96 protein-coding genes and 2 pseudogenes (2 of these 98 running past the window's edge) are annotated in these 113,919 nt (G+C 70.5%); 55 read left to right on the forward strand and 43 right to left on the reverse strand.

Annotated features, from left to right (window positions below; genetic code table 11):
• Both ACFY10_RS40600 and ACFY10_RS40605 read left to right on the forward strand, forming a co-directional pair.
• Window positions 1-769, forward strand: the 3' portion of a protein-coding gene (locus ACFY10_RS40600; protein ID WP_390670327.1) for an erythromycin esterase family protein. Its footprint begins 437 nt before the window's first position; the window shows 769 of its 1,206 coding nt (coding positions 438-1,206); its start codon lies beyond the left edge, outside the window; it ends in the stop codon at window positions 767-769.
• Window positions 770-946: 177 nt separating this feature from the next.
• Entirely contained in the window at window positions 947-1,375 is a 429-nt protein-coding gene (locus tag ACFY10_RS40605; RefSeq protein WP_390670328.1) for a hypothetical protein, read from the forward strand.
• Window positions 1,376-1,523: 148 nt separating this feature from the next.
• On the opposite strand, the gene ACFY10_RS40610 is transcribed toward ACFY10_RS40605, so the two are convergent.
• Complete coding sequence (locus ACFY10_RS40610; RefSeq protein ID WP_390670329.1) at window positions 1,524-2,375, reverse strand: hypothetical protein; 852 nt, start codon at window positions 2,373-2,375, stop codon at window positions 1,524-1,526.
• Between the two features lie 130 nt (window positions 2,376-2,505).
• On the opposite strand from ACFY10_RS40610, the gene ACFY10_RS40615 reads away from it, so the two are divergent.
• The 3 genes from ACFY10_RS40615 (at window position 2,506) to ACFY10_RS40625 (ending at window position 6,074) form a co-directional block, all read left to right on the forward strand.
• The gene (locus ACFY10_RS40615) at window positions 2,506-3,150 is read left to right on the forward strand and encodes a TetR/AcrR family transcriptional regulator (RefSeq protein ID WP_390670330.1); all 645 of its coding nucleotides are present in this window, start codon (window positions 2,506-2,508) and stop codon (window positions 3,148-3,150) included.
• Window positions 3,151-3,278: 128 nt separating this feature from the next.
• Entirely contained in the window at window positions 3,279-4,511 is a 1,233-nt protein-coding gene (locus ACFY10_RS40620; RefSeq protein ID WP_390670331.1) for a PP2C family protein-serine/threonine phosphatase, read from the forward strand.
• A gap of 186 nt (window positions 4,512-4,697) precedes the next feature.
• The gene (locus tag ACFY10_RS40625; protein WP_390670332.1) at window positions 4,698-6,074 is read left to right on the forward strand and encodes a carbohydrate-binding protein; all 1,377 of its coding nucleotides are present in this window, start codon (window positions 4,698-4,700) and stop codon (window positions 6,072-6,074) included.
• A gap of 85 nt (window positions 6,075-6,159) precedes the next feature.
• Here the strand turns inward: ACFY10_RS40625 and ACFY10_RS40630 are convergent, their stop codons facing one another.
• The 10 genes from ACFY10_RS40630 to ACFY10_RS40675 form a co-directional block, all read right to left on the reverse strand.
• Window positions 6,160-6,762, reverse strand: a complete 603-nt coding sequence (locus tag ACFY10_RS40630; protein ID WP_390670333.1) for a sarcosine oxidase subunit gamma — start codon at window positions 6,760-6,762, stop codon at window positions 6,160-6,162.
• Window positions 6,755-9,970, reverse strand: coding sequence for a sarcosine oxidase subunit alpha family protein (locus ACFY10_RS40635; protein WP_390670334.1), 3,216 nt, complete (start codon window positions 9,968-9,970; stop codon window positions 6,755-6,757). The genes ACFY10_RS40630 and ACFY10_RS40635 overlap by 8 nt, the downstream gene beginning before the upstream one ends.
• A gap of 12 nt (window positions 9,971-9,982) precedes the next feature.
• Window positions 9,983-11,215 carry a sarcosine oxidase subunit beta family protein gene (locus ACFY10_RS40640; RefSeq protein ID WP_390670336.1) on the reverse strand — a complete coding sequence of 411 codons (1,233 nt, stop codon included), beginning with the start codon at window positions 11,213-11,215 and terminating at the stop codon, window positions 9,983-9,985.
• Complete coding sequence (gene glyA / locus ACFY10_RS40645) at window positions 11,212-12,507, reverse strand: serine hydroxymethyltransferase (RefSeq protein ID WP_390670337.1); 1,296 nt, start codon at window positions 12,505-12,507, stop codon at window positions 11,212-11,214. The genes ACFY10_RS40640 and glyA overlap by 4 nt, the downstream gene beginning before the upstream one ends.
• Complete coding sequence (locus tag ACFY10_RS40650) at window positions 12,504-13,364, reverse strand: bifunctional methylenetetrahydrofolate dehydrogenase/methenyltetrahydrofolate cyclohydrolase (RefSeq protein WP_390670338.1); 861 nt, start codon at window positions 13,362-13,364, stop codon at window positions 12,504-12,506. Before ACFY10_RS40650 ends, glyA begins: the two co-directional genes overlap by 4 nt.
• Window positions 13,365-13,484: 120 nt before the next feature.
• A complete protein-coding gene (locus ACFY10_RS40655; protein ID WP_390670339.1) occupies window positions 13,485-15,923 on the reverse strand; it encodes an FAD-dependent oxidoreductase in 2,439 nt (812 codons plus the stop codon).
• 219 nt (window positions 15,924-16,142) lie between these two features.
• The gene (locus ACFY10_RS40660; RefSeq protein ID WP_390670340.1) at window positions 16,143-17,105 is read right to left on the reverse strand and encodes an ABC transporter substrate-binding protein; all 963 of its coding nucleotides are present in this window, start codon (window positions 17,103-17,105) and stop codon (window positions 16,143-16,145) included.
• A 13-nt stretch (window positions 17,106-17,118) separates the two neighbouring features.
• The gene (locus ACFY10_RS40665) at window positions 17,119-19,119 is read right to left on the reverse strand and encodes an ABC transporter permease (RefSeq protein WP_390670341.1); all 2,001 of its coding nucleotides are present in this window, start codon (window positions 19,117-19,119) and stop codon (window positions 17,119-17,121) included.
• A complete protein-coding gene (locus tag ACFY10_RS40670) occupies window positions 19,119-20,207 on the reverse strand; it encodes a glycine betaine/L-proline ABC transporter ATP-binding protein (protein ID WP_390670342.1) in 1,089 nt (362 codons plus the stop codon). Before ACFY10_RS40670 ends, ACFY10_RS40665 begins: the two co-directional genes overlap by 1 nt.
• Window positions 20,208-20,227: 20 nt before the next feature.
• The gene (locus ACFY10_RS40675; protein WP_390670343.1) at window positions 20,228-21,697 is read right to left on the reverse strand and encodes an aldehyde dehydrogenase family protein; all 1,470 of its coding nucleotides are present in this window, start codon (window positions 21,695-21,697) and stop codon (window positions 20,228-20,230) included.
• Between the two features lie 220 nt (window positions 21,698-21,917).
• Between ACFY10_RS40675 and purU the strand changes: the two genes are divergently transcribed.
• The gene (purU, locus tag ACFY10_RS40680; RefSeq protein ID WP_390670344.1) at window positions 21,918-22,790 is read left to right on the forward strand and encodes a formyltetrahydrofolate deformylase; all 873 of its coding nucleotides are present in this window, start codon (window positions 21,918-21,920) and stop codon (window positions 22,788-22,790) included.
• 133 nt (window positions 22,791-22,923) lie between these two features.
• Here purU and ACFY10_RS40685 read toward each other — a convergent pair whose 3' ends face one another.
• Both ACFY10_RS40685 and betA read right to left on the reverse strand, forming a co-directional pair.
• A complete protein-coding gene (locus tag ACFY10_RS40685; protein ID WP_390670345.1) occupies window positions 22,924-23,760 on the reverse strand; it encodes a 5,10-methylenetetrahydrofolate reductase in 837 nt (278 codons plus the stop codon).
• Window positions 23,761-23,763: 3 nt separating this feature from the next.
• Window positions 23,764-25,431: a choline dehydrogenase gene (gene betA, locus ACFY10_RS40690; RefSeq protein ID WP_390670346.1), complete on the reverse strand. Its 1,668-nt coding sequence runs from the start codon at window positions 25,429-25,431 to the stop codon at window positions 23,764-23,766.
• A gap of 337 nt (window positions 25,432-25,768) precedes the next feature.
• Here betA and ACFY10_RS40695 point away from each other — a divergent pair, with 337 nt between their 5' ends.
• From ACFY10_RS40695 to ACFY10_RS40705, 3 genes are all read left to right on the forward strand, one after another.
• Window positions 25,769-26,431, forward strand: a complete 663-nt coding sequence (locus tag ACFY10_RS40695) for a transglycosylase SLT domain-containing protein (RefSeq protein WP_390670347.1) — start codon at window positions 25,769-25,771, stop codon at window positions 26,429-26,431.
• A gap of 164 nt (window positions 26,432-26,595) precedes the next feature.
• Entirely contained in the window at window positions 26,596-27,936 is a 1,341-nt protein-coding gene (locus tag ACFY10_RS40700; protein ID WP_390670348.1) for a jacalin-like lectin, read from the forward strand.
• Window positions 27,937-28,080: 144 nt separating this feature from the next.
• Window positions 28,081-28,878, forward strand: a complete 798-nt coding sequence (locus ACFY10_RS40705; protein WP_390670349.1) for an IclR family transcriptional regulator — start codon at window positions 28,081-28,083, stop codon at window positions 28,876-28,878.
• Window position 28,879: 1 nt separating this feature from the next.
• Here the strand turns inward: ACFY10_RS40705 and ACFY10_RS40710 are convergent, their stop codons facing one another.
• From ACFY10_RS40710 to ACFY10_RS40730, 5 genes are all read right to left on the reverse strand, one after another.
• The gene (locus ACFY10_RS40710) at window positions 28,880-30,010 is read right to left on the reverse strand and encodes an aromatic ring-hydroxylating dioxygenase subunit alpha (protein WP_390670350.1); all 1,131 of its coding nucleotides are present in this window, start codon (window positions 30,008-30,010) and stop codon (window positions 28,880-28,882) included.
• Window positions 30,011-30,140: 130 nt separating this feature from the next.
• Window positions 30,141-31,301 carry an NAD(P)/FAD-dependent oxidoreductase gene (locus tag ACFY10_RS40715; RefSeq protein WP_390670351.1) on the reverse strand — a complete coding sequence of 387 codons (1,161 nt, stop codon included), beginning with the start codon at window positions 31,299-31,301 and terminating at the stop codon, window positions 30,141-30,143.
• Window positions 31,298-31,660 carry a bifunctional 3-phenylpropionate/cinnamic acid dioxygenase ferredoxin subunit gene (locus ACFY10_RS40720; protein ID WP_030928447.1) on the reverse strand — a complete coding sequence of 121 codons (363 nt, stop codon included), beginning with the start codon at window positions 31,658-31,660 and terminating at the stop codon, window positions 31,298-31,300. Before ACFY10_RS40720 ends, ACFY10_RS40715 begins: the two co-directional genes overlap by 4 nt.
• A 199-nt stretch (window positions 31,661-31,859) precedes the next feature.
• A complete protein-coding gene (locus ACFY10_RS40725) occupies window positions 31,860-32,489 on the reverse strand; it encodes an MBL fold metallo-hydrolase (protein ID WP_390670352.1) in 630 nt (209 codons plus the stop codon).
• Entirely contained in the window at window positions 32,489-33,574 is a 1,086-nt protein-coding gene (locus ACFY10_RS40730) for an S-(hydroxymethyl)mycothiol dehydrogenase (protein ID WP_390670353.1), read from the reverse strand. Before ACFY10_RS40730 ends, ACFY10_RS40725 begins: the two co-directional genes overlap by 1 nt.
• A gap of 193 nt (window positions 33,575-33,767) precedes the next feature.
• Here ACFY10_RS40730 and ACFY10_RS40735 point away from each other — a divergent pair, with 193 nt between their 5' ends.
• The 4 genes from ACFY10_RS40735 (at window position 33,768) to ACFY10_RS40750 (ending at window position 39,152) form a co-directional block, all read left to right on the forward strand.
• Entirely contained in the window at window positions 33,768-34,670 is a 903-nt protein-coding gene (locus tag ACFY10_RS40735) for a LysR family transcriptional regulator (RefSeq protein WP_390670354.1), read from the forward strand.
• Window positions 34,671-34,867: 197 nt separating this feature from the next.
• Window positions 34,868-37,231 carry an arylsulfatase gene (locus ACFY10_RS40740; RefSeq protein WP_390670355.1) on the forward strand — a complete coding sequence of 788 codons (2,364 nt, stop codon included), beginning with the start codon at window positions 34,868-34,870 and terminating at the stop codon, window positions 37,229-37,231.
• Between the two features lie 83 nt (window positions 37,232-37,314).
• A complete protein-coding gene (locus tag ACFY10_RS40745; RefSeq protein WP_390670493.1) occupies window positions 37,315-38,118 on the forward strand; it encodes a formylglycine-generating enzyme family protein in 804 nt (267 codons plus the stop codon).
• A 62-nt stretch (window positions 38,119-38,180) separates the two neighbouring features.
• Complete coding sequence (locus ACFY10_RS40750; RefSeq protein ID WP_390670356.1) at window positions 38,181-39,152, forward strand: ABC transporter substrate-binding protein; 972 nt, start codon at window positions 38,181-38,183, stop codon at window positions 39,150-39,152.
• A 69-nt stretch (window positions 39,153-39,221) separates the two neighbouring features.
• Here the strand turns inward: ACFY10_RS40750 and ACFY10_RS40755 are convergent, their stop codons facing one another.
• Genes ACFY10_RS40755 through ACFY10_RS40765 form a run of 3 tightly spaced genes read right to left on the reverse strand, consistent with a single transcriptional unit; the run spans window position 39,222 to window position 42,714 of the window.
• Window positions 39,222-40,229 (reverse strand): VOC family protein, encoded by a 1,008-nt coding sequence (locus tag ACFY10_RS40755; RefSeq protein ID WP_390670357.1) that lies wholly within the window; start codon window positions 40,227-40,229, stop codon window positions 39,222-39,224.
• Window positions 40,226-41,098, reverse strand: coding sequence for an alpha/beta fold hydrolase (locus tag ACFY10_RS40760; RefSeq protein ID WP_390670358.1), 873 nt, complete (start codon window positions 41,096-41,098; stop codon window positions 40,226-40,228). The genes ACFY10_RS40755 and ACFY10_RS40760 overlap by 4 nt, the downstream gene beginning before the upstream one ends.
• 8 nt (window positions 41,099-41,106) lie before the next feature.
• The gene (locus ACFY10_RS40765; RefSeq protein WP_390670359.1) at window positions 41,107-42,714 is read right to left on the reverse strand and encodes a bifunctional 3-(3-hydroxy-phenyl)propionate/3-hydroxycinnamic acid hydroxylase; all 1,608 of its coding nucleotides are present in this window, start codon (window positions 42,712-42,714) and stop codon (window positions 41,107-41,109) included.
• Between the two features lie 139 nt (window positions 42,715-42,853).
• On the opposite strand from ACFY10_RS40765, the gene ACFY10_RS40770 reads away from it, so the two are divergent.
• Genes ACFY10_RS40770 through ACFY10_RS40780 form a run of 3 tightly spaced genes read left to right on the forward strand, consistent with a single transcriptional unit; the run spans window position 42,854 to window position 45,360 of the window.
• Window positions 42,854-43,486, forward strand: a complete 633-nt coding sequence (locus ACFY10_RS40770; RefSeq protein WP_390670360.1) for a TetR family transcriptional regulator — start codon at window positions 42,854-42,856, stop codon at window positions 43,484-43,486.
• Complete coding sequence (locus ACFY10_RS40775) at window positions 43,483-44,271, forward strand: 2-keto-4-pentenoate hydratase (protein WP_390670361.1); 789 nt, start codon at window positions 43,483-43,485, stop codon at window positions 44,269-44,271. The genes ACFY10_RS40770 and ACFY10_RS40775 overlap by 4 nt, the downstream gene beginning before the upstream one ends.
• A 42-nt stretch (window positions 44,272-44,313) precedes the next feature.
• Window positions 44,314-45,360 carry an amidohydrolase family protein gene (locus ACFY10_RS40780; RefSeq protein WP_390670362.1) on the forward strand — a complete coding sequence of 349 codons (1,047 nt, stop codon included), beginning with the start codon at window positions 44,314-44,316 and terminating at the stop codon, window positions 45,358-45,360.
• 364 nt (window positions 45,361-45,724) lie between these two features.
• On the opposite strand, the gene ACFY10_RS40785 is transcribed toward ACFY10_RS40780, so the two are convergent.
• Window positions 45,725-45,949, reverse strand: a complete 225-nt coding sequence (locus tag ACFY10_RS40785) for a dTMP kinase (protein ID WP_390670363.1) — start codon at window positions 45,947-45,949, stop codon at window positions 45,725-45,727.
• A gap of 180 nt (window positions 45,950-46,129) precedes the next feature.
• Here ACFY10_RS40785 and ACFY10_RS40790 point away from each other — a divergent pair, with 180 nt between their 5' ends.
• The gene (locus ACFY10_RS40790) at window positions 46,130-47,788 is read left to right on the forward strand and encodes a TerD family protein (protein ID WP_390670364.1); all 1,659 of its coding nucleotides are present in this window, start codon (window positions 46,130-46,132) and stop codon (window positions 47,786-47,788) included.
• A 186-nt stretch (window positions 47,789-47,974) separates the two neighbouring features.
• On the opposite strand, the gene ACFY10_RS40795 is transcribed toward ACFY10_RS40790, so the two are convergent.
• The 4 genes from ACFY10_RS40795 to ACFY10_RS40810 all read right to left on the reverse strand — a co-directional run bounded on the left by ACFY10_RS40795 (window position 47,975) and on the right by ACFY10_RS40810 (window position 54,419).
• Window positions 47,975-48,178: a hypothetical protein gene (locus ACFY10_RS40795; RefSeq protein ID WP_390670365.1), complete on the reverse strand. Its 204-nt coding sequence runs from the start codon at window positions 48,176-48,178 to the stop codon at window positions 47,975-47,977.
• A 168-nt stretch (window positions 48,179-48,346) separates the two neighbouring features.
• On the reverse strand, window positions 48,347-51,721 hold the full coding sequence (locus ACFY10_RS40800) for a pyruvate carboxylase (RefSeq protein WP_390670494.1): 3,375 nt from the start codon (window positions 51,719-51,721) through the stop codon (window positions 48,347-48,349).
• Between the two features lie 114 nt (window positions 51,722-51,835).
• Entirely contained in the window at window positions 51,836-52,297 is a 462-nt protein-coding gene (locus ACFY10_RS40805; RefSeq protein ID WP_390670366.1) for a (2Fe-2S)-binding protein, read from the reverse strand.
• 34 nt (window positions 52,298-52,331) lie between these two features.
• Window positions 52,332-54,419, reverse strand: a complete 2,088-nt coding sequence (locus ACFY10_RS40810) for a molybdopterin cofactor-binding domain-containing protein (RefSeq protein WP_390670495.1) — start codon at window positions 54,417-54,419, stop codon at window positions 52,332-52,334.
• Between the two features lie 295 nt (window positions 54,420-54,714).
• Here ACFY10_RS40810 and ACFY10_RS40815 point away from each other — a divergent pair, with 295 nt between their 5' ends.
• From ACFY10_RS40815 to ACFY10_RS40825, 3 genes are all read left to right on the forward strand, one after another.
• On the forward strand, window positions 54,715-55,986 hold the full coding sequence (locus ACFY10_RS40815; RefSeq protein WP_390670367.1) for a YhgE/Pip domain-containing protein: 1,272 nt from the start codon (window positions 54,715-54,717) through the stop codon (window positions 55,984-55,986).
• A 49-nt stretch (window positions 55,987-56,035) separates the two neighbouring features.
• Window positions 56,036-56,395 carry a DUF779 domain-containing protein gene (locus ACFY10_RS40820; RefSeq protein WP_390670368.1) on the forward strand — a complete coding sequence of 120 codons (360 nt, stop codon included), beginning with the start codon at window positions 56,036-56,038 and terminating at the stop codon, window positions 56,393-56,395.
• Window positions 56,396-56,587: 192 nt separating this feature from the next.
• Window positions 56,588-57,739 carry a phosphodiester glycosidase family protein gene (locus ACFY10_RS40825; protein ID WP_390670370.1) on the forward strand — a complete coding sequence of 384 codons (1,152 nt, stop codon included), beginning with the start codon at window positions 56,588-56,590 and terminating at the stop codon, window positions 57,737-57,739.
• 27 nt (window positions 57,740-57,766) lie between these two features.
• On the opposite strand, the gene ACFY10_RS40830 is transcribed toward ACFY10_RS40825, so the two are convergent.
• The 6 genes from ACFY10_RS40830 to ACFY10_RS40855 form a co-directional block, all read right to left on the reverse strand.
• Window positions 57,767-57,961: a hypothetical protein gene (locus ACFY10_RS40830; RefSeq protein WP_390670371.1), complete on the reverse strand. Its 195-nt coding sequence runs from the start codon at window positions 57,959-57,961 to the stop codon at window positions 57,767-57,769.
• 111 nt (window positions 57,962-58,072) lie between these two features.
• On the reverse strand, window positions 58,073-58,933 hold the full coding sequence (locus ACFY10_RS40835) for a phosphatidylinositol-specific phospholipase C/glycerophosphodiester phosphodiesterase family protein (RefSeq protein WP_390670372.1): 861 nt from the start codon (window positions 58,931-58,933) through the stop codon (window positions 58,073-58,075).
• A gap of 171 nt (window positions 58,934-59,104) precedes the next feature.
• A complete protein-coding gene (locus tag ACFY10_RS40840; protein ID WP_390670373.1) occupies window positions 59,105-60,187 on the reverse strand; it encodes an acyl-CoA dehydrogenase family protein in 1,083 nt (360 codons plus the stop codon).
• Window positions 60,184-61,365, reverse strand: a complete 1,182-nt coding sequence (locus ACFY10_RS40845; protein WP_390670374.1) for an acyl-CoA dehydrogenase family protein — start codon at window positions 61,363-61,365, stop codon at window positions 60,184-60,186. The genes ACFY10_RS40840 and ACFY10_RS40845 overlap by 4 nt, the downstream gene beginning before the upstream one ends.
• Window positions 61,362-62,339 (reverse strand): NADPH:quinone oxidoreductase family protein, encoded by a 978-nt coding sequence (locus ACFY10_RS40850; protein WP_390670375.1) that lies wholly within the window; start codon window positions 62,337-62,339, stop codon window positions 61,362-61,364. Before ACFY10_RS40850 ends, ACFY10_RS40845 begins: the two co-directional genes overlap by 4 nt.
• A 126-nt stretch (window positions 62,340-62,465) precedes the next feature.
• Window positions 62,466-62,963, reverse strand: a complete 498-nt coding sequence (locus ACFY10_RS40855; protein WP_390670376.1) for an Lrp/AsnC family transcriptional regulator — start codon at window positions 62,961-62,963, stop codon at window positions 62,466-62,468.
• A gap of 99 nt (window positions 62,964-63,062) precedes the next feature.
• Between ACFY10_RS40855 and ACFY10_RS40860 the strand changes: the two genes are divergently transcribed.
• A complete protein-coding gene (locus ACFY10_RS40860; RefSeq protein WP_390670377.1) occupies window positions 63,063-64,274 on the forward strand; it encodes a trans-sulfuration enzyme family protein in 1,212 nt (403 codons plus the stop codon).
• Window positions 64,275-64,302: 28 nt separating this feature from the next.
• Here ACFY10_RS40860 and ACFY10_RS40865 read toward each other — a convergent pair whose 3' ends face one another.
• Window positions 64,303-66,018, reverse strand: a complete 1,716-nt coding sequence (locus tag ACFY10_RS40865; protein ID WP_390670378.1) for an IlvD/Edd family dehydratase — start codon at window positions 66,016-66,018, stop codon at window positions 64,303-64,305.
• A 47-nt stretch (window positions 66,019-66,065) separates the two neighbouring features.
• On the opposite strand from ACFY10_RS40865, the gene ACFY10_RS40870 reads away from it, so the two are divergent.
• The 12 genes and pseudogenes from ACFY10_RS40870 (at window position 66,066) to ACFY10_RS40925 (ending at window position 80,341) form a co-directional block, all read left to right on the forward strand.
• Window positions 66,066-66,890 carry an IclR family transcriptional regulator gene (locus ACFY10_RS40870; RefSeq protein WP_390670379.1) on the forward strand — a complete coding sequence of 275 codons (825 nt, stop codon included), beginning with the start codon at window positions 66,066-66,068 and terminating at the stop codon, window positions 66,888-66,890.
• A gap of 53 nt (window positions 66,891-66,943) precedes the next feature.
• Window positions 66,944-67,162 (forward strand): annotated as a pseudogene (locus ACFY10_RS40875) (fumarylacetoacetate hydrolase family protein); the annotation flags it as partial.
• Window positions 67,163-67,284: 122 nt separating this feature from the next.
• Entirely contained in the window at window positions 67,285-68,301 is a 1,017-nt protein-coding gene (locus ACFY10_RS40880) for a zinc-binding dehydrogenase (protein ID WP_390670380.1), read from the forward strand.
• A gap of 131 nt (window positions 68,302-68,432) precedes the next feature.
• Window positions 68,433-70,061, forward strand: coding sequence for a protein kinase (locus ACFY10_RS40885; protein ID WP_390670381.1), 1,629 nt, complete (start codon window positions 68,433-68,435; stop codon window positions 70,059-70,061).
• Between the two features lie 136 nt (window positions 70,062-70,197).
• The gene (locus ACFY10_RS40890; RefSeq protein WP_390670382.1) at window positions 70,198-70,341 is read left to right on the forward strand and encodes a hypothetical protein; all 144 of its coding nucleotides are present in this window, start codon (window positions 70,198-70,200) and stop codon (window positions 70,339-70,341) included.
• Window positions 70,342-70,513: 172 nt separating this feature from the next.
• Window positions 70,514-71,656 (forward strand): LacI family DNA-binding transcriptional regulator, encoded by a 1,143-nt coding sequence (locus ACFY10_RS40895; protein ID WP_390670383.1) that lies wholly within the window; start codon window positions 70,514-70,516, stop codon window positions 71,654-71,656.
• A gap of 366 nt (window positions 71,657-72,022) precedes the next feature.
• Entirely contained in the window at window positions 72,023-73,414 is a 1,392-nt protein-coding gene (locus ACFY10_RS40900) for an ABC transporter substrate-binding protein (RefSeq protein WP_390670384.1), read from the forward strand.
• A gap of 91 nt (window positions 73,415-73,505) precedes the next feature.
• Window positions 73,506-74,330, forward strand: coding sequence for a carbohydrate ABC transporter permease (locus ACFY10_RS40905; protein WP_390670496.1), 825 nt, complete (start codon window positions 73,506-73,508; stop codon window positions 74,328-74,330).
• Window positions 74,327-75,259, forward strand: a complete 933-nt coding sequence (locus ACFY10_RS40910) for a carbohydrate ABC transporter permease (RefSeq protein ID WP_390670385.1) — start codon at window positions 74,327-74,329, stop codon at window positions 75,257-75,259. Before ACFY10_RS40905 ends, ACFY10_RS40910 begins: the two co-directional genes overlap by 4 nt.
• Window positions 75,260-75,301: 42 nt before the next feature.
• Window positions 75,302-77,461 carry a beta-galactosidase gene (locus tag ACFY10_RS40915; protein WP_390670386.1) on the forward strand — a complete coding sequence of 720 codons (2,160 nt, stop codon included), beginning with the start codon at window positions 75,302-75,304 and terminating at the stop codon, window positions 77,459-77,461.
• Window positions 77,462-77,481: 20 nt separating this feature from the next.
• Window positions 77,482-79,287 carry an RICIN domain-containing protein gene (locus ACFY10_RS40920; protein WP_390670387.1) on the forward strand — a complete coding sequence of 602 codons (1,806 nt, stop codon included), beginning with the start codon at window positions 77,482-77,484 and terminating at the stop codon, window positions 79,285-79,287.
• Between the two features lie 64 nt (window positions 79,288-79,351).
• The gene (locus tag ACFY10_RS40925; RefSeq protein WP_390670388.1) at window positions 79,352-80,341 is read left to right on the forward strand and encodes a hypothetical protein; all 990 of its coding nucleotides are present in this window, start codon (window positions 79,352-79,354) and stop codon (window positions 80,339-80,341) included.
• A 47-nt stretch (window positions 80,342-80,388) separates the two neighbouring features.
• Here the strand turns inward: ACFY10_RS40925 and ACFY10_RS40930 are convergent, their stop codons facing one another.
• Together ACFY10_RS40930 and ACFY10_RS40935 are read right to left on the reverse strand one after the other, a co-directional pair.
• Window positions 80,389-81,168 (reverse strand): hypothetical protein, encoded by a 780-nt coding sequence (locus ACFY10_RS40930; protein ID WP_390670389.1) that lies wholly within the window; start codon window positions 81,166-81,168, stop codon window positions 80,389-80,391.
• A gap of 52 nt (window positions 81,169-81,220) precedes the next feature.
• Entirely contained in the window at window positions 81,221-81,811 is a 591-nt protein-coding gene (locus ACFY10_RS40935) for a helix-turn-helix domain-containing protein (protein ID WP_390670391.1), read from the reverse strand.
• A gap of 71 nt (window positions 81,812-81,882) precedes the next feature.
• Here ACFY10_RS40935 and ACFY10_RS40940 point away from each other — a divergent pair, with 71 nt between their 5' ends.
• From ACFY10_RS40940 to ACFY10_RS40960, 5 genes are all read left to right on the forward strand, one after another.
• Window positions 81,883-82,824, forward strand: a complete 942-nt coding sequence (locus tag ACFY10_RS40940; protein ID WP_390670392.1) for an NAD(P)/FAD-dependent oxidoreductase — start codon at window positions 81,883-81,885, stop codon at window positions 82,822-82,824.
• A 51-nt stretch (window positions 82,825-82,875) separates the two neighbouring features.
• Window positions 82,876-84,414 carry an ATP-dependent DNA ligase gene (locus ACFY10_RS40945; protein ID WP_390670393.1) on the forward strand — a complete coding sequence of 513 codons (1,539 nt, stop codon included), beginning with the start codon at window positions 82,876-82,878 and terminating at the stop codon, window positions 84,412-84,414.
• On the forward strand, window positions 84,411-84,887 hold the full coding sequence (locus tag ACFY10_RS40950; RefSeq protein WP_390670394.1) for an NUDIX domain-containing protein: 477 nt from the start codon (window positions 84,411-84,413) through the stop codon (window positions 84,885-84,887). The genes ACFY10_RS40945 and ACFY10_RS40950 overlap by 4 nt, the downstream gene beginning before the upstream one ends.
• A gap of 78 nt (window positions 84,888-84,965) precedes the next feature.
• Window positions 84,966-86,360 (forward strand): NADP-dependent succinic semialdehyde dehydrogenase, encoded by a 1,395-nt coding sequence (locus ACFY10_RS40955; RefSeq protein WP_390670395.1) that lies wholly within the window; start codon window positions 84,966-84,968, stop codon window positions 86,358-86,360.
• Window positions 86,361-86,385: 25 nt separating this feature from the next.
• Window positions 86,386-86,622 (forward strand): DUF6213 family protein, encoded by a 237-nt coding sequence (locus ACFY10_RS40960; protein ID WP_390670396.1) that lies wholly within the window; start codon window positions 86,386-86,388, stop codon window positions 86,620-86,622.
• Window positions 86,623-86,710: 88 nt separating this feature from the next.
• Here the strand turns inward: ACFY10_RS40960 and ACFY10_RS40965 are convergent, their stop codons facing one another.
• Entirely contained in the window at window positions 86,711-87,373 is a 663-nt protein-coding gene (locus ACFY10_RS40965; protein ID WP_390670397.1) for a transcriptional regulator, read from the reverse strand.
• A 172-nt stretch (window positions 87,374-87,545) separates the two neighbouring features.
• Between ACFY10_RS40965 and ACFY10_RS40970 the strand changes: the two are divergent.
• The 3 genes and pseudogenes from ACFY10_RS40970 to ACFY10_RS40980 form a co-directional block, all read left to right on the forward strand.
• A pseudogene (locus tag ACFY10_RS40970) lies at window positions 87,546-88,622 on the forward strand (type III polyketide synthase); the annotation flags it as partial.
• A 7-nt stretch (window positions 88,623-88,629) separates the two neighbouring features.
• A complete protein-coding gene (locus tag ACFY10_RS40975; protein ID WP_390670398.1) occupies window positions 88,630-89,844 on the forward strand; it encodes a cytochrome P450 in 1,215 nt (404 codons plus the stop codon).
• A gap of 7 nt (window positions 89,845-89,851) precedes the next feature.
• Window positions 89,852-90,373, forward strand: coding sequence for a cupin domain-containing protein (locus ACFY10_RS40980; RefSeq protein WP_390670399.1), 522 nt, complete (start codon window positions 89,852-89,854; stop codon window positions 90,371-90,373).
• Window positions 90,374-90,463: 90 nt separating this feature from the next.
• Here the strand turns inward: ACFY10_RS40980 and ACFY10_RS40985 are convergent, their stop codons facing one another.
• A complete protein-coding gene (locus tag ACFY10_RS40985) occupies window positions 90,464-91,693 on the reverse strand; it encodes an acyl-CoA dehydrogenase family protein (RefSeq protein WP_390670401.1) in 1,230 nt (409 codons plus the stop codon).
• A gap of 172 nt (window positions 91,694-91,865) precedes the next feature.
• Between ACFY10_RS40985 and ACFY10_RS40990 the strand changes: the two genes are divergently transcribed.
• Window positions 91,866-92,510, forward strand: a complete 645-nt coding sequence (locus tag ACFY10_RS40990) for a TetR family transcriptional regulator (RefSeq protein ID WP_266952368.1) — start codon at window positions 91,866-91,868, stop codon at window positions 92,508-92,510.
• A 55-nt stretch (window positions 92,511-92,565) separates the two neighbouring features.
• On the opposite strand, the gene def is transcribed toward ACFY10_RS40990, so the two are convergent.
• Window positions 92,566-93,120 carry a peptide deformylase gene (gene def, locus ACFY10_RS40995; protein ID WP_390670402.1) on the reverse strand — a complete coding sequence of 185 codons (555 nt, stop codon included), beginning with the start codon at window positions 93,118-93,120 and terminating at the stop codon, window positions 92,566-92,568.
• A 113-nt stretch (window positions 93,121-93,233) separates the two neighbouring features.
• Between def and ACFY10_RS41000 the strand changes: the two genes are divergently transcribed.
• The 7 genes from ACFY10_RS41000 (at window position 93,234) to ACFY10_RS41030 (ending at window position 101,021) form a co-directional block, all read left to right on the forward strand.
• Window positions 93,234-94,472, forward strand: a complete 1,239-nt coding sequence (locus tag ACFY10_RS41000) for a MurT ligase domain-containing protein (protein ID WP_232652949.1) — start codon at window positions 93,234-93,236, stop codon at window positions 94,470-94,472.
• A 16-nt stretch (window positions 94,473-94,488) separates the two neighbouring features.
• Window positions 94,489-95,217, forward strand: a complete 729-nt coding sequence (locus ACFY10_RS41005) for a type 1 glutamine amidotransferase (RefSeq protein ID WP_390670403.1) — start codon at window positions 94,489-94,491, stop codon at window positions 95,215-95,217.
• A 180-nt stretch (window positions 95,218-95,397) separates the two neighbouring features.
• Complete coding sequence (locus tag ACFY10_RS41010; protein ID WP_390670404.1) at window positions 95,398-96,423, forward strand: 6-phosphofructokinase; 1,026 nt, start codon at window positions 95,398-95,400, stop codon at window positions 96,421-96,423.
• 176 nt (window positions 96,424-96,599) lie between these two features.
• Window positions 96,600-97,550 (forward strand): cytochrome c oxidase assembly protein, encoded by a 951-nt coding sequence (locus ACFY10_RS41015; protein ID WP_390670405.1) that lies wholly within the window; start codon window positions 96,600-96,602, stop codon window positions 97,548-97,550.
• 85 nt (window positions 97,551-97,635) lie between these two features.
• Window positions 97,636-98,964 carry a DUF6777 domain-containing protein gene (locus ACFY10_RS41020; protein WP_390670497.1) on the forward strand — a complete coding sequence of 443 codons (1,329 nt, stop codon included), beginning with the start codon at window positions 97,636-97,638 and terminating at the stop codon, window positions 98,962-98,964.
• A gap of 28 nt (window positions 98,965-98,992) precedes the next feature.
• On the forward strand, window positions 98,993-100,837 hold the full coding sequence (locus tag ACFY10_RS41025; RefSeq protein WP_390670406.1) for a septum formation family protein: 1,845 nt from the start codon (window positions 98,993-98,995) through the stop codon (window positions 100,835-100,837).
• Between the two features lie 13 nt (window positions 100,838-100,850).
• Window positions 100,851-101,021, forward strand: coding sequence for a hypothetical protein (locus ACFY10_RS41030; protein ID WP_030928253.1), 171 nt, complete (start codon window positions 100,851-100,853; stop codon window positions 101,019-101,021).
• A gap of 21 nt (window positions 101,022-101,042) precedes the next feature.
• Here the strand turns inward: ACFY10_RS41030 and ACFY10_RS41035 are convergent, their stop codons facing one another.
• Genes ACFY10_RS41035 through ACFY10_RS41050 form a run of 4 tightly spaced genes read right to left on the reverse strand, consistent with a single transcriptional unit; the run spans window position 101,043 to window position 105,118 of the window.
• The gene (locus ACFY10_RS41035; RefSeq protein WP_390670407.1) at window positions 101,043-102,257 is read right to left on the reverse strand and encodes a sensor histidine kinase; all 1,215 of its coding nucleotides are present in this window, start codon (window positions 102,255-102,257) and stop codon (window positions 101,043-101,045) included.
• A gap of 34 nt (window positions 102,258-102,291) precedes the next feature.
• Window positions 102,292-104,007, reverse strand: a complete 1,716-nt coding sequence (locus ACFY10_RS41040; RefSeq protein WP_390670408.1) for a cation acetate symporter — start codon at window positions 104,005-104,007, stop codon at window positions 102,292-102,294.
• Complete coding sequence (locus ACFY10_RS41045; RefSeq protein WP_390670409.1) at window positions 104,004-104,366, reverse strand: hypothetical protein; 363 nt, start codon at window positions 104,364-104,366, stop codon at window positions 104,004-104,006. The genes ACFY10_RS41040 and ACFY10_RS41045 overlap by 4 nt, the downstream gene beginning before the upstream one ends.
• 2 nt (window positions 104,367-104,368) lie before the next feature.
• Complete coding sequence (locus tag ACFY10_RS41050) at window positions 104,369-105,118, reverse strand: LytR/AlgR family response regulator transcription factor (protein ID WP_390670410.1); 750 nt, start codon at window positions 105,116-105,118, stop codon at window positions 104,369-104,371.
• Between the two features lie 78 nt (window positions 105,119-105,196).
• Here ACFY10_RS41050 and ACFY10_RS41055 point away from each other — a divergent pair, with 78 nt between their 5' ends.
• The 6 genes from ACFY10_RS41055 to ACFY10_RS41080 all read left to right on the forward strand — a co-directional run bounded on the left by ACFY10_RS41055 (window position 105,197) and on the right by ACFY10_RS41080 (window position 112,744).
• Window positions 105,197-105,682 (forward strand): Lrp/AsnC family transcriptional regulator, encoded by a 486-nt coding sequence (locus ACFY10_RS41055; RefSeq protein ID WP_351479364.1) that lies wholly within the window; start codon window positions 105,197-105,199, stop codon window positions 105,680-105,682.
• Window positions 105,683-105,836: 154 nt separating this feature from the next.
• Window positions 105,837-106,649, forward strand: coding sequence for a dimethylargininase (gene ddaH / locus ACFY10_RS41060; protein WP_390670411.1), 813 nt, complete (start codon window positions 105,837-105,839; stop codon window positions 106,647-106,649).
• Complete coding sequence (gene rocD / locus ACFY10_RS41065) at window positions 106,646-107,866, forward strand: ornithine--oxo-acid transaminase (RefSeq protein WP_390670412.1); 1,221 nt, start codon at window positions 106,646-106,648, stop codon at window positions 107,864-107,866. The genes ddaH and rocD overlap by 4 nt, the downstream gene beginning before the upstream one ends.
• Window positions 107,867-107,987: 121 nt before the next feature.
• Window positions 107,988-110,453, forward strand: a complete 2,466-nt coding sequence (locus ACFY10_RS41070; RefSeq protein WP_390670414.1) for a SpoIIE family protein phosphatase — start codon at window positions 107,988-107,990, stop codon at window positions 110,451-110,453.
• Between the two features lie 69 nt (window positions 110,454-110,522).
• Window positions 110,523-111,752 carry a SpoIIE family protein phosphatase gene (locus ACFY10_RS41075; protein ID WP_390670415.1) on the forward strand — a complete coding sequence of 410 codons (1,230 nt, stop codon included), beginning with the start codon at window positions 110,523-110,525 and terminating at the stop codon, window positions 111,750-111,752.
• Window positions 111,753-112,012: 260 nt separating this feature from the next.
• The gene (locus ACFY10_RS41080) at window positions 112,013-112,744 is read left to right on the forward strand and encodes a lysophospholipid acyltransferase family protein (protein WP_390670416.1); all 732 of its coding nucleotides are present in this window, start codon (window positions 112,013-112,015) and stop codon (window positions 112,742-112,744) included.
• A 78-nt stretch (window positions 112,745-112,822) separates the two neighbouring features.
• Here ACFY10_RS41080 and ACFY10_RS41085 read toward each other — a convergent pair whose 3' ends face one another.
• Window positions 112,823-113,919: the 3' portion of an alpha/beta hydrolase gene (locus ACFY10_RS41085; protein WP_390670417.1), read on the reverse strand. 499 nt of this gene lie beyond the right edge of the window; the window shows 1,097 of its 1,596 coding nt (coding positions 500-1,596); the start codon falls outside the window, past its right edge — the gene reads right to left on this strand; its stop codon occupies window positions 112,823-112,825.

A 113,919-nucleotide genomic window follows, 5' to 3' on the forward strand; every position in this document is an offset into this window, starting at 1 on the left:
CGGCTGCCTCGCGGCCCGGGTGGACGCTGACCTGCTCCCCTGCACCGCGGAAACACTCGACCGCCTGCTCGGCACCGACGACCGGTGGACCAACCCAGCCGCGATGATGGACCCGGCCCAGTCCGTGGGACAGTCGTCCGAGGCCAGGGAGCTGAGGCTGCTCGCCGACGATCTGGCGGCCCTGCTCGACGCGCAGACGCCGTACCTGATCACGGTGACCCCGCAGGACGACTGGGACCGGGCGCGCCTGTACGCGCGGACCGCAACCGGCCTGCTGCGCTACCACTACTGGATGGCCGACACCTCGCCGAGCCGCATGACACGGCTGGTGGCCCTGCGGGACCAGATGATGGCCGACAACCTCCTCGCCGTCGCCGAACGGGGCCCTGCGCTCGTCCACGCCCACAACGGCCATCTCCAGCGGGAGAAGAGCTCGATGCGCATGGGCGGGATGCCGCTGCAGTGGTGGAGCGCCGGCGCGCTCGTGAGCACCCGTCTGGGCGAGGAGTACGCCTTCCTGGCCACGGCCCTCGGCACGATCCGGCACCAGGGAGTGGACACCCCGCCGCCGGACACCGTCGAAGGACTCCTGTACGCGCTCCCGGAGGACCGCTGCGTCGTCGACACCTCCCGGCTGACCACCGCCCTCGGCGACACCCGGCCCGCGCCCCGTGTGTCCCCGTGGTTCGGCTACGCCCCGTTCGACCCGGCCCACCTGGCCGGAAGCGACGGGCTCGTGTTCGTCAAGGACGTCGTCCCGCAGAGCTAGGGGGTACATCCCCTCGCCCGAGGCCGGCGGCGGGCTGCTGATCGCAGCAGTTGTCGCGTACGGCATCTACGATGTGCCGACGGCGCCGAGGTCGGCTCCTTCGGCGGGCCGGTCGGGACCGTGGTCGGCGGCGGGATCGGCGAGGGCATGAGGGACGGGATCGGGGATCTGTTTCAGATGAGGAACTGGGCGGCGAGGCTGCTCGGGAAGGAGCAGCCCCGCAGTGCGGATGAGGACTCGTCGGCGATCCCGTCGCCGGGCCCGGTGTGGATCGATCCGGAGATCCCGGACGAGGAGCGCGCAGTTGCGCTGGTGCGCCTCCTCGAAGACCCCACGGCGCGCGAGGACGAGCAGGACGACGCGGCATCGGATCTGGAGTACCTCTCCGGTCCGTTTGTCGAGGCGGCCCTGATCCGCGCCATCCGGGCGGGGGACTTCCACAGCGACCTGGCCCAGCGCTGCGCCGAGTCCCTCGCCGGAATCTGGGCCAGGGAGGGCCACGTGGACCCCGCCTTCCTGGCGGAACTGCGCAGCCTGGCGAAGGCGGAGGTCTTCGGCATCCTCGGGGCGCGGGCGCCGCATCTACTTCCCCCTGGCGCCCACTAGAGAATCGCTTCCAAGGGGCCGGCGATCGTAGGCGATCAGTGCGCAGTGGATCGGTTGCCGGTGCGTTGCATGTGTCCGACTCGGTCGTCACAACCCGATGTCGCACACCCTCCCTGCGTCCGTGAACCCCGCAATCGGATCCATTCGTCTAGGGGCCGGTTGCCATGCTTCGTGGTGATGCCGGGCACTCGCCCAGGTCAGTCCACCCGTCCTTCTGCTCGGCGAATTCCTGTCCCCATCGGGGCAACGGCTCATCGGGCACCACCAGATCATGACCGAGTTTCTGTCCCTGGTATGTCTCGAATGCGCCGTCGCCGGTCGTCTGGTGAATCAGCAGTCTTGCGGCGGGCGGGTTGGCGTTGGCGCCGGCGCTGTGCTGGTTGCCCGCCACCGCACGCAAACCGTCGATGTAGTAACCATGGCTCATCCGGATCGAACCCCGGCTCCTGCCCTTGAGGTCACGGCCCAGCGGCCCCCAGCGCACTTCGTGCATGCTCGCCGAGTCGACTGGATCGTCGCTCTTGTCGAGTGCGGTATACGTGACGGCCATGTCCACGCGGCCGTCGTTGTCGAAATCTCCGAACGCCGCCCGGAATCCCTCCTCGGGCGACGCATGAGCCTTCTGGCGCCCTTTCGCCGTGGTGACGATCGACCACACCGGGTGCCGGACCTGCTTGCCGCCAGGTCCCTCGAACGTGACGCCCGTGCGCCCGTCACGGTCCTTGGTGTCGTGCACCTCGTCCACCACGCCGTCGCCGTCCACGTCTGCATACAGCGTCCGCCCGTCCGACGAGGCGCAGATCGGCTGTTCCCTGCCCGGGTTGCGCACGTGGGGATCCGTGCTCGCTTCCTGGCTCGTCGGCCACGCGTACCAGCCCACCCCCACCGCCACGATCACGAGGACTGAACAGCCCACCAGCCATCTGCGCCGCCGCGCCGCCCCGGCGCCGGGCGCATCCACGAAGGCGTTCTTGCGCTCGGATACGTCGTCACCACGCATTTGAGAACCCTAGATGAACGTGCACGGGATCCGTGCTGCTGTAGCACCTGCTCCAATTAGAGTGGGCTGGTCGGAAAGAGGCCGCCGTTCAACGACGGCACAGACCCTTGCACGGACCGGAGAGGCGCACATGACCAGGGGGACCACCGAGCGGAAGCAGCGCGCCAACGGTGTGGAGTCCCGCCGCCGCATTCTCGACGCCACCGTGGAGATCGCGGGCGAGCGCGGCTACGAGGGCACGTCCATCGCCGCGGTCAGCGCCAAGTGCGGGCTGCCCGCCAGCTCGATCTACTGGCACTTCAAGGACAAGGACGACCTGATCGCCGCGGTCATCGAGCGCAGCTTCGAGAGCTGGCTCGCGGCCGTTGCGCTGCCGGGCGAAGAGGCCGGTACGCCGCTGGAGCGGGTCACGGCGATGGCGGCGAACGTCGCGAAGGCCCTTGTCGACGTCCCCGACTTCCTGCGTCTGGGCCTGATGCTCGCCCTGGAGCGCCGCCCCACGGAGCCCCGGGGCCGGACGGTGTTCCTCCAGGTCCGCGACATCGCCCACCAGAGAACGGCCGATGTGGTCAGGGACCTGTTCCCGGACCTGGCCGAGGACGACGTACAGACCCTGACCGCCTACGCCGTCGCCGGCGCCGACGGCCTCTTCGTGCACCGGGAGATCAACGGCGATGCCGTCGACCTGGTGGCGATGTTCGAACTCCACGCACGGCTGGTCCACGACGCGGCGACCCGAATGTCGGCGAGGACAGGGACACGGCCCCGCGGCTGACCGCCGCCCGCCGGGGCCCGGAAGAGCGCAAGCCCAGGCCACCTGCCGTATTCGCTTCTATCGTGGGAACACGTCGTGGGGACACGTCGTCGGAACACACTGATGGTTGGCGCCAAGGCAGGCAGCACATGAGGAAACCGCAACCGATCGACTACTCGGCGGTCTTCCAGGCCCTGCCCGGCATGGTGGCCCTGCTCACCCCCGAGCTGGTCTACGTCGACGTCAACGACGACTTCGCACAACTGGCCGGGCGCTCACGTGAGCAGCTGCTGGGCCGCTACATCTTCGATGTCTTTCCCGAGAACCCGAACGATCCGGCCGCGGCCGGTATGCGGGAGACCCGGGAGTCGATGCTGCGCGTGGTGGCCACCGGCGAGCGGGACACCATGGCGGTGCTGCGCTACGACATCGAGGACGCCCAGCGGCCCGGCCACTGGCAGGAGCACTTCTGGAGCCCGGTCAACGCCCCCGTCCTCGGCCCGGACGGGAAGGTGACACTGGTCGTGCACCGCGTGGAGGAGGTCACCGAGCTCCTGCGCGCCCGCGGCAGCCGCACCGGCGGCGACCGGGCACGCGTGCTGGAGGCCGAGCTCTACACCCGCGCCCGGGAACTGCAGGAAGTCAACGAGCGGCTGCGCAAGGCCCACGCCCACGAGCGCGAGGTCGCCCTGGCCCTGCAGACGGCGATGATGCCCACCCCAAGGCATCTCGGACAGCATCAGGCAGCCGTGCGCTACCAGCCCGCCATCGGTGACCTGAACGTGTGCGGCGACTGGTACGACCTGGTGGACCTGCCCGGCGACCGTATGGCCGTCGCGGTCGGCGATGTCGTCGGCCATGGTCTGGCCGCCGCCTGCGCCATGGGACAGCTGCACAGCGCCCTGAGCGCGGCCACCCGTGTCGCCGACGGCCCGGCGCAGGCCCTGGAGGCCCTGGACATGTACGCCGGCTGCGTCGACGGGGCCGAGTCCGCCACGGTGGCGACGACCTTCGTCGACTGGGGCGGGCGCAGCATCACCTACAGCTGCGCGGGCCATCCGCCGCCCGCCGTGCTGCACTCCGACGGCACCGTGTCCTTCCTGGACCAGGCCACCGACCCGCCGATCGACGCACGCCCCGACCACGTCGCCCGCCCCCAGGCCCGTGTCCCCTTCACCGAGGGCGACACGCTGGTGCTGTACACGGACGGTCTGATCGAGCGCCGTACCGAAGACGTCGACACCAGCCTGGGCCGCCTCGCCGACTGCCTGGCCCGCCACCGGCAGACCGCTCCCGAAGCCCTGGCCGACGCCCTCCTGGCCGACCTTCTGCCGTCCACGGGCAACACCGACGACACCGCCCTCGTCGTCGTCAGCCTGTAGCCGACCGGCCCGGCCTCCACGAAGCGTTCCTGCGGCGGTCACGCATGCCGTCGTACTGCACATGGCACCCCAGGCGTCCCCCAAAGCGCGAAAGACCTCCGCCTTTGACATCGTTCCGGGCCTTTGCGGCAAGGCCGCCTACGGATTCGCCTCAGTCTCCCCCGTACTCAGCAGGAGGTACACCGCATGGTCGGCAGACATGCAGCGGGCAGGCGCCGCGCCGCCCTGGCCACACTCGGCACCCTCGTTCTCACCGGGATCCCCGCGGCCGCGGCGGCCGCCCCGCCGCCCGCGCCGGGGCCACTGCCCTCCGCGGCCCGGACCCTCGGCGCCGACAGACCGTCGCCGCAGGTGCTGCGCGCGATGGAGCGCGACCTGCGGCTGACGCGGGCGCAGGCGGCCGCCCGGCTGGTCAACGAGGAGGAGGCGGGCACCCGTGCGGGCCGTCTGCACAACGCCCTGGGCGGGCACTTCGCCGGAGCGTGGGTGAGCGGGAAGACCTCCGCCGAGCTCACCGTCGCGACCACCCATGCCGAGGACGTGCCCGCCATCAAGGCGCAGGGCGCCAAGGCCGCGGTCGTCAAGACGCCGCTCAGCGCCCTGGAGGCCCTCAAGGCGAAGATGGACGCGGCCGCCGTCCGCGTGAAGACGCACGACACACCGGTCTGGTACGTCGACGTGCCGGCGAACCGGGTCGTCGTCGAGGCGACGAGGCAGTCGGCTGCCACCGCCTTCATCAAGGCCGCGGGGGCGGCGGACCGGGGTGTGGCCGTCCGGGTGTCCGCCGACCGGCCGCGGCTGATGGAGAACCTCGTCGGCGGTGAGGCCTATTACATCAACAACGCCGCCCGCTGCTCCATCGGCTTCTCCATCACCAAGAGCCAGCAGCAGGGCTTCGTCAGCGCGGGCCACTGCGGCAAGGCCGGTGCCAGGACCACGGGCTACAACAAGGCCGACCAGGGCACGTTCCAGGGCTCCACCTTCCCCGGCAAGGACATGTCCTGGGTCGCCGTCAACAGCGGCTGGACCGCCACGGCCGACGTCAAGGGGGAGGGCGGCAGGAACACGGAGGTCGCCGGCTCGGTCCAGGCGCTCGTCGGGGCGTCGGTCTGCCGCTCCGGCTCCACCAGCGGATGGCACTGCGGCACCATCCAGCAGCACAACACGTCGGTCGACTACGCCGAGGGCACCGTGGGCGGCCTGACCCGGACCACGGTGTGCAGCGAACCGGGCGACTCCGGCGGCCCGTTCATCTCCGGCGGCCAGGCGCAGGGCGTCACCTCCGGCGGCTCGGGCGACTGCACGTCCGGCGGAACCACCTTCTACCAGCCGGTCAACCCGATCCTGAGCACCTTCGGCCTCACCCTGAAGACCGCGACCGTTCAGACCGGCCCGCCCGCGCCGCAGGGCACCGGCACGGCGAACGCATGGTCCTCCGGCCGCGTCTACGAGGTCGGCACCATCGTGACCCACGCGGGCGTGCGCTACCAGTGCCTGCAGACCCACCAGGCGCAGGGAGCCTGGTCGCCGGAGGGCACACCAGCCCTGTGGCAGCGGATGTAACGGCCGTACGGGCTTGTGGTGCGGGGGCGGTGCCCCCGCACCGTCCGCTCTCGTATCGGCGCACGCATGCTGCTCGCGGATGTCCTCAGATGTATTCGGTCGCCGCGTCCAACAGCCAGTCCGTCAGGTAGCCGGCGAAGGACGAACGGACCAGTACCCAGAATCCGGCCCCGGGTTCGTCCCGGGCGACCAGTACGACCTGTGTGCGGCCCAGCGTCGTCTGGGCGCAGCGTCCGGCGCCGAAGGCGCGCGGGTGCAGGTCCAGCGGGCAGCCGTGGGCCAGCAGGTCGCGGGCGCGGGGGCCGGAGACCAGGAGGGTGGTGCGCTGGGCGGAGACGTCGGTGACGGAGACGGGCTCCTCTCCGACGGCCGCCCGGATCCGGGTCTCCAAGTCCCGCTCGCTGCCCGGCGGGCCCACCACCAGCCATTCGTCCGGGCCGAGCCACAGCGCGGTCAACTCCCCCGCGCGGATGGCCGTGTTGGGTTCGAGCGGCAGCTGCAGGCCCAGGGCGAGCCCGACCGCGTCCGCCGCCCCTCCCTTGGCGTCGAGGCGGACGTTCACCTGAGTCAGGAAGGGGAGCTCGGCCAGCCGGACGGCGCCCTGGGAGGTGCGCGTCGCGGTGGCCAGGCGGTCGGCGTACCGCGACAGGGGGCTGCGGGGCGGGGCGGTGAGTGCGGTGTCAGCCATCGCGGCGGGCTCCCTCGGGGTCGTAGAGGACGGGGCTTGCGACGGTCACCGGGACCAGGCGGTCGCCGACGGGGGCGTACAGCCGCTCGCCGATGCGCTCCCGGCCGCCCTTGATCAGGGCCAGTGCGAAGGTCCGGCCGAGGGCGGCGCTGCGGTAGCTGGAGGTGACGTGGCCGAGCATCGGGACAGGTGGCGCGGGCAGTTCGCTGTCGGCGACCAGGTGGGTGCCCTCGGGGAGGAAAGTGCCGGGATCATCCGGGAGCAGGCCGACCAGGTGCTTGCGGTCGGGGCGGACGGCGTCGGCACGGGCGTAGGAGCGCTTGCCGATGAAGTCGGGCTTCTTCTTGGACACCGCCCAGCTCATACCGAGGTCGTGCGGGGTGATCGTGCCGTCCGTGTCCTGGCCGATGATGGGGTAGCCCTTCTCGGCGCGCAGGACGTGCATGGTCTCGGTGCCGTACGGGGTGATGGCGTACGGGGCGCCGGCCTCGTACAGCGCCTCCCACAGGGCGAGGGCCTCCCAGGGTGACACGTTGATCTCGTAGGCGAGTTCGCCGGAGAAGCTGATCCGGCAGACGCGCGCCTCGATGCCCGCGACGGTCGTCTCGCGCCAGGCCATGAACGGGAAGTCGTCGTTGGACACCGCGAGTTGGGGCGCGAGCGAGCCGAGGACCGTGCGGGACTTCGGGCCGACCAGGGCGACGGTGGCCCACTGCTCGGTGACCGAGGTGCAGTGGACCTTCAGCTCCGGCCACTCGGTCTGCAGCCACTCCTCCATCCAGTCCAGTACGGCGGCCGCGTTGCCCGTGGTGGTGGTGACCAGGAAGCGGTCCTGGGCGAGGCGGATGACGGTGCCGTCGTCGAAGACCATGCCGTCCAGGCGGCACATCACGCCGTAGCGGATCATGCCGACCTTCAGGGTGCTCATCATGTTGGTGTAGAGCAGGTCGAGGAAGACGGCCGCGTCCGGGCCCTGCACGTCGATCTTGCCGAGGGTGGAGGCGTCCATGAACGCGACGCTGTCGCGGGCGGCTGCGCATTCGCGCAGTACGGCCGCTTCCATGTCCTCGCCGTCCTGGGGGTAGTACCAGGGGCGCTTCCACTGGCCGACGTTCTCGAAGAGCGCGCCGTGGTCGACGTGCCACTCGTGCAGGGCGGTTGTGCGGACCGGGTCGCTGAGCGCGCCGCGGTCGCGGCCCGCGAGGGCGGCGAAGGAGACCGGTGTGTACGGCGGGCGGAACGTGGTCGTGCCGAGCGTGGAGATGTCCACGCCGAGGAGTTCCGCCACGACGCCGCTGGCCAGGACGCCGGACGTCTTGCCCTGGTCGTTGGCGGTGCCGGCGGTGGTGTAGCGCTTGGTGTGCTCGACCGAGCGCATGCCGGCGCCGGTCGCGCGGGTCAGGTCGTCGATGGTGACGTCGCGTTGGAGGTCGACGAAGCGGAGGGCGCCTTCGCGGCCGGGCACGGCGAACACCTGCATGGGCGGCGTCGGCCGGGGTTGGGCAGGTGCCTGCGGGAGGCGGGGTGCCTCGGGGGTGTAGCCCTCGGCCTCGATCGCACGGGCGCCGGCGGCCGCGCCCTGTGCGAGGACGCCTGCCAGGTCGAACACGCCGCTCGCGCTGCCCGCGACCTCGACGGCCTGCCGGCCGGCCTCGGGCAGGAAGGTGCCGAGCGTCTCGTCGTAGCGGAGCTTGCCGCCCGACTGGCTGAACAGGTGCGCGACGGGGTTCCAGCCGCCGGAGACCAGAAGCAGGTCGGCGCTGAACTCCCGCTGTCCTTCGGTCTGTCCGTACGGGGCGACGGTCACGGTGGTGAGACGTGCGTCGCCGTCCGTGCCCGTGACGGCGTGGCCGGGCAGTACCTCGATGCCGGCCGCGCGGGCACGGTCCGCCCAGGCGCCCGGTTCGGGGCGGGTGTCGACGACGGCCGCGATGTCCACGCCGGCCCCGGCGAGGTCCAGCGCGGCGGCGTAGGCGCTGTCGTTGGTGGTGAACACGACGGCGCGGTGGCCGGGCAGGACTCCGTGGCGGTTGGCGTAGGTGCGGGCCGAGGCGGCCAGCATCACGCCGGGGCGGTCGTTGTCCGCGAAGGCGAGCGAGCGCTCGTGGGCGCCGGTGGCGAGGACGACTCGGCGGGCGCGGATGCGGTGGACGCGCTCGCGGGAGACGTTCTGCGGGGCCTGGGCGCCGAGGTGGTTGGTACGGCGCTCGACGGCGAGCAGGTGGTTGTCGTCGTAGTAGCCGAAAACGGTGGTGCGGCGCAGGACGCGGACGTCGGGGGCGGCGTCGAGTCGGGTGTTCAACTCGTCCACCCAGTCGAGGAGTTCGGCCGTGCCGAGGAGGCTGCCGCCGAGGGCGGGCTGGTCGTCGGCGAGGATCACTCGGGCGCCGCTGCTCGCTGCGGCGGCTGCGGCTGCGAGGCCGGCCGGGCCGGCGCCGACGATCAGCAGGTCGCAGTGGTCGTGTACGGCGTCGTAGCGGGCCGGGTCGGGGGTGGTGGCGAGGCGGCCCTGGCCGGGGAGGCTGGTGGCGACCAGGCCGTCGTAGAGCTCGACCGCTGTCGCGGGGAGCATTGGCTCGGGGAAGGGTTCCTCGATCTGGATGACGGCGTTGGGTTCTTCGACGCCGGCCGAGAAGATGCCGCGGGGGCGGCCCAGCTTGATGCTGGTCGCTGCCTGGATGACGCCGTTTGCCAGGAGGGCCGAGGCGAGGGTGTCGCCGCGGAAGCCCTGGTATTCGGTGCCGTCGAAGGTGAACGTCAGCTGGGCGTTGCGGTCGACTCGGCCACCCGTGGCCAGGCGGTTCGGTTGGCTGCCGAGCCGTGCTGGGGGCTCTGCCCCCAGACCCCCGATCGGCCCTGAAGGGGCCTCGTCCTCAAACGCCGGACGGGCTGGTTGTGCCGGACCCGGCTGAGAAATCACCGCGCGGGGCTCAAAGGTCGCCGGACGCTCCTCCCCCGCCCGGTACACCGCCAATACCTCGTTCGTCGACGTGTCCCGTACAGCGTTGAACCAGCGGCGGCAGCCCGCGGAATGGCTCCACCTCTCGGCGAAGGGGCCCTTGGGATTGTCGCGGAAGAACAGGTACTGGGCCCACTCCTCGTCGGTCAGATCCGCGGAGTTCTCCGGGTAGGGGACGTGGGCCTGGCCGCCGTAGTGGAACTCGGCCTCGTCGCGGGGCCCGCACCACGGGCAGGGGATGAGCAGCATGGGTTCGGCTCCCTAGTGGGCCACCGCGGCCGCGCCGTGCTCGTCGACGAGCGCGCCGGTGGTGAAACGGTCGAGCGAGAAGGGGGCGTTGAGCGGGTGGGGGGTGTCGTTGGCGATGGTGTGGGCGTAGACCCAGCCGACGCCGGGGGTGGCCTTGAAACCGCCCGTGCCCCAGCCGCAGTTGAGGTACAGGTTGTCGACGGGGCTGAGGCCGACGATCGGCGAGGCGTCGGGGCTGACGTCGACGATGCCGCCCCAGGTGCGCAGGACGTGGGCGCGGGCGAAGACCGGGAAGAGTTCCAGGGCCGCCGCCATCTGGTCCTCGATGATGTGGAACGCGCCGCGCTGGGTGTAGGAGTTGTACGCGTCGATGCCCGCGCCCATCACCAACTCGCCCTTGTGCGCCTGGCTGACGTACACGTGGACCGCGTTGGACATGACCACCGTGGGGTGGACCGGCTCCAGCAGCTCCGACACCAGCGCCTGCAACGGGTGGCTCTGGACCGGGAGTTCGATGCCTGCCATGGCGGCCAGGACCGAGGTGTGGCCGGCCGAGCAGAGGGCCACCTTGCCCGCCGCGATCGGGCCCAGGTTGGTCTGGACTCCGACCACCCGTCCGCCGACCACGTCCAGGCCGGTGACCTCGCAGTTCTGGATGATGTCGATCCCGGCGGCGTCGGCCGAGCGTGCCAGGCCCCACGCCACGTGGTCGTGCTTGGCGATGCCGGCACGCGGCTGGTAGGTGGCGCCGAGGACGGGGTAGCGCACGTCCTGGCTGATGTTGACGATCGGGCAGACTTCCTTGACGCCGTCCGCGTCGAGCCATTCCGCGTCCACGCCGTTGAGGCGGTTGGCCTCCACGCGGCGCACGCTGTCGCGGACGTCCTGGAGGCTGTGCGCCAGGTTCAGCACGCCGCGCTGGGAGAAGAGGATCGGGTAGTCGAGCTCGTCCGCCAGCCCCTCCCAGAGCTTGAGGGCGTGCTCGTAGATGCCGGCGCTCTCGTCCCACAGGTAGTTGGAGCGGATGATCGTCGTGTTGCGGGCCATGTTGCCGCCCGCGAGCCAGCCCTTCTCCAGTACGGCCACGTTGGTGATGCCGTGGTTCTTCGCCAGGTAGTGGGCGGTGGCCAGGCCGTGTCCGCCGCCGCCGACGATGACGACGTCGTACGACCGCTTCGGGTCGGGTGTGCGCCACAGCCAGTCGGGGTGTTCGGGGAGCTCGGCGCCGGGGGTGCGGGGGCTCATCGGGTGTCTCCGGCTTCTGTTGCTGCCTGTGACAGGTGCGGGTAGAGCGGGTGCTTCGCGGCCAGTGCCTCGGTGCGGGCGCGCAGGGCCGCGGTGTCGGGCTCGGGCTGGAGCGCCAGCGCGATCACGTCGGCGACCTCCGTGAAGTCCTCCTCGGTGAAACCACGGGTGGCCAGCGCCGGGGTGCCGATGCGCAGGCCGGACGTCACCATGGGCGGGCGCGGGTCGAAGGGGACCGCGTTGCGGTTGACCGTGATGCCGATCTCGTGGAGCAGGTCCTCAGCCTGACGGCCGTCGAGCGGGGAGTTGCGCAGGTCGACGAGGACCAGGTGGACGTCCGTGCCGCCGGTCAGCACCTTCACCCCGGCCGCGGCCGCATCGGGCCGCGTCAGGCGCTCGGCCAGGATGCGGGAGCCGGCCAGGGTGCGGGCCTGGCGTTCGGCGAACTCCGGGGACGCGGCGACCTTGAAGGACACCGCCTTCGCGGCGATCACGTGCTCCAGCGGGCCGCCCTGCATGCCGGGGAACACCGCCGAGTTGATCTTCTTGGCGAGGTCGGCCTCGTTGGTGAGGATGACTCCGCCGCGCGGGCCGCCGAGCGTCTTGTGCGTGGTCGTGGTGGTGACGTGGGCGTGCGGGACGGGGTTGGGGTGCAGCCCGGCCGCGACCAGGCCCGCGAAGTGCGCCATGTCGACCATCAGCAAGGCACCCACCTCGTCGGCGATCCGGCGGAAGGCCGCGAAGTCCAGCTGCCTCGGGTACGCCGACCAGCCCGCGATGATCATCTTGGGGCGGTGTTCCTTGGCGAGCTGCTCCACCTCGTCCATGTCGACGAGGTTGTCCGCCTCGGACACGTGGTACGGCACGACGTTGAGCATCTTGCCGCTGTAGTTGATGCGCATGCCGTGGGTGAGGTGACCGCCGTGCGCGAGGTCCAGGCCGAGGATCGTGTCTCCCGGCTGCAGCAGGGCGAAGAAGACAGCCGTGTTGGCCTGGGCGCCCGAGTGCGGCTGGACGTTGGCGTAACCGGCCCCGAAGAGGGACTTGATCCGCTCGATCGCCAACCGCTCGGTGACGTCGACGTGTTCGCAGCCGCCGTAGTAGCGGCGGCCGGGGTAGCCCTCGGCGTACTTGTTGGTCGCGACCGAGCCCTGCGCCTCCATCACGGCGGTGGGGGCGAAGTTCTCGGAGGCGATCATTTCGAGCGTGGACTGCTGGCGGTGCAGTTCGGCGGCGAGGGCGGCGTGGACCTCGGGGTCCAGCTCCGCCAGCGGGGTGTTCAGCGCGTTCATACGGCGTTCGCGTTCCTCTCGGCGGCCTCGACGACGTTGGCGAGCAACATCGCCCGGGTCATGGGGCCCACGCCCCCGGGCATCGGCGCGAGCCATCCGGCGACCTCGGCGGCCTCCGGGTGGATGTCGCCGATCAGCCCGTTCTCGGTACGGGTGATACCGACGTCCAGGACGGCCGCGCCGGGGCGCAGCATGTCCTTGGTGATCAGTCCGGGCGAGCCGGCCGCGGCGATGACGATGTCCGCCTCGCGCACGTGCCAGGGCAGGCCCTTGGTGCCGGTGTGGCAGAGGGTGACGGTGGCGTTCTCGGAGCGGCGGGTGAGGAGGAGGCCGATGGGCCGTCCGACCGTGATCCCGCGTCCGACGACGCACACCCGGGCGCCCGCGAGGGGCACCTCGTAGCGGCGGAGCAGTTCGACGATGCCGCGCGGAGTGCAGGGCAGTGGCGCCTCGGTGCCCAGGACGAGCCGGCCCAGGTTGACGGGGTGCAGTCCGTCGGCGTCCTTGGCCGGGTCCATGCGGGCCAGTACGGCGTTGGCGTCCAGGTGCTTCGGGAGCGGGAGCTGCACGATGTAGCCGGTGCAGGCCGGGTCGGCGTTGAGTTCGTCGATCACGTCCTCGACCTGCTGCTGTGTCGCTTCGGCGGGCAGATCACGCCGGATGGAGGCGATACCGACCTGCGCACAGTCTCGGTGCTTGCCGCCGACGTAGGCATGGCTGCCGGGGTCGTCGCCGACGAGGACGGTGCCGAGGCCGGGAGGACGGCCACCGGTAGCCGTCAACTTGGCCACGCGCTCGGCGAGTTCACGACGGATGTCGGCGGCGGTCGCCTTCCCGTCAAGCAGCTGTGCGGTCACCGACGGCACTCCTTCCCAGAGGGCAACTGCGGTTCTTCCAGGGGCGCGGGGCTGTATCGATATGCGGCTCCGCCGCGGGGCGCGACCAGCCACGACGCACCCGCAGCCGTTCGACTGCGCTCAGCCACGGAGACGGGACATCGTCGGGTCGAACAGCGGCTCCTCGGCGACGACCGCTTCGATGCGCTGGTCGAAGTAGCCGATGTGCAGCGTGGTGCCGGGCACGGCAACCTCTGCGGGCAGCCACGCATAGGCGATGCCCTTGCCGATCGTGTAGCCGTACGCCGCGCTGGTGACGTACCCGACCGCGCGGTCACCGTCGAACACCGGCTCCTTGCCCAGGACGACCGACTGCGGGTCATCGATGGTGAGGCAAGTCAACCTGCGCCGCACGTTCTCCTTTCGGCGCTCCAACGCCTCCTTGCCGACGAAGTCGCTCTTGTCGAGCTTGACGGCGAAGCCGACGCCGGCCTCGTAGGGGTCGTGCTCATAGGTCATGTCGGTGCCGAAGGAGCGGTAGCCCTTCTCGAGGCGGAGGCTGTTGAAGGCGCCGCGGCCGGCGATGATGCCGCCCAGCGGCTTGGCCGCCTGCCACAGGGTGTCCCACAGCTTCAGGCCCTGGTCGGCGGTGGTGTACAGCTCCCAGCCGAGTTCGCCGACGTACGACAGGCGCATGGCGGTGACGGGCACCGAGCCGATGTAGGCGCGCTTGGCACGGAAGTACTTCAGGCCGTCGTTGGAGAAGTCCTCGTCCGTCAGCGGCTGGAGGACCTTGCGGGCCAGCGGGCCCCACAGGCCGATGCAGCAGGTGCCGGGGGTGATGTCGCGGACCTGGACGGTGCCGTCGGCGGGGAGGTGGCGGGTGAACCAGTCCAGGTCCAGGTTGCCGTTGGCGCCGACCTGGAAGAGGTCGCGGGCCAGACGGGCGACGGTGACGTCGCTGCGGATGCCGCCGTCGTGGTCGAGGAGGAGCGTGTACGTGACCGAGCCGACCGACTTGGCGACCTTGCTGGAGGTCAGGCGCTCCAGGAAGTCGGCGGCGCCGGGGCCGGTCACCTCCAGGCGCTTGAGGGCCGTCATGTCGTACATCGCGACGGTCTCGCGGGTGGCCTGAGCCTCCGCGCCGACGATGGGCGACCAGTACTGCGCGGCCCAGTCGTTCGGGGTGGGGATGGAGCGGCCCTCGACGAGGGAGGCGTTGGCCTCGTACCACTGCGGGCGCTCCCAGCCGTTCGCCTCCAGGAAGAAGGCGCCATGCTCCTGCTGGCGGGCGTGGAAGGGGCTGGTTCGGATCGGGCGCGGCTTCCCGGACGGCTGGAGGGGGTGGAGGATGTCGTAGACCTCGACGAAGTTCTGGCAGTCGCGGGCCAGGACGTACTCCGGGGAGAGCTGGTGCGGCTCGAAGCGGTTGACGTCGCACTCGTGCAGGTCGAAGGAGGAGCAGTGGCCGTCGACCAGCCATTCGGCGACGGCCCGGCCGACGCCCGCGGAGTGGGTGACCCACACGGCCTCGGCGACCCAGAAGCCCTTGACGTCCGGGGACTCGCCGAGCAGCGGGAAGTTGTCGGTGGTGAAGGAGAACAGGCCGTTGATGCCCTCCTCGACCTTCGCCTCCTGCGTGGCGGGGAGGAGGGACTGGGTTTCCGTCCAGGCGGGCTCGAAGTCCTCCTCCGTGAACTTCAGGACCGAGGGCATGGTCTCGGCCTCGTCGAAGGAGAGGATCTCGTCGGCGGTGATGGGCATCGGGCGGTGGCCGTAGTAGCCGATGCCGATGCCGTCGAAGCGGTCGCGGTAGTAGAGGTCGGCGTCCTGGTGGCGCAGGATCGGGCGGACCGCCTCCTCGGTCTGGCCCGCGAGCGCCGGGACGGGGCCGGTCCAGGCGAGCTGGTGGGCGAGCGGGGTGAGCGGGAGGTTCATGCCGACCATGCGGGCGATCTTCGGGCCCCAGATGCCGGCGCAGCACACGACGATGTCGGCGGGGATCTCGCCCTGGTCGGTGAGGACGCCGGTGACGCGGCCGTCGGCCTGCAGTACGTCCAGGACCTCGTGGCGGGCGCGGAACGTCACACCTCGCTCGGTGGCCCGGCGGATCTGCGCCTCGACGGCGAGGACGGCCTTGGCAAGGCCGTCGGTGGGGACGAGGAGGCCGCCGAGGACCCGGTCGCGGTTGACCAGCGGGTGCTGCTCGACGCACTCGTCGGCGCTCAGCAGGCGGGCCTCGATGCCCCAGGCGGTGATCCAGCCGTGGCGGCGGTGCAGTTCCTCGAGGCGCTCGGGGGTGGTCGCCACTTCGAGGCCGCCGACCTGCAGGAAGCAGGGCTTGCCGTCGACGTCGAGGGAGCAGAACTTCTCGACTGTGTAGCGGGCCAGCTCGGTCATGGTCTTGGAGGAGTTGGTCTGGAAGACCAGGCCCGGCGCGTGTGAGGTGGAGCCTCCCGTGGCGGGCAGCGGGCCCTGGTCGACCACGGTCACTTCGGTCCAGCCTCGCGCGGAGATCTCGTCCGCGAGGGCCGCTCCCACGACGCCCGCTCCGATGATCACCACTCGGGGTCCCGCCATCGCCGCACCTCCGGAAATCAAAACCGTCCAGTTGCTTTCTGCGCAACGTGATTCAGGTTGCGCAACTCAATGTGCCTGTCGCGGGGAGGGGGTGTCAAGGGGTCCGTGACGTCCGAAAACAGGCCGGAACACCCGCCCTGAACATGGCAATGCCCGGCGGGCGGCGCGCATCTGCACGCACCGCCCGCCGGGCATGTTCAACCGGCTCGTGGCCTCGGCTCACTTGATCCAGGCGTCGACCTTGTCCTTGTTCGCCTCGACCCACTTCTTGGCCGCCGCATCGTCGGACAGCTTGTCCTGAGCGATGTACTTGGCGACCTCGTTCTGGTCGTCGTTCGTCCAGTTGAAGTTCTTCACCAGGTTGTAGGCGGGGCTGCCCGACTTGGCGAACTTCGCGCTGACGATCTTGTTGAGGTTGTAGACGGGGTAGTCGCAGGCGACCTTCGCCGCGTCGGTGTCACAGCCCGTCTTGTACGCGGGCAGGGAGACCTTCTTCAGCGGGACCTCGGACAGGAACCACTGCGGCTCGTAGAAGTAGCCGATCACCCACTTCTTGTTCTTCTCGGCGTCGCGGAAGGCCGTGATGAGGGCCGCCTCACTGCCCGCGTACACCACCTTGAAGTTCAGCTTCAGGTTCTTCACCAGCGCCGCGTCGTTGGTGACGTAAGACGGGTCGCCGTCCAGGAGCTGGCCCTTGCCGCCCGACTCCGAGGTCTTGAACTGCGACGCGTACTTGTTGAGGTTCTTCCACTGGAGGATGTCGGGGTGCGCCTTGGCCAGCCACGGCGGCACGTACCAGCCGATGATGCCCTTGTTGCCGGTCTGGCCGGCGTCGACGGCGGTCTTCTGGCCGCCGATGTACTTCTTCACCAGGTCGGCGTGGCCCCAGTTCTCCAGGACCGCGTCGACCTCGCCGGTGCCGAAGCCCTGCCAGGCGATCTGTTCCTTCAGGTTCTTCTTGGTGACCGTACAGCCGAGGTTGTGCTGCGCGACGTATGCGACGACCGCCGCGTCGGCCTCGTAGCCCACCCACGGGTTGACGGCCAGGTTGAAGGTGCCGCACTTGCCCGAGCTGCCCGAGCCCGCGGAGGAGCTGTCGCCGACCTTCGCCCCGCCGCAGGCAGTGAGGGTGAGGCCGAGGACGGCCAGGCCGGCCGCGCCGGCTTGCCAGTGTCTTGCCATGGTGTCCTGCTCCTTATGCGCTCGCGCGTCGCGCCGCTGCCTGAGTGATCCGGTCGAACATGACTCCGAGCAGTACGATGGCGAGTCCCGCCGCCAGCCCCTTGCCGTACAGCTCGTTCTGGGAGAATCCGGCCACGACGTCGTAGCCGAGGGCGCCCGCTCCTACCAGGCCGCCCACCACAACCATCGACAGCACGTAGATCAGGCCCTGGTTGGTCGCGAGCGTCAGGGCACTGCGTGACATCGGCAGTTGGACCTTGGTGATGATCTGCCAGGTGTTGCACCCGGCGGAGGTGGCCGCTTCCACGGTGGTCTCGGGCACCGCCCGGATCCCGTCCGCGATGATCTTCATGGCGACCGGCGCTCCGTAGACGATCGCCGCGACGATGGCCGTGAAGCGGGTGGCGCCGAACAGCGCGAGGAACGGCACGAGATAGACGAACGGCGGCATGACCTGGGCCGCGTCCAGGGTGGGCCGGATCATCCGGTCAGCCATCATGCTGCGGCCCATCCACACCCCGAAGACGATGCCGAGGATCATCACGAGCACCGTCGCGACGAGCGTCGAGGCCATCGTCGTCATGGCGTCCGACCACACACCGGTGGCGACCAGCAGGCCCACGCACACGGCCGTGGTGATCCCGGCCTTCCAGCCGCCGAGCACCACTGCCAGTGCGACCAGCACCGCGCCGACGAGCCACCACGGGGAGTCGGTGAGCAGCGTCTGGAACGGGTTGAGCAGGCCGTTGGTGATGGTGTCGCGGAAGGCGTTGGTCAGACCCGACAGGTTGTCCTGCACCCAGGTGGCCGCGGTGTCCGTCGCGCTCGCGATGTGGGTTCCGACGGTGCCGTCACCGGGGAAGTCTGCGGCCCACAGGTAGGTGTGCGAGAGGTAGATCAGGACCACCGTGACCACGGCGCCGGCGCCGAGCAGAGGCCTGCGCCACTTCTCGAAGCGGTTCTTGGAGTTGCGTGCGTGCTCCTCGCGTGCGCTGGCCGCGGTCGTGACCCGGTCCAGCACGATCGCCATGATCACGATGGCGAGGCCCGCGTTGAAGGCCGTGCCGACGTCGAGCGACTGCAGTGCCTGCAGGACGTTCACCCCGAGGCCCGGTGCGTTGATCAGGGCCGCGATGGTCACCATGGCCAGGGCGGCCATGATGGTCTGGTTCACACCCATCACCACGGTCCGCTTGGACATCGGCAACAGGACCTTCAGCAGCGACTGCCGCCGCGTGGCGCCGAGGGAGTCGGCGGCCTCGACCGTCGTCTTCGACACGTTGCGGATGGCGTGCGCCGTGATGCGGATCGTCGGCGGGGCCGCGTAGATCACGGTGGCGATCGTCGCGGACGCGCCGCCGATGAGGAAGAACAGGGTCAGCGGCGCCAGGTAGACGAAGGTCGGCATCGTCTGCATGAAGTCCAGGAAGGGCGTGACGATCCGGTTGAACCGGTCCGAGAGACCTGCCCACACCCCGAGCGGGATCGCGAACAGCAGGGCCACGAACACCGCGCACAGGATGAGCGCCAGGGTGTCCATGCTCTCCTGCCACAGCCCCTGCAGCCCGAAGAAGGTGAAGCCGGCCACGGCCAGCAGGGCGACCTTCCAGTTGCCCACGGCCCAGGAGACGAACCCGGCGAGGCCGACGACGCCGAGCCAGCCGATCTCGGGGACCGGGCGGGCCCCGGACGGCTGGGAGATCAGGTGCTGGACGAAGGTCACCAGGTTGTCGATGACCAGCCGGATCTCGTTGAAGAAGTACAGGAAGAGCGGGTTGGAGTTGCGGTTGGCGCCGATGGAGTCGTTGAAGTCGTTGATCCACCGGTGCAGATCGGTCAGATCGGCCACCGCCAGGGACAGGGTCTGCTTGCCGCGCAGGACGGCGAACAGCACCAGCCAGACGACGAGGATCGCGCCGATCACCATGGGCCGGCTGACCTTGCGCGCGCCCTTGGCTGGCGCGACCTCTGCTACGGCGTCTGTTTTCTCGGGTTTCTCTATGGCGACGGTCATCACGCGTCGCCTTCCTGCCCGGCGACCACCGCGAGGATCTCCTCGTCACCGACGATGCCGAGCAGCTTGCCGTTCTCGACGACCTTGACCGGCTTGTCGGCGGCCAGGACGACCCGGGTGGCCTCCTTCACCACGACGTCCGGGCCCAGTTCGGGGCCGTCGAGGTCATCGCCGTCCTCCGGGGCCCGCATGATCCACTTCAGGGTGAGCACGTCACCGCGGGGCACGTCCTTGACGAACTCGCGGACGTAGTCGTCGGCCGGGGCGCCCACGAGCTCGTCGCCGGTGCCGCACTGGACCATCTTGCCGTCGCGCATGATGAGGATGCGGTCGCCCAGCTTGAGGGCCTCGGAGAGGTCGTGGGTGATGAACACCATGGTCTTGCCGACCTCGTGGTGGAGGCGGATGACCTCGTTCTGCATGTCGCGGCGGATCAGCGGGTCGAGCGCGGAGAACGGCTCGTCGAAGAAGAGGACGTCCGGGTCTCCGGCCAACGCCCTTGCCAGGCCCACGCGTTGCTGCATACCGCCGGAGAGCTGGTCGGGGTAGGAGTTCTCGTAGCCGGCGAGGCCGACCAGCTCGACGACCTCCATGGCCCGCTTGGTGCGCTCGGCCCTGCTCATGCCGCGGATCTCCAGGCCGAAGGCCACGTTGTCCACCACCCTGCGGTGGGGCAGCAGCCCGAAGTGCTGGAAGACCATGGAGAACTTGCGGCGGCGCAGGTCACGCAGCCGCTTGTCGTCGGCTTGGCGGATGTCCTGGCCCTCGAAGACGACCTCACCGGAGGTGGGTTCGATCAGCCGGGTCAGACATCGCACCAGGGTGGACTTGCCGGAGCCGGACAGGCCCATGACGACGAAGACCTCACCGGGCGCGACCTCGAAGTTGACGTCGCGCACGGCGGCGGTACATCCGGTGCGGTCCATGAGCTCGCGGCGGCTGAGCCCGCACAGCTCCTCCGATTCCGGCACCCGGTCGGCCTTCGGCCCGAACACCTTCCACAGATTGCGCACAGATATGACGGGCGTGCCGTCCGAGTCCTGAGGGGTGCCGCGCCGCTGCGCCACCTCGGTCTGTGTGGGGGTCACGATCGACCTCTTTTCGGCGTTCAGCCGCGGAACCAGAGCTGCGGCCGGGGTTGGATGTTCTGCCAGATGTGCTTGGGCTCTCGGTACTCGTCCAGGCCGGTCGGTCCCAGCTCCCGTCCCACGCCCGAGTGCCCGAAGCCACCCCATTCCGCTTGCGGCACATAGGGGTGGTAGTCGTTGATCCACACCGTGCCGTGGCGCAGCCGCCGGGCGACCCGCTGGGCCTTCCCGGCGTCCTGCGTCCAGACGGCCCCGGCGAGTCCGTACTCGGTGTCGTTGGCGATGCGTACGGCATCGTCCTCATCGGTGAAGCGCTCGATCGTGAGCACGGGCCCGAAGGACTCCTCGTGCACCACGTTCATGTCCTGCCGGCACTCGTCGAGGACGGTCGGCGGGTAGTAGAAGCCGTTCGCGAGGGCCGGGTCGTCCGGCCGCTCGCCGCCGCAGCGCAGTACGGCGCCCTCGGCGATGCCGGCGGCGACGTACGCCTCGACCTTCGCGAGGTGCTGGGCGGAGATCAGCGCGCCGGTCTCGGCATCGGCGTCGAAGGGCCCGCCCAGCCGGATCTGCCGTGCACGCCTGACCACCTCGTCGACGAAGCGGTCGTGCAGCGAGTCCTCGACGATCAGCCGGGCACCGGCCGAGCAGACCTGCCCCGAGTGCAGGAAGACGGCCGTGAGAGCGAAGTCCACGGCCGTCTCGAAGTCGGCGTCGGCGAAGACGACATTGGGGTTCTTGCCGCCGAGCTCCAGCGCCACCTTCTTCACGGTGGCGGCGGCGGTGGCCATGATCCGCTTGCCGGTCTCCAGGCCGCCGGTGAAGGAGACCATGTCGACGGCCGGGTCCTCGGAGAGCGGTGCGCCCACCTCCGGACCGGTGCCCAGGACGAGGTTGGCGGCGCCGGCCGGGAGCCCGGCCTCCTCCAGCGCCTTCATCAGCAGGATGGAGGTGGAGGGGGTGAGCTCGCTGGGCTTCAGGACGATCGTGTTGCCCGCGAGCAGCGCCGGGGCGACCTTCCAACTGGCCTGCAGCAGCGGGTAGTTCCAGGGAGTGATCAGCCCGCAGACACCGACCGGCTCATAGACGACGCGGCTGACGGCGTCGTCCCGCCCGGTGTCGATCACACGACCCGCATCGGTGCCGCCGATCCCGCCGTAGTAGCGGAAGCAGGAGACGACGTCGGCGATGTCGTACTCGCTCTCCACCAGCCGCTTGCCGGTGTCCAGCGACTCGGCGCGGGCGAATTCCTTGGCGTCGCGCTCGAGGATGTCTGCGGTGCGCAGCAGCAGTGCGCCGCGCTCGCGCTCGGGGGTGCGGGGCCAGGGCCCCTCGTCGAAGGCTCGGCGGGCCGCGGCGATCGCCGCCTCCGTGTCCGGACGCGTCCCTTCCGCTACGGTCGCTGCGAGCGTGCCGTCAGCGGGGCAGCGGATCTCGCGGCGCCCGCCGGCCACCGGCTCCCGCCACTCTCCGTCCACATACAGATCTGCCACGCGCCAAGCCTTTCAACCGAAATTCGTTGCGCATCGTGCATTCAATTGCTTGTGGTGGAACACCCTGGCGAATGTCCACACATACGTCAAGTAGTTGGCGGATGACGATTTCGCCATGCCGTCACTTGCCCGGCCACCCCTTGACCGCAGGCGGGCACCGAGCCGACCATGTTGCGTATCGCTCACCTTGTTGTGCAATACGCACCGATGGAGGCCGCATATGTCCCCTCGCCCGCAACCTGGCCGTGAGTACGTCCTCACCCTCTCGTGTCCCGACAGCGCGGGACTGGTCCACGCCGTGAGCGGCTTCCTCGTCAGGAACTCCGGCAACATCCTGGAGAGCCAGCAGTTCGATGATCGACTCCAGGGCCGTTTCTTCATGAGGGTCCACTTCGACGTTTCCGATCCAAACGCGGATCTGGAAACTCTGCGTTACCGGTTCGGTCCCGTCGCCGAGGCCTACCGCATCTCCTGGAAGCTGTGGGACGCCTCGACCCCGACCCGGACGCTGATCATGGTGTCCAAGTTCGGCCACTGCCTGAACGACCTGCTCTTCCGCCGCCGCACAGGCGCCCTCAACATCGAGATCCCCGCGATCGTCTCCAACCACCGGGACTTCGAGAGCCTTGCGGACACCTACGGCATCCCCTTCCACCACGTCCCGGTGACCAAGGAGACCAAGCCGGAGGCGGAGGCGCGGCTGCTGGAGCTGGTGCGCGAGCTGGACGTCGACCTCGTGGTACTCGCCCGCTACATGCAGGTCCTCTCCGACGACCTGTGCAAGCAGCTGGAGGGCCGCGCGATCAACATCCACCACTCTTTCCTCCCCAGCTTCAAGGGCGCACGCCCATACGTCCAGGCCTACGACCGCGGGGTCAAGCTCGTCGGCGCGACGGCGCACTATGTGACCTCGGACCTGGACGAGGGCCAGATCATCGAGCAGGACGTGGTCCGCGTCGACCACTCGCTCGACCCCGGGGAGCTGGTCACGGTCGGCCGCGACGTCGAGGCACAGGTACTGGCCCACGCGGTGAAGTGGCACAGCGAGAGCCGCGTCATGGTGGACGGCAACCGCACGGTGGTCTTCCGCTGAGCGGTACGGCACGGCGCCCTCTGTATACGGATGCATGCGGGCGCCGGCCGGCAATTCCAGCCCGTCCGGCGTTTGAGGACGAGGCCCCTCAAGGGCCGAAAGCGGGGGTCTGGGGGCGGCAGCCCCCAGCAGCTCAGCCCCCGAGCCGCTCCAGCAGCGCCCGGCGCCACACTTCGGTCTCGGCGATCTGGTTGAAAGTGAACACGTGCAGGCCCGCCACCCCCGCCGAAGGCGCCGTGAGCGCCTCCTCACTGCGGGTCAGCAGCCTCTCCGGTGAATAGCCCCCCGGGGCTGCAAACCGCAGGAACCACGACGCATGCTTCGTCAGGAACCGCGTCGACTCCCCCACCCCGATCTTCGTCGCCATCGCCAGCAGCTTCGTCCGCTGCACGGGCCCGGCAACGCCCACGTACAAGGGCAGGGCGACGTCCCGCCGCCGTATCCGGGCGATCCACTCCCCCAGCACGCGCGGATCGAAGCAGAGGTTGCTGACGATGTACGTGGCGTGCGCGCGCTTGTCCCACATCGCCTGGATGGTGATGTCGTCGTGGATCAGCGGATGGCTCTCGGGATAGCCGGTGATACCCACGCGGGCGAAGGGGTCGCCCAGCTCGCCCAGCCTGCGCAGCACCGGCAGCGCGCCGTCGTAGGCCCCGGCCGGCGGGTCCGCGTCGCCCGCCGGGACGAAGACGTCGTCCACGCCCGCCTCGCGCAGCCGCTCGACGACCTCCTTCAGATGCACCTCGTCCCGCAGCAGCCGCGCGGGCATGTGCGGCACGACGCGATAGCCGTGCGCAGCGAGCCGGCCCGTCAGATCGAGAGTCGGTTCCAGGCCCTTGACCGGCGACGCCGTGACCGTGACCACGACGTCGCGCGGGACATGGGCGAGGACCTTGTCCTCGGTCGCCTTCGCGGGCAGCACCTCGTAGCGGACGCTGTCCAGCAGCGCCCGGAGTCCTGCGGCGTCCAAGGTCTACCCGGCCTGCTTCTCGGCGTCGCGGAGGCGGTAGTACGCGGCTTTCGACGGGGCGAGGGGCTCCTTGCCGAGGATCAGGTCGGCGGCCTTCTCGGCGACCATCATCACCGGGGCGTAGATGTTGCCGTTGGTGACGTACGGCATCACCGACGCGTCGACGACCCGCAGGCCCTCCACGCCGTGCACCCGCATGCTGGTGGGGTCGACGACGGACATCTCGTCGGTGCCCATCTTGCAGGTGCAGGACGGGTGCAGGGCCGTCTCGCCGTCCTTGGCGACCCAGTCGAGGATCTCCTCGTCGGTCTCGACGGACGGGCCGGGCGAGACCTCCCCGTTGTTGTAGGGGGCGAGCGCGGGCTGGTTGAGGAGCTTGCGGGCCACCCGGATCGCCTCGACCCACTCGCGGCGGTCCTGCTCGGTGGAGAGGTAGTTGAAGCGCAGGGCCGGGTGCTCGCGCGGGTCCTTGCTCTTGATCTTCACGGAGCCGATGGCGTCGGAGTACATGGGGCCCACGTGGACCTGGTAGCCGTGTCCGCCCGCGGGCACGGAGCCGTCGTAGCGGACCGCGATCGGCAGGAAGTGGAACATCAGGTTGGGGTAGTCCACGTCCTCGTTGCTGCGGGCGAAGCCGCCGGCCTCGAAGTGGTTGGTCGCGGCCGGGCCCTTGCGGAACAGCCACTGCAGGCCGATGAAGGGGGCCCGCCACTTCGCCAGGTACGGCTGCATGGAGACGGGCTGCTTGCAGGCGTACTGGATGTAGACCTCGAGGTGGTCCTGCATGTTCTCGCCGACGCCCGGCAGGTCGTGCACGACGTCGATGCCGAGGGCGCGCAGCTCCTCCGCGTTGCCGACGCCGGACAGCTGCAGCAGCTGCGGGGAGTTGATCGCGCCGCCGCAGAGGATGACCTCCTTGGCGCGCACCTGCTGCAGGGCGCCCTTGCCGCGCTGGTACTCGACGCCGACGGCCTTCTTGCCCTCGAAGAGGACGCGGGTGACCAGGGCGCGGGTCTTGATGGTCAGGTTGGGCCGCTTCCTGACGGGCTTGATGTATGCCTTCGAGGCCGACAGCCGGCGTCCGCGGTGGACGTTGCGGTCGAACTTGGCGAAGCCCTCCTGCCGGTAGCCGTTGACGTCGTCGGTGGGCGCGTAGCCCGCCTCCTCGGTGGCCTTGAGGAAGGCGCCGAAGAGCGGGTTGGTGGCCGGGCCGCGCTCCAGGACGAGGGGGCCGTCGTGGCCGCGGAACTCGTCGTCCGGGTCGGCGGCCAGACAGTTCTCCATGCGCCGGAAGTAGGGCAGACAGTGCGCGTAGTCCCAGGTCTCCATGCCGGGGTCGGCCGCCCAGCGCTCGTAGTCCATGGGGTTGCCGCGCTGGAAGATCATGCCGTTGATGCTGCTGGAGCCGCCGAGCACCTTGCCGCGCGCATGGTAGATGCGCCGGCCTCCCATGTGGGGCTCGGGCTCGGACTCGTACTTCCAGTCGTAGAAGCGGCTGCCGATGGGGTACGTCAGTGCCGCGGGCATGTGGATGAAGACGTCCCACGGATAGTCGGACCGGCCGGCCTCCAGGACCAGGACCTTGTTGTCCGGGTCGGCGGAGAGTCTGTTCGCCAGTGCACTGCCGGCCGAACCGCCGCCGACGATGACGAAGTCGTATTGGGGAGCCATGGTGCCTCGTCTCGCTCGCGCCGTAGATACGCGACGCATGCTAATACCAGTATCGCTATACGCACTAGGTTGCGAGCCACGCAACTTACAAGGGCATGATTTCGGTGTCGTTACTTGCAAGGGTGTCATTCACCGCGCAGGTGGCAGCGATGCGCGGGCACAGCAACCTCGGCGACCTCACCGTGCACGGGCAGCTACAGGTGTGAGCATCCACACCTCCTTCACCATTGCGCCGTTCCGCCCCGGCGCGACAGAGTGTTCCAACTGCCTGACGCGCCCCGCGAGTTGCCCGCAGCCGTCACGGCAGGGCGGCACGGACGAACCGGAGGGAAGACGAGTGAACCCGATCACGGTGCGAGGGTTCGCGGTGGCCTCGGCCACTGCGGTCACCGCAGTCGGAAGCGTCGTCGGCGTCGCCTCGGGCACCACCGCACAGCCGAACGACGCCGAGGCCACGACGGCCGACTCGACGCTCCTCACGGACATACCCGCGGGGCAGCAGGCCCGGGTACAGACCGCTTCCCTGACGCAGCAGGCCGACGTCCAGGCCGTCCAGGCGGACGCGAGCGCCAGGAAGGACGCCGAGGAGGCCGCCCGCAAGGCCGCCGCCAGGACCGCGGTCGCCAAGCAGGAGGCCGCGAAGAAGGCCAAGGAGGCGAAAGAGGCCGCCTCCCGGCACACCGCCGACGCGCCCGTGCTGACCACCTACACCACCGCCCAGATCAAGGCGCTGGCGGCACAGATAGTGCCAAGCGGCCAGTTCCAGTGCTTCAGCAACATCGTCACCCGCGAGTCCGGCTGGGACATGCACGCCATGAACCCCTCCTCCGGCGCCTACGGCCTCGTCCAGGCCCTTCCCGCCTCCAAGTACTCGACCGTCGGCTCCGACTGGCAGACGAACCCGGCCACCCAGATCAAGTGGGGCCTCAACTACATGAACAGCGCCTACGGCAGCCCCTGCGAGGCCTGGGCCTTCTGGCAGACCCACCACGCGTACTGAGGCCGTCGTACGCGACTCGTCCGTGCGCACGGGGCGTTCCCCCGTTCGCGGCCTGCTGCACATCACAATGTTCGGTCGAGTACACGACAAGCATGGGTAACCAGCGGTAACTTCAGTCGCGGTCCTTACCGCAACCGCTTTCCCTCCTCAGGAGGCCTTCCCCCATGCGCAGACTCCTCGCCTGCCTGGCCGCGGCAACCGCCGCCCTCGGCGGGCTCACCGCGGCAGCCCCCTCCGCGGCGGCCGCCGACCCGGGCACCTTCAGCGTCCTCAGCTACAACGTCGCGGGCCTGCCCGCGGCCGTCAACAGCGCGCCGACGCCCCGCGAGTCCAGCACCACCGCGATCGGCCAGCGGATCGCGTCGTACGACATCGTCCATGTCGAGGAGGACTTCAACTACCACTCCTACCTCTACGCCGCCGACACCGCGCACGCCTACCGCACCCCCACCAGCGGCGGCGCCGGCATCGGCAGCGGGCTCAACACCCTGTCGAAGATCCCCTACGACGAGGACGACTTCGAGCGGGTGCACTGGAACTCCTGCCAGGTCGACTCCGGCGACTGCCTGACCCCCAAGGGCTTCACCTTCATGCGCGAGCGCCTCGCCGAGGGCGTCTACGTCGACTTCTACAACCTGCACACCAACGCCGGCACCAACGACGGCGACGAGGCCTCACGCGCCGACAACCTGAGCCAGCTCACCGACTTCATCAAGACCCACTCCGCCGGAAACGCCGTCGTGGTCATGGGTGACACCAACACCCGCTACACCCGCACCGCCGACACCATCGCCGAGTTCGGCGCGGCCAACGGCCTCACCGACGCCTGGGTGCAGCTGATCCGCGGCGGCACCCCGCCGGCCAAGGGCAGCGACGCGCTGGTCTGCGACCAGACCGGGGCGACCGTGCCCAACACCTGCGAGGTCGTCGACAAGGTCCTGTATCGGAGCAGCAAGCTGGTCTCGCTCAACGCGACGTCCTACAACAACGAGCACGCCAAGTTCCTCACCGACGACGGGAAGATGCTCTCCGACCACGACCCGATCACGGTCGGCTTCTCCTGGTCGCGCAACGCCGCGTATCAGTTCAGCGACCAGTTCGGCGGACCGCACGGCGACTACTACAACGACATCGACAGCGTCCCGGCCGGCGCCCGCGCCACCACCGTCGCCCTGCGCTCCGGCTCCCGCGTCGACCAGATGGGCCTCACCCTGGCGAACGGCACCACCCTCGCCCACGGCGGAACGGGCGGCACCGCGTCCTCCCTGACCCTGGGCAGCGGCGAGTACGTAACGACTGCTCAGCTCTGCCAGGGCACGTACAACGACCACACGCGGATCTTCTACGCCAAGTTCACGACGAACCTCGGCCGCACCCTGGCAGGCGGCACCACGACCTCCGACTGCGTCACCCGCACCGCGCCCTCCGGCCGGCAGATCGCCGGCTTCCACGGACGCAGCGGCGACGAGGTCGACAAGATCGGCTTCATCTACACCCAGCGCTGACCGGTTCGGCGTCCGGGGCGGCGCGGGATCAGCCTGCCCCGGATACCGAGCGTCATCACATGAATCGGCCGTTACCAGGAGAAAAGACCTGGTCAGAGTCGCGGCCGTAAACAGCTTGTACCGTACTACGCGTATAGTTTCGCTGTGAGCAACCACAGCCGAGACACCGAAACGTCAAATTCGCAGGCCGGCGGAGTCCAGTCGGTCGACCGAGCCATCAGCGTCCTCGAGATCCTGGCCCAGCGCGGCGAGGCCGGAGTCAGCGAGGTGGCCGCCGAGATCGATGTTCACAAGTCCACCGCCTTCCGCCTGCTCGGCGCCCTGGAGGCGCGCGGTCTGGTGGAGCAGGCGGGCGAGCGCGGCAAGTACCGGCTCGGCTTCGGCATCGTACGCCTGGCCGGCGCGGTCACGGGACGCATCGACATCACTCAGCAGGGCCGCCCGGTCTGCGAGCGGCTCGCCGAGGAGATCGGCGAGACCGTCAACATCGCGGTGCTGCAGGAGCACTACGCGATCAACCTCTACCAGGTGCGCGGCCCGGGAGCGGTCACCGCGCACAACTGGGTCGGCCAGCTGACGCCGCTGCACGCGACGTCCAGCGGCAAGGTCCTGCTGGCGTACCTGCCCGCCACGGAGCGCGCCGCGCTGCTGGCCGAGGCAGGCCTGAAGAAGGTCACGCCGCACACCATCACCTCGAAGGCGAAGCTCGAGAAGAACCTCGCCGAGGTGCGCGAGGCCGGCTACGCCTGGACCAAGGAGGAGCTGGAGATCGGTCTGCACGCCATGGCCGCGCCGGTCCTCGACCGGGACGGCGAGGTCATCGCGGCGGTCACGGCCTCCGGCCCCTCCTACCGGTTCACGGAGGAGCGGATGCGCGAGCTCGCCCCGGTCCTGATCAAGGGAGCCGAGGAGATCAGCCACCGGATGGGCTACCTGGGCTGAGTCAGCCCTGGGGGGTGCCCAGGCGCTCGTTCACCCAGTCGTGGAACGCACCGATGTGGTGCTCGCTGGGAACCAGCACGCCGCCCTTGGCGTACATCCGGCTGCTCATTCCGGGCTGTGTGCGCTCGCACGCGTCGAAGTCCTGGCGGTTGACCCGGTCGAAGAGTTCCACGGACCGGCTGACGTCCTTGCCGCTCTCGACGACGTGCGGGAGGTAGAGCCAGTCGCACTCGACGATCGTGCGGTCGACGGCCACCGGGTACATCCGGTGGAAGATCACGTGGTCGGGGACGAGGTTGATGAAGACCTGCGGCCGGACGGTGATCGCGTAGTAGCGGCGGTCCTGGTCCTCCGCCACGCCCGGGATGCGGTCCAGGCCCTCGGAGCCGTCGACGGTGAAGCCCTGCACCTCCTCACCGAACTCGGCACCGTGCCCGACGTAGTACTGGGCGGCGTAGCCGTCGGCGAACTCGGGGAGCACCTCGGTGAGTTCGGGGTGGATCGTGGCGCAGTGGTAGCACTCCATGAAGTTCTCGATGATGAGCTTCCAGTTCGCCTTCACGTCGTAGACGATCCGCTTGCCGACGGAGAGGTTGTCGATGTCGTAGTGCTCGATCGACTCGACGTCGCCGAGGCGGGCGACGACCTCGCCGATGACGTCCTCCTCGAAGGAGGGCGGGTTCTCCGCCAGGCACACCCAGACGTAGCCGAGCCATTCGCGGACGGCCACGCTCGCCAGGCCGTACTCGGTGCGGCCGACGTCGGGCATCTTGGTGAGGTTGGGTGCAGCGACCAGCTTGCCGTTCAGGTCGTACGTCCAGGCGTGGTACGGGCACTGGAAGGCCCTCTTGACCTCGCCGGACTCCTCGGTGCAGAGCTTGGCGCCGCGGTGCCGGCACACGTTGAAGTAGGCCCGGATGCTGTTGTCCCTTGCGCGGGTGACGAGGATGCTCTCGCGGCCCACGTCGACCGTGCGGAAGGCGCCGGGCTTGGCCAGCTCGGAGGAGCGTGCGACGCAGAACCACATGGTCTCGAATATGCGCTCCTGCTCCTGGGCGAAGACCGCCGGATCCGTGTAGGAGGAGCCGGGAAGGGTGGCGATCAGGCTGTCCGGCAGGCTGGTCGAGGTCACGGTGCACTCCTCGGGAACGTCGTGGTAGGAGCGCCCCACAGGGGCGCGGGACGGTGCTTGTGTGCGGCTCCGCCGAGGGGCGCGACCAGCCACAATGGCGCCGCAGAAGAAAAACGACACATCACGGCACTCACAGCGAAGCGCTCAGCTGCTTGCGCCAGCGGGTGAACAGCCGCGGCTGGTTCATCCCGAGCACGGCGACCGGCGCGCCGGCCCGCCGGTAGACGGCCAGGACGTTGCGGTCGTCCGCGGCGCCCTCCTCGACCGTCACACTGTCGGCACCGGCCGCATGACCGGCGAACTGGATCTTCACGCCGTACTGGTCCGACCAGAAGTACGGCGGCCGGGGCACCCCCGGCTCCACCGCGCCGCCCGCCAGCAGCGTGGCGATGGCGGCGTCGGGCCGCTCCCGTGCGCCGGTCCAGTGCTCGACGCGGCGGTGCGCGCCCGCCCGGGGGTCGTACCAGTTGGCGCAGTCGCCGACCGCGACCACGCCGGCCAGGCTGGTTCGGCCGTCGGCACCGCACTTGACGCCGTTGTCGAGGGTGACGCCGGAGCCTTCGAGCCACTCGACGCACGGGCGTGCACCCACACCGACGACGACGATGTCGGCGGGGATGCTGCGGCCGTCCTCCATCAGTACGGCGTCCACCTGCCGCTCGCCGCTGAGCCCCTTGACGCCCACGCCGCACAGCAGCCGTACGCCGTGGTCCGTGTGGAGCGCGGAGACGACGGCGCCCATGGTCTCGCCGATCGGTCCGGCGAGCGGCGTCGGGGCGGCCTCGATGACCGTCACGTCGAGCCCGAGGGCGTACGCGGTGGAGGCGACCTCGGCGCCGATGAAGCCGCCGCCGATCACCACCAGCCGCCCGCCGCGGGCCAGTTCGTCCCGCAGGGCGCGGGCGTCGTCCAGGGTGCGCAGGGTGTGCACCCCGGCCAGGCCCTCGGCGCCCGGCAGGCTGCGCGCGGCGGCGCCGGTCGCGATGACGATGCCGTCGGCGCGGACCTCCCGGCCGTCGGCGAGCCGGACGACGCGCTCAGTCCGGTCGAGTCCGGCGGCGCGGGCGCCGAGCAGCCACTCGGCCCCCAGGTCCTCGTCGTCCGTCTCCAGCACGAGATCGGCTTCGCCGATCGTGCCGGCCAGGAACTCCTTGGACAACGGGGGCCTGTCGTACGGGCGGTGGATCTCGTCGCCGATGACGACGAGCCGCCCGTCGTAGCCCTGCTTGCGCAGTGAGCGCGCCGCCGACAGACCGGCCAGTGAGGCGCCGACCACGGCGACCGTCCTCACGCGGGACCCCCGGCGAGGCGGGAGGCGATGCAGGGCGGCAGGTTGGGGGCGTCGGTCGACACCTGGACGTAGATCATGCCGTCCTCGACGACGACCTCGTGCGTACGCACCGGCAGCTTGGCCGGCGGGGCGTCGACGGCGCCGGTACGCAGGTCGAACTTCGAAGCGTGCAGCGGGCATTCCACCTCGCAGCCCTCCAGCCAGCCGTCGGCGAGCGAGGCGTCCTGGTGGGTGCATGTGTCGTCGATGGCGAAGACCTCGCCGTCGTCGGTATGGAACACCGAGACCGGCGGATCGATGTCGAGCCGGAAGGCCTCACCTCGCGGGAGATCCGCGAGACGGCACACGGGAATCATCATGACACCTCGGTGCGTATAACGAAACGGATTGCGGTAAGCGCAACATCAGTCTGAGGTCGCCCAGAACCCTTGTCAAGGAGTTCCGGGGCCCCTTTGACCCCTGCCGAATGTTGCCTTTCACGCAACCAGGCGCACGATAAGCAACATCTTCAGGGCAGGGGTCGGCACCGGAATCAGTGCCTTCGAGCAGGTCAGCGCGTCAGTGACCGCGCGCGATCCAGTCCTGCAGGTGCGGGGCCTCCGCGCCGACGGTGGTCGTGTCCCCGTGGCCGGTGTGCACGACGGTCCCGCCCGGCAGGGTCAACAGCCGTTCCCGGATGGACTCGATGATGGTCGGGAAGTGGCTGTACGACCTTCCCGTGGCCCCCGGTCCGCCCGCGAAGAGCGTGTCGCCGCTGAAGAGTGCGGTGAGCGCCGGCGCGTACAGACAGACCGCTCCGGGGGCATGGCCGGGGGTGTGCAGCACGGTCAGTTCGACCCCCGCCACCGTCAGGACCTGGCCGTCGGCCAGTTCGGCGTCGGGCGCCCGGTCCGGGTGGGTCTGCTTCCACAGCGGCAGGTCGTCGGGATGGAGGAGGACCGGGCCGCCGGTGCGCGCCGCGAGTTCGGGCGCCGCGTCGATGTGGTCGTTGTGGGCGTGGGTGCACACGATGGCCGTGAGGCGACGGTCACCGACGGCCTCGGCGATGGCGTCGGCGTCATGGGCCGCGTCGATCACGATCACCTCGTGGTCGTCGCCGATGATCCACACGTTGTTGTCGACGTCCCAGGTGCCGCCGTCCAGCGAGAACGTGCCCGAGGTGACGAGGTGTTCGATGCGCGCGGCCATCACAGCACCACCACCGAGCGCAGCACGTCGCCGCCGTGCATCCGCTCGAAGGCCTTCTCGACCTCGTCCAGGGCGATGGTCTCGGTGACGAAGGCGTCCAGGTTCAGGCGGCCCTGCAGATAGAGGTCGATCAGCATCGGGAAGTCGCGGGAGGGCAGGCAGTCGCCGTACCAGGACGACTTCAGCGATCCACCGCGGCCGAACACGTCGAGCAGCGGCAGTTCGAGCTTCATCTCCGGGGTGGGCACGCCGACGAGGACGACCGTGCCGGCGAGGTCGCGGGCGTAGAAGGCCTGCTTGTACGTCTCCGGGCGGCCGACCGCCTCGATGACGACGTCGGCGCCGTTGCCTCCGGTCAGCTCGCGGATCGCCTCGACGGGGTCGGTCTCCTTGGAGTTGACGGTGTGGGTCGCGCCCAGCTTGCGGGCGGTCTCCAGCTTCCGGTCGTCCAGGTCCACCGCGATGATCTTCGCGGCGCCGGCCAGGTTCGACCCGACGATCGCGGCGTCGCCGACGCCACCGCAGCCGATGACCGCCACGCTGTCGCCGCGGCCGACGTTGCCGGTGTTGATCGCGGCGCCGATGCCCGCCATCACGCCGCAGCCCAGCAGGCCGGCGGCGGCCGCCGACGCGGACCGGTCGACCTTGGTGCACTGCCCCGCCGCGACCAGCGTCTTCTCCGCGAACGCGCCGATGCCCAGGGCCGGGGACAGCTCGGTGCCGTCCTCCAGGGTCATCTTCTGCTTGGCGTTGTGGGTGTTGAAGCAGTACCAGGGCCGTCCGCGCAGACAGGCCCGGCACTGCCCGCACACGGCACGCCAGTTGAGGATGACGAAGTCACCGGGGGCGACATCGGTGACGCCCTCCCCCACCGACTCCACCACGCCGGCCGCCTCGTGGCCGAGCAGGAAGGGGAAGTCGTCGTTGATGCCGCCCTCGCGGTAGTGCAGATCGGTGTGACAGACCCCGCAGGCCTCGATCTTCACCAGCGCCTCGCCCGGGCCGGGGTCGGGCACGATGATCGTCTCCAGGCTGACGGGGGCGCCCTTGCCCCGCGCGACGACTCCACGGACCTGGTGCGTCATGGCCACTCCTCGGCTGGTACGGGATCTGCGTACGAGATCTGAGTCAGAAGTTGCTCAATACGGCACACATCTCGTGTGCCGCAACACAGCATCGTGGAGCGCCGACCGGGGGTCAAGGTCCCGGATGCACTGTTCGGCCGGTGCCGGCGCCGTCCGGCCGGTGATAGCGTTGCCCGGAATTTACGGAGAGCCGATGGAACGACGCCAGCTGGAATACTTCATCGCCGTGGTCGAGCACGGCGGATTCACAGCCGCGGCCATTGCACTCCATGTCGCACAACCCTCCCTGTCGCATGCGATCCGGGCGCTGGAGCGCGAATTCGGCGGCAGCCTGTTTCACCGGCTGCCGCACGGCGTCGTACTCACCGCGGCGGGCGAGGCGCTGGTCCAGCCGGCGCAGCAGGTTCTACGGGACCTGTCCACGGCCGGCGCCCTGGTCCGCGAGGTCCTCGGACTCAGCGGCGGCCGGCTCGACATCGTCTCGCAGACGACCCTGTCGGTCGATCCGCTCGCCGGCATGCTGGGGCGCTTTCACCGCGCACATCCCAAGGTCTCCGTGCGCGTGGTCGATCCGGAGCGAGGAGCCGCCGTGGCGCACATGGTCGCGGCCGGCCAGTGCGAGCTCGGTCTGGTGGACGCCTCGGTGCCCACAGCGGACCTGAGCAGCATCGACCTGCCGGCGCAGGAGATGCATGTCGTCCTGCCCCCGGACCACCCGCATCCGGCCGGCGCCACCATCACCTCGCGTGAACTCGCCGCGCTGGAGCTGATCGTGACCCCGCCGGGCACCGAAACCCGCGCGGCGCTGGACGACGTGTGCACCGCGCTGGGCGTCGCGCCGCGGATCGTGGTGGAGACCGCGCACCGCGCGATGATCGTGCCGCTGGTCCTCTCCGGCGTCGGAGCATCCCTGCTCCCCACCTCCATGGCCCAGGACGCGGCCCTCCGCGGAGCCCGGATGCTCTCCAACCGTCCGCGGCTGCTGCGCCACGGCCGGCTGGTCTGGCGCCCGGGCCCGCTGTCGCCCGCGGCCCAGGCGTTCGTGGACCTGGCATCCTCGCCCGCCCCGCCGCCCCCGCACGCAGAGAAGCTTTAGGTATAGAAGCTTTCTACCGCCTTCATTCAAAACCGGTTCAGGCGGATTCACGCTCTGTTGTTGACCGGCTTCAACGGCGAATGCCATTTTTGCTTCACCGCTGGCAGACCGGCCGGAAGTCCAGCCGCACCACGCCGACAATTCGGCGAGGAAAAAAGCATGTGACATTTCCGCGGCGTACCCCAACGGAGAAATACATGACCGAGTTCGACGCCGGACGGCACATACTCCCCCGGCCGGACGCCCGCCGGCCCCTGACGACCGCAATGGACGTCCACGACCAGCAGACCGCCTTCACTCCCATCGGTCCGATCCCTCCGCCGCAGGGCGCACCGAACGTGGTGATCGTGCTCGTGGACGACCTCGGCTTCGGCACCTCCAGCGCATTCGGCGGACCGTGCGAGATGCCGGCCGCCGAACGACTCGCCGGGGGCGGGCTGCGCTACACCCGCTTCCATGTCACGGCCCTGTGCTCACCGACCCGGCAGGCCCTGCTGACCGGGCGCAACCATCACTCGGTCGGCATGGGCGGCACCACCGAGATGACCACCGCGGCCCCCGGATACAACGGCTTCAGGCCGCGCAGCGCGGCGACCATGGCCCAGATCCTGCAGGGCAACGGCTACAGCACGGCCGCGTTCGGCAAGTGGCACCAGACCCCGCCACGGGAGATCAGCGCGGTCGGCCCGTTCGACCGCTGGCCCACCGGCGAAGGGTTCGACACCTTCTACGGCTTCATGGGTGCCGAGATGAACCACTGGTACCCGCTGCTGTACCAGGGCACCACGCCGGTCGAGCCGGACCGTCGCCCCGAGGACGGCTACCACCTGTCCGAGGACCTCGTCGACCACGCCATCGACTGGGTCCGCACCCAGCGCACTCTCACTCCGGACCGGCCGTTCTTCACCTACCTCGCGCTCGGCGCCGCACACGCTCCGTTGCACGTCGGCCGGGAATGGCAGGAGAAATACCGCGGACGCTTCGACCACGGCTGGGACCACCAGCGCGAGGTGACCCTGCGGCGGCAGAAGGAACTCGGCGTCGTACCCGAGGACGCGGAGCTCGCCCCCTGGGCCGAGGGCGTTCCCCACTGGGACGAACTCACCGACAACCAGCGCCGGTTGGCGGCCAGGTTCATGGAGACGTTCGCCGCCTTCACCGAACACGCCGACGTACAGGTCGGCAGGTTCGTCGACGCGCTGGAGGAACTCGGCGAGCTGGACAACACCCTTGTCCTCTACATCCTCGGCGACAACGGCGCTTCGGGCGAAGGCGGCATCGAGGGAACCATCGTCGAGCACCGGCTCGGGCACGGCGTGGTGGACGACCCGGACGAGATGATCCAACACCTCGACGAGATCGGCGGCCCGCACAGCTACCCGATCGCCCCGGCGGGCTGGGCCCTGGCCCTCAACACCCCCTACCAGTGGACCAAGCAGGTCGCCTCGCACTTCGGCGGCACACGCGACGGCATGATCCTGCACTGGCCCGGCGGGGTCCCCGACCGCGGCGGACTGCGCCACCAGTTCTCCCACGTGATCGATGTCCTGCCGACGATCCTGGACTGTGCGGGGATTCCGGCGCCGTTCAGCGTCGACGGCGTCACCCAGCAGCCCATGGAGGGCACCAGCATGTGGCGGACGCTCGCCGATCCCCGGGCACCGGAGCACCGCCGTACGCAGTACTTCGAGATGTGCGGCAACCGGGGCATCTACCACGAGGGCTGGATGGCGGTGACCCGGCACGGCATCCCGTGGGAGATGGTGCCGGACGGGGGCAAGAGGTTCACGGACGACGTCTGGGAGCTCTACGACCTCGATCACGACTGGAGCCAGGCACACGACCTCGCCGCCGAACACCCCGACAGGCTGCGCCGACTCCAGGACCTGTTCCTGATCGAAGCGGCCAAGTACCAGGTCTTTCCTCTGGACGACCGGGTCACCGAGCGGGAGAACCCCGCCGTGGCCGGCCGCATCGATCTGCTCGGCCACCGGACGTCCGTCACCTACCGCGGCGGGATGCGCCGGTTCACCGAGGAGACCACCCCCAACATCAAGAACCGCTCGCACAGCATCACCGCGGACGTCGACGTGCCGGACGACGCGGCGGCCGAGGGCGTGCTCATCGCGCAGGGCGGCCGGTTCGGCGGCTGGACCCTGTATGTCACGGGCGGAAAGCCGGCGTACGCCTACAACTACTTCGGGATGAGCCTGTACACCGTGCGCGCCGCCGAGCCCCTGACGCCGGGACGGCACGAGGTCCGGCTCGAGTTCGGCTACGACGGCGGAGGACTCGGCAAGGGCGGAACCGCCGTCCTCATGGTCGACGGCGCGAAGCAGGCGACCGGACGGGTCGAGCGCACCATCCCGTACTACTTCTCCTTCGACGAGACGCTCGATGTCGGAGTGGACCTCAGCACACCCGTGACCGACGACTACCCCGCCCTGGACAACGAGTTCACGGGGACCATCCACACGGTCCGCATCGACCTGGACGGCCATACCGCTGAATCGTCCGAGTACGACGGTGGCCTGCACCGTCGGGTCATGGGGGCGCAGTGAGCTGCTGTGCGCCGTCCGGCGGCCGCGCGGCGGACCGGCCCTCGCCCCGGCCGACCGCCCTGCACCGGGCGAGCACCGAGGGCATGGTGGCCGTTCCCCGCGGCGAGTTCCTGATGGGCAGCGAGGACGCGCTCGCCTACCGCGCCGACGGCGAAGGCCCGGTACGGACGGTGTCCGTCGATGCCTTCTGGATGGATGCCTGCACGGTGTCGAACGCGCAGTTCGCGCGCTTCGCCGCCGAGACGGGGTACCGCTCCGGTGCCGAGCGGGCGGGCTGGTCGTTCGTCTTCGCGGGGCTGCTGCCCGACGACTTCCCGCCGACCCGGGCAGTGGTGGGGGCGCCCTGGTGGCGGCAGGTCGAGGGGGCCGACTGGCGCCATCCCGACGGACCGCAGTCCACCTGGGAGCACCGGGCGGATCATCCGGTCGTGCACGTCGACTGGGACGACGCCCGCGCCTACTGCGCCTGGGCCGGCAAGCGCCTGCCCACCGAGGCGGAGTGGGAGCGCGCCGCCCGGGGAGGCCTGCACGGCAGGGTGTTCCCGTGGGGCGACGAGCTCGAACCGGGCGGTCGCCCCCGGATGAACGTCTGGCACGGCGACTTCCCGAGCCGCCACCCGACAGCCGACGGTTGGTACGGCACCTGCCCGGTCGACGCCTTCGAACCCAACGGCTTCGGCCTGTACAACGCCACGGGCAACGTATGGGAGTGGTGCGAGGACCCGTTCTCCCCCGCACACGACGGGCAGCGGCGGGTCACCAGGGGCGGCTCCTATCTGTGCCACGCGTCCTACTGCCGCCGCTACCGGGTCGCCGCCAGACAGGGGCTGCCCCCGGACTCGGCAACCGGCAACGTGGGCTTCCGGTGCGCTGTGGACATGGCCTGATCACTCATCGACTTCATCCCTCGGACAACGGCGCGACGCATCGCCGTACAAGGAGCAGGACCATGGCAAGGAGAGCAGGACACCGGCGCGCCGGCTCGGCGGTCACAGCGGTACTCGGTCTCACGCTGACCGCCTGCGGCGGCGCGAAGGTCGGTGACAGCGCGGCCGGCGCGGGCAGCAGCTCGGGCAAGTGCGGCACCTTCAACCTCGCGGTCAACCCCTGGGTGGGCTACGAGGCCGACGCGGCGGTCGTCGGCTATGTGGCGGAGCACAGTCTCGGCTGCAAGGTCGAGAAGAAGGACCTCAAGGCGGAGATCGGCTGGCAGGGGTTCGAGACGGGTGAGGTCGACGCCATCCTGGAGAACTGGGGCCACGAGGACCTGCAGAAGAAGTACATCACCCAGCAGAAGACCGCGGTCGACCTCGGTCCGACCGGCAACAAGGGCATCATCGGCTGGTACATCCCACCGTGGCTGGCCAAGGCGCACCCGGACATCACCGACTGGAAGAACCTCAACAAGTACGCGGCCCACTTCAAGACGTCCGAATCGGACGGCAACGGCCAGCTGCTGGACGGCGACGCGTCGTACCAGACCAATGACGCGGCGCTGGTGAAGAACCTGAAGCTGAACTTCAAGGTGGTGTACGCGGGCAGCGAGACCGCACTCATCACGGCCTTCCGCGACGCCGAGAAGAACAAGAAATGGGTGATCGGCTACTTCTACGAACCGCAGTGGTTCTTCTCCGAGGTGCCCTTGGTCCACATCAAGCTGCCCAAGCACACGGCGGGCTGCGACGCCGACGCGGCGAAGGTCGCCTGCGACTACCCCGTGTTCGACCTCGACAAGATCGTCAGCACCAGGTTCGCCAAGTCCGGCAGCCCGGCCTACGACCTGGTGAAGAACTTCAAGTGGACCAACGCCGACCAGAACGCCGTGGCCAAGAACATCGCCGTGGACAAGATGACACCGGAGGCGGCGGCGAAGAAATGGGTCGAGGCGAACCCCGACAAGGTCAAGGCCTGGCTCGGGTAGTCCGGGTCGGCTGCGCGGGCTTCTCCGCTCCCGCTGCCCGGGTCGTCGCCCGGGCAGCGGGAGCGCCGGTCAGGCGTCGGGGATGCCGGCGCCGCTGAGGGCCGGGACCGTGGCTTCGGGGCGGGTGAGGGAGCGGGCGCCGAGGCGGAACTGGTCCAGTTTGTCGACGATGGTCTGGCCGAGAGGGGTGTGGCCCCAGATGCTGATGCCCTGGTGGGTGGTGGGCTGCCAGGTGGTCTCGTCGATGACGACGGGGTTCCAGCCGACCTCCCACTCGAAGCCCGAGGGGGTGCGGGCGTAGTAGGAGAGCTCCTTGTCGTTGGTGTGCCGGCCCACGGACAGGGCCATGTCGAAGCCGAGTTCGTGCACCCGCTGGTAGCTCTGGGCGACGTCGTCGAGGGTGGCCGTCTGGATGTTGAGGTGCTGGACGCGGGTGCGGACCGGGTCGATCGGCAGGCCGCGGACGGAGGCGATCGCGATGGAGTGGTGGCGTTCGTTGACGCGCAGGAAGCGGATCTTGAGCCTGACGCCGCTGATGGTCTCGTCGATGTAGTCGGTGAGGCGGGCGTCGAAGACGGTGTTGAAGTAGCCGCGCAGCTGGGCCGGTTTGGTGGACGTGATCGCGACATGGCCCATGCCGGAGTCACCGGTGACGAAGCCCGAGGCGAGCATGCGCAGGGGTTCGGCCGACTGCACCGGGGTGGTGTAGATCTCCTGGGTGATGCCCTTGGGGCCGGGGAAGCGCAGGAGGCGTTCGACGCCGCGCAGGGCCGCTTCCTCGGCGCTGCCTTCTACGCAGGGGACGCCGTGGGCCCGTATCCGGGCCTCGATCTGTTCGAAGCTGGGGTGGTCGTCGATGTGCCAGCCGGTGGCCACGACGTCCTCGGCCGGACCGCGTTGGATCAGGAACCGGCACTCCTGCTCGTCGAGGCGAAAGCGCATCAGGTCACGGGAGAGCGTGTCGTGGTGCATGCCGATGGCGTCGGTGCCGAAGCGGCGCCAGTCGGTGAAGTGGTTGGTCTCGATGACGATGTAGCCGAGGTGGACGGCTCCGAAGACCGATGAGGTGGTGGTCATCGCCGGCCTGCCAGGAAGTCGGCGCACAGCCGGTTGAACAGCTCGGCGCGCTCCCACTGCACCCAGTGGCCGGTGTTCGCTACCAGGTACAGGTCGCAGTTGGGCATGCGTTCGGCCAGCATGCGTCCGCCCTCCGGGCGGTTGACCTTGTCCGCCGCGCCCCACAGCACCAGGGTCGGCACGGGCAGCCGGGTCAGGCGCTTGTCGCGGGTGAAGTCCATCTTCCACAGGGTGCGCAGTGCGTTCGGGCCGGACGGGCGGCGCAGCGGCGGCGCGGCGACGACCTCGGGGTCGATGCTGGCCCGGTAGCGCTCGTCGATGACGGAGTCGGGTACTTCTGCGGCGTTGAAGACGAGGTGGTTGCGGATGAACTTCTCCAGCTTGAGCCGCGAAGGGCCGTCTCCGGAGTAGTAGTTGAGCAGGCTGGTCAGGCCGGGTGTGGGCAGGGCGCGGGTGGTGCCGATGCCGCCGGGGCCCATCAGGACCATGCGGTCGACGCGGTCGGGGGTGTCCAGGGCGAGCCGCAGGGCGCAGGCGCCGCCGTAGGAGTTGCCGACCAAGTGGGCCTTGTCCAGCCCGAGTTGGTCCATCAGCCCGCGGATGCCTTCGGCAAGGTGTCCGAACGGGTCGGCGCCGTCGACGCCCTTGGTGGAGCGCCCGTAGCCGGGCAGGTCGGGCACGATGACGCGGTACTCCTTGGCCAGCTCGGCGATGTTGCGGCCGTAGTTGGAGACGCCGGAGGCGCCGGGGCCGCCGCCGTGCAGCAACAGGACGGGCGGGCCGTCGCCGGTCTCCGCGACGAAGATCTTCCTGCCGGCCACGTCGAGCAGGGACTCCTGCATGGCCGGGAGTGCGGTCTGGGTGGTCATGGTGGTCCTCACGGGGTGATGGCGGCGATCGTGCGCGGTACGGGGGCGAATCCGGCCGGGGGCGGCGGGAGTTGGGCACCTGCAGGCGCGGCGGCGTAGACGTAGGCGTCGGGGCGCAGGGCGAGAGTGGCCGCGCGGTGCTCGGTCATCCAGGGCAGCAGTACGCCGTCGCTGTCGACGACGGTGCCCGCCGCGGGGCGGGATCCGGCGGGGGTGACGGTGAGCGCGGGGAGTGCCAGGCGGTCCCAGGCGGGCTGGGGTGCCGACGACTCGGTGCGCAGGAGCAGCCAGCGGCTTTCGAGTACGTCGTCCAGGCGCGCCCGTACGCCGTCGGGTCCCGTCACCCAGGGCTGGGGGATCTGGTGCCCGGCGGCCTTGGTGCGCGGGTGGGCCTGCAGGCCCTCGGCATAGCGGGCGACGGGGATCCAGTTCGAGTCCTGCAGCCAGTTGCCGCAGCCCGGCACGCGGTTCAGGGCGCGCAGGGCGACGTTGCGGACCCGGGTGACCGCCGGCCGTCGTTCGGTGATGATCCGGCCGACGAACACGGCCCGCCTGGTGACCTCCTTGACGTGCGGCTTGCGCTCGGCCTCGTAGCTGTCGAGCACCGACTCGGGCAGCTCGCCGCGCAGCACGCCGTCGAGCTTCCAGCACAGGTTGGCCGCGTCCCGCACGCCGGCGGCCATGCCCTGGCCGATCCACGGCGGCATGGCGTGCGCGGCGTCGCCGGCCAGGAAGACCCTGCCCACCCGGAAGCGGGCGGCGAAGCGGACGTGGTGGCTGTAGACGGTGGCACGGAGGATCTCGATCTGGTCCCGGCCGATCCCGTACCGGGCCACCATCGAGTGGATCGCCTCGTGGGTGGTCAGGTACTTCTCGTCGTCGCCCGGCAGGATCGGGAACTCCCAGCGGTGATGGCCCAGCGGGGTCGGGCAGTCCACGGCCGGGCGGGCCGGGTCGCAGCGGAAGCGCAGCCGGTCGTGGTCCGGCCACGGCTTGAGCATCCTGGTGTCGATGACCACCCAGCGGTCCTCGTACGTGCGGCCCTCGTAGCCGACGTTGATCTGGGCGCGGGTGAGGCTGGAGCCGCCGTCGGCCGCGATGACGTAGGAGGCGCGCAGGCGTCGTACGGAGTCGTCGGCGGCGCTGACCACGGTCAGCTCGACGCCGTGCGCGTCCTGCCGCAGCCGCAGGCACTCGTGGCGCAGCCACACCTCCACGTTCGGGTAGCGGTCGACGCCGTCGCGCAGGACCTGTTCCAGGGCCGGCTGGTAGATGAACATCTGCGGCGGATGGCCGTGGCCGCGCGGGGTGGGGTGGGCGCTGAGGAAGGGGCGGCCGTTCGCGTCGACGAAGTCGAGGGGGCGCTCGGCCAGCATGTCCTGCTTGAGCCGCTCGGCCAGGCCGATGCGCTGCCAGATCCGTACGACCTCCTCGTCGGTGGAGATGGCCCGGGCCCGGGAGAAAACCTCCGCGTCGCGTTCCAGCACGACGACCCTGAGGCCCATCGCCCCCAGCAGGTTCGCCGCGGTGACACCCGTGGGTCCGTAGCCGATCACCGCCACGTCGTAGGCGCTGTCCTCGGCTCTAGCTCTGTCCTGAGCGCTGATCCCGCTCACCGGGCCACCTCACTGTCGTCCCTGTTGCGATGTGTTGCCAGCACGTTGCTGTAGTGTTTACTCCAATTGGAATAGTCGCTACGGTAAGGTGGGTGCCGGAGACGGTCAAGTGCCGGGCACGACGGGAAGGGCACATCCGATGAGCAGGCCGCAGACCACGCGGAAGAAGCGCGCGAACGGGGTGGAGTCGCGCCAGCGCATCCTCGACGCGACCGTCGAGATCGCGGGCGAGCGCGGATACCAGGGCACGTCCATCGCCGCCGTCAGCGCCAAGTGCGGACTGCCCGCCAGCTCGATCTACTGGCACTTCAAGGACAAGGACGACCTGATCGCCGCGGTCATCGAGCGCAGCTTCGAGAGCTGGCTCGCGGCGGTCGACCTGCCGGGCGAGGAGACGGGAACGCCGCTGGAGCGGGCCACCGCCATGGCCGCGAACGTGGCGAAGTCGCTGGTCGACGCCACGGACTTCCTGCGCCTGGGCCTCATGCTCGCCCTGGAGCGCCGGCCTGCGGAGCCGCGGGGCCGGACGGTGTTCCTGCAGGTGCGGGACATCGCCGGCCGGAGGATGGCCGAAGTGATCGGCGAGCTGTTCCCGGACCTGGACCCGGAGGCCGTTTCCACCCTCACCACCTATGCCGTCGCCGGCGCCGACGGGCTGTTCGTGCACCGGGAGATCAACGGTGATGCCGTCGACCTGGTGGCGATGTTCGAACTCCACGCACGGCTGGTCTACGACGCGGCCGCCCGCATGACGACGAGGAGCGAGGAATGACCCTGACCGCCGAGCAGCGCGCGGAGGCCGCACGGCTGCTGCGCACGGCCGAGCACCACGTCACGCCGATCGAGCCGCTGTCGTCCCTGCTGCCCGGCCTCGACCCGGCCGACGCCTATGCCGTCCAGCGGGACAACATCGCCCGGCGGCTGGCCGGCGGCGCGACCGTCGTCGGCCACAAGGTCGGCCTGACCTCGGCCGCGATGCAGCGGCTGCTCGGCGTGGCCGAACCCGACTTCGGCCATCTGCTGGCCGGCATGGTCCACCGCAGCGGCGCCGCCCTGTCCGCGGCGCGCTACTGCCGGCCGCGCGTCGAGCCGGAGATCTGCTTCCGCCTGGCCCGGCCGCTGCGCGGACCCGGCATCACCGTCGAGGACGTCCTGGACGCCACCGAGGCGGTCGCGCCCGCCCTGGAGATCGTCGACAGCCGTATCCGCGACTGGAAGATCACCCTGGTCGACACGGTCGCCGACAACGCCAGTTCCGCCGGACTGGTCCACGGCCCCTGGACCCCCCTGGCCCACGCCCCGGACCTCGCCGCCGTCACCGTCGATCTGCTCGTCGACGGTGAACTCGTCGCCTCCGGCAGCGGCAAGGAGGTGCTGGGCCACCCGGCGGCCGCGATCGCCTGGCTCGCCGACACCCTCGCCGGCTTCGGCACCGCCCTGGAACCCGGACACCTGGTCCTGCCCGGCGCGATGACCACCGCCCCCTTCGTCACAGCCGGCCAGCGGGTCGAGGCACGCTTCAGCGGCCTCGGCCCGGTGTCGGTGACGTTCGCCTGAAAGACCCGCACCCACCCCGGAACACCTGTAGGAGCCCGCCCCATGACCAGCGCACCCCGCCGGGTCGACGTCCACCACCACATCGTGCCGCCGTTCTACCGCGACCTGCTCGCCAAGGCGGGCATCGCCGAGGCCGGCGGCCGCGAACTGCCCGACTGGAGCCCGGAGTCCGCACTGGAGACGATGGATCTGCTGGGCACCGCCACGGCGATCGTGTCGGTCTCCACCCCCGGCACCGGTTTCCTCACGGACCCGCGCGGGGCGCTCGAACTGGCCCGGTCCCTCAACGAGTTCTCCGCCTCACTCGCCGCGGACCACCCTGGCCGCTTCGGCTACTTCGCCACCCTGCCGATGCCCGACGCCACCGCCTCCGTGGCCGAGGCCGTACGGGCGCTGGACGAGTTGGGCGCCGACGGAGTGACCCTCCTGGCCAACAACCAGGGCACCTATCTCGGCGCGGGCGGCCAGGACAGGCTGTGGCAGGCCCTGAACGAGCGCGGTGCCGTGGTGTTCGTCCACCCGGCCGACCTGCCGGCGCCCGCCGTCGAGAACGTCCCGCCGTTCGCCGCGGACTTCCTGCTGGACACCACCCGCGCCGCCTACCTCCTGGTCCGCAATGGCATCGTCACGCGCTACCCGAACATCCGGTTCACCCTCAGCCACGCGGGCGGCTTCGTGCCGTACGCCTCCCACCGGATGGCCGTCGCGATCGCCAGCGACACCGGACGCAGCCCGCGGGACATCCTGGACGACCTGCGCGGCTTCTACTTCGACACCGCGCTGTCCTCCAGCCCGGCCGCCCTCCCCACCCTGCTCGCCTTCGCCCGCCCCGGACACGTCCTCTTCGGCAGTGACTGGCCCTTCGCCCCCACCGCCGCAGGCCAGTACTTCGCGAACGGCCTGGACACCGGAGTCGATCCCGGCACACTGACGGCCGTCGACCGCACCAACGCGGAGGCCCTGTTCCCGCGTCTGGGCGTCGCCCCCGTTCCGGCTCCGGCCCCATCGCCCGCCGCCCGCCTGCGCCAGTCCGCTCAACGGGCCGGGGCGCGGCTGTTCTTCAGGCTCGTCCAACCGGGCGCCCGGTGAAATCCCTCGGGAGGGTAAGGGGCCGGACGTGCCATGACTCGATCTCTCAGGGAACCGAGCCTCCCTCAGACCCGGAGCGGTTCATCACCGCATCGACGTCCCAACTCATCACCGGCCAGCACCCGCACCCTCCTCGGACCCCAGTACCGGCCGGTGAGACGCCCCCCCCGTCAACGAAGGACACCCTCCGTCTCGGTCGTCACGCGAAGAGGCCCCGCATCCTGCCTGGCTCCCTGGACGCCCGCGACGGCGATGCGTGTTCAGAAACAGAGCAGGACAAGCGGCGCGGCGCAACGGACAGAGCGGGTTTGATCGGGCACGCCATACAGCGCGGAGGGACGATCCGGCTTCTCCCGGCACCGTTCTACGGGGCAGGTCGGCTGTTGGTCAGCAGGCTGGTCAGGTACAGGGTGTGCGCGGCGAGGAGCTTGGTGGCGCGATCGGTGCCGCCAGGGAGGAACGGCAGCAGAACCAGGGCCGGGACCGCCGCAGTGAGGGCCACGAGCACGGCAGGGGTGAGCAGGGCAACGAGCAGGACGCGCTGGAGCGCGCCTACGGTGCGCGGCGAGGGCAGCCAGGGTGGCAACATGGTGGTCTCCTGTAGCCGGGGTTCGTGGGGTCCCGCGGTGCGGTGAGGCAACTGTGCCGCCTGGCTGGGTAGTTCACGCTCGTCCGGGGCATTGCCGCAGGTAAGGTTGGGAAAACGACGGTGTTGTCCCGGGACGGGAACGGACAACCGGATGCCGGGTACGACAAGGGGGAAGCAGCTGTGGCCGGGCGGGGAGGCAGGCCCTGGGGGCCGATCCGGGCCGAGAGCGCCGAGGCGAAGACGCTCGCCGTGTTTCTGCGCGCGCAGGTGGACGCCAGCGGTAAGACGCTGACGACGCTGGCCGGCGAGATCCACCTCTCCAAGAGCCGGATCAGTGAGCACCTGGCCGGGAAACTCCCGGACCAGGACTTCATATCCACTCTGATCCGCGCGACGATTCCCGAACCGCGGATGTGTGAGCGGCGCCTGGCCGAAGCCGAGAAGCTGCTGAGGGCCGCTGCCCACCCCTCGCCGGTGACCCCGCCACCCGCGGCAGCCTTCGCTCTGGAACTCGCCGAGGCCCGGGCCCAGCAGGTCGAGATCTACGACCGGCTCACTCGTTCCCTAGAGCAGCAGAACGAGCTGCGCGAGGCCGCCGGGAACTCCGCGAGACTCGTGATGGTCCTCCTCTCGATGATCAACAAGTTGGAGCGGCGGATCATCGGCCTGACCGGCGAACGCGACCAGCTCTACGCCCAGCACGCCGACCCCGACACATTGCGGCAGACCCAGCAGCAGCTCGCCCGCGCCCAGGAACAGGAACAGCGCGCCCAGCAGGAACTCCATCGCGCTCAGGAGAAACAACGCCAGGCCGAAGAGCTCGCCGCCCGAGTCCAGGCTCAGGTCGACCAGCTCAGAGACGAACTCGACCGGCTGCATACGAGCATGGCTGACGACACCACCGCCAACGGATACGACACCGCAGTCCTCGAGCCCGCCCATCACGCCATGACCACCGATCCGGTCGGTGACGACATCGACCAGGCCCTGGCCAGGGTCGTGGCCGTCAACGACCGCGACGATCAGGTACTTCAACGCATCAACCACGACCTCATCCAAGCCCCCCCTGCGGACGAGGTTGTCCAGCACAACCCGCCGAACAACCCCACCTCCGGCCCCATCACCGCGGACAACCTCACCCCCGCCACGCGGCACGAGCCAGCCCGCCGGCGCGAGCGCACAGGTGACAAGCCAACGCGCACGCGTGCCCGTTCCGGCAGCACCGGCTCGGATGATGCATCCGTGGGGACGTCTGCGAGCAGCTCGTTCGGCACCCTTCTGCCTGCCACGATGTTGCCAGTACTGGTTTCCTTCGGTGGGACGGTACCCACGACCGGACTGCATGGAGTCCAAGGTCTGACTGCGGCTGTCATTGTCCTGAACGGCAAAGGAAAGGTTCTGTCGGAGGACTACGTCCTGCATCTTGAGCACAGGAAGACTGAGGACGGCTCAGTCGCTCTCTTCAGTGACAGAGAAAAGTGGACCCACGACCTGCCACGAGAGCAGGGCCGTCACCTGGCCGTGGTGGATTTCAAACAGATGCCGACGAAGGCAAGCCGCATCCTCTTCATTGTCTCCGTGTCTGCCGGTGTCTCGCGGATGGGAGCCTCGCAGCTCCTTTCTCATGCCTATGCTGAGGTCTTTGACTCCGCCACGATGCGTGGACTTGCGCATTTCGCGCTTTCCCAACCCATCGACGGCTATGCGGCGATCATCGCCGACCTACGACGCGACACGACGGGATGGCGCTTCCAAGCAGTGGCACAAAGCGGGAACAGCGCCAGGGCCATCGCCGGCTCCTACGGGGCTCGCTCATTTCCGCACAGCATGTGGTTCTGAGGCAGTTCCGCCGCACTCTGCTTCAGCCGACCGGTGCCGGGTCAAGGGGAGGGCTGCAGGCACCAGCATGGCAGGAGCGCCGGATGTGACTACGGCTGTGCGACTGCCTCTGTGTCGCTGTCCGTGATCTCAGCCCGCCGGGAGCGCGTGGCCCCGACAGGGCCCGGGCGGTTCAGCGGCCGGGCGTCACGACCGGTCGACCAGCTCCGCCTCAGCGATCCGTACGGCCTCCGCCACGAACGCCGCAGGCAATCGCTCACCCTCTTGCCGGCCGAGGAAGCGCACTTCCTCCTCACTGTGCGGTCTTTCGGAAGGGCAGTACAGGTAGACGTACTGATTGAGGGGTTGTTCAACGGACTCGTTGACCGGCGGGCACACACCGACGTCCATCTCGGGTCCAGTACGAACTCCCCCCTGAGCCGGACCTTGCTGGTGCCCATCGATGCCGTCGGCGCATGGGCCTCCGAGGACGGCGATAAGGCTATGGCCGCCCAGGAAGCAGCAGGCCGGGCCCAATGCCATCGGCATCGACCCCGGCCCGCCACGGAGTGACCCGGCTCAGCCGATCTCGACGAGCAGGTCACCGCCCTCCACCTGCTGGATCTTGTTGATGGCCAGCCGGCCGACGGTGCCCGCCTTCGGGGCGGTGATCGCGGCCTCCATCTTCATCGCCTCGATGGTGGCCACGGTCGCCCCGGCGTCCACCTCGTCGCCCTCGGCGACCGCGAGGGTGACCACACCGGCGAAGGGGGCCGCGACGTGGCCCGGGTTGGCGCGGTCGGCCTTCTCCGTCACCGGGATGTCGGAGGCGGCGGCGGTGTCGCGGACCTGGATCGGGCGGAGCTGGCCGTTCAGGGTGGACATCACGGTCCGCAGGCCGCGCTCGTCGGCCTCGCCGACCGCCTCCAGCTCGATGAGGAGCCGGACGCCGGGTTCGAGGTCGACGGCGTACTCCTTGCCCGGGCGCAGCCCGTAGAAGAAGTCCTTGCTGTCCAGCACGCTGGTGTCGCCGTAGGCCTGGCGGTGGGTGTCGTAGTCGCGGGTCGGGCCGGGGAACAGCAGCCGGTTGAGGGTTGGCCGCGGCTCCTTCGCCAGTCCCTCGCGGTCCTCCGTCGACAGCTCCTGCACGGGCCTGGGCTTGGCCCGGCCCTCGAGTGCCTTGGTACGGAAGGGCTCCGGCCAGCCGCCGGGCGGGGTGCCCAGCTCGCCGCGCAGGAAGCCGATGACGGAGTCGGGGATGTCGTACCGGTTCGGGGTCGCCTCGAAGTCGGCCGGGTCCACCCCGGCGCCCACCAGGTGCAGGGCGAGGTCGCCGACCACCTTGGAGGACGGGGTGACCTTGACCAGGCGGCCCAGCATCCGGTCGGCGGCGGCGTACATCGCCTCGATGTCCTCGAAGCGGTCGCCGAGGCCGAGCGCGACGGCCTGGGTGCGCAGGTTGGAGAGCTGGCCGCCGGGGATCTCGTGGTGGTAGACGCGCCCGGTCGGGGAGGCGAGGCCCGCCTCGAAGGGGGCGTAGATCCTGCGGACGCTCTCCCAGTACGGCTCCAGGTCACCGACGGCCTGGAGGTCGAGGCCGGTGGGCCGCTCGGAGTGGTCGGTCGCGGCGACGATCGCCGAGAGCGAAGGCTGGGACGTCGTGCCCGCCATCGACGCCACCGCACCGTCCACCGCGTCCGCGCCGGCCTGGATCGCGGCCAGGTAGGTGGCGAGCTGGCCGCCGGCGGTGTCGTGGGTGTGCAGATGGACCGGGAGGTCGAACTCGCGGCGCAGCGCGGATACGAGCTTGGCGGCGGCCGGGGCCCGCAGCAGGCCCGCCATGTCCTTGACGGCCAGGACGTGGGCGCCCGCCTCGACGATCTGCTCCGCCAGGCGCAGGTAGTAATCCAGCGTGTACAGGCGCTCGTTCGGGTCGGACAGGTCCGAGGTGTAGCAGAGGGCGACCTCGGCGATCGCCGTGCCCGTCTCGCGTACGGCGTCGATGGCGGGGCGCATCTGGCCGACGTCGTTGAGGGCGTCGAAGATGCGGAAGATGTCGATGCCGGTGGCGGCGGCCTCCTGGACGAAGGCGTCGGTCACCTCGGTCGGGTACGGGGTGTAGCCGACGGTGTTACGGCCGCGCAGCAGCATCTGCAGACAGATGTTGGGGACGGCCTCGCGCAGGGCGGCAAGGCGCTCCCACGGGTCCTCGGCGAGGAAGCGGAGCGCGACGTCGTACGTGGCACCACCCCAGCACTCCAGGGACAGCAGCTCCGGCAGGGTCCGCGCGACCACCGGGGCGACCGCCAGGAGGTCCTTGGTGCGCACGCGGGTGGCGAGCAGGGACTGGTGGGCGTCGCGGAAGGTGGTGTCGGTGACGCCGATGGTCGGCGACGCGCGCAGTGCGCGGGCGAAGCCCTCCGGGCCGAGCTCGACGAGCCGCTGCCGGGAGCCGGCGGGCGGCTCGCCGGCGGGCAGCGCCGGCAGCTTGCTGACGGGTTCGATCAGCTGGGGGCGCTCACCGTTCGGCTTGTTCACCGTCACGTCGGCGAGGTAGGTGAGCAGCTTGGTGCCGCGGTCGGCGGAGGAACGGGAGGTCAGCAGGTGCGGGCGCTGCTCGATGAACGACGTCGTCACCCGCCCGGCCTGGAAGTCCGGGTCGTCCAGCACCGCCTGCAGGAACGGGATGTTGGTGGCCACACCGCGGATGCGGAACTCGGCCACGGCACGCCGGGCCCGGCCGATCGCGGTCTTGAAGTCCCGTCCCCGGCAGGTGAGTTTGACCAGCATCGAGTCGAAGTGGGCGCTGATCTCCGTACCGGCGTGGGTGGTTCCGCCGTCGAGGCGGATGCCGGAGCCGCCCGGTGAGCGGTAGGCGCTGATGCGGCCGGTGTCCGGGCGGAAGCCGTTGGCCGGGTCCTCGGTGGTGATACGGCACTGGAGAGCCGCGCCGTGCAGCTTCACCGTGTCCTGGGACAGGCCGAGGTCGGCGAGGGTCTCGCCGGCGGCGATGCGCAGCTGGGACTGGACGAGGTCGACGTCGGTGACCTCCTCGGTGACCGTGTGCTCGACCTGGATACGCGGGTTCATCTCGATGAAGACGTGGTTGCCTTCGCGGTCCAGCAGGAACTCGACGGTGCCCGCGTTGCGGTAGCCGATCTCGCGGGCGAAACGGACCGCGTCGGCGCAGATACGGTCGCGCAGGGCCGGGTCGAGGTTGGGTGCGGGGGCGAGTTCGACGACCTTCTGGTGGCGGCGCTGGACGGAACAGTCGCGCTCGTAGAGGTGGATGACGTTGCCCTGGCCGTCGGCGAGGATCTGCACCTCGATGTGGCGGGGGTCGACGACGGCCTTCTCCAGGAAGACGGTGGAGTCGCCGAACGCGGAGGCCGCCTCGCGGGACGCCGCCTCGATGGACTCGCGCAGCGCGGCCGGGTTCTCGACCCGGCGCATACCGCGCCCGCCGCCGCCCGCGACCGCCTTCACGAACACCGGGAAGCCGATCTCGTCGGCCGCGCGGACGAGTTCGTCGACGTCGGTGGAGGGCGCGGAGGAGCCGAGCACCGGGACGCCTGCCGCGCGGGCGGCGGCCACTGCGCGGGCCTTGTTGCCGGTCAGCTCGAGGGTCTGCGCGCTCGGCCCGACGAAGGTGATGCCCGCCTCCTCGCAGGCCTTGGCCAGCTCGGGGTTCTCGGACAGGAAGCCGTAGCCCGGGTAGACGGCGTCGGCGCCCGCCTGCCGCGCCGCGCGGACGATCTCCTCGACGGACAGATACGCGCGCACCGGGTGCCCCGGCTGGCCGATCTCGTAGGCTTCGTCGGCCTTGAGCCGGTGCAGCGAATTTCGGTCCTCGTGCGGGAAGACGGCAACGGTCCTCGCGCCCAGCTCGTAGCCTGCGCGGAACGCCCTGATCGCGATCTCACCACGGTTGGCTACCAGCACCTTGCGGAACATCGCCGCTCCCTTCAGCCTGCGGATGACGTCCCCCATGGTGTCGGTGACATGCTCGTCTGGCCATGTGAGCCGGGCCACTCGCACCGCGTGTCGTCGCGCAGACCTGGGATGCGGTCAGGGAGTGAGGTCTGCTGCCGCCTTCTTGATGGCCTCGCGGATGCGGGAGTAGGTGCCGCAGCGGCAGACGTTCTCGATGCCGTCGATGTCGGCGTCGGTCGGCTCGGGCGTCTTCTTCAGCAGGGCCGCCGCGGCCATGATCTGGCCGGGCTGGCAGAAGCCGCACTGCGAGACGTCGCAGTCGATCCAGGCCTGCTGCACGGGGTGCAGGGTGTCGCCGTCGGCCAGGCCCTCGATGGTGGTGACCTTGCGGTCCGCGCAGTCGGCGACCTTCACGACACAGGGCTGGATCTCCTTCCCGTCGAGATGGCTGGTGCAGGCGCGGCAGACGCCGACGCCGCAGCCGTATTTGGGGCCGGTGACGTGCAGCAGGTCGCGCAGCACCCACAGCAGCGGCATGTCGGCGGCGGCCTCGACGGTGACCGGCTTGCCGTTGAGGGTGAAGGAGTAGGAGGGCATCGGCACCTTCTCGGAAGTCCAGGAGTTCAGAAGCTCAGAAGTTCAGCGGGAAGCGGCGGGGCTTGGTGCCGGTCGCCCGGGCGTAGGCGTTGGCGACTGCTCCTGAGGCGGCCGGGACGCCGAGTTCGCCGGCGCCGCCGGGCTCCCCCTCGGACGGCATGATGTGCGCCTCGAAGTGCAGCGGGGCGTGCCGCTGGCGGGCCCACTGGAAGTCGGCGAAGCTGCCCTCGCGCACGGCTCCCCGGTCGATGTGCAGGCCGGCCTGCAGCACGGTGGAGATCCCGTCGACGGCGGTGCCCATGAGCTGGGCCTGCAGGCCGCGCGGATTGACGGCGGTGCCGACGTCGGCCGCCATCACCACCTTGGTCACCCGGGGGTGCCCCGGATCCGTGGCGTCGATCTCGGCCAGACAGGCCACGCAGGAGCCGTACTCCTCGTGGACGGCCACCCCCTGCGCGTGCCCGTCCGGCATGGCCCGCCCCCAACTCCCGGCGGCGGAAACCTTGTCGAGGACCGCTTTGACGGCCTTGCTGCGCAGCGTCGTACGGCGGAAGGCGACGGGATCCTTGCCGAGGCTCCTGGCGATCTCGTCGACGACGATCTCCTCCGCGGTGCGCACCATCCCGGAGTCCACCGACCGCCAGGCACCGAGCGGCATCGCCAGTTCGACGCCGCCGGAGTCCCCTGAGACGCGGCCGAAGTTGTACAGCCCGGAGTCGCTGGGCAGCGGACCGGCGGCCTGCACGCGCCCCGGCCGTACGAAGGCCGCCTGGTTCGCGGTCCCCTTGTTTCCCCGCGCCTCGCTCACCTCGGCCATCACATGGCTGAAGGCGACCACCCGGCCGCCGGCGTGGCTGGCCCGGATGCGGTGATGGCTGGCGGGCCGCATCCGGCCGTGCCGGGTGTCGTCGTTACGGCTCCACATCAGCTTGACCGGCCGCTTCGCCGCCTTCGAGATCAGGGCCGCCTCGATGGCGGCGTCGAAGTTCAGCCGCCGTCCGAACGAGCCGCCGCCGCGCAGCACGTGGACGGTGACCGAGGACGCCGGCAGTCCGGTCGCCGAGGCGATGCTGTCCCGGGCGTCCGTCGGCGTCTGGGAGGAGAACCAGATCTCGGCCTTGTGGGCGCGTACGTCGGCGATCGCGGTCAGCACCTCCATCGGGGCGTGGCTGACGAAGGCGAACTCGAACTCGGCCTCGACCTGCGCCGATCCGTGCGGCGGGGAGGCCGGGTGCGGGACCGCGGCCTTGAGCCGGGAGCGGATCTGCGTGTCGGACAGCGCGGCCGACGGGCCCGGCGCCCACTTGATCTTCAGGGCGTCGCGGGCGTTGAAGGCGTGGTGGAAGGACTCGGCCACCACGGCGACCCCGCCAGGGACTCGGACCACGGCGTGCACTCCGGGCAGCGCGCGGGCCGCCCGGTCGTCGACCGAGACGAGCTTCCCGCCGAGCGTCGGCGGCCGGGCCACCACGGTCGGCTTGGCCCCTGCCACGGTCAGGTCCCCGGTGTACTTCGCCTTGCCGGTGACGATGTCCCGGGCGTCGATACGGGTCGTGGGCCGGCCGATCACCTTGTGCCGGGAGGCCGGTTTGGGCTTGGCGGACACGGCCGTACGGCGGATCCGGGCGGCGCTCGCGCTCAGGGATCCGAAGGTGGCGGTACGGCCGTCCGGTGCGATCACCATGGTGTTGCCGGTGCGCAGGCTCCAGGCGGGCAGGTGCCAGCGTCTGGCGGCGGCGGTGACCAGCCTGGCGCGTGCGGTGGCGGCCAGTTGGCGGGCCGGGCCGTACAGGGAGACGACCGAGTTCGAGCCGCCGGTGTACTGGTTGCCCTTGGTCCGGGCGTCGGCAAGGGGGATGTCGACGTCGGCGAGACGGGCGTCCAGCTCCTCCGCGATCATCATGGCGACGGCGGTCGTGATGCCCTGGCCGACCTCCACCCGCGGCAGCCGTACGACGATCCTGTTGGCCTGGGTGACCTCCAGGACGAGCATCTCCTCGTCGGCGCCGGTCACCAGGACGTCGGACGGCCCGCGGGCGGGCTCGGAGCCCTGGGCCGGCGAGGTGTCGCAGGCGAGCGGGGCCGCTATGGTCAGCGTCGACGCGGCCAGGGAGTAGACCATGAACCTGCGCCGGGACACCGCGTGCCGGGGCGCGCCGGTGTGCCGGGCCGGGCCGGTGGGTGCGGCGGAGGACTCGATGCCGTCCAACAAACACTCCTAGCCGTTCGTCCGACTGATACGTCAACAGGTATGAGGGGCGGGTCGGACTGTGGGTTGCCTGAGAGCCGTCGCGGCGCCGTCCAGTTCTGGCCTGTCGCGCGCGGCCTGCCTTCCTCCGGGCCCCGTTCTCCGTACGCTCTGGGTGCCGAGAGGAGCCATGCGGTAGACGCCCCTTCCCCACAACCTACGGAGAACCATGGCCGACGCCAGCCCCCAGGCCCGTGCCGTCACACTGCTGGGCCGCCCCAAGCTGTGGCTCATGCCCACCGTCCTGACCGGACTGCTCGCCTTCCTGCTGGCCCTGCTCTACATGGGCGGCATCGTCAACCCGCAACGCGATCTGCACCACCTGCCCATCGCCCTGGTCAACGAGGACACCGGCAGACCGCCGGCCGGGCAGAAGCAGAACGCGGGCACGCAGATCGCCGCCGCCATCACCTCCGACAAGTCGAGCGACAAGGCCGAGTGGCGCACGCGCAGCCTCGCCCAGGCCCAGGACGACCTCGACTCCGGCAAGGTCTACGGCGCCCTGGTCATCCCCTCCGACTTCACCACGTCCATCACCGCACTGACCACGCCCGGGGCCACCGCGCGGCCGACGATGACGGTGCTCACCAACCCCGGCAAAGGCAGCCTGGGTTCGTCCCTGGCCAGTCAGATCACCACGGCGGCGGCGCACCAGGCCTCGCAGACCATCGGCAAGCAGCTGACCGCGGCCGCGGGGGCGCAGGCGACGTCCACGGTCAAGCTGCTGCTGGCCGACCCGGTGAACGTCGTCACCCAGGTCGGCCACCCGATCGGCAGCCACAGCGGCCTCGGGCTGAGCGCCTTCTACTACACGCTGCTGCTCGTCCTGGCCGGCTTCCTCGGCGGCAACGTCATCAGCAACGCCGTCGACACCGCCCTCGGCTACGCCGACAACGAGATCGGCCCCTGGCACACCCGCCGCCCCACCGTCCCGATCAGCCGCACCCAGACCCTGCTGCTGAAGATGGCCATGACCGCGGGCATCACCGTCATCAGCGTCTCCCTGGTCATGCTCGCCACCATCACCCTGCTGGGCATGGACGCCACCCACATCCCGCTGCTGTGGATCTACTCCTACTGCGCCTCCCTCGCCGTCGGCCTGGGCGTGCAGGCCATCAACGCGGCCTTCGGGGGCATCGGCCAGCTGGTGTCCATGTTCGTGTTCATCGTCCTGGGCCTGCCGTCCTCGGGCGCCACCGTCCCGCTCCAGGCGATCCCCGGCTTCTACCGCTTCCTGTCCCACTTCGAGCCCATGCGCCAGCTGAGTGACGGCGTCCGGGCCATCCTCTACTTCGACGCCCGCGGGGACGCCGGCCTGACCCGCTCCTGGATCATGATCGCGATCGGCGCGGCCCTGGGCCTGCTCTTCGGCTTCGCGATGACGCGGTACTACGACCGCAAGGGGCACAAACGCCTGACGCCGCAGCCCGTTGAGTCCTGACCGGAGGCGTGCAACCCTCTCGCAACCTTGCCCGTGCTGCCCTGGAGCCATGCCTGAGGAGACCCCGCGCGTCGAACTCACCCCCGCGGCCGCCGAACTGCTGCGCCGTCTGCGCGCCACGCACGGCCCGCTGATGTTCCACCAGTCCGGCGGCTGCTGCGACGGCAGCGCGCCCATGTGCTACCCGGAGGGCGAGTTCCGGACCGGCGGCTCGGACGTGCTGCTCGCGGAGCTGCAGGTCGAGGGGGTGGCGGAGCCGGTGACGTTCTGGATGTCCCGCAGCCAGTACGAGGCCTGGAGCCACACCCGGCTGATCGTGGACGTCGTAGCAGGCCGCGGCAGCGGTTTCTCGCTGGAAGCACCCGAGGGGGTGCGTTTTCTCACCCGTTCTCGCGTAGTCGACGCATAGCCATCCCGCGGGCCACCGTCGTCTGATGCACTTCCCCTGAGACCTGAGACAGTTGACGATCCCTCAGGGGGAACTGTGACGCATCGTCAAAAGCGTTTCGCAGCAGGCAGATCCGAGAAAGCGGTTCGAACGTCGGTCAGATCGGGACTGGCGTTTCTCACGGCATTCGGCGCGCTGGCCGGTGCGGCCCTGGTGGGGGCGGCACCGGCCAGCGGCGTGGAGAGCGGCACCGCGCTCGCGCCGGGAGTCACCTACAAGCAGTTCGACGTCCAGGGGGCCAAGGGCGTGACCCACGCCCATCTGCTCACCGTCGACCTGCGCAACAAGGGCGTACGCCTGGGCCTGCTGTATCCGGGAGCCGTGGCCGCACGTGCCGCCGTCTCCAAGATGGCCGACGCACAGGGCGCCGTCGCCGGCATCAACGGCGACTTCTTCAACATCTCCGAGACGCAGCACCCGGGCGTGGAGGTGACGGGCTCGACCGACGGACCGGCGATCGCGAACGGGCGTGTGCTCAAGGCGTCCGTGCCGGACGGGCAGCGTTTCGGGCCGGAGCTGCCCCCGGGCACCACCACCAGGGACGTGATCGGCGTGGGCGTCGACGGCAGGGCCCGGCTGGACAGTCTGACCCTCGCCGGGTCGGTCCGCACTCCGGCGGGACGGCTGCCGCTGGGCGGGCTCAACCAGTACGCGCTGCCGGAGAACTCGGTCGGCGCCTTCACCTCCGACTGGGGCAGCGTCTCCCGGGTCCGCGCCACCTGCGGCACGGACACCGACCGGGCGGCCGCCTGCAGCACGGACACCTACGAGGTGACGGTCCGCAAGGGGCGGGTCGTCTCCACGTCCGGCACTCCGGGCAAGGGTGCCATCGCCGCGGGGAACACGGTGCTCGTCGGCCGGGAGGCGGGCGCGCAGCGGCTGCGGAAGTTCTTCAAGGGCGAGCCCGTGACGGTGACGCACCGGCTGGTCGCCTCCACCTCCCGCAAGGCGTACCGCTTCGCGCTCGGCGGCTACCCGGTTCTCAAGGGCGGCCAGCCGCTCGAGGGCCTCGACGACGCGACCGGGGCCGTGCGCACGGCCGTCGGCATCGCGAACGGCGGGAAGCGGCTGCTGCTGTTCGCGCTGGACGGTGCGCCCGCGTTCCGCAAGGGCCTGACGATCTCCGAAGTGGCCGCCACCATGCGGGCGTTGGGCTCGGTCGACGCCTTCAGTCTGGACGGCGGCGGATCCACGACACTGGTCGCCCGCGTGCCGGGAGCGGCCACCGTCTCCGTACGGAATCATCCGTCCGGCGATGCGGAACGACCGGTCCCGAACGGCATCGGGGTGTTCTCGACGTCATGAAGACGTCATGAAACGCCGTCGTGAACCTCAGGGCCTGAGGCTGCTGACGATGCCCGCCGTCGCCGTGACGCCGCTGTGGATGGTGGGCGCGATGTTCGTGCCGGCCAGGTAGAAGCCGAGCAGTGCGCACACCAGGGCGTGGGAGATCTTCAGACCGCCGTTGCGGGTGAAGATCACCGCCAGGATCAGCAGCAGTACCACCACTGAGATGGAAATCGCCATTGTCAACCTCCTCCGCTGCGCCGCCACTTCCGGTTCGCGGCGTTCGGCCGCAAGTGTGGCGTAGCGGAGGGTTCGTCCGGGCGGCTGACCTGTCCGCCGAACGTGTGGTGTCTACGCCGCCCGGTGGGCGTCGAGGAACGCCTCCAGCCCGGCGAGGTCGTCGGTGTTGAAGTAGTCGACGCCCGCGGCGAGCAGTTCGGCCCACAGCGCGTCCCTGGCGGGGCCGGCCAGGTCAGGGGTGTTCCAGAAGCGCACCTTCTGCCCGCGCACGTGCGCCTGGCCGATGATGCCGCGCAGCTTCTGCCGCTCGGCGTCGGGGAACGGCCCGTCGCCCAGCCAGGTGAAGTTCAGCTGCCAGTTGTCGCTGATCAGCGGGACGAAGGAGGCGGGCGCCGAGGTGCCGAGGTCGGTGAGCCGGCCGTCGTAGAAGGCCCGCCGTACGGTCTGGGCCTCCATGGGCGTACGGGCGGCACGGTCGCCGGAGATCACGTTGGTGACCGCGCCGGGGTGCACCCGGCCGTGGGCGTAGGTCGTGAACAGGTGCTTGTAGCGCCGGAGATGGCGGTCGAGTTCGAGGTACGTCGACGAGCCCTCGGTCTTGATGTCGATGAGCAGCTGGAGCGGCCTGCGGTAACCCCGGTACACGCTGCCGTGGTTGGCCTCGACGATGGCGGCCAGCGGGTCGAGGTAGAGGGACTCCAGGGTCCTGGTCGGGTCGAGGTCGCTCTCGGTGTGGCCGATGAGAAGCTGGTCGCCGACGAGGAAGATGTCGGCCTCGACGCTGCCGAAGCGGTGGTCGAGGGCGTCGAAGAGGGGGCGCGGATGCTCGTAGTCGTTGTGGGCGTGGGCGCGCCACAACGGGGGGCGGTGCTTGTGTGCGTCGGCGAACGCGCTGCCGGCGGGCGGGGCGAGCACTGCCGCGAGCGTGGCGCCGAACGCGGTGAGGGCTCTGCGGCGGGTGATGAGGGCCATGTTCTGCCTCCCTGTGGGGCGGATCCGAACCACAGGGAGTATCGGGCGGAAAGGTCCTCAATGGACCTGCACATGCCAGGAGTTGGCCGGACTGCCGTCGCCCGTTCACTCCTTCCGCGCGGGCGCAGGAAAAAGCCCGCCCCAGGTGGGGCGGGCTTCACCGGGTGACGGTCAGGGGGCCTGCAGGTCGACGAGTTCGGCCACGGCGGACCGGTGGGCGCCTGCCGTGCCGTAGGCGATCGAGTCGGCCTTGGCCCGCTTGAGGTACAGGTGGATCGGGTGCTCCCAGGTCATGCCGATGCCGGCGTGCAGCTGGAGCGCCTCCTCGGCGGCGTGGACCGCGACCGGCGCCGCGTAGGCCTGCGCGACGGCGACCGCCACGTCGACATCCTCGCCGGTGGCGAGCGCGTCGGCCGCGTTGCGGGCGGCGGCGCGGAGGTTGACGACCTCCAGCCACAGCTGCGCGAGGCGGTGCTTGAGCGCCTGGAAGCCGCCGACGGGCCGGTTGAACTGTTTGCGCTCCTTCAGGTAGCGCACGGTCTCCGTCAACGCCCAGTCGGCGAGCCCGAGTTGCTCGGAGGCGAGCAGCCCGGCTCCGGCCCGCAGGGCGCGCCGTACGGCGGGTTCGGCGTCACCGACCCTGCGCGCCTGCGCCCCGTTCAGGGTGACGGTCGCGAGCGGCCGGGTGAGGTCGAGCGAGACCTGCGCGGTGACGACGGCGTCGGAAGCGTCCACCGCGTACAGCCCGCCGTCCTCGGCCGGCACCAGCAGCACATCCGCGGCCGCCGCGTCCGCGATGCCGGTCAGCTCCCCGTGCAGGGTGCCGTTTTCCAGTCGTACGGCGGGATAGGCGGTGCCGGGGGCGCGGTGCAGCGCGACCGCGAGGGCGCCGATGGCCCGCCCGGAGGCCAGCTGCCCGAGCAGCTCCTCGTCACCGCATTCCAGCAGGGCCTCGGTGGCGACGACGGCGCTGGTGAGGTAGGGCACGGGGGCGACCGCGCGCCCCAACTCCTCCAGCACCACGGCGACTTCGCGGTGCGTGGCGCCCTGGCCGCCCTGCGCCTCGGGCACCAGCAGGCCCGCCAGGCCCATGCCGTCGGTGAGGGCCTTCCAGGCGGCGAGGTCGTGCGGGGCGTCGGACTCGGTGCGCGCGATGACGCCGGGCGCGTCGCAGTGGTCGGCGAGCAGGTCCCGTACGGCGGACCGCAGGGCCTCTTCCTCCTCGGAGTAGAGAAGATCCGGCTGTGCACTCATCGGGACAGGTCCTTCCATGCGACGTCCTTGTCGGTGCGCGGCTCGGACGGGAGGCCCAGGACGCGTTCGGCGACGATGTTCAGCAGGACCTCGCTGGTCCCGCCCTCGATGCTGTTGCCCTTGGCGCGGAGGTAGCGGTAGCCGGCGTCCCGGCCGACGAAGTCCACCAGCTCGGGCCGGCGCATGGTCCAGTCCTCGTACAACAGGCCCTCCTCGCCGAGGAGTTCCACCTCCAGGCCGCTGATCTCCTGGTTGAGGCGGGCGAAGGCGAGCTTCATGCCGGCGCCCTCCGGGCCGGGCTGTCCGGCGACGAGCTGCTGGCGCAGCCGCTCGGCGGTCAGACGGGCGACCTCGGACTCGACCCAGAGCTTCAGCAGCCGCTGGTGCAGATCGTGGGTGCGCAGTTCGGGGCGTTCGCGCCAGGTCTTCGCGACCGGGGCGATCATGCCGCCCTCGCGGGGCAGCCGCATGCCGCCGATGGCGACGCGTTCGTTGTTCAGGGTGGTCTGGGCGACGCGCCAGCCGTCGCCGATCTCACCGAGGCGGCGGGAGTCGGGGATGCGGACGTCGGTGAGGAAGACCTCGTTGAACTCGGCCTCACCGGTGATCTGGCGCAGCGGACGGACCTCGACGCCCGGGTCGGTCATGTCGCAGATGAAGTAGGTGATGCCCGCGTGCTTGGGCACGTCCGGGTCGGTGCGGGCGATGAGGATGGCCCAGCGGGCGTTGTGCGCGCCGGACGTCCACACCTTCTGCCCGTTGACCACCCAGTCGTCGCCCTCACGCACGGCCCGGGTGCCGAGCGCGGCGAGGTCGGAGCCGGCGCCGGGCTCGCTGAACAGCTGGCACCAGACCTCCTCGCCGATCCACAGGGGCCGCAGATAGCGCTGCTTCTGCTCCTCGGTGCCGTACTTGAGGATCGTCGGGGCGGCCATGCCGAGGCCGATGCCGTTGCGGCGCGAGTCGTTGTCGGGGGCTCCGGCCGCCTCCAGCTCGCCATCCACCACGACCTGGAGGGAGCGGGGCACGCCGAGCCCGCCCAGACCCTCCGGGTAGTGCACCCAGGCCAGACCCGCGTCGAAGCGGGCCTTGAGGAAGTCCAGGCGGTCGGTGGCCGCGGGCGGACGATCGGCCAGCAACTCCTGTGTGCGGCTTCGCAGTTCGGCTGCGTCGGTCATGCGGCGGCTCCGTTCTCCAGGGACGGCAGGACGGCCAACCGGCCGGTGGTCACGCCGTCGGCGACGCGCTGCACGGCGGCCGCGGCCCCGGCCAGCGGTACGCGCTCGCTGACCAGCGGCTTGATGGCGCCGCGGGCGGCCAGCTCGGTGAGCTGCTCGTGGCAGTGCGCGATCAGCTTCGGGTTCTTGGTGCCGTACAGGCCCCAGTGCAGGCCGAGGATCGAGTAGTTCTTCACCAGGGCGTGGTTGAGCCCCGGGCTGGGGATGACCCCGCTGGCGAAGCCGACGACCACGATCCGACCCTCGAAGGCGACGACCTTGGCGGACTGGGTGTAGGCCTCGCCGCCGACGGGGTCGTAGATGACGTCGGCGCCCCGGCCGCCCGTGGCCTCCTTTACGGCGGCGATGACGTCCTCGCTCTTGCGGTCGATGACGACGTCGCAGCCCGACTCCCTTGCCGCGGCCACCTTGTCGGCACCGCCGACGACCCCGATGACCCTCGCCCCGGCCGCCTTGCCGAGCTGCACGGCCGCGCTGCCGACCCCTCCTGCGGCAGCGTGGACCAGCAGCGTCTCGCCTGCTTCCAGGTGAGCGCGACGGTGCAGACCGAACCAGCCGGTCTGGTAGCCGATGTGCAGGGCGGCGGTCTCGGCGTCGTCCAGCGAGTCGGGCGCGGGCAGCAGGGTGGCGGCGTCCGCCACGGCGTACTCGGCGAAACCGCCGTGGGGCAGGGCGGGGTTGGCGATGACCCGCCGCCCGTCCTCGGTCTCACCGCAGATCTCCACGCCCGGCGTGAACGGCAGCGGCGGGCGCACCTGGTAGTGGCCCCGGCACATCAGCACATCCGGGAAGTTGATGTTCGCGGCACGCACCTTCAGCAGCACCTGGCCGTCGCCGGGCGTGGGCCGCTCCACCTCCTCGAGCCGCATCACCTCGCTCGGCTCGCCGTTCTCGTGCACTTGCCATGCCTGCATGCGGTGCCTCCAGGGACTGCTCTGTCTGACCGGGGTCCATCGCATACTAAGCGGTCGCTTGCTCATGAGGAAACACTTCACACGGAACAACACCGGCCGAGTGCCCCGCCCGCCGCCCGCGCGGGTTCACCCGGGCAGCACGCCGCGGCCGTCGCGCACCTCGAACACCAGCTGGGTCTCGGTCTGCCGCACCATCGGGTGGACGGTCACATGTTCGAGGATGAGGTCTCGTAGCTCCTCCGGGCTGGCCACGGCCACGTGCAGGAGAAAGTCGTCGTCGCCGCCGACGTGCAGAACCGTCAGGGCTCCCGGGACATTGACCAGCCGGTCGTAGAGGTTGCGGACGTGTTCGCGGCTGTGGCTGCCCAGGCGGACCTTGATGATGGCGTGGATCGGGTGGCCGAGTGCGCCGAGATCGAGCCGGGCGTTGATGCCGGCGATGACACCGGACTCGCGCAGCGCGCGGACTCGGTATGCGCAGGTCGACTCGGCGACGCCCACCCGGGACGCGAGCGCGGCGTTGGTCATCCGGCCGTCCTCCACGAGCGCGACGAGGATGGCCAGATCGGTGCCGTCGAGAGCCGCCGCGGCGGGTTGTGTTTTCTTCAGCTGCTGGCCTGTCATGAGCCCTCCTCTTGGTGAATCCGCACCAATATTGGAGAGTGGCCACGCCTTCCACAACCAGTCTTGCGGAGTGTTGTGGATCGCCTCACCCTCTGGGGCATGACTTCGTCGTATCTGCAACTCGACTCCCTGGCCGTCCACGCCGGACGTGAGGACCTGACAGAGCTCGGCGTCCACGCGCTGCCCATCGACCTGTCGTCGACCAACCCGCTGCCGGACATCGAGGCCGGCGGGCTGTCCTACGAGGCGATGGCGAGCGGAGGGACGCCGAACGCGGACGGCGGGGCCGTCTATGCGCGGCTCTGGAACCCGACCGTTGCGCGATTCGAGTCGGCGCTGGCGCAGATGGAGCACGCCGAGGCCGCCGTGGCGTTCTCCTCGGGCATGGCGGCGATGACCGCGGCGATCCTGGCGGCCATGAAGGAGACCGGCCGCCGCCACGTCCTGGCCGTCCGCCCCCTGTACGGAGGGACCGACCACCTGCTGGCCTCGGGCCTCCTCGGGGCGGAGGTGACCTACTGCTCGGCGCCGGACGTCGCCGCCGCCATCCGTCCCGACACGGCGATGATCGTGCTGGAGACGCCCGCCAATCCGACCCTCGAACTGGTCGACATCCGTGCCGTCGTCGAGGCCGCCCAGGGCGTTCCGGTTCTCGTCGACAACACGTTCGCGACGCCGGTCCTGCAGAATCCCCTCGACCTCGGTGCCGCGTTGGTCCTGCACAGCGCGACCAAGTACCTGGGCGGGCACGGCGACGTCATCGCCGGTGTGATCGCCTGCGGCCAGGAGCAGGCAGCCGCGCTGCGCCGGGTCCGCGCGGTCACCGGCGGCCTGCTGCACCCGTTGGGCGCCTATCTCCTGCACCGGGGACTCGCCACTCTTCCGGTCCGGGTACGTGCCCAGCAGGCGAACGCCCAGCGCATCGCCGCATGGCTGACGACCCACCCGAGCGTCGCCCGCGTCCACTACCCCGGGATCGAGGGGGACCCGCAGGGGCTGCTCGGCCGGCAGCTGAAGGGCACCGGCGCGATGGTCTCCATCGATCTCCGCGGCGGCTTCGAACAGGCCGTGCACGTCACCTCGGCGGTCCGCCTGTTCACCCACGCGGTGTCCCTGGGCGGCGTCGACTCGCTGATCCAGCACCCGGCGTCGCTGACGCACCGGCCCGTCGCCCCCGAGGCCCGGCCCGCCGCCGGCCTGGTCAGGCTCTCCATCGGGCTCGAGGACTCCGAGGACCTGATGGCCGACCTCGACCGGGCCCTCACCACGCACCGCCCGATTCCCGTACCGGCGGGCGTGTCCGTCGCGTAGACCGCGAAGGGGAGCCGGTCCGAGGCGCTCAGTGCGACTCGCGGCTCACCTCCGAGCCGCTGGAGCCGACCAGGAAGTCCAGGTCGGCGCCCGTGTCGGCTTGGAGGACGTGGTCGACGTAGAGGCGTTCCCAGCCGCGGCGGGGGTTGGCGAAACCGGTGAGGGTGGCCTTGTCGGCGGTTCGGCGGGCGAGTTCCTCGGCGCGTACGTCGACGTCGATGCGGCGGGCTGCCACGTCGAGGGAGATGACGTCCCCGGTGCGCACCAGCGCGAGGGGGCCGCCGGCCGCGGCTTCGGGGGCCACGTGCAGGACGACCGTGCCGTACGCCGTGCCGCTCATGCGGCCGTCGCAGACGCGGACCATGTCGCGGACGCCCTGTTCGAGGAGCTTCTTCGGGAGCGGCATGTTCGAGACCTCGGGCATGCCGGGGTAGCCCTTGGGGCCGCAGCCGCGCAGGACCAGCACGCTGTCGGCGTCGACGTCGAGGTCCGGGTCGTCGATACGGGCGTGGAAGTCCTCGATCGAGTCGAAGACGACCGCCCGGCCGCGGTGGCGCAGCAGGTGCGGGGAGGCGGCGGCCGGTTTGACGAGGGCGCCGTCGGGGGCGAGGTTGCCGCGCAGGACGGCGATTCCGCCCTCGGCGACGAGCGGTTCGGCGCGGGTGCGGATGACTTCGCCGTCCCAGATCGGGGCGTCGTCGAGGAAGTCGGCCAGGGGGGTGCCGGTGACGGTCAGGGCGTCGGGGTCGAGCAGGTCGCGGACTTCGCGCAGGACGGCGAGCAGACCGCCGGCGCGGTGGAAGTCCTCCATGAGGAAGCGGCCGGCCGGCTGGAGGTCGACGAGGACCGGCACCCGGGAGCCGATGCGGTCGAAGTCGTCGAGGGACAGGTCGATGCCGAGGCGGCCCGCGACGGCCAGGAGGTGGACGACCGCGTTGGTGGAGCCTCCGACGGCGGCGAGCGCGACGATCGCGTTGCGGAAGGACGCCTTGGTGAGGAAGGAACCGGGCCGCCGGTCGGCGCCCACCATCTCCACCGCCAGTCGGCCGGTGCGGTGCGCGGCCTCCAGAAGTCGGCTGTCGGGGGCGGGAGTTCCCGCCGTACCGGGCAGGACCGTGCCCAGCGCCTCGGCCACCAGGGCCATCGTCGAGGCCGTGCCCATGGTGTTGCAGTGACCGCGGCTGCGGATCATCGACGACTCGGAGCGGGTGAACTCCTCCTGGGAGAGCGTGCCGCCGCGGACCTCCTCGGACAGCCGCCACACGTCGGTGCCGCAGCCCAGCGGCGCGCCGCGGAAGGTTCCGGTGAGCATCGGGCCGCCGGGCACGACCACCGCGGGCAGGTCCACCGAAGCGGCGGCCATCAGCAGCGAGGGGATGGTCTTGTCGCAGCCACCCAGCAGGACGACGCCGTCGACGGGGTTGGCCCGGAGCATCTCCTCCGTGGCCATCGCGGCCATGTTGCGCCAGAGCATGGCTGTGGGCCGCACCTGGGTCTCGCCCAGCGACACCACGGGCAGGTCCAGCGGGATCCCGCCGGCCTCGTACACGCCGGCCCGGACGGAGGCCGCCACCTCGTTCAGGTGGGCATTGCAGGGGGTCAGGTCCGAGGCGGTGTTGGCGATGGCGATCTGCGGGCGGCCCGTGAAGGCGTCGTCCGGAACGCCCCGTCGCATCCAGGCCCGGTGGATGTAGGCATTGCGGCCCTGGCCCTCGTACCACTGCGTACTGCGGAGCGTCACCATTGAGCCCCTTCCAATAGTCGGTACGGCGCTCTAAAGTCCGGAACATCATGAAGCGTACGCAGACGTACGAGGGACCGACAGACCCCGCTGCGGACGGCTCGACCGGCGTAGACAGCAGCCGGCTCGTGGGGTCGGACCGGGTGCTCGCCGTCCTCAAGGAGCTTGCCCGGTATCCCGAGGGCGTGGGTCTGGAGGAGTTGACCCGGGTGATCGGCAGTCCCAAGCCGACCGTGCACCGGGCGCTGGGGGCCCTGCGCCGCGCGGGTCTCGCCGACCAGGACGCCCGCGGCCACTACGCGCTCGGAGACGAGTTCCTGCGCATGGCCTTCGCCCACCACGAGGCCCGGCCCGATCACGTCCGCGTCCGCCCGGTGCTGGAGGCGCTGGCGCACCGCTTCGGCGAGACCGCGCACTACGCGGTCCTCGACGGCCGTGAGGTCGTCTACCGCGCCAAGGTCGATCCGCCCAGCGGCGCCGTCCGGCTCACCTCGACGGTGGGCGGCCGCAACCCTGCACACGCCACCGGCGTCGGAAAGCTGCTGCTCGCCCACCGCCTGGAGACCTTGGAGGAGGTCGAGGCATGGATCGGCGGCTCTGCCCTGGAGCGCCGCACCCCGCGGACCCTGTGCACCGCCGACGACCTGCACCGCGACCTGCGGACCATTCGCGAGCGGGGCTTCTCCCTCGACGACCAGGAGAACGAGCCGGGCGTCAACTGCCTTGCCCTGCCCGTGTACGCGACCTCTCCGACGACGCCGTCCGGAGCCGTCAGCATCAGCGCGCTGACGTACCGGACACCGCTCGGCACGCTGATCGAAGCGGCCGACGAGATCCGTGCCCTGCTCGGTCCCCTCGGCGAGCCGCACCGCTGAAGACCCGCCGCCCCGCCGGACCAACCCTGGAGGCAGACCTCGTGCACCTCATGCGCATCGGTGCCCCCCTCGCCCGCCCGCACCAGATCCTCTGCGTCGGCCTCAACTACCGTAACCACGCGGCCGAGAGGGGCATGGCCGTGCCCGACGAGCCGATCCTGTTCACCACGTCTTCCCACACCCTGGCCGGTCCGAACGACGACGTGCGGATCCCGCGCGGGTCCGTCAAAACAGACTGCGAGGTGGAGCTCGGCATCGTCATCGGCAGGCGCACGGGGAGCATGCAGCTGCAAGGCGGAGGAGCCATGTCGATCAGCCGCTTCCGCGGCCCCGGCATCCGGCAGCCGGGCACCCGGCGTCAGCACGTGCTCGGGCCCCGGTGAGCAGTCGCCCGATGCGTGCCTTCGTCCTGACAGGCCCGGGCGAGTACGCCGTGCAGGAGGTCGCCGCGCCGGTGGCCGGTCCCGGCGAAGTCGTGGTCGACGTCGAGCGGGTCGGCGTGTGCGGCACCGACGTGGAGTTCTTCACCGGCGCGATGGCCTATCTCCACCACGGCCACGCCGCCTACCCGATGCGGCTCGGTCATGAGTGGGCGGGGCGCGTGGCGGCGGTCGGCGACGGCGTCGACCCCGGCCGGCTCGGACGCCGCGTCATGGGCGACACCATGCTCGGCTGCGGTACGTGCCGCCGTTGCCTGCGCGGCCACCAGCACGTGTGCGAGAAGCGGCAGGAGGTCGGCGTACGCGGAAACCGGCCGGGTGCCCTGGCCGAGCAACTCGCCGTCCCCGCCTCCTCGTTGCACGCCCTGCCGGACTCCGTCGACGCCGTGCTCGGCGCGCTGGTGGAGCCGGGCGGCAATGCCCTGCGCGCCGCACAAGCCGCCGCACCGCGCCCCGGGGACCGCGCCCTCGTCCTGGGGCCGGGGACGATCGGGCTGCTGACCGCGATGTTCCTCCGGGCGGCCGGCGCGGAAGTCCACCTCATGGGCAACACCGACAGTTCCCTCGCCTTCGCCCGCGAGCTGGGCTTCGAGCACGTATGGGCGGAGGACTCCCTGCCGGACCTGCCGTTCGACGCGGTCGTCGATGCCTCGAACGCCGCCCATCTGCCGGACAGGGCTCTGGAGTCGGTCGAGCCGGCCGGGCGGGTCGTGTACATCGGGCTGGCCGGCGAACCCAGCAGGATCGACACCCGCACGCTCGCCCTCAAGGACGTGACCGCGGTGGGCGTCCTGTCCGCCTCCCCCGGCCTTGACGCCACCATCCGCGCATACGCCGCCGGATCGGTCGACCCCAGGCCGCTGGTCGCCGCCACCGTGAGCCTCGACGAGGCCGGCCCCGTGCTCGCCGGCGAGCGCCCGCCCGACGCCGGGCCCGGCCCCAAGATCCATGTGGATCCCCGCCTGGGCTGAGCTGTGGGCCTGCCCTGCCCGCACATGCAGAAGACCCGGCCAAGGGGCCTGTCGCGGCCACGGGTGGCCGATACGCTGGAGGGCAGCCATGGACCGGGGGCGGGGCTGGGGGCGGGGGCATGGATCCGCGGATGCAGTTGTCGGTGGGCGGGTACGTCTGCGAGCGCGAGCTGGGGCGGGGCGGGCAAGGTGTGGTGTGGCTCGCCCGGGACCGGACGGGGCGGCAGGTCGTGGTGAAGTTCCTGCTGCCGGGCAAGGAGTACGACGAGGTCGCGCTCGCCCGCGTACGGCGGGAGTTCGGCGCGGCGAGCCGGGTCGGCGAACTGGCCACGGCGCGGGTCCTGGACGCCGACCTGTCCGGGCGAAACCCGTACATCGTCAGCGAGTTCGTCCCAGGGCCCACGATCCACCAGCATGTGGCCGCGGGCGGCCCGCTGGCCTCCGGGCGGCTGCAGTCCGTGGCCCTGGCCGTCGCGCACGCGTTGGCCCAGGTGCATCGGGTGGGTGTCGTGCACCGGGACATCAAACCGTCCAACATCCTGCTCTCCCCGGACGGGCCGCGGATCATCGACTTCGGTATCGCCCGCGACGACGGGTTGCTCGAGTCGGCGCTCACCACGCCGGGCAGTGTGCTCGGCTCGCCCGCGTACATGTCGCCCGAGCAGGTCAAGTCGATGCGGGTCACCGGCGCCTCCGATGTGTTCTCCCTCGGCGGCACGCTGTACTTCGCCGCCACGGGGCGGCATCCCTTCGAGGGGGAGAGCGACTACGAGGTGCTCGTCGCCGTGTGCGAGCGCGACGCGGATCTCACGCCGGTGCCGGAGCCGGTCCGCTCGGTCATCGCCGACTGTCTGCGCAAGGACCCGGCGGAGCGTCCCACCGCTGCCCAGCTCGTCACTCGGCTCGCGGGGGCGACGGAGGGCACGGAGGGCGCGCAGCCGGAACAGGTGCCGGGGGCGCCACAGCCGCTGCAACCGCCCGGTCGAGGCACGAGCGGCAAGCAGCTGCGGCTGTGGGGGTTCGCGGCCGGTAGTGCCGCGGCGGCGGTGCTGCTGGCCATCGTGCTGAGCACCACCTCCTCGGGTGGAGCCCATGGCTCGCCCTCCCCGTCCTCGTCCGCGTCGTCCGGGGGAGCCAAGAGCTCCGCGGGCTCCCAACCCCTCTCGTACACAGACGACTTGACCGACTCCGGCGACTGGACGCACAAGGATCCGGCCCTGGCGAAGATCACGCACCAGGGCGGGACCATGCTGGTGGATCCCAGGACCGAGCTGGAGGTGTGGCCGCAGGCGCCCTTCGAGCCGTCCTCGTTCGCGGTGGAGCTGAGCACCCAGACGGAGTGGTACGGGGGCGAGGGCGGCGTCGGGCTGTGGTGCAACGGCTCGGGGGACTACCGGACGGGCTCCCGCTGGGCGACCTACCTGACCACGGATCAGGAGGCCGTGATCGTGCGCGAGTTCCGGTACAAGGGGACCTTCCAGCACGACCGGGTCGTCGAGGTCGACCTCGCGGACGTGGGCCTGAAGGTGGAGGACCGGCAGCAGGTCGACATGTCGATGACCTGTTCCGCGGCCGGCGCGGGCCGGATCAAGGTGGAGCTCGCTGTCGACGGCACCCGGGTCGCCTCGTACACCGGAGCCGCCTTCGACCAGCGCGGCTGCGGTCTGGCCGCCTTCCACTACAGCGCGACCGACCCGCAGGGCACGGCCTTCCACGCGGGCTTCGAGCGCTTCACCGCGTCCGAACCGAAGGCGCACTGACGGCCGGCGCCGACGGCGCAGCGAGAGGGGTACCGCCACCGAGCGGCTGATTCCACGGGCCGCGCGGCGTGTCCGGGCCGGCGGGGCTGCCGGCTCGGAGCAGGGTGGGCGGCACTGTCGTCGTGGAGGAGGAATCGTGAAGCGTCGTGTCGCCGCCGTCCTGGCCATCGCTGTCGCCGGGCTGATGCTGTTCGCGGTACCGGCCGCGGCTCGGGACGGCCGTGGTGACGTCGAGAGCAACGACTGGAACATCCCGCTCACCAACATCGGCATCCTGTAGTGCCGGGTCCGGCCCTCGCCCGGCCTGCTCCGTCCCCGGGTTACGGATGCGTTCCGAACTCTTGACGCCGCCCCTATGACTGCGTAGACATGACTACGCAGACATGACAGCGCAGTCAGTCCGGCTGCGAATGGCATCATTGAGCTCGATCCAGTGGCCACCGGGAGACACCATGACGCGAGGGACAGGGCGGGGCGGCAGCTCCGCCGCGCCGCGCAGTGTGGATGTGGCCCGGCTCGCGGGTGTCTCGCAGAAGACGGTCTCCAGGGTCTTCAACGACGAGCCGTACGTCTCCGCCGACGTGCGCCGACGAGTGATGGACGCCGCCGAGCAGCTCGGCTACCGGCGCAACAACGCCGCCCGCGCGCTGGCCTCCGGGCGCACCCGCTCGATCGGCGTGGTGACGCTGGGCACGGCGCTGTACGGACCCGCCTCCCTGCTCATGGGCGTCGAGCGGGTCGTCCGGGACACCGGCTACGCGCTCCGCGTGGTCAACACCATGGAAGGCGATCCGGCGGGCGTCGCGGGTGCCATGGACTCGCTCCTCGATCAGGGCGTGGACGGCATCGTCATCTCCGAACCGATCGACGAGCAGGGCGACGGCGGAGCACTCTCCCTCCGCGTCGACGTTCCGGTCCTCGTCATCGGCGCACCGCCGCCCGTCACGGCTCCCACGGTGCTGACCGCGGGCAACGGCGCCGACCTGATGGCCCGCACGGCCACCGAACACCTCCTGGATCTGGGCCATATGACGGTCCATCACCTCGCCGGTCCGGGGCGGTGGTACGCCGCCCGGGACCGCCTGGAGGGATGGCGGGCCGCCCTGACCGCGCACGGCAGGGACGTGCCTGAGGTCGTCGCGGGCGACTGGTCGGCCGCGTCCGGCTACGCGGCGGGACGGGAGCTGGCCGAGGACGACGGCGTCACCGCTGTCTTCGCCGCCAACGACGACATGGCGATCGGCCTGATCCGCGCACTGACGGAGGCCGGCCGGCGGGTGCCGGAGGACGTCAGCGTCGTCGGCTTCGACGACATCCCGGTCGCCGCCTATGTGACTCCTCCGCTGACCACGGTGCGGCAGCCGTTCGACGCCGTGGCGCAGGAAGGGCTCAAGCGCCTGGTGCATGCCATCGAGAACCCGGAGGCAGACCCCTTGCCGCCGAGCAGTCCGCCGGTCGACCTCGTCGTCCGCGCCTCGACCGCGCCGCCACCGCCGAGCCGGAGAACCCCGGCTCGCGGGCGGCGCACCGCCTCCCGTGCCCAGAAGGCATCCAGTCCGCCACGTCCGAACGGAGGCCCGGCCACCGACCACTGAACCCATCGCTCAGCCCGGCCGACACCAGCCGATGAACGGCGCGCGATCCCAGAACGAGCCGCAGTACTGATCGCACGCCCGGCCACGAGCGCCCCCGTCGGACCGGCGCCACAGGGCCGCCCCTGACCCCAATGGGCCCGAGTCAGGTTCTCGCGCCTGTCGACGCTCCGTCCCCACCCCGTTTCTCCCTCCGACCCCGACCTCCGCCTTCAGCAGGCGGAGCGCTCACAGGTCGCCCTCCACGAGGCCGCGCGCACCAGACCACCTCGGCAGTCCAGCCGCAGTCCTCGCGCCCTCGCCGCTCCACCCACCCCCGCACGCCCTCGCCAGGCGTGCCGTCACCTTCGCCACCGGCGGGAGTTCACCATGCCCAATTTCACGTCCGTATCCAGCCCTTCCTCCATGAGCCGTCGGCTGTTCCTCACCACCACGGGCGCCCTGTCGCTCGGCGCCGCCCTCACTGCCTGCGGCGGCGGTGACTCCGGCAGCTCGTCCACCTCCGCCAAGCCGGTCAGCCAGGCCGACATCGACAAGGCCATGAAGACTCCGACCGAGCTGACGTTCTGGACGTGGGTTCCGAATATCGCGAAGGAGGTCGCGCTCTTCGAGAAGAAGTACCCCGCCGTCAAGGTCAAGGTCGTCAACGCCGGCCAGGGAACGCCCCAGTACACCAAGCTCCGTACGGCGCTGAAGGCGGGCAGCGGTGCGCCGGACATGGTGCAGATCGAGTACCAGGCCATCCCCACCTTCACGATCACCGACAGCCTGCTGGATCTGCGGCCGTACGGGGCCTCGGCGCTCAAGTCCACGTTCGTCGACTGGACTTGGGGCCAGGTCAGCGGCCCGAAGGGGGAGGTCTGGGCAATTCCGCAGGACACCGGTCCGATGGGCATGCTGTACCGGCAGGACATCTTCGACAAGTACGGCATCGAAGTGCCCAGGACCTGGGACGAGTTCGCGGCCGCCGCGCGCAGGCTGCACAAGGCGAACCCGGAGGTCTATCTGACCAACCTCGCCGCCAACCAGGTCGCCGCCTGGCACGGTCTGCTCTGGCAGGCGGGCGCCAAGCCCTATACGACCGCCGGCAAGAGCGAGCTCACCATCAGCGTCGACGACTCCGTCTCGAAGAAGCTCGGCGCCTACTGGGGCGGCCTGGCCAAGGAAGGCGTCATCGGCGTCGAGCCCGACTTCACCGACTCCTGGTACGCCGCCCTCAACAAGGGCAAGTACGCCACCTGGATCACCGCCGCCTGGGGTCCGGTCTTCCTGTCCGGCTCCGCCAAGGCCACGGCGGGCAAGTGGCGGGCGGCCCCGCTGCCGCAGTGGGACGCCGCCAAGCCCAGCTCGGGCAACTGGGGCGGTTCCACCACCGCGGTCATCCGCTCGACCAAGAACCCCATCGCGGCAGCCGAGTTCGCCAAGTTCCTCAACAGCGACCCGGCCAGCGCGAAGATGTTCGCCACCGAGCAGTTCTTCTTCCCCGCCACCAAGTCCCTCCTCACGGACGCCGAGTTCGTCTCCGACGCTCCGTCCTTCTACGGCGGCCAGAAGGTCAACCAGGTCTTCGCCGACATCAGCACCACGGTCAACTCCTCCTTCCAGTGGCCGCCGTTCCTCGACCAGGCGGCGACCGACTGGACCGAGACGGTCGGCAAGTCCCTCGCCGACCGCACCGACACCGTCCGCGCGCTCGGCACCTGGCAGTCCCGGCTGACCACGTACGCCAAGAACCAGGGCTTCACGGTCGAGGGAGGCTGACGTGAGCGCCACGACCGCCCTCTCCCGCAAGACAGGACCCAAGTCCCATGCAGCTCACCGGCGTTCAGGGCCGCTGTTCGTCGCCCCGTTCATGGTGCTGTTCCTGCTGCTCTTCCTCGCCCCGCTCGGCTACGCCGCCTACCTCAGCCTGTTCCGGCAACGCCTCATCGGCGGAACGGTCTTCGTGGGCCTCGACAACTACGTCCAGGCCCTGGGCGACCCCCAACTGCTGCACGGCGTAGGGCGGGTCGCGCTGTTCTTCGTCATCCAGGTGCCCGTGATGCTGCTGCTGGCGCTGGTGTTCGCGCTCGCACTCGACAGCGGTCTGCTGCGGCTGGCGCGCGTGATCCGGCTGGGCATCTTCGTCCCGTACGCCGTACCGAGCGTGGTCGCCGCGCTCATGTGGGGGTATTTGTACGGGCCCGACTTCGGCCCGTTCGCCCAGCTGAGCCGGAAGCTGGACCTGCCGGTCCCGCACTTCCTCAGCGAGGGCTGGATGCTGGGCAGCCTGGCGAACATCGTGACCTGGGAGTTCGTCGGCTACAACATGATCATCCTGTACGCCGCGCTGCGCACGATCCCGCAGGAGCTGTACGAGGCGGCCGCGATGGACGGAGCGGGCGCCTGGCGCATCGCCTGGTCCGTCAAACTGCCCGCCCTGCGGCCGGCGTTGCTGCTCACCCTGCTGTTCTCGGTCATCGGCAGCTTCCAGCTGTTCAACGAGCCGAAGCTGCTGATGAGCATCGCCCCGGACGTGATCTCCAGCTCCTACACCGCCAACCTCTACGCCTACTCCCTCGCCTTCACCGGCCAGCAGGTCAACTACGCGGCCACGGTGTCCTTCCTCCTCGGCCTCGTCATCGTGATCGCCTCCTACGCCGTCCTGCTCACCGCGAACCGCAGGAGGACCCCATGACCACCACCACTCCCCCGGCCACGGTCGTGACGGCGGCCGAGCCGGCTCCCCCGGTGACGTCGAAGAAGCGCGGCCCCGGGTCCCGTCGCAGCACTCCCCTGACCATCGCGATGCTGGCCGCGCTGGCCTACTTCCTCCTCCCCCTGTTCTGGCTGCTCATCGCCTCGACGAAGAACACCCAGGACCTCTTCAACAGCTTCGGCCTGTGGTTCTCGCACGCCCCGCAGCTGCTGACGAACATCAAGGAGACCTTCACCCAGGACGACGGCGTCTTCGTGCACTGGCTGCTCAACACGGTGATGTACGCCGTCGTCAGCGCGCTCGGTGCCGCCCTGCTCGCCGCCGCCGGCGGCTACGGTTTCGCCAAGTTCCGCTTCCGCGGCGACCGTCTCGCCTTCAACCTGGTCCTGGGCGCCGTCATGGTCCCGACCACCGCGCTGGCGATCCCGACATATCTGCTCTTCGCGAAGGCGGGCCTGGTCAACACCCCGTGGGCGATCATCCTGCCGTCCCTGGTCAACCCGTTCGGCCTCTACCTGATGCGCATCTACGCGGCCGACGCCGTCCCGGACAGCATCCTGGAGGCCGCGCGCATCGACGGCGCCGGCGAGGCGCGGATCTTCTTCCGGATCGCGCTGCGGCTGCTGGGGCCCGGCCTCGTGACGGTCCTGCTGTTCACCCTCGTGGCGACCTGGAACAACTACTTCCTGCCGCTGATCATGCTCAACGACCCGAAGCTGTACCCGATCACGGTCGGCCTCGCCTCCTGGGCCGCACAGGCCCAGAACGGCGGAGCCGGCGCCAGCAGCGACATGCTCGCGCTCGTCGTGACCGGCTCCCTGCTCTCGATCGTCCCCCTCGTCGTGGCCTTTCTGATGCTCCAGCGGTACTGGCAGAGCGGCCTGGCCACCGGCGGCGTCAAGCAGTAGCCCAACTCCCCCATTTCTTCGGCGACTTCGGAGGTTTCCTTCATGGCGGCTCTGCCTGCCCGCGTCCTGTTCGGTGCCGCGTACTACCACGAGTACCGGCCCCCGTACGGCACCGAACAACCCGACGAACGTCTCAAGACCGACCTCGATCTGATGGCCGACGCCCAGGTCAGCGTCATCCGGGTCGGCGAGTCGGTCTGGTCGACCTGGGAGCCCACGAGCGGCCGCTTCGACCTCGACTGGCTCCAGCCCGTCCTCGACGGCGCCCACGAGCGCGGGATCTCCGTCGTCCTCGGCACGCCGACGTACGCGGTGCCGCCGTGGCTGGCCCGCCGGCACCCGGAGATCACCGGCGAGCGGCGCACCGGTGAGCGCATCGGCTGGGGCGCCCGGCAGGAGGCGGACTTCACCCACCCCGCCTTCCGGTACCACGCCGAGCGCGTGATCCGCCGTATCGTCGCCCGCTACGCCGACCACCCGGCGGTGATCGGCTTCCAGGTCGACAACGAGCCGGGTCTTGAGCTCCTGCACAACCACGGCGTCTTCCAGCGCTTCGTCGACCATCTGCGCGAGACCTACGGCGACGTGGAGACCCTCAACCGCGAGTGGGGCCTGGTCTACTGGTCGCACCGGCTGTCCACCTGGGCGGACCTGTGGACCCCGGACGGCAACGCGCAGCCGCAATACGACGTGGCCTGGCGCGCGTTCCAGGCCCGCCAGGTCACCGAGTTCATCGGCTGGCAGGCCGACATCGTGCGCGAGTACGCCCGCCCCGGTCAGTTCGTCACCACCTGCATCTCCTACACCCGCCCGGCGGTGGAGGACGACGAGCTGACCGACCGCCTCGACATCGCCTCCGGCAACCCTTACTACGACATGCAGGACGGTCTGCTGCTGCCCGACCCCACGCCCGACGGCCACGAGCAGATCTGGAAGACCACTGGCGTATGGGCGCTGTACCAGACCGCCGACTGGATGTTCTCCTCCCGGCAGGAGCCGTTCCTGGTCACCGAGACCAACGCCGGCTCCATCGGCGAACCGTGGCACAACCGTCCTGCCTACGACGGCCAGTGGCGCCAGGCCGCCTGGGCGCTGGTCGCCCGCGGCGCCCGCATGATCGAGTACTGGCACTGGCACACCCTGCACTTCGGCGCGGAGACCTACTGGGGCGGCGTCCTGCCCCACACCGGCCGGCCCGGGCGGACGTACACCGAACTCGCCCGCCTGGGCGGGGAGTTCGAGACCGCGGGCGCACTCGTCGCCGGTCTCGAACCGGACGCCGACATCACGATGGTGTACTCGACGCCGAGCAAGTGGCTGATGCAGAAGTACCCGCCGCTGTCCAAGCCCGACGGCGGACCGGACCCGGCCGCATATCACCGCATCTTCGACCCCTTCTACCGCGGCGCCTTCGACGCCGGCCGACAGGTCCGCATCGTCCACGCCCGACAACTGCACGACCCGAGCGGAGAACGGGAGGGCTTGACGCCGCAGGAGGCCGTCCGCCGTCACCCCGTCCTCGTCGTCCCGGCGCTGTACGTCGCCGCCGACGCGACCCTCGACTGGCTCGAGGCCTACGCCCACGCGGGCGGCCACCTGGTCCTGGGACCGCGCACCGGCTACGCCGACCACGAGGCGCGCGCCCGCACCGAGCCGGCCCCCGGGCGTCTGACGGGCGCCGCGGGCGTCAGCTACGACGAGTTCAGCAACCTGGTACGGGACGTGCCCGTGCGGTCCGCACCGAGCAGCCCGCTCCACCTTCCCGAGGGTGCTACGGCGACCCACTGGGCGGACGGCCTGACCGTCGCCGACGCCGACGTGCTCGTCACCTACGACCACCCGCACTTCGGCCGCTGGCCCGCGGTCACCACCCGCCGCCACGGCGCGGGCCAGGTCACGTATGTCGGCACGGTGCCCGGTCGTGACCTCGCCCGGGCGCTGGCCGCGTGGCTGACGCCGTCGGCCCGCCACGGCTGGGGGGACCTGCCGGCCTCGGTGACCGCGACGACCGGCACCTCGCCCGACGGGCGCCGCGTGCACATCGTGCACAACTGGGACTGGGAGCCGGTGAGCGTCTGCGCCCCGGCCGACCTCTCCGACGCCCTCGACGGCACAACCGTCCCCGCGGGCACGGCACTTGAGCTCGGTCCGTGGGACGTACGCGTCCTCGTCTCCGCCCACATCAGCCCTACCCGCTCGTGACCGATCCCCGAGGAGGGGCCATGCACAGAAGAAGACTCGCAAGAGCACTCGGAACCTTCACCGCGGCCTCGGCGATGCTGGTGATACCCATGGCCAGTGCGCGGGCGTACGACCCGACGGGCGGGATCCTGTACCAGCTCGGGAACGAGCCGTGTCTGAAGGGGCGGGGCAACTGCGCGATCTACCCCAAGTCGGCGCAGCTGCCGAGCGGGCGTCTGGTCGCGGCGTTCGAGAAGTCCACCGTCGTGCCGGCGACGGGCAGCGCCGACGGGCAGACCCTCCCCGTCTACAAGAGCGACGACCACGGAACCACCTGGCAGCCGCTGTCGGAGGTCAAGGCGCCGGCGTATCTCTCCAGCGACGCGCGGTACGCGAAGTACACGAGCAACTGGACCAACCCGTACCTCTACACGCTGCCGCAGGACGTCGGGAACCTGAAGCAGGGCACCCTGCTGCTGGCGAGCGTCGTCTCGGGCGACGACTCCTACTACAAGGAGCACAAGGCGGCCGACCCGAGCTGGACGCCCTCCAACGACGGGGACCGCAAGGACATGGCGATCGCCCTGTACTCCAGCACCGACGAAGGTGCGACCTGGAAGGTCGTCAACGTCATCGCGACGGGCGGCTGGCAGGGCGGCAGCGCGGGCGCGATCGGCCAGAACGTCGCCGCGGCGAACACCAACCACCAGGTGGATCCCCTCTGGGAGCCGTACCTGATGGTCTACAAGGGCAGGCTCGTCTGCTTTTACTCCGACGAGAACGACTACACCGGCTTCGACCCGGCCACGGGTGTCCCCACCCCGGACGCCGCCAACGACACCGCCACGGACTCGCACGGCCAGATCCTCGCGCACAGGACCTGGGACGGACGCAGCGCACAGTGGAGCGGCCCCGTCGTCGACATCGCGGGACTGACGCAGGACATGGGCAGCGGCAAGTCGGAGATCGGAGACGGACGGCCGGGCATGGCCAACGTCGTCCGCACGACCGACGGCAAGTGGCTGCTCACCTACGAGTACTGGGGCGGCGGCGCCAACACCAGGTACCGGATCGCCGACAACCCTCTGGAGTTCTACCGCGGCTCCCCCACCGGCGACGCCGTCACGTCGCTGCCGGTCGACACCGGCTCCCGTCCCCTCGCGACCGGCGGCAGCCCGGTCCTGATCCGGCTCCCCGGGGGCCGCCTGGTGTACAACGCCGCAGGCAGCGGCGATGTCTGGGTCAACGAAAGCGGACGCAGCGACGGCGTGTGGAAGGAGTACCAGACGACCTCGCGGGCCGGTTACAGCCGCAGCCTGCAGTACGACGAGGACACCGGCCGGATCGTGATCCTCAACAACCAGGGCACGTCGACGCTCGCCTACGCCGAGGTCGATCTCGGCCACTCGCAGGGCCCCTACTACCAGTTGGTGAACCGCAGGACGGACCAGGTGATCGGCACCGGCGGCAAAACCAATGACGCGAACCTCGGCAACGCAGACGTTCCCGACGTCCGCCTGGAGTCCCCGGGTTCGGTGGCCGACACCGACACCCAGTACTGGCACGTGGTCACCGAGCCGAACGGCGGCGTGACCCTGCTCAACAAGTCGGGCGGCCGTGCGGCGGCCATCTGGACGGGGAACGCGACGGCCGGTCAGCGGATCGGCCAGTGGGTCGACAACAGCTCCACCGGCAGCTGGAACCTAGTCAGGACCACCGACGGGTTCTACCGGTTGCAGGCGGTCAAGAACACGAACCTGTACCTGACCGGCGCGTCCGCCGAGGCGCCGCTCACCTTGCAGAACGCGGTGACGGACGGCTCGCAGGACTGGGAGCTCGTCGAGTGAGCCATGTCCCGTAGATTCCGGGTGAGGGGCTGTCCAGGGTTCTCCGGAGTGGGGGTGGTCATCGGTGACCGTGGAGTCGATAGCGGTCAAGGCGGCGCCGAAGTCACTGGCGTGGCAGGGCGACGAGCTGGTCTCCGGGGCCGGGGGCGGGCGGCGGTGGGGGCGCGACGGGGTGGAGCACAAGGCGCCCTTCGCGTGGAGTTTTCCGTTCGACGCCGGGATCGCTTCGGTCTCGGGGCCGTACTCCGCGGTGTACCAGGAGCGTGGCACCAAGGGGGTGTTGCTCGAAGGAGAACGGGTCGTGCGGGAGCTGAACCGCAGCTATTACCATGCGCCGGACTACGACTACCCGCTCGCCCTGGGCAAGTTGGGCGACGGGCGCGAGGTCGTCGTGCACTGCCCCGAGAAGTACAACCTGCTGCAGATCGAGGACGCGGCGAGCGGCGAGCGGCTGACCGCCGGCCGCCGCGAGCCGGAGGACGTCTTCCATTCAAGGCTGAGCCTGAGCCCGGACGGCCGCCACCTGCTCTCGGTCGGCTGGTTCTGGCAGCCCTTCGGGATCGCCATGGTCTACGACACCGCGCTCGCACTCACCGGCGCGACCGTCCTCGACGGCGAGGGGGTGCTGCCGACCGTGGCCGTCATGGGCGGAGAGGTGACGGCCGGTTGCTGGCTCGACGCGGACCGGCTGGTCCTGGCGACGGGGGCGGAGGAGTGGTACGACGACGAGGAGCTTGCGCTTCCGCCGCGCCACCTCGGTGTGTGGTCGGTGTCCGAAGGCCACTGGCTGCACCGCACCCCCGTCCCCGATGCCGACCCGGGGGTGCTGCTCCTGCCCCGCGGCGATCAGGTCGTGTCTCTGCACGGCCACCCACGGCTGATCGACACGGCGACCGGCCGCGTCGTCGCGGAGTGGCCCGAGGTCGGCGTACCCGTCAAGCCCACCTGCTTCGGTCGCCGCCGCGTGCCCACTCCCGTTGCCGCCCTTCATCCCGACGGCACTCGGCTGGCCGTCGCGCAGCCGGAGAGCATCGCTCTCATCACGCTGCCGTGAGCCGTGATCGGCCCTCCTGCCGAGCATCCCCGGGCGGCAGACCTCGGTCATGGGCCGCACCCGCCCACCCGCTTGCTGCTCAGCGCCACGTCGTCCATGTGCATGTCGTACGACGAGGGGGTGGGGTCGGCCTGGTACAACTGCCAGCCCAGCCTGAGCTTGTCGAAGCGCGGGAAGACGAAGTCGTCCGCCGTGCCGCCGTGTTGCATCGTCGACACCGTCAACTCGGTCTGCTCGGCGCCGTCCAGGTAGACGGTGACACGGTTGTCGGTCGCGTCGAGGTGGAATTCGACGCACTGCCAGGTCCCGGCCGTGGCGGGCGCCGAGGTCCTCCAGGCGGTCCAGTCCCCGGTCGAACCCAGATCGGAGCCCACGCCCCAGAAGTCGGCCTGCGAGGTGGGCGCGTACTGGCCGCCCAACGGCCGTACCAGCGTGGGGACATCGGAACCGGAGGCTTCGGCAATGGTCCAGTGCGCCCAGTCGGGAGCCGTGGGGAAGCGGTCCACGCGCAGACGCAACCTGGCCCAGAAGCTGTTGCCGGCGGGTGCGAGATCGGAAGGGACCAGGAAGGCGCGGCCGTTGCCTTCCGTGTGGAGCCGCAGTTCGCGTCCGTGGCCGGTGGCGCTGGGCTCGACGGTCAGCGAACCGTTGGACGTGTCGGCGGTCCAGCCGCGGCCCGCGGAGACCGGCCCGAGGGGCAGGCGGTCGAAGTTCTCTTGGAAGAGGGTCTTGTGCGAAGTGGGGGTTGCGGAGGCGGTGGGGGGTGTCGCGAGCAGCGCAGCCGATGCGGCTAAAAGCGCTGCGGCGATCTTCCTCAGGCGTGTCATGGGCTCAGTGTGCAACACCCGTCACAGCAGTCACACAGGCCGGTCCCGCCCGTCAGGACCGCTTCGGCCGCGCCCGCACATGCATCCGCTCCCCCTGCGGCCCGAACAGGCTCAGGAACTCCACCGGTCCCTCCCCCGTCGACCCGAACCAGTGCGGCACCCGCGTGTCGAACTCGGCCGCCTCGCCCGCCGCCATCACGACGTCGTGCTCGCCCAGCACCACCCGCAGCCGCCCGGACAGCACGTACAACCACTCGTAGCCCTCATGGGTGCGCGGTTCGGGCTCCTCGGTGCCCTGCGGTACCAGCACCTTGAAGGCCTGGAGGCCGCCGGGCTGCCGGGTGAGCGGCCAGAAGGTGCGGCCGTGTCGGACCAAGGGCTTGCCGCGTACGCGCGGGTCCCCCGCCGCAGGCGCGCCGACGAGCTCGTCCAGCGGCACCTGGTGCGCCCGCGCGATCGGCAGCAGCAGCTCCAGGCTGGGTCTGCGCAGTCCGGACTCCAGCCGGGACAGCGTGCTGACCGAGATGCCGGTCGCCGCCGACAGCCCGGCGAGCGTGGCACCCCGCTCCTTGCGGATGCGGCGCAGCCGGGGGCCGACCTCCGCCAGGACCTCGTCCGTGTCGTCGCCATCCATGTAGGACATTGCAGTTTCGGCAAACGGGTTTGTCAATGCGGCAGGGGTGGCGCGACCGTCGGGCGTGGAGGTGGTCACCCATGACCGAGAAGCACAGCGAGCAGTACGAAGTGATCGTCGTCGGAGGGGGCGCGGCGGGGCTCTCCGCCGCACTGGTCCTGGGCCGGGCCCGGCGCCGCACGCTCGTCGTCGACGCGGGCGAGCCGCGCAACGCGCCCGCCGCCCATATGCAGGGCTATCTGTCCCGGGACGGCATGCCACCCGCCGAGTTCCTGGCGATCGGCCGTGAGGAGATCGCGCGGTACGGCGTGGAGCTGGTCCGGGACCGGGCGGTGGACGTGACGCGCGATGAGGACTTCACGGTGGTGCTGGAAAGCGGCCGTACCCTCCGGGCCCGTCGTCTGGTCATCGCCACCGGCCTCAAGGACGAACTGCCCGAGGTCCCCGGCGTCGCCGAGCGCTTCGGCCGGGACGTGCTGCACTGCCCGTACTGCCACGGCTGGGAGGTCCGCGACCAGGCCTTCGGCGTGCTGGCCACGACCCCGCTGAGCGTGCACCAGGCGCTGATGGTGTCCCAGTGGTCGAAGGACGTGACGCTCTTCCTGCACACCGTGGCCGAGGAGGAGCTGTCGGACGACGATCTGCGCAGGCTCGCGGCGGCCGGGGTGAAGGTGGTGCCGGGCGAGGTCGCGGAGCTGGTGGTGGAGGAGGACCGGCTCACGGGCGTACGCCTCGTGGACGGTACGACGCACGCCCGCGAGGTCGTCTTCACCGCGCCCCGGGCGGTTCCGCAGACCGGCCTGCTGGAGCGGTTGGGAGCCGAACTCCAGGAGTCCCCCTTCGGCGCGTACCCGGTGGTCGACCCGACCGGGCTCACCTCCGTGCCGGGCGTCTGGGCGGTCGGCAACGCGATGGGCTTCGCCGAGCAGGTCGTGAACGCGGCAGCCGGCGGCTACCGGGCAGGGGCCTTCATCAACGGCGAGCTGCTGATGACCGACCTCGACGCGGCCGTACCGGCATAGAACCGCCGCCGTCCGGGTGTAGAGCGCCCGCCTCCGTTGCAGGATGGCTGCATGCTGCTGACCCGGCTGGCCCAAGTGTCCCAGGAGGTCGCCGCCACCTCGGCGAGGTCCCGGAAGATCGCCCTGCTCGCCGAGCTGTTCCGGGACGCCGAGGCGGACGACGTGCCGATCGTGATCCCGTATCTGGCGGGACGGCTGCCGCAGGGGCGGCTCGGCGTCGGCTGGAAGGTGCTGAGCCGCCCGGTCGCCCCGGCCGCCGAATCCACGCTCAGCGTGCGCGAGGTGGACGCCCTCCTCAGTGAGCTGGGCAAGGTCTCGGGCGCCGGCTCGCAGGCCGAACGGGCCCGGCTGGTCGGGGAGTTGATGAGTGCGGCAACCGATGAGGAGCAGCGGTTCCTGCTCGGGCTGCTCACCGGTGAGGTGCGGCAGGGTGCCCTGGACGCCGTCGCCGTCGAGGGCCTCGCGCAGGCCACCGAGGCTCCGCCCGCGGACGTACGCCGGGCGGTGATGCTCGCGGGCTCCCTGCAGACGGTGGCGCAGGCGCTGCTCGCCGACGGCCCGGCGTCCCTGGACCACTTCCGTCTCACCGTCGGCCGTCCGGTCCTGCCGATGCTGGCGCACAGCGCCTCCTCCGTCTCCGAGGCGGTCGACAAGCTCGGCGCGTGCGCGGTCGAGGAGAAGCTGGACGGCATCCGGGTGCAGGTCCACCGGGACGGCGACAGCGTACGGATCTACACCCGCACCCTCGACGACATCACCGACCGACTGCCCGAACTCACCGCTGCCGCAATGGAGTTGAAGAGCCGCCGGTTCATCCTGGACGGCGAGGTGATCTCCTTCGGCCAGGACGGGCGGCCCCGGTCCTTCCAGGAGACGGCCGGGCGCGTCGGCTCGCGGGTGGACGTGGCGGCGGCCGCCGAGACGGTCCCCGTCTCGCCCGTCTTCTTCGACGCGCTGTCCGTCGACGACCGCGACCTGCTCGACCTGCCCTTCGCCGAGCGGCACGCGGAACTGGCCCGGCTGGTCCCCGAGCCGATGCGGGTCCGGCGGGCCCTGGTGTCCGGTCCGCAGGACGTGTCCGAGGCGGAGCGCTTCCTCGCCGCCACCCTGGAGCGCGGCCACGAGGGCGTCGTCGTCAAGGGCCTCGACGCCGCGTACAGCGCGGGCCGGCGCGGCGCGTCCTGGCTGAAGGTCAAGCCCGTCCACACGCTCGACCTGGTGGTGCTCGCCGCCGAGTGGGGCCACGGCCGGCGCACCGGCAAGCTCTCCAACCTCCATCTCGGAGCCCGCAACGCCGACGGCTCCTTCGCCATGCTCGGCAAGACCTTCAAGGGCATGACCGACGCGATGCTCACCTGGCAGACCGAGCGCCTGCAGGAGCTGGCCACGGACACCAACGGCTACGTGGTGACCGTACGCCCCGAACTCGTCGTCGAGATCGCCTACGACGGCCTGCAGAAGTCCACCCGCTACCCGGCCGGCGTCACCCTCCGCTTCGCCCGCGTGGTCCGCTACCGCGAGGACAAGCGCCCCGAAGAGGCAGACACGGTCGAGACACTGCTCGCCGCGCACCCGGAGGTGAAGCCATGAGCGGCAAGCGCAGTGCCGGCCTGCTGTTGTTCCGGCACACCGGTAATGGCCTGGAGGTATTGCTCGGCCACATGGGCGGCCCCTTCTTCGCCAAGCGCGACGCCGGTGCGTGGACCGTCCCGAAGGGTGAGTACGAGCCCGAGGAGGAGCCCGCCTGGGACGCCGCCCGGCGCGAGTTCCAGGAGGAGCTCGGGCTGGAGCCGCCCGACGGCGAGGCCGTACCACTGGGCGAGGTCCGGCAGGCGGGCGGCAAGACCGTCACCGTCTGGGCGATCGCGGCCGATCTCGACCCGGCGTCGATCGCCCCCGGCACGTTCCGGATGGAGTGGCCGCCGAGGTCCGGTCGGACGCAGGAGTTCCCCGAGCTGGACCGGGTGGAGTGGTTCGGGCTCGACCGCGCCCGCGAGGTGATCGTCAAGGCGCAGGCCGCGTTTCTCGACCGGCTGGCGGAGCACTCGGAGGAATCGGAGTAACCGCACAGCCGCCTACGCGTTGCGGTCACCGGCGGCGCGCGGGAAGGTCGAATCAAGCCCGCCCCCAGGAGGTCAGCCATGCCCATCGCGACGGTGAACCCGGCGAACGGCGAGACGCTCAAGACGTACGAGGCCATGGGCGAGGAGGAGCTCGAGCGCCGGCTCCAGCTCGCGGAGGCGACGTTCCGCACGTACCGGACGACGCCCTTCGCCGAACGCGCCCGCCTCATGAACAAGGCCGCCGGTCTCCTCGACGAGATCCAGCAGGACATCGGCCGCGTCATGACCACCGAGATGGGCAAGCCGATCAAGCAGGCGCGTGCGGAGGCCGCCAAGTGCGCCAAGGCGATGCGCTGGTACGCCGACCACGCCGAGGAGCTGCTGGCCGACGAGGAGCCCGCGGAGTTCGACGTGAAGGACTCCGGCGCCTCCCGCGTCCTGGTCCGCTATCGGCCGCTGGGCCCCGTCCTCGCCGTGATGCCGTGGAACTTCCCGCTGTGGCAGGTGATCCGGTTCGCGGCGCCCGCGCTGATGGCGGGCAATGTGGGCCTGCTCAAGCACGCCTCGAACGTCCCGCAGACCGCCCTCTTCCTGGAGGACCTCTTCCACCAGGCGGGCTACCCGGAGGGCTGCTTCCAGACCCTGCTCATCGGCTCCGGCGCCGTCGACGACATCCTGCGCGACGAACGCGTCAAGGCGGCCACCCTGACCGGCAGCGAACCCGCCGGGCGGGCGGTCGCGTCCACCTCCGGGGACATGGTCAAGAAGACGGTGCTGGAGCTGGGCGGCAGCGACCCGTACGTCGTCATGCCGTCCGCCGACCTCGACCGGGCCGCGCAGATCGCGGTGATCGCGCGCGTGCAGAACAACGGGCAGTCGTGCATCGCCGCCAAGCGGTTCATCGTGCACACGGACGTGTACGACGCCTTCGCCGAACGGTTCGTCGAGGGCATGAAGGCGCTCAAGGTCGGCGACCCGATGGAGGAGGACACGGACGTCGGGCCGCTGGCGAGCGAGCAGGGGCGGGACGACCTGGAGGAACTGGTCGACGACGCGAGGCGGAGCGGGGCGGAGGTGCTGTGCGGCGGCCACCGGCTGCGCCGTCCCGAGCTGCCCGGCTGGTACTACCCGCCGACCGTGCTCGCCGGGATCACCCGGGAGATGAGGATCCACCGCGAGGAGGCTTTCGGCCCCGTCGCCACGCTGTATCGCGCGTCCGGTCTCGACGAGGCCGTCCTGATCGCCAACGACTCGCCGTTCGGCCTGAGTTCCAACGTCTGGACGCGGGACGAGGCTGAGGTGGACCGCTTTGTTCGGGACCTGGAGGCGGGCGCCGTGTACGTCAACGGGATGACGGCCTCCCACCCGGCGTTCCCGTTCGGCGGGGTCAAACGGTCCGGGTACGGGCGTGAGCTGTCCGGGCACGGAATCCGGGAGTTCTGCAACATCACGACGGTTTGGCACGGTGCGTGAGGGCTGCGCGGCTAACATCCCGGTTGTGAACCGCGAAGTGACTCTGCCTCTGATCGTCGATGACCGCGGGACCTTGCAAGTAGCTGCCGCTGATGTGAGCAAGTTGTTGCGGACCGTCGGTGGGAGGTGGTTGCACCTTGTCGAGGCCGGGGAGGTTGGGCTCGATGAGGACACGGTTGCGGCGTTGACGATTGAGCTTGCGAAGCTCGCCGATCGTATTGATGTGGCGTGCATTGCACATAGCAGCGGGAGTGCGCCGTAGGGGTTGCTGATTGATGCCGTGTGCGGGTTGTACGTGGTTGCTCGCGCCCACGCGGCGGAGCAGCAAATTGATACAGCCCCGCGCCCCTTTAGGCCAGCTGCAGCAACGTGGACCAGAAAAGGGCCTCGTAGCTTTGGAGCAGGCGGCCATAACCCTGTGCTTGTTCCTCGTCCAGGAAGCCCGCGTCCAGGCCCGCCTGAACGGCTGCCGTCGCCCTCTCGTCCAGCTCGGGCGCGGGCTGGGCGAAGAAGTCGAAGAACGCGCAGGACTCGTCCTGGAAGCCGTAGTGGACGCGTAGAGCCTGGGCGATCTTTGCGCAATAGCCGCCCCACGCCGAGAAGTTGGCGGTGATCGCCAGGACTGCGTCGGTCGGGGAGGCGTTGAGGGCGAGCCAGGCGACGTAGGACGGGTAGGCCTGGCAGCCCGGCAGCGGCTCGTACGCGCTCGTCCTTGCCTCGTCGATGCCGCAGGCTGCCGCGAACGGCTGCAGCCGCTCGCCGGCCAGGGCCTCGCCGTCGGCGAGCATCTCGAAGAACGCGGCGGCCTCCGGTTCCTCCGTCCCGCGCCCCGCCAGATGGAGGAACGCGCGGCGGTCCGCCGGGATCACCCAGTGCTGTTCCAGAGCCAGCGTGGCGAGTGTGTCGCGGGAGGCCTCGCCCCGGGCGATGAGCGGGACGAGGGGGTTGGCCTGCGGGTCCGGGGCGAGCTTCGCAGTGGTCGTCTCCAGCAGTTCCGTGGCCGTACGCGTCATCGCGTCCTCCATGGGGTCGGATGTGGGGCTCCTGCTTCGACCTTGGCACGGGGTCCCCAATTCGGAGTAGTCCGGCGCGAGATCGTCGCCTTGTCGGGTGATCGTGGGTGAACCACCCACAGAGGTGAACCCTTTCTGACCCGGGGGGCCGAAAGCCTTCCGGACGGCGAAAGCAGGACGGTTCATGGCGACTTTGTGCAGACCCTCGGTGTCCGTCCCAGAGCATGTGATCACGATGGAGGACACGCTGGAGCTGGCGCGCTCCCGCCACGCCGACCATCCGCAACTGCCGCTGGCCCTCCGGCTGATCGAGAACACCGGCGTACGCACCCGGCACATCGTGCAGCCCATCGAAGAGACGCTGAAGCACCCCGGATTCGAGGAGCGCAACAAGGTCTACCAGGCCGAGGCGAAGGCCCGGGTCCCCGCCGTCATACAGCGGGCGCTCGACGACGCCGAGCTCCTCACCAAGGACATCGACGTGATCATCTACGTGTCGTGCACGGGCTTCATGATGCCCTCGCTCACGGCCTGGCTGATCAACGAGATGGGCTTCGAGAGCAACACCCGCCAGATACCCATAGCCCAGCTCGGTTGTGCGGCAGGCGGAGCCGCGATCAACCGGGCGCACGACTTCTGCTCCGCCTACCCCGACGCCAATGTGCTGATCGTGGCCTGCGAGTTCTGTTCGCTGTGCTACCAGCCCACCGACCTGGGCGTCGGGTCCCTGCTCTCCAACGGCCTGTTCGGCGACGGGATCGCCGCCGCGGTGGTACGCGGACGGGGCGGCGAGGGCATCGAGCTGGTCCGCAACGGCTCGTATCTGATCCCCAAGACCGAGGAGTGGATCATGTACGACGTCCGCGCCACCGGCTTCCACTTCCTGCTGGACAAGCGGGTGCCGGGGACCATGGAGCCGCTGGCCCCGGCGCTGCAGGACCTGGCGGGACAGCACGGCTGGGACGCCTCCGACCTGGACTTCTACATCATCCACGCCGGCGGCCCGCGCATTCTCGACGACCTGAGCAAGTTCCTGCAGGTCGACCCGCACGCGTTCCGGTTCAGCCGGGCCACGCTCACCGAGTACGGCAACATCGCCAGCGCCGTCGTGCTCGACGCGCTGCGCCGGATGTTCGACGAGGGCGGCGCCAAGCACCGGGCGCGCGGGCTGCTCGCCGGGTTCGGCCCCGGCATCACCGCGGAGATGGCCCTGGGCCACTGGCACAGCCCCGACGACAGGACGGCATGAGTACGGCATGACTGAAGAAACCCTCACCGAGACCCTCCCCCCGATCCGGCACTGGCCGGCCCTCGACCTGACCGGCGTCGACTTCGACCCGGTGCTGACCGAGCTGATGCGCGAGGGCCCCGTCACCCGCATCCAGCTGCCCAACGGCGACGGCTGGGCCTGGCTGGTCACGCGCTACGACGACGTACGCATGGTGACCAACGACCCCCGCTTCAGCCGCGAGGCGGTCATGGACCAGCCGGTCACCCGGCTCGCCCCGCACTTCATCCCGCAGCGCGGCGCGGTCGGTTTCCTCGATCCGCCGGACCACACCCGGCTGCGCCGCTCGGTGGCCGCCGCGTTCACGGCGAAGGGCGTGGAGCGGGTGCGCGCGCGGTCCCGGCGCCTGCTGGACGAACTGGTCGACGAGCTGCTGCAGGACGGGCCGCCTGCGGACCTCACCGCAACCATCCTCAGCCCCTTCCCCATCGCGGTGATCTGCGAGCTGATGGGCGTCCCGGCCGCCGACCGGCACGGCATGCACACCTGGACCCAGCTGATCCTGTCCTCCTCGCACGGCGCGAAGGTCAGCGAGAAGGCCAAGAACGAGATGGGCGCCTACTTCGCCGATCTCATCGGCCTGCGGGAGGGCAGCACCGGCGAGGACGTGACGTCCCTGCTCGGTGCCGCCGTCGGCCGCGACGAGATCACCCTGGAGGAGGCCGTCGGCCTCGCCGTACTCCTCCAGATCGGCGGCGAGGCGGTCACCAACAACAGCGGCCAGATGTTCTACCTCCTGCTGACCCGCCCGGATCTGGCCGATCGGCTGCGCGCCGAGCCGGAGATCCGCCCCCAGGCCATCGACGAACTGCTGCGCTACATCCCGCACCGCAACGCGGTCGGTCTCTCGCGCATCGCGACCGAGGACGTGGAGATCAGAGGCGTACGCATCCGCGCGGGCGACCCGATCTACGTCTCCTACCTGGCCGCCAACCGCGACCCGGACGTCTTCCCTGACCCGGAGACGATCGACTTCACCCGCGCCCCGAACCCCCATGTGTCGTTCGGCTTCGGCCCGCACTACTGCCCGGGCGGCATGCTGGCCCGGCTGGAGTCGCAACTGCTCGTCGACGCGCTGCTCGACCGGATTCCGGGCCTGAAGCTCGCCGTACCGCCGGGCCAAGTGCCTTTCAAGAAGGGGGCGTTGATCCGCGGTCCCGAAGCCCTGCCGGTCACATGGTGAGCAGCCGGTGACGGCGACGGAGGGCCTGCTGGTACCGCCGGGCCACGGCCGGGTCGTCGAGACCCCGGCCCAGCGCGTGACGTTCAAGGTCACCGGCACGCACTCGCGCACGGCATCCACCTTCGAGGTGGAGGTACCGCCGGGCTTCGACGTCGGCGCCCATGTGCACACGCGCAGCGAGGAGTTGTTCTACGTGCTCGAAGGCGAACTGGATGTCCTCGCCTTCGAGCCGCGGGTACGGACCCCGGACAACTGGCAGCGCTGGGAGTCGAGTTCGGGCACCCGAGTGGTACGGGCAACCCCCGGCACAGTCATCGTCGTCCCGCCCGGCTGCCCGCACGCATTCGCCAACCCGACGGACACCCCCGCGAAGATGTTCTTCCAGGCGTCCCCGCCCCCGGACCACGAGCGCTACTTCGAGGAGCTGCTGGAGATCCTGGGCGGCGGGGGCCCGCCGGACCACCAGGCCATCGAGACCCTGCGGCGCCGCTACGACATCGAGCAACTGACACCTTTGAAACACCGGTGAGGGAAGCGCCCCAAAGGGGCGCGGGGCTGTATCGATATGCGGCTCCGCCGCGTGGGCGCGACCAGCCCCCACACACCCGCACCCCGCGAACTACCGAATGGACATCCCCGACAGCGTCCTGGCAATCACCAGCCGCTGAATCTCGCTCGTCCCCTCAAAGATCGTGTAAATCGCAGCATCCCGATGCATCCGCTCCACCGGGTACTCCCGGGTATAGCCATTGCCACCAAGAATCTGCACCGCCTGCGCGGTGACCTTCTTCGCCGTCTCACTCGCGAACAGCTTCGACATGGACCCCTCGGCGGCCGTGAACTGCTTGCCGTTGACGGCCATCCACGAGGCCCGCCACACCAGCAGCCGCGCCGCGTCGATCGACGTACGCATGTCCGCGAGCTGGAAAGCAATACCCTGGTTGTCGATGATCGGCCGCCCGAACTGCTCCCGCGTCATCGCGTAGTCGAGAGCCACCTCGTACGCGGCCCGGGCGGTACCGACCGCCATCGCACCGACCGCCGGACGCGAAGCTTCGAACGTGGCCATCGCGGCGTTCTTCACGCGCTCGCCGTTGCCGGCCTTGGCCCGCTCCCGGGCACGGGCAAGGCGCTCGTCGAGCTTCTCCTTGCCGCCGAGGAGGCAGGAGCCGGGGACGCGGACGTTCTCCAGGACGACCTCGGCGGTGTGCGAGGCGCGGATGCCGTGCTTCTTGAACTTCTGGCCCTGGGACAGGCCCGGCGTGTTCGGCGGCACGATGAAGGAGGCGTGGCCCTTGGAGCCGAGCTCCGGGTCGACGACCGCGACGACGACGTGGACGTTGGCGATGCCGCCGTTGGTCGCCCAGGTCTTCGTGCCGTTGAGCACCCACTCGTCCTTGGCCTCGTCGTAGACGGCACGCGTGCGCATGGAGGCCACGTCGGAGCCGGCGTCGGGCTCGGAGGAGCAGAACGCGGCGACCTTGACATCGTTGGCGTCGCCGTACATCTGCGGGATCCAGGTGCCGATCTGTTCCTCGGTTCCGTTGGCGAGAACGCCCACGGCGGCCAGACCGGTGCCTACGATCGACAGGGCGATGCCCGCGTCGCCCCAGAACAGCTCCTCCATGGCCATCGGGATGCCGAGGCCGGTGGGGTCGAAGTACTGCTGGGCGTAGAAGTCGAGGGAGTAGATGCCTACCTTCGCGGCCTCCTGGATGACCGGCCAGGGAGTCTCCTCACGCTCGTCCCATTCGGCGGCCGCGGGGCGGATCACGTCGGCGGCGAAGCCGTGCAGCCAGTCCCGGACCTCCTTCTGTTCGTCGTTGAGCTCCATGGTGAACTCGGCCATGACCCCTCCAGCGGCGGCGCACTTGCATGTTACTAGCGGTAACTCCAGTGTGTTACCCGTGGGTAGGAAAAGTCAACTCCTGATGACGGGTCGGCAGCCCGTTCGATGCAGAGGGCATGTTGAGTGTTAGTTTGCGCAGGCGTCACCGAATAAGCACGGGTGGGGAGAGCTCATGGACACCACACAGCGGACCGAGCAGCAGCGGTCCGCCGACCGACGTCGGCGCGAGCTGTTGGAGGCCGCCGACAGAGTGGTGCTGCGCGACGGGCCGCAGGCCTCGATGAACGCCATCGCCGCGGAGGCCGGCATCACGAAGCCGATCCTGTACCGGCACTTCGGAGACAAGAGCGGACTGTACGCCGCGCTGGCCAAGCGGCACACCGATGCCCTGCTGAACTCGCTCCGGGCGGCGCTCGACGCCCCGGCGGACCGGCGGGAACGGGTCGAGGCCACCCTCGACACCTACCTCGCGGCGATCGAGGCACGTCCGCAGGTGTACCGGTTCCTCATGCATCCTGCGGAGGGCAGCCCGGCCGGGGAGCAGGGTTTCGACGTCGGCAAGCATGCGATTCCGCTGCTTCGGCGTATGGGCGAGGAGCTGGCGCAGGTCATCGAGGACCGGCTGGACCTCGGTCCGGGAGGTCAGCAGCTGGCTCGGGTGTGGGGGCACGGGATAGTCGGCATGATGCATGCCGCCGGGGACTGGTGGCTGGGGGAACGGCCCTGCTCGCGGGCCGAGTTGGTGCGGAGTCTTGCCGATCTGTTGTGGGGTCGCCTGGCTGCGGCCGGCGACAAAATAGGGGGTCCGGGGTTCTGACGGTCGTATTGCGTCTGCGGGTGAGTGGGGGCTGGTCGCGCAGTTCCCCGCGCCCCTAAGTTCGTGCACTCGTCCGGCGCCAGGATGCTCGCGTTACCTGGCGCATCAGGCGGCGGTGGCGCCAGCCGGTCAAGTGGTCCGCATAGACCCTGCCCTCCAAGTGGTCGCACTCGTGCTGCAAGCACCTCGCGAAGAAACCCGTGCCATGCACGGTGATCGGCTCCCCGGTCGCCGTGAACCCCTCGACCACCGCATGGTCGTGGCGCTCCGTCCCCGCCTCCAACCCCGGCAGGGACAGGCAGCCCTCAGGACCCCGTACGACCACCCCGTCCGTCTCGACGAGCCGTGGGTTCACGACGTGGCCGACGTGACGAACATCCTCGTCGTCGGGGCAGTCGTAGACGAATACGCGCAGGGATTCACCGATCTGGTTGGCTGCCAGACCGACCCCCTGCGCCGCGTACATCGTCGCGAACAAGTCCTGCACGAGAGCTGCGAGTCCGGGGCCGAAGTCGGTGACCTCCTCGCACGGGCTGTGCAGTACCGGGTCCCCGAGCAGGGTGAGGGGCCGGACGCGCCCTCGGGCGCCCGGAATGGAGCTGTTTCGCATGGCCGTCAGGGTACGGCGGTTCTGGACTGTGAATGGATCTCGATAGGCTGAGGTCCACACCACGTTGCCGTCAGGCAGAGGCGCGGCGCGTACGCAAGGAGGATCGAGAACTCATGGCAGGCAACTCGGACCCGCTCACGCCGCGGGCCAAGCTGGCCGTGACCGCGGGTAAGGCGGTCGCGGCGGCATCGCGCGCCGCGGGGCGCGGGAGCGGTTCGGTGATCGGTGGCCGGGTGGCGCTCAAGCTCGACCCCGACCTCCTCGCCCGGCTCGCCCAGAACCTGGACGTGACCCTGGTCTCGGCGACCAACGGCAAGACCACGACCACCAGGCTGATCGCCGAGGCGCTGCGCGCCGCGGGCCCGGTCGTCTCCAACGCGCTCGGCGCCAACATGCCCGCCGGCATCACCTCGGCCCTCGCGGGCAGCTCGGACGCCCGGTTCGGCGTCATCGAGGTCGACGAGAAATACCTCGCCGGCGTCGCCCGGGACACCGACCCCAAGTGCATCGCGCTGCTGAACCTCTCCCGCGACCAGCTCGACCGCGCCGCCGAGACCCGCATGCTCGCCGAGAACTGGCGTGAGGGGCTCGCCGGGTCGAAGGCCGTCATCGTCGCCAACGCCGATGACCCGCTGGTCGTGTGGGCCGCCTCCTCCTCCCCCAATGTGATCTGGGTCGCCGCCGGGCAGATGTGGAAGGACGACGCCTGGTCCTGCCCGTCCTGCGGTGGCGTGATGCAGCGGCCCGGTGACGACTGGTTCTGCGGTGAGTGCGGCTTCCGCCGTCCCACGCCGAGCTGGGCGCTCTCCGGTGACCACGTGCTCGACCCGCACGGGTCCGCCTGGCCGATCCACCTCCAGCTGCCCGGCCGCGCCAACAAGGCGAACGCCGCCAGCTCCGCCGCGGTGGCCGCCGTCTTCGGTGTGCCGCCGCAGGTAGCCCTGGAACGCATGTACCAGGTGCAGGCCGTCGCCGGACGCTACGACGTGGTCCAGTTCCAGCAGCGCGACCTCCGGCTGCTGCTTGCGAAGAACCCGGCGGGCTGGCTCGAAACGTTCAGCCTGATCGATCCTCCGCCCACCCCGGTGATCCTCTCCGTGAACGCGCGCGGCGCCGACGGCACCGACACCTCCTGGCTGTGGGACGTCGACTACACGCGCCTGACCGGCCACCCGATCTGCGTGATCGGCGACCGGAAGCTGGACCTCGCGGTGCGTCTGGAGGTCGCGAACCAGCACTTCCAGGTCTGCGAGGACCTCGACCAGGCGGTGCAGATGAGCCCGCCCGGGCGGATCGAGGTCATCGCCAACTACACCGCGTTCCAGGACCTGCGCCGCCGAGTCGGCAACTGACACTCAGGGGACTTTTGTGAGCGACAACCAGCTGCGGGTCGTCTGGATCTATCCCGACCTGCTCAGCACGTACGGCGACCAGGGCAACGTCCTCGTCGTGGAGCGCCGCGCCCGCCAGCGCGGCCTCGACGTGGCGCGCCTCGACGTGCGCAGCGACCAGGCCATCCCGACCTCCGGCGACATCTATCTGATCGGCGGCGGCGAGGACCGTCCGCAGCGGCTTGCGGCCGAGCGGCTGCGCCGGGACGGCGGACTGCACCGGGCCGTGGAGAACGGCGCGATCGTCTTCTCGGTCTGCGCCGGCTACCAGATCCTCGGCCACGAGTTCATCAACGACCTCGGCCAGCGCGAGCCCGGCCTCGGGCTGCTGGACGTGGTGTCCGTGCGCGGCGAGGGCGATCGTTGCGTGGGCGATGTGCTCGCCGACATCGACCCGCGCCTCGGTCTGCCCCCGCTGACCGGCTTCGAGAACCACCAGGGCGTCACGCACCTGGGCCCGACGGCCCGCCCCCTCGCCCAGGTCAAGCTCGGCAACGGCAACGGCACGGGCGACGGTACGGAGGGCGCGTACAACGACACGGTCTTCGGTACGTACATGCACGGGCCGGTGCTGGCCCGGAACCCGCTGATCGCCGACCTGCTGCTGAAGCTCGCCCTTGACGTGAACGCGCTGCCCCCGACCGACGACCGCTGGTACGAGGCCCTGCGCAATGAGCGCATCGCAGCAGCCCAGCAGCCCGCCTGACACCTGGATTCAAGGTCGTCTCAACCGGCCCGTCTGACGGCCTGTCCGCACAGGTGAGCGGGGTCGTCCAGCAGGCGGACGCACGGTGCGATCCCGCCCCCTCCTGCCGCTAGGGTGGCGGGGATCGAACCGGACAACGTGGTCCGGTCCCAGGCCCACGTTGAGAAGGTATTTCGGGCTATGCGCATTGGTGTCCTCACGTCCGGCGGCGACTGCCCCGGCCTGAACGCCGTCATCCGGTCCGTCGTGCACCGCGCCGTCGTCGACCACGGCGACGAGGTCATCGGCTTCCGGGACGGCTGGAAGGGCCTCCTGGAGTGCGACTACCTCAAGCTCGACCTCGACGCGGTGGGCGGCATCCTGGCCCGCGGCGGCACCATCCTCGGCTCCTCCCGGGTCCAGCCCTCGCACCTGCGCGACGGCGTGGAGCGGGCCAGGGGCCATGTCGAGGAGCTCGGACTCGACGCGATCATCCCCATCGGCGGTGAGGGCACGCTGAAGGCGGCCCGGCTGATGTACGACAGCGGGCTGCCGATCGTCGGCGTCCCGAAGACCATCGACAACGACATCGCGGTCACGGACGTCACCTTCGGCTTCGACACGGCCGTCGGCGTGGCGACCGAGGCGCTGGACCGGCTGAAGACCACCGCCGAGTCCCACCAGCGCGTCCTGGTCGTGGAGGTCATGGGCCGCCACACCGGCTGGATCGCGCTGCACTCCGGTATGGCTGCCGGCGCCCACGCCATCGTCGTACCGGAACGGCCCTTCGACATCGAGGAGTTGGCCAAGCGGGTCGGCGAGCGGTTCGAGGCCGGCAAGCGCTTCGCGATCGTCGTCGCCGCGGAGGGGGCCAAGCCGAAGGCCGGCTCCATGGAGTTCGACGAGGGCGGCAAGGACATCTACGGCCACGAGCGGTTCGCCGGGATCGCCCGCCAGCTCTCCATCGAGCTGGAGGAGCGGCTGGGCAAGGAGGCGCGGCCGGTCATCCTGGGGCATGTCCAGCGTGGCGGCACGCCTACCGCGTACGACCGCGTGCTCGCCACCCGCTTCGGCTGGCACGCCGTGGAGGCCGTGCACCGGGGCGAGTTCGGCAAGATGACCGCGCTGCGTGGTACGGACATCGTGATGGTGCCGCTGGCTGCCGCCGTGGAGACGTTGAAGACCGTGCCCTCGGAACGGTACGACGAAGCCGAGTGCGTGCTCTGACTCTCGCCGTAGGGCTGCTGGAGAGTTGCAGTCTGCGGGTCGCGTGGTTGATCGCGCAGTTCCCCGCGCCCCTGAAGGGGCGCTGCGCTGCCCCCGGTGACAACATTCGCCGGGGGCGGTTCTAGTCTGTGGGGCGGACACATTGCACAACCCCCCACGAATCAGGAGCCGGCGTAATGGATCACAGCGGGCACGGCATGACCATGGATCTGCCGCCGTTCACGCTGGGGCGGGGTCTTCAGTGGTCGGCGGACCCGTTCTTCCTCGTGGCCTGCCTGGTGGGGCTCGGGCTGTACGCGTACGGCGTGGTGCGGCTGCGGCGGCGCGGTGACAAGTGGTCGGCGGCGCGGACGGTCTCGTTCGTCCTCGGCGTGCTGACCATCGGGCTCGTCATGTGCACCAAGCTCAACGACTACGGCATGGTCATGTTCAGCGTGCACATGGTGCAGCACATGGTCATCAGCATGCTGTCGCCGATCCTGATCCTGCTCGGCGCCCCGGTCACGCTGGCCCTGCGCGCGCTGCCGACCGCCGGCAAGGGCCGCAAGGGGCCGCGCGAGCTGCTGCTGATGCTGCTGCACAGCCGGTACATGCGGATCATCACGCATCCGGCGTTCACCATTCCGCTGTTCATCGCGAGCCTGTATGCGCTGTACTTCACACCGATCTTCGACTTCCTGATGGGCTCGAAGGCGGGGCACATCGCGATGATGGTGCACTTCCTCGCGGTGGGTGTCGTGTTCTTCTGGCCGATCATCGGGGTGGACCCCGGGCCGCAGCGGCCGGGTTATCTGATGCGGATGCTGGAGCTGTTCGCGGGCATGCCGTTCCACGCGTTCTTCGGCATCGCGCTGATGATGGCGTCGACGCCGATGGTGGAGACGTTCAAGAACCCGCCCGCCTCGCTCGGCATCGAGGCGCTCTCCGACCAGACCGCGGCCGGCGGCATCGCCTGGGCGTTCAGCGAGGTTCCCTCCGTGCTGGTGCTGCTCGCCCTGCTGTTCCAGTGGTACGGCTCCGAGCAGCGGCAGGCCAGGCGCCAGGACCGGGCCGCCGACCGTGACGGTGACAAGGAACTCGAGGCATACAACGCCTATTTGGCCTCATTGAACGCACGCGGCCGTTGAAGGCTTCGCCATTCGGAAGCTTTCAGTAGCATGAAGTGCATGGGGGAAACCGCCGGGGGGAGCGGTGATGACACTTCGTGCATTTATGCAAGGGGCCGGGAAATCGGCGATTCGAAACCTCGCCGTCCTGCTCGTTTTCTTACTGGCGCTCAGCGGGTGTGATCGAAATACGCCGCTGCTGGTCGTGAAGGCGGTGGCCGCGGGAGTTCCCTCTCTCGCGCCTTTCTTCGACGAGGGCAGCGGGCTGGGCCATGACGGCGCGGTCAGGACGCAGGCGGTGCAGGGGAGTCTGCAGCAGGGGGACACGCCAGGGCTGTACGGGGGCACGAGGAAGCCGACCATCTGCGATGTCAAGCAGCTCAAGGTATTCCTCACGGACCCCAGGAATCATCAGAAGGCGCAGGCTTGGGTGGATGCGCTGAACATCACCACGGATGAGATTCCGGGATATCTGGACCGACTCACTCCTGTTCTCCTGCGTCACGACACTCTCGTGAAGAATCACGACTACAAGAAGGGAAAGGCTGTTCCCTTCAACTCCCTGCTTCAGGCGGGAATCGCCGTTCTGGTTGATGAACAGGGACTTCCGGCTGTGAAGTGCTCGTGCGGAAATCCGCTGCGTCCCTTCACGGGCGACACGAACAGGATTTCGGTCAAGTTCGAGGACGGGAACAAGAAGTGGCGGGGATATGAGCGCTCCTCCGTGGTGGCCGTGCAGCCGGCGCCCCGGAAAATGCAGCGGCTCGCCCTGGTCGACGTCGACGATCCCGCCCTGGGCATCAACCGGCCGGTCGGCACGACGGGCGCACACGACAAGACCTTCGACACGCGGAAACAGCATGCGGTGCCCGAGCTCGCCGGGACGACTTTCGGGGACGCGAGCCGGCGGCTGGCCGACGAGGGGCTGGCGGTCGGATACGACGGGAAGGCGAGGCCGCCGGACGATGCGCGGGTGACGGCATCGGACCCGCCGGCCGGGCGCGAGCTCGGCTTCGGGGAGTACGTGACGCTGAGCGTGGCCGGGGAGACGTCCGAGGGGTGCACCACTCCCCCGGCGCCCTCGACCTCCGGGCCGTACACAGCACCGCCGTCGTCGCCGGTCTCCCCGTCCTCCCCGTCGAGCAGCGGGCCCGGGCCGTCGTCCTCCGCGCCGACGTCGAGCGCGCCGCCCAGCTCCAAGTCGCCCCCGTCGAGTGCGCCACCCAGCTCGCCGTCGACGACGACCAGCTCGCCCCCGGTCAGCGCCCCGGTCAGCAGCAGCGCCCCACCGCCCAGCAAACCGGTGACCAGCAGCGCACCCCCGCCCAGCGCCCCGGTCACCACGAGCGCTCCGGCCACCAGCCAGCCGGCGAGCAGCGCACCCGCCACGAGTGAGCCCGCAAGCTCCGGGCCCGCCTCGATCGCGATCACGTAGCGCCTCCGCAGAACCCGGGAGTCACCGGATGCATTCAGGATCACCTACGTCGGGAGTGGGCAGGGTCATCGCCGGCCGCTATCTGCTGCTGAACCGGCTCGGCAGCGGCGGCATGGGCCATGTGTGGCTCGCCCACGACCAGAGACTCGCCTGCGAGGTCGCACTCAAGGAGATCGTGTTCCAGGACCCGGACCCCACCGGCGAGGAGCGTGAGGCCCGGGTCGCACGGGCGCGCGCGGAGGCCCGGCACGCGGCGGGGCTGCGCGGCCATCCGCATGTGGTGACGGTGCACGACGTGCTGGAGCACGAGGGGCTGCCGTGGATCGTCATGGAGTACGTGGCGGGCGCCGTCGACCTCAAGGAGCTGGTCGAGACGCGCGGCCCGCTCGCGCCCGCGGAGTGCGCCCGCATCGGGCTCGCCGTGCTGGACGCGCTGACCGCCGGGCACGAGCGGGGCGTCATGCACCGGGATGTGAAACCGGCGAACATCCTGCTGGCGCCGGACCGCAGCGGGGCGCCGTATGGCCGCATCCTGCTCACCGACTACGGCATCTCGGTGCAGCCGGACGCCGGTGAGACCCGGTACACGCTGGCGTCCGTGCTGGTGGGGACGTCGGGGTATCTGGCGCCGGAGCGTGCCACGGGCGGGCCGCCGACCCCCTCCGCCGACCTGTTCTCGCTGGGCTGCACGCTCTACCACGGCGTCGAGGGCCGCGGCCCCTTCGAGCGCGAGTCGCACCTCGCCGAGGTCACCGCGGTGGTCATGGAGGAGCCGCGTCCGGCCGTGCGCGCCGGTGCGCTGGGCCCCGTACTGCAGGCCCTGCTGGTGAAGGATCCAGGGCGGCGGCCGTCCGCGACGCAGGCGGAGGCGGCGCTGTCGCGGATCGTCACGCCGCAGGCCGAGGCGTATGCCCGTACGCAGACGGACCTGGGTTCGCAGCCGCCCTGGGCCGGGGTGGCCGCTGCGCCTGCTCCTCCGCCGCCCGGTCCCGGGCCCGGGGCGGACGGCTTCGGGCCGGTCGTGATGTCCGGGCCCGCGCACCGCCGCCGCGAGCTCCCTAGGGCCCTGCGGGCGGTCCTCGCCGCCTCGCTCGGTCTGGTGCTGGCCCTGGGCGGGGTCTGGTACGCCATGGCGCACCAGAAGAGCGGAGGCGACGGGACGGCGTCGCCGTACGGCAAGGCCGTCGGGCTCGCCGAGCCGCTCAAGGACGGGGAGTGCGTGCTCGCCGACTGGCCCGGCGCGGCCCGCTTCCAGGGGGTGCCCCGGTTGACGCCGGATCCGACCTGCCGGGACAAGGCTCCCGACGGGCAGGTGATGGCGTTCGTGACGGCCGCGTCCGCGGACGAGGCGCGCAGGCTGGGGCCGGCCCGGTGCGAGGAACGGACGCAGGAGATCCGGGAGGGGCTGGCTGACGTCCGCAGCGTCGCCGTCGTGCCGACGGGAGCCGGGTTCGAGGCCGCGGGACGGCGCAGCGCCTGTCTGGTGCTGGGCGCGCACGGACCGGTCTACGGGCCGCTCGGCGATCGGCGCAAGCTCGGCTCGGACTTCGCCGACACGGCGAACATGCAGCGCCGTGACTGCCTTCAGACCCGCTCCAACCGGGACGCCCGGCTGGTGTCCTGCAGCGGCCCGCACGACGAGCAGGTGCTCGGTTTCACCCGGCTGGGCAAGGACGTCACGCTCACCGAGGCCCGTACACAGTCGGACACGGCGTGCGCGAAGGACGTGCCGCCGCAGGACTACGGCTTCGACCCGTCGGTCTACACGGCGGGCTCCTGGACCAGCCGGGGCCCCTGGAAGTCGGGCACGCATTTCGTCGTCTGCACCGTCCGGAAGCAGAACGGGGGCACCATGGAGGGGGACGAATCCTGAGGAGGGTGTTGCGATGCCCGGTTCTACGGACGGTTCTACCAAGGCAATGGGGGCGATCACGGTCGGCGGACTGGTCGTGGTGACCGCCTACACGGTGGCCCTCGGCTCCAACGGCTGGCTGTGGTTCGGCTGGGTCGTGCTGGGTCTGCTCACCCTCGGGATGGTCGCCTCCCGCAGCACGTGACGCATCCGCACCACGTGCCGCTCATTCCTCGCTCAGCGGCCCGGCCGAGTGCACCCCCGGCTGGTATTTCGGCAGCCGGGCGGTGATCTTCATGCCCGCTCCTACGGCGGTCTCGATGACGAGCCCGTAGTCGTCGCCGTAGACCTGGCGGAGCCGGTCGTCGACGTTGGACAGCCCGATGCCGCCCGACGGGCTGACCTCGCCGGCGAGGATGCGGCGCAGCAGGACGGGGTCCATTCCGGCGCCGTCGTCCTCGATGACGACGAGGGCCTCGGCGCCGGCGTCCTGCGCGGTGATGCTGATGTGGCTCTTGCCGACGGGCGCCGCCTTGCCCTCCAGGCCGTGCTTGACGGCGTTCTCGACGAGCGGCTGCAGGCACAGGAAGGGCAGGGCGACCGGGAGCACCTCGGGGGCGATCTGCAGGGTGACGGAGAGGCGGTCGCCGAAGCGTGCCCGGACCAGCGCCAAGTAGTGGTCGATGGCGTGCAGTTCGTCGGCGAGGGTGGTGAAGTCGCCGTGCCTGCGGAACGAGTAGCGGGTGAAGTCGGCGAATTCGAGGAGGAGTTCGCGGGCGCGTTCGGGGTCGGTGCGGACGAAACTCGCTATCACCGCGAGTGAGTTGAAGATGAAGTGCGGCGAGATCTGGGCCCGAAGTGCCTTGATCTCGGCCTCGATCAGGCGGGTGCGGGACTGGTCCAGATCGGCCAGCTCCAGCTGGACGCTGACCCAGCGCGCGACCTCCCCGGCGGCCCGGACGAGGACGGCGGACTCGCGGGGCGCGCAGGCGACCAGCGCGCCGTGCACCCGGTCGTCGACGGTGAGCGGGGCGACGACCGCCCAGCGCACCTGGCAGTCCGGGTCGGGGCACTTGAGGCGGAAGGCCTCGCCGCGGCCGGTCTCCAGCGGTCCGGCGAGGCGATCCATGATCTCGCCGCGGTGGTGGCCGCCGACGCCGTCCCAGACCAGGACCTGCTTCTGGTCCGTGAGGCACAGGGCGTCCGTGCCGAGGAGGGTGCGCAGCCTGCGGGCGGACTTGCGGGCGGTCTCCTCCGTCAGCCCGGCCCGCAGCGGGGGTGCGGCGAGGGAGGCGGTGTGCAGGGTCTGGAAGGTGGCGTGCTCGACGGGGGTGCCGAGGCCGCCGAGGCTCTCCGGGCGGGCCGTGCGCCGGCCGAGCCAGAACCCGGCGGCCAGCAACGGGAGTACGGCCACGCACAGGCCGGCCAGGAATCCGCTCATGCTCTCACCTCCGCCGACAGGAAACTCCCGTGCGTCACCGTGTCCTCAGCGGAGCGCTCAGTTCCTCCGGCAGATGGAACCTCGCCAGGATCGCCTCCGTCCCGCCCGGCACCCGCCCCGGGGTGGCCAGGGACACCAGCACCATGGTGAGGAAGCCGAGCGGCACCGACCAGAGGGCTGGCCAGGCCAGTAAAGCGTGCAGCGGGCCCGTGCCCGGGAAGCCCGCCATCGTCGCGGCCACCGCCACGAACGCCGAACCGCCGCCGATCAGCATGCCGGCGGCCGCGCCCGGCGGAGTCAGCCGCCGCCACCAGATGCCGAGGACGAGCAACGGGCAGAAGGACGACGCGGACACGGCGAAGGCCAGCCCGACGGCATCGGCGACGGGAAGTCCGCCGACGATGACACTGGCGGCGAGCGGTACGGCCATGGAGAGCACCGTGCCGAGCCTGAAGTGCCGTACGCCGCGCGTGGGGAGGACGTCCTGGGTGAGCACCCCGGCGACGGCCATGGTCAGCCCGGACGCCGTGGACAGGAACGCGGCGAAGGCGCCGCCCGCCACCAGCGCGCCCAGCAGGTCTCCGCCGACGCCCCCGATCATGCGGTCGGGCAGCAGCAGGACGGCGGCGTCCGCGTCGCCGGTGAGGGTGAGTTCGGGGGTGTAGAGCCGGCCGAGGGCGCCGTACAGGGGCGGCAGCAGGTAGAAGGCGCCGATCAGGCCGAGCACGGCCACCGTGGTGCGGCGGGCGGCGACGCCGTGCGGGCTGGTGTAGAAGCGGACGACGACGTGCGGCAGGCCCATGGTGCCGAGGAAGGTGGCGAGGATCAGCCCGTATGTGGCGTACAGCGGGCGTTCCTCGCGGCTCGCGGCCAGCGAGGTCGACATGCCGCCGTTGGTGCCTCGGTCGGCGGCCGGGACGGTGGTGCCCTTGGCGAAGGTCAGCCGGGTGCCCCGCTCGATGTGGTGGGTGCCGGAGGGGAGTCGGATCGGACCGCCGTCGTGGGTGCGGCCGTCGACCGTGCCGGTGACGGTGACCGTCAGCGGCCGGTCCAGCTTCAGGTCGAGGCTGTCGTCCACGCGTACGACGCGCTGCTCGCGGAAGGTCGCCGGTTCCTCGAAGGCATGGCGGGGCGCACCGTCGCCCTGCCAGGCGAGGACCAGGAACAGAGCGGGCACCAGCAGGGCGGTGAGCTTGAGCCAGTACTGGAAGGCCTGCACGAAGGTGATGCTACGCATCCCGCCGGCGGCGACGGTCGCGACCACGACGACGGCCACGATCAGCCCGCCGAGCGAGCCGGGTGCGCCGGTCAGCACCGTCAACGTCAGCCCGGCGCCCTGGAGTTGGGGCAGCAGATACAGCCATCCGACGCCGACCACGAAGGCCCCGGCCAGCCGCCGTACCGCATGCGAGGCGAGCCTGGCCTCGGCGAAGTCGGGCAGGGTGTAGGCACCGGAGCGGCGCAGCGGGGCGGCGACGAACAGCAGCAGGACCAGATAGCCGGCGGTGTAGCCGACCGGGTACCAGAGCATGTCGGGGCCCTGGACCAGGACCAGGCCCGCGATGCCCAGGAAGGAGGCGGCGGAGAGGTATTCGCCGCTGATGGCGGCCGCGTTGAGGCGGGGGCCGACGGTGCGGGAGGCGACGTAGAAGTCGGAGGTGGTGCGGGAGATGCGCAGGCCGAAGGCGCCGACCAGGACGGTCGCCACCACCACCAGAGCAACCGCCGGAACGGCGTAACTGGAGTTCACCGGTCTTCCACGAGCCGCACGAAGTCCCGTTCGTTGCGCTCGGCGCGCCGTACGTACCACAGGGCGAGCAGGACCATCGGGGCGTAGAGGCAGAAGCCGAGGATCACCCACTCCAGGCGGCGGGCGTCCGGGGTGGCGGCGAAGAGCAGCGGGAGCGGGCCGATCAGCAGGCCGAGGAACGCGAACACCGCGAGGGCGGCGCGGAGTTGGGTGCGCATGAGGGAGCGGACGTAGGTGTGGCCGAGGGTGGTCTGCTCGTCGATCTCGGTGCGCGGGCGGTAGTAGCCGGAGGCGCGGCGAGTGCGGCGGGGCGGGCCGGTGACGACGACGCGGCGTTCGGCGGGGTCCTGGCTGGGCATGGCTACGGCCTCCTCATCAGCAGGTCCCGCAGTTCGCGCGCGTGCCGTCGGCTGACCTGGAGTTCCTCGTCGCCGACCAGGACGCTCACCGTGCCCGCGTCCAGGCGCAGTTCGCCGACGTGGCGCAGGGCGACCAGGTGGCGGCGGTGAATGCGGACGAAGCCGCGGGAGCGCCAGCGCTCCTCCAGGGTGGACAGCGGGATCCGTACCAGGTGGCTGCCCTTGTCGGTGTGCAGGCGGGCGTAGTCGCCCCGGGCCTCGACATGGGTGATGTCGTCGACGGCGACGAAGCGGGTCACGCCGCCGAGTTCGACCGGTATGTGGTCGGGGTCGGGCTCGTGCACGGGGATGCGCGGGGTGTTGTCGGTGAGTTCGGCGGCCCGGCGGATCGCCTCTGCCAGGCGTTCCTTGCGCACGGGCTTGAGGACGTAGTCGACGGCCTTGAGGTCGAAGGCCTGGACGGCGAAGTCCTCGTGGGCGGTGACGAACACGACCAGCGGCGGCTGGGCGAACCCGGTCAGCAGCCGGGCCAGGTCGAGGCCGTCGAGGCCGGGCATGTGGATGTCGAGGAAGACGACGTCGATCGCCTCCGGCCCGCCCGGACCGGACTCCAGCGCACGGTTGATGCGGCGCAGCGCCCCGGTCGCGTCGCCTGCGCCCTCCGCGCTGCCTACGCGGGGGTCCGCGTTCAGCAGATACAGCAGTTCCTCCAGCGAGGGGCGTTCGTCGTCGACGGCGAGGGCGCGCAGCATGAACCCGGAGTGTAGGTGGAATCCGCACGTGTGGACATGCGCCGAGGTGTGCACGTTCCCGCTGGATACAGTGCCGACATGAACAGCAGGCCGGCCCCCTTCGACGAGCTCGACCGGAAGATCATCACCGCCTTGATGGCGAACGCCAGGACGAGCTTTGCCGAGATCGGTGCGGCCGTCGGGCTGTCGTCCACGGCGGTCAAGCGGCGAGTGGACCGGCTGCGCGAGACGGGGGTGATCACCGGGTTCACGGCCACGGTGCAGCCGGCGGCGCTGGGCTGGCGCACGGAGGCGTACGTCGAGGTGTACTGCGAGGGCGCGGCCCCGCCGCGGCGGCTCGCGGAGGTGGTCCGCAACCATCCGGAGATCACGGCGGCGATGACGGTGACCGGTGGCGCGGACGCGCTGCTGCACGTACGGGCGCGGGACGTGGACCACTTCGAGGAGGTGCTGGAGCGGATCCGCATCGAGCCCTTCATCCGCAAGACGATCAGTGTGATGGTGCTGTCCCATCTGCTCCCGGAGAGCCCGGAGGCGGGCGCCACCCAGCCCGCTCCCGAATAAACATCCGAGAACGCAGCAAGGCTGCGCAGAACCCGGCGAAGACGCAGCATTCCTGCGCGGACACGCAATTCTTGTTCCTTGTCGGCCGCCTCCGTCACTTCCTACCTTGGTGTCAACCCACCCTCGACACCGCAGGAAGCGGAGGAACCCCTCTGTGTCCGATTCCCGTGTGCCGCGCCGGCGGCGCTTCCTCGTCTGCGAACCCAGACACTTCGCCGTGCAGTACGCGATCAACCCCTGGATGCAACCCGATGCCCGCGTCGACGTGGACCTGGCCCAGGAGCAGTGGCAGGCGCTGATCGGCGCCTACCGGGCCCACGGCCACACCGTCGACACCCTGGAGCCGGCCCCCGGTCTCCCGGACATGGTCTTCGCCGCGAACTCGGCGGTCGTCGTCGACGGCCGTGTCTTCGGCGCCCTCTTCCACGCGCCCCAGCGGCGCCCGGAGTCCACGCACTACGACACCTGGTTCAAGGCGGCCGGCTTCGACGTCCACCGCCCCGAGGCCGTCTGCGAGGGCGAGGGCGACCTGGTCTGGACGGGCCGCTACGTGCTGGCCGGCACCGGATTCCGTACGACCCGTGAGGCGCACCGCGAGGTGCAGGAGTTCTTCGGCCACCCGGTGATCAGCCTGACGCTGGTCGACCCGCGCTTCTACCACCTCGACACGGCGCTGTTCGTCCTGGACGACGACAACATCTCCTACTACCCGCAGGCGTTCTCGCCGGGCAGCCGGGAGGTGCTCGAGCGGCTCTATCCGGACGCGGTGCTCGCCACCCTCGACGACGCGCTGGCCTTCGGCCTGAACTCCGTCTCCGACGGCCGCCACGTCTTCATCGCGCCCCAGGCCGAGGCGCTCACCACCGCCCTCGCCGACCGCGGCTATGTCCCCGTCCCCGTCGACCTGTCCGAGTTCCGCAAGGCAGGCGGCGGCATCAAGTGCTGCACTCAGGAGATCCGTTCATGACCGCTCCCGTGACCACGCGTTCGTCCGCCGAGCTGATCCGCGCCGAGGAACCGGTCCTGGCGCACAACTACCACCCGCTGCCCGTGGTCGTCGCCCGCGCCGAGGGCACCTGGGTGGAGGACGTCGAGGGCCGCCGCTACCTCGACATGCTGGCCGGCTACTCGGCCCTCAACTTCGGCCACCGCCACCCCGCGCTGATCGAGGCGGCCCACCAGCAGCTCGACCGCCTCACCCTCACCTCCCGCGCCTTCCACAACGACAAGCTCGCCGAGTTCGCCGAGCGGCTGGCCGAGCTGACCGGCCTGGACATGGTGCTGCCGATGAACACCGGCGCCGAGGCCGTCGAGTCCGGTATCAAGGTCGCCCGCAAGTGGGCGTACGAGGTCAAGGGCGTCCCCGCCGACCAGGCGACGATCGTCGTCGCCGCGGAGAACTTCCACGGCCGTACGACGACGATCGTCAGCTTCTCCACGGACGAGACGGCACGGGCGGGCTTCGGCCCCTTCACGCCGGGCTTCCGGATCGTGCCCTACAACGACCTGGCGGCGCTGGAGGCGGCGGTCGACGAAACCACGGCGGCCGTACTCCTCGAGCCCATCCAGGGCGAGGCTGGTGTCGTCATCCCGGACGACGGCTATCTCACCGGGGTGCGCGAGCTGACCCGCCGCAAGGGCTGCCTGTTCATCGCCGACGAGATCCAGTCGGGGCTCGGCCGCACCGGCCGCACCCTCGCCGTCGAGCACGAGTCGGTCGTCCCGGACGTCCTGCTGCTGGGCAAGGCGCTGGGCGGCGGCATCGTCCCGGTCTCCGCGGTGGTCGCACGCCGGGACGTGCTCGGTGTGCTGCGGCCGGGCGAACACGGCTCGACGTTCGGCGGCAACCCCCTGGCAGCCGCGGTCGGCACCGCCGTCGTGGAACTGCTGGAGACGGGCGAGTACCAGCGCCGGGCCGCCGAGCTCGGCGTGGTGCTGCGCGGTGGCCTGGCCTCCCTGGTCGGCAAGGGCGTCGCCGGCTTCCGCGCCCGCGGCCTGTGGGCCGGCGTCGACATCGACCCGGCCATCGGCACCGGCCGCGAGATCAGCCGGCGGCTGATGGACGAGGGCGTCCTGGTCAAGGACACCCACGGCTCCACGATCCGGCTGGCGCCGCCGCTGACGATCACCGGGCAGGAGCTGGAGTCGGCGCTCGGGGCGCTGGAGAAGGTCCTGGCTTCGTGACCGAGGTGGGGGGGCGGTCGAACCCCGCCCCCCACTCTTCTCTGCGTCCCCGCACGTTGCCCGAAGGGTGAAGATGGGGACAAGAGGTGGTAGACCACTCTCAGCGACAGAGAGGTCGGCCGTGGGCACTGAAGAGGAGCAGGACGTTGCCCGGCAGCGTTTCGACGTGGCCGATGCCGCGCCCCTGCTGCTCGATGCGCAGGGCGTGGTGCGCAGCTGGACGAGGGACGCCGAGCGGCTGCTGGCGTACACGCCTGCCGAGGTGGTGGGCACCAAGGTGGCCGGCCTGCTGGCCGCAGAGGACGCCGCCCGGGTGCCCGAGCTGGTCGAGCGGTGCCGCCGGGACGGCGGCTGGGCGGGGCTGCTGACCGCGCAGCGCAAGGGCGGGCGGCCGGTCCGGCTGATGGTGCGGATCACTCCGGCGGTGGAACCCGGCGGCGCGGCACTCTGGCTGGTGCTGCTCTCCGACATGGCGGCCGGGGCGCGCGGCTGGGACATGAGCCGTACGGTGCTGGAGCAGATGGTGACCGGCTCCCCCGTCGGCATAGCGATCGTGGACGCCGATCTGCGGTGCGTCTGGTCGAACGCGGCCCTGGAGCAGTTCGGCGGCGGGTCCGCCCGGGAGCGGCTGGGGCGGCGGCTGGCGGAGATCCAGCCGGGCATCGACTCCGAGAGCATCGAGACCCAGATGCGGCGCGTGCTGGAGTCCGGCCGCCCGGTGGTCGGGTACGAGCATGTCGGCCAGGTGCGGTCGGCGCCGCACCGGGAGACGGCGCACATGATGTCGTTCACCCGGCTCGACGATGAGCAGGGACACCCGATGGGCGTGTACTACACCGTCGTCGACGTCACCGAGCGGCACCGCGCCCGGCAGCGCCTCGCCCTGCTCGACCGGGCCGGCGAGCACATCGGCCGCACCCTGGACATCGTGCGGACCGCGCAGGAGCTGGCCGACGTGGCCGTGCCGGGATTCGCCGACTTCGTCTGCGTGGACCTGCTGGAGTCGGTGCTGCGGGGCGCGGAGCCCCCGGCCGGGCCGCCGGCCGACCCGGGTCGGGTGCCGCTGCGCAGGGCCGGCCACCAGTCGGTGAACGCCGGCGTCCCGGAGGCCGTCGTGGAGATCGGCGAAGTGGCCGCCTATGTCGCCGGCTCGCCACCGATCCGGAGCCTGAGCACGGGCCGGTCCTGGCGCGAGGAGCAGCTCGACCCGCTCGCCAAGGAGTGGGCCACGGACATACCGGGCGGGCGGACGGCCACCTTCCTGGAGCTGGGGCTGCACAGCGTGATCATCGTGCCGATCCGCGCGCGGGGCATCAGCCTGGGCGTCACTTCGTTCTTCCGGCGCCGGCGTCAGGAGCCGTTCGACGAGGACGATCTCAGCCTGGCCGAGGACCTGGTGTCGCGGGCGGCGGTCTGCGTGGACAACGCCCGCCGCTACACCCGCGAACGCAATGCGGCGCTGGTCCTGCAGCGCAGCCTGCTCCCCCACCGGCTGCCCGAGCAGAACGCAGTGGAGGTGGCCGCCTACTACCGGCCCGCCGACGAGCTGACCGGCCTCGGCGGCGACTGGTACGACCTCATTCCGCTGTCCGGCGCGCGCGTCGCCCTCGTCGTGGGCGAGGTACCGGGCCACGGCATCGACGCTGCCGCGGCCATGGGACGCCTGCGGACCGCCGTACGCACCCTCGCGGCGCTGGATCTGCCGCCGGAGGAGGTGCTGGCCCACCTCGACGACCTGGTCGCGCGGACCGGCCGCGAGGAGGGCGGCGAACCGGACGGTCCGCAGGGCGCGGACGTCCAGGTCGCGGGGGCCGGTTGTGTGTACGTCGTCTACGACCCCGTCGACGGGCAGTGCACGATGGCCGCCGCGGGCCACCCCGCACCCGCCGTCGTCCTGCCCGACGGCAGCGTCAGCTTCGTGGACCTGCCGCAGGGGCCGCCGCTCGGCGCCGCCGGACCGCCGTTCGAGGCGGTGGAACTGGCCCTCGCCGAGGGCAGCACGCTCGCGCTGCACACCGACGGGCTGCTGGCCCACGAGGACGAAGGGCGGGCCGTCGGCGCGGACCGCGACCGGCTGCGCCGCGCCCTGGAGCGGGTCGCGCCCTCGCTCGACCTGCGCTGCCGGGCCGTGGTCGACGCACTGATCCCGGACCGCCCGGACGACGACGTGGCCCTGCTGATGGCCCACACCAGGCTCCTCGGCGCCGACCAGGTCGCCGACTGGGACCTGCCCGCCGACCCGGCCATCGTCGCCGACGCCCGCAAGGAGGCGGCCCGGCAGCTGGCCGAGTGGGGCCTGGACGAGCTGGCCTTCACCACGGAACTCGTCGTCAGCGAGCTGGTCACCAACGCCATCCGGCACGCCGAAGGCCCCATCCGGCTGCGCCTGATCAGGGAACGCGCCCTGATCTGCGAGGTCTCCGACGGCGGCGCCACCGCGCCCCATCTGCGCCATCCGCGCACCACGGACGAGGGCGGCCGCGGACTGCTGCTGGTCTCCCAGTTCACCCAGCGGTGGGGCACCCGCTTCGTCCCCGAGGGGAAGGTCATCTGGGCAGAGCAGTCCCTGACGGATCCTCCGGCCTGACATACCGAGACCGTGCATAGATCGCATCACGTGCGAAAATGACGTGAACCCGGCGGTGAGGCGGTGGCCATGAACGATGGGTCGATCGACTACGGCGCAGTGTTCCAGGCCCTTCCCGGCATGGTGGCGCTGCTGACGCCCGAGCTGGTGTACGCGGACGTCAATGAGGAGTTCTGCACGATGTCCGGCCGCAAGCGCCAGGACCTGGTCGGGCGCTATCTGTTCGACGTCTTCCCCGACAACCCCAACGACTCCGGCGCGTCGGGCATGCGCAACCTGGCTGCCTCACTGCAACGCGTGATCGCCACGGGCGAACGCGACGCCATGGCCCTGCAGCGCTACGACGTGGAGAACCCCGACCGGCCCGGTGAGTGGGAGGAGCGCTACTGGAGCCCCGTCAACGCACCGGCGTTCGGCCCCGACGGCAAGGTGACCCTGCTGGTGCACCGGGTCGAGGAGGTCACCGAACTCATCAAGGCCCGCGGCGGGCCCAGCGGCAGCCGCGCCCGCGTCCTCGAGGCCGAGCTGTACACGCGCGCCCGCGAACTCCAGGAGGTCAACGAGCGGCTGCGGCAGGCGCACGCACGCGAGCGGGAGGTGGCCCTCGCCCTGCAGGAGGCCATGCTGCCCGCCCGTCGGCAGGTGGGCCACTACGACGCCGCCGTGCGTTACCGGCCCGCGGTCGGCGCGCTGAACGTGTGCGGGGACTGGTACGACCTGGTCGACCTGGTCGGCGGCCACCGCATCGGCGTGGCGGTGGGCGACGTGGTCGGGCACGGGCTGGAGGCCGCCGGGGTCATGGGCCAGCTGCGCAGCGCGCTGAGCGCCGCCTCCCGCGTCGCCGAGGGCCCGGGCGAGGCGCTGAACGTCCTGGGCCGGTATGCGCACGTGGTCGACGGCGCCGAGTCCGCCACCGCCGTCACGACGTTCATCGACTTCGACGAGCACACCATCACCTACAGCAGCGCCGGGCACCCCCCACCGGTCCTGGTCCACGCCGACGGCCGCATCGAGTTCCTCGACCAGGCCACCGACCCGCCGCTCGACGCCCGTCCCGACCCGATCCCAAGACCCCAGGCCTGCGCGCGGTACACCGTGGGCGCCACCCTCGTCCTCTACACCGACGGCCTGATCGAACGCAGACGCGAGGACATCGACACCGGCCTGGCCCGCCTCGCCGACGCCCTCGCGCGCCACCGCACGGAGGACCCCGAACGGCTGGCGGACTCGGTCCTGCTGGAGCTGCTGCCGCCGGGCGGCGCGACCGACGACACAGCCCTCGTCATCGTGCGGCTGTGAGCGAGCAGACGGCGCGGCGCGCCGCAAGAGCCGGGCGCCCGCCAGCAGTTGAGCGTGATCGCGCCATGATGTGTCATCCGGTTGCTGTCTACCAGCCGGTAACTGGAGGCTGGTGCGGCAGTTGTCCCCACGCGCGCGACGCGGCGTCCGCCGTGTTCCGGCGAACTGCGCCTGCACATAGACTGGCGGCCCCACAACACGCCGGTTGACCTGCTGGAACGCGGCGGCACAGGCGATCCGCCGGAGTGAGGAGCGACCTTTTGTTCTACTACGTGCTCAAATATGTGTTGTTGGGACCTCTGCTGAGACTGGTCTTCCGGCCTCGCATCGAAGGCCTCGAACACGTACCGGCCGAAGGTCCGGCGATCGTCGCCGGCAACCATCTGTCCTTCTCGGACCACTTCCTGATGCCGGCGATCCTCAAGCGCCGCATCACCTTCCTCGCGAAGAAGGAGTACTTCACGGGTCCCGGCATCAAGGGCCGCCTCACCGCGACCTTCTTCCGCAGCGCCGGGCAGATCCCGGTCGACCGCACCGGCAAGGAAGCGGGCCAGGCCGCCATCCGCGAGGGCCTCGGCGTGCTGCGCAAGAACGAACTGCTCGGCATCTACCCGGAGGGCACCCGCTCGCACGACGGCCGCCTCTACAAGGGCAAGGTCGGGGTGGCGGTGATGGCCCTGCGGGCCCAGGTGCCCGTCATCCCCTGCGCGATGATCGGCACCTTCGAGGCGCAGCCGCCCGGCAAGGTCATCCCGAACATCCACCCCGTCGTCATCCGCTTCGGCAAGCCCCTCGACTTCTCCCGCTACGCGGGCATGGAGAACGAGAAGGCGATCCTGCGCGCCGTCACCGACGAGATCATGTACGCCATCCTGTCGCTGTCCGAGCAGGAGTACGTCGACGAGTACGCGGCCGTGGCGAAGGCGGCGCAGGCCGAGACGGCAAAGGCCGCGGAGAAGGAGCGCCGCTTCCCGCGGATGCCGCTGGGTTAGGCCGGGCGAGTCGAGCACGAGGAAGGGGCGGCCGGAGTGTTCCGGCCGCCCCTCGCTTCGTACTGGTGAGGCTGCCGGTTACGGCTTGGGCGTGGCGTGCGGGGTGCAGGTCACGTCAGCGGCGTCCAGCTTGCCGGTGAGCAGGTAGTCGTCGACCCGCTGGTTGATGCAGGGGTTGACCAGACCGGTCACGCCGTGCGAGCCCGCGTCCTTCTCGGTGATCAGGCGGGAGCCCTTGAAGCGGTCGTGCAGTTCGACGGCGCCGTCGTACGGGGTGGCGGCGTCACGGGTGGACTGCACGATCATGACCTGCGGCAGGCCCTTGTGGGTCTTGACGTTCACCGGGCGCTGCTGCTTGACCGGCCAGGTGGCGCACGGCAGGTTCATCCAGGCGTTGGCCCAGGTCATGAACGGGTAGTTCTTGTTGAGCTCGGTGTTGTCCTTGTCCCACTTCTTCCAGCTGGTGGGCCACTTGACGTCGGTGCACTCGACGGCCGTGTAGACGGCGTTGCCGTTCTCCGCGGTGATGTTGCCCGCGGTGTTCGACAGGTCCGGGGCGGCCGCGTCGACCAGCGCCTGGGTGTCACCGGCGAAGTACTTGCTGAAGACCGTCGCGACCGGCACCCACGAGGAGTCGTAGTACGGGGCGCTCTGGAAGAAGGAGATCAGCTCGGCCGGGCCGACGACCCCGCCGATGGGGCTCTTCTTGGCAGTGGCGCGCAGCTCGAGCCACTTCGCCTGGACCGCGTCGCGCGTGGTGCCGAGGTGGAAGGCGGCGTCGTTGGCGGCGACCCAGTCCTCCCAGTCCTTCCAACGGCCCTCGAAGGCGACGTCCTGGTCCAGGTTGGCCTGGTACCAGATCTTCTCCCGCGACGGGTTGACGACGCTGTCCACGATCATGCGGCGCAGGTGGCCCGGGAACATGGTGCCGTAGACGGCGCCGATGTAGGTGCCGTAGGAGACGCCCAGGTAGTTGAGCTTCTTCTCGCCGAGCGCGGCACGGATCACGTCCAGGTCGCGCACCGTGTTGGGCGTGGTCATCTGCGCCAGCACGTCCTTGCCGCTGCGCTCGGCGCACCCGTCCGCGTACTCGCGGGCCAGCTTGCGCTGGGCGAGCTTGTCGGCCTCGGAGTCCGGCACCGGGTCGGCCTTGGGCGCCTTCACGAACTCCTGCG

Origin of the sequence: Streptomyces sp. NPDC001401 (genome assembly GCF_042895385.1) — a bacterium.
Lineage (GTDB): Bacteria > Actinomycetota > Actinomycetes > Streptomycetales > Streptomycetaceae > Streptomyces.

Excerpts from the sequence above, each read along its gene's own strand:
- ACFY10_RS40605 (WP_390670328.1), top strand. The coding sequence starts at position 947 with ATGAGGAACTGGGCGGCGAGGCTGCTCGGGAAGGAGCAGCCCCGCAGT.
- ACFY10_RS40610 (WP_390670329.1), bottom strand. The coding sequence starts at position 2,375 with ATGCGTGGTGACGACGTATCCGAGCGCAAGAACGCCTTCGTGGATGCG.
- ACFY10_RS40615 (WP_390670330.1), top strand. The coding sequence starts at position 2,506 with ATGACCAGGGGGACCACCGAGCGGAAGCAGCGCGCCAACGGTGTGGAG.
- ACFY10_RS40620 (WP_390670331.1), top strand. The coding sequence starts at position 3,279 with ATGAGGAAACCGCAACCGATCGACTACTCGGCGGTCTTCCAGGCCCTG.
- ACFY10_RS40625 (WP_390670332.1), top strand. The coding sequence starts at position 4,698 with ATGGTCGGCAGACATGCAGCGGGCAGGCGCCGCGCCGCCCTGGCCACA.
- ACFY10_RS40630 (WP_390670333.1), bottom strand. The coding sequence starts at position 6,762 with ATGGCTGACACCGCACTCACCGCCCCGCCCCGCAGCCCCCTGTCGCGG.
- ACFY10_RS40635 (WP_390670334.1), bottom strand. The coding sequence starts at position 9,970 with ATGCTGCTCATCCCCTGCCCGTGGTGCGGGCCCCGCGACGAGGCCGAG.
- ACFY10_RS40640 (WP_390670336.1), bottom strand. The coding sequence starts at position 11,215 with ATGAGCCCCCGCACCCCCGGCGCCGAGCTCCCCGAACACCCCGACTGG.
- glyA (WP_390670337.1), bottom strand. The coding sequence starts at position 12,507 with ATGAACGCGCTGAACACCCCGCTGGCGGAGCTGGACCCCGAGGTCCAC.
- ACFY10_RS40655 (WP_390670339.1), bottom strand. The coding sequence starts at position 15,923 with ATGGCGGGACCCCGAGTGGTGATCATCGGAGCGGGCGTCGTGGGAGCG.
- ACFY10_RS40660 (WP_390670340.1), bottom strand. The coding sequence starts at position 17,105 with ATGGCAAGACACTGGCAAGCCGGCGCGGCCGGCCTGGCCGTCCTCGGC.
- ACFY10_RS40665 (WP_390670341.1), bottom strand. The coding sequence starts at position 19,119 with ATGACCGTCGCCATAGAGAAACCCGAGAAAACAGACGCCGTAGCAGAG.
- purU (WP_390670344.1), top strand. The coding sequence starts at position 21,918 with ATGTCCCCTCGCCCGCAACCTGGCCGTGAGTACGTCCTCACCCTCTCG.
- betA (WP_390670346.1), bottom strand. The coding sequence starts at position 25,431 with ATGGCTCCCCAATACGACTTCGTCATCGTCGGCGGCGGTTCGGCCGGC.
- ACFY10_RS40700 (WP_390670348.1), top strand. The coding sequence starts at position 26,596 with ATGCGCAGACTCCTCGCCTGCCTGGCCGCGGCAACCGCCGCCCTCGGC.
- ACFY10_RS40720 (WP_030928447.1), bottom strand. The coding sequence starts at position 31,660 with ATGATGATTCCCGTGTGCCGTCTCGCGGATCTCCCGCGAGGTGAGGCC.
- ACFY10_RS40725 (WP_390670352.1), bottom strand. The coding sequence starts at position 32,489 with ATGGCCGCGCGCATCGAACACCTCGTCACCTCGGGCACGTTCTCGCTG.
- ACFY10_RS40730 (WP_390670353.1), bottom strand. The coding sequence starts at position 33,574 with ATGACGCACCAGGTCCGTGGAGTCGTCGCGCGGGGCAAGGGCGCCCCC.
- ACFY10_RS40735 (WP_390670354.1), top strand. The coding sequence starts at position 33,768 with ATGGAACGACGCCAGCTGGAATACTTCATCGCCGTGGTCGAGCACGGC.
- ACFY10_RS40740 (WP_390670355.1), top strand. The coding sequence starts at position 34,868 with ATGACCGAGTTCGACGCCGGACGGCACATACTCCCCCGGCCGGACGCC.
- ACFY10_RS40745 (WP_390670493.1), top strand. The coding sequence starts at position 37,315 with ATGGTGGCCGTTCCCCGCGGCGAGTTCCTGATGGGCAGCGAGGACGCG.
- ACFY10_RS40750 (WP_390670356.1), top strand. The coding sequence starts at position 38,181 with ATGGCAAGGAGAGCAGGACACCGGCGCGCCGGCTCGGCGGTCACAGCG.
- ACFY10_RS40755 (WP_390670357.1), bottom strand. The coding sequence starts at position 40,229 with ATGACCACCACCTCATCGGTCTTCGGAGCCGTCCACCTCGGCTACATC.
- ACFY10_RS40760 (WP_390670358.1), bottom strand. The coding sequence starts at position 41,098 with ATGACCACCCAGACCGCACTCCCGGCCATGCAGGAGTCCCTGCTCGAC.
- ACFY10_RS40770 (WP_390670360.1), top strand. The coding sequence starts at position 42,854 with ATGAGCAGGCCGCAGACCACGCGGAAGAAGCGCGCGAACGGGGTGGAG.
- ACFY10_RS40775 (WP_390670361.1), top strand. The coding sequence starts at position 43,483 with ATGACCCTGACCGCCGAGCAGCGCGCGGAGGCCGCACGGCTGCTGCGC.
- ACFY10_RS40780 (WP_390670362.1), top strand. The coding sequence starts at position 44,314 with ATGACCAGCGCACCCCGCCGGGTCGACGTCCACCACCACATCGTGCCG.
- ACFY10_RS40785 (WP_390670363.1), bottom strand. The coding sequence starts at position 45,949 with ATGTTGCCACCCTGGCTGCCCTCGCCGCGCACCGTAGGCGCGCTCCAG.
- ACFY10_RS40795 (WP_390670365.1), bottom strand. The coding sequence starts at position 48,178 with ATGGACGTCGGTGTGTGCCCGCCGGTCAACGAGTCCGTTGAACAACCC.
- ACFY10_RS40800 (WP_390670494.1), bottom strand. The coding sequence starts at position 51,721 with ATGTTCCGCAAGGTGCTGGTAGCCAACCGTGGTGAGATCGCGATCAGG.
- ACFY10_RS40805 (WP_390670366.1), bottom strand. The coding sequence starts at position 52,297 with ATGCCCTCCTACTCCTTCACCCTCAACGGCAAGCCGGTCACCGTCGAG.
- ACFY10_RS40810 (WP_390670495.1), bottom strand. The coding sequence starts at position 54,419 with ATGGTCTACTCCCTGGCCGCGTCGACGCTGACCATAGCGGCCCCGCTC.
- ACFY10_RS40815 (WP_390670367.1), top strand. The coding sequence starts at position 54,715 with ATGGCCGACGCCAGCCCCCAGGCCCGTGCCGTCACACTGCTGGGCCGC.
- ACFY10_RS40820 (WP_390670368.1), top strand. The coding sequence starts at position 56,036 with ATGCCTGAGGAGACCCCGCGCGTCGAACTCACCCCCGCGGCCGCCGAA.
- ACFY10_RS40830 (WP_390670371.1), bottom strand. The coding sequence starts at position 57,961 with ATGGCGATTTCCATCTCAGTGGTGGTACTGCTGCTGATCCTGGCGGTG.
- ACFY10_RS40835 (WP_390670372.1), bottom strand. The coding sequence starts at position 58,933 with ATGGCCCTCATCACCCGCCGCAGAGCCCTCACCGCGTTCGGCGCCACG.
- ACFY10_RS40840 (WP_390670373.1), bottom strand. The coding sequence starts at position 60,187 with ATGAGTGCACAGCCGGATCTTCTCTACTCCGAGGAGGAAGAGGCCCTG.
- ACFY10_RS40845 (WP_390670374.1), bottom strand. The coding sequence starts at position 61,365 with ATGACCGACGCAGCCGAACTGCGAAGCCGCACACAGGAGTTGCTGGCC.
- ACFY10_RS40850 (WP_390670375.1), bottom strand. The coding sequence starts at position 62,339 with ATGCAGGCATGGCAAGTGCACGAGAACGGCGAGCCGAGCGAGGTGATG.
- ACFY10_RS40855 (WP_390670376.1), bottom strand. The coding sequence starts at position 62,963 with ATGACAGGCCAGCAGCTGAAGAAAACACAACCCGCCGCGGCGGCTCTC.
- ACFY10_RS40860 (WP_390670377.1), top strand. The coding sequence starts at position 63,063 with ATGACTTCGTCGTATCTGCAACTCGACTCCCTGGCCGTCCACGCCGGA.
- ACFY10_RS40865 (WP_390670378.1), bottom strand. The coding sequence starts at position 66,018 with ATGGTGACGCTCCGCAGTACGCAGTGGTACGAGGGCCAGGGCCGCAAT.
- ACFY10_RS40870 (WP_390670379.1), top strand. The coding sequence starts at position 66,066 with ATGAAGCGTACGCAGACGTACGAGGGACCGACAGACCCCGCTGCGGAC.
- ACFY10_RS40880 (WP_390670380.1), top strand. The coding sequence starts at position 67,285 with ATGCGTGCCTTCGTCCTGACAGGCCCGGGCGAGTACGCCGTGCAGGAG.
- ACFY10_RS40885 (WP_390670381.1), top strand. The coding sequence starts at position 68,433 with ATGCAGTTGTCGGTGGGCGGGTACGTCTGCGAGCGCGAGCTGGGGCGG.
- ACFY10_RS40895 (WP_390670383.1), top strand. The coding sequence starts at position 70,514 with ATGACGCGAGGGACAGGGCGGGGCGGCAGCTCCGCCGCGCCGCGCAGT.
- ACFY10_RS40900 (WP_390670384.1), top strand. The coding sequence starts at position 72,023 with ATGCCCAATTTCACGTCCGTATCCAGCCCTTCCTCCATGAGCCGTCGG.
- ACFY10_RS40905 (WP_390670496.1), top strand. The coding sequence starts at position 73,506 with ATGGTGCTGTTCCTGCTGCTCTTCCTCGCCCCGCTCGGCTACGCCGCC.
- ACFY10_RS40910 (WP_390670385.1), top strand. The coding sequence starts at position 74,327 with ATGACCACCACCACTCCCCCGGCCACGGTCGTGACGGCGGCCGAGCCG.
- ACFY10_RS40915 (WP_390670386.1), top strand. The coding sequence starts at position 75,302 with ATGGCGGCTCTGCCTGCCCGCGTCCTGTTCGGTGCCGCGTACTACCAC.
- ACFY10_RS40920 (WP_390670387.1), top strand. The coding sequence starts at position 77,482 with ATGCACAGAAGAAGACTCGCAAGAGCACTCGGAACCTTCACCGCGGCC.
- ACFY10_RS40930 (WP_390670389.1), bottom strand. The coding sequence starts at position 81,168 with ATGACACGCCTGAGGAAGATCGCCGCAGCGCTTTTAGCCGCATCGGCT.
- ACFY10_RS40935 (WP_390670391.1), bottom strand. The coding sequence starts at position 81,811 with ATGTCCTACATGGATGGCGACGACACGGACGAGGTCCTGGCGGAGGTC.
- ACFY10_RS40940 (WP_390670392.1), top strand. The coding sequence starts at position 81,883 with ATGACCGAGAAGCACAGCGAGCAGTACGAAGTGATCGTCGTCGGAGGG.
- ACFY10_RS40945 (WP_390670393.1), top strand. The coding sequence starts at position 82,876 with ATGCTGCTGACCCGGCTGGCCCAAGTGTCCCAGGAGGTCGCCGCCACC.
- ACFY10_RS40950 (WP_390670394.1), top strand. The coding sequence starts at position 84,411 with ATGAGCGGCAAGCGCAGTGCCGGCCTGCTGTTGTTCCGGCACACCGGT.
- ACFY10_RS40955 (WP_390670395.1), top strand. The coding sequence starts at position 84,966 with ATGCCCATCGCGACGGTGAACCCGGCGAACGGCGAGACGCTCAAGACG.
- ACFY10_RS40965 (WP_390670397.1), bottom strand. The coding sequence starts at position 87,373 with ATGACGCGTACGGCCACGGAACTGCTGGAGACGACCACTGCGAAGCTC.
- ACFY10_RS40975 (WP_390670398.1), top strand. The coding sequence starts at position 88,630 with ATGACTGAAGAAACCCTCACCGAGACCCTCCCCCCGATCCGGCACTGG.
- ACFY10_RS40985 (WP_390670401.1), bottom strand. The coding sequence starts at position 91,693 with ATGGCCGAGTTCACCATGGAGCTCAACGACGAACAGAAGGAGGTCCGG.
- ACFY10_RS40990 (WP_266952368.1), top strand. The coding sequence starts at position 91,866 with ATGGACACCACACAGCGGACCGAGCAGCAGCGGTCCGCCGACCGACGT.
- def (WP_390670402.1), bottom strand. The coding sequence starts at position 93,120 with ATGCGAAACAGCTCCATTCCGGGCGCCCGAGGGCGCGTCCGGCCCCTC.
- ACFY10_RS41000 (WP_232652949.1), top strand. The coding sequence starts at position 93,234 with ATGGCAGGCAACTCGGACCCGCTCACGCCGCGGGCCAAGCTGGCCGTG.
- ACFY10_RS41010 (WP_390670404.1), top strand. The coding sequence starts at position 95,398 with ATGCGCATTGGTGTCCTCACGTCCGGCGGCGACTGCCCCGGCCTGAAC.
- ACFY10_RS41015 (WP_390670405.1), top strand. The coding sequence starts at position 96,600 with ATGGATCACAGCGGGCACGGCATGACCATGGATCTGCCGCCGTTCACG.
- ACFY10_RS41020 (WP_390670497.1), top strand. The coding sequence starts at position 97,636 with ATGCAAGGGGCCGGGAAATCGGCGATTCGAAACCTCGCCGTCCTGCTC.
- ACFY10_RS41025 (WP_390670406.1), top strand. The coding sequence starts at position 98,993 with ATGCATTCAGGATCACCTACGTCGGGAGTGGGCAGGGTCATCGCCGGC.
- ACFY10_RS41030 (WP_030928253.1), top strand. The coding sequence starts at position 100,851 with ATGCCCGGTTCTACGGACGGTTCTACCAAGGCAATGGGGGCGATCACG.
- ACFY10_RS41035 (WP_390670407.1), bottom strand. The coding sequence starts at position 102,257 with ATGAGCGGATTCCTGGCCGGCCTGTGCGTGGCCGTACTCCCGTTGCTG.
- ACFY10_RS41045 (WP_390670409.1), bottom strand. The coding sequence starts at position 104,366 with ATGCCCAGCCAGGACCCCGCCGAACGCCGCGTCGTCGTCACCGGCCCG.
- ACFY10_RS41050 (WP_390670410.1), bottom strand. The coding sequence starts at position 105,118 with ATGCTGCGCGCCCTCGCCGTCGACGACGAACGCCCCTCGCTGGAGGAA.
- ACFY10_RS41055 (WP_351479364.1), top strand. The coding sequence starts at position 105,197 with ATGAACAGCAGGCCGGCCCCCTTCGACGAGCTCGACCGGAAGATCATC.
- rocD (WP_390670412.1), top strand. The coding sequence starts at position 106,646 with ATGACCGCTCCCGTGACCACGCGTTCGTCCGCCGAGCTGATCCGCGCC.
- ACFY10_RS41075 (WP_390670415.1), top strand. The coding sequence starts at position 110,523 with ATGAACGATGGGTCGATCGACTACGGCGCAGTGTTCCAGGCCCTTCCC.